Origin of the sequence: Pseudomonas sp. NFACC14, assembly GCF_900106885.1 — a bacterium.
GTDB lineage: Bacteria > Pseudomonadota > Gammaproteobacteria > Pseudomonadales > Pseudomonadaceae > Aquipseudomonas > Aquipseudomonas fluorescens_AA.
Window position 1 is genome coordinate 57672 of record NZ_FNOA01000001.1, and the last position, 114427, is coordinate 172098.

At 61.0% G+C, this 114427-nt stretch carries 104 protein-coding genes and 1 pseudogene (2 of these 105 only partly in view); 41 read left to right on the forward strand and 64 right to left on the reverse strand.

From position 1 onward, the window contains the following. On the reverse strand, window positions 1-95 hold the beginning of the coding sequence (locus tag BLU85_RS00265; RefSeq protein ID WP_092204322.1) for a carboxynorspermidine decarboxylase. 1003 nt of this gene lie to the left of the window's left edge; the window shows 95 of its 1098 coding nt (coding positions 1-95); it begins with the start codon at window positions 93-95; its stop codon lies off the left edge, out of view. Between the two features lie 251 nt (window positions 96-346). Then, a complete protein-coding gene (locus BLU85_RS00270) occupies window positions 347-1282 on the reverse strand; it encodes a Ppx/GppA family phosphatase (protein ID WP_092204321.1) in 936 nt (311 codons plus the stop codon). 222 nt (window positions 1283-1504) lie between these two features. On the opposite strand from BLU85_RS00270, the gene ppk2 reads away from it, so the two are divergent. The 6 genes from ppk2 to phnE all read left to right on the forward strand — a co-directional run bounded on the left by ppk2 (window position 1505) and on the right by phnE (window position 7626). Then, on the forward strand, window positions 1505-2422 hold the full coding sequence (ppk2, locus tag BLU85_RS00275) for a polyphosphate kinase 2 (RefSeq protein ID WP_092204368.1): 918 nt from the start codon (window positions 1505-1507) through the stop codon (window positions 2420-2422). Between the two features lie 67 nt (window positions 2423-2489). Then, window positions 2490-4109, forward strand: a complete 1620-nt coding sequence (locus BLU85_RS00280) for an inorganic phosphate transporter (RefSeq protein ID WP_092204320.1) — start codon at window positions 2490-2492, stop codon at window positions 4107-4109. Between the two features lie 283 nt (window positions 4110-4392). Then, window positions 4393-5244 (forward strand): putative selenate ABC transporter substrate-binding protein, encoded by an 852-nt coding sequence (locus BLU85_RS00285; protein ID WP_092204319.1) that lies wholly within the window; start codon window positions 4393-4395, stop codon window positions 5242-5244. Beyond that, complete coding sequence (locus BLU85_RS00290) at window positions 5241-6041, forward strand: phosphonate ABC transporter ATP-binding protein (protein ID WP_092204318.1); 801 nt, start codon at window positions 5241-5243, stop codon at window positions 6039-6041. The genes BLU85_RS00285 and BLU85_RS00290 overlap by 4 nt, the downstream gene beginning before the upstream one ends. Beyond that, complete coding sequence (locus BLU85_RS00295) at window positions 6035-6862, forward strand: PhnE/PtxC family ABC transporter permease (protein WP_092204317.1); 828 nt, start codon at window positions 6035-6037, stop codon at window positions 6860-6862. Before BLU85_RS00290 ends, BLU85_RS00295 begins: the two co-directional genes overlap by 7 nt. After that, window positions 6859-7626 (forward strand): phosphonate ABC transporter, permease protein PhnE, encoded by a 768-nt coding sequence (phnE, locus tag BLU85_RS00300; protein ID WP_092204316.1) that lies wholly within the window; start codon window positions 6859-6861, stop codon window positions 7624-7626. Before BLU85_RS00295 ends, phnE begins: the two co-directional genes overlap by 4 nt. 83 nt (window positions 7627-7709) lie before the next feature. On the opposite strand, the gene BLU85_RS00305 is transcribed toward phnE, so the two are convergent. Together BLU85_RS00305 and BLU85_RS00310 are read right to left on the reverse strand one after the other, a co-directional pair. Further along, complete coding sequence (locus tag BLU85_RS00305) at window positions 7710-8369, reverse strand: NADPH-dependent F420 reductase (RefSeq protein ID WP_092204315.1); 660 nt, start codon at window positions 8367-8369, stop codon at window positions 7710-7712. Window positions 8370-8405: 36 nt separating this feature from the next. Then, a complete protein-coding gene (locus tag BLU85_RS00310; RefSeq protein WP_256572889.1) occupies window positions 8406-9131 on the reverse strand; it encodes an SDR family NAD(P)-dependent oxidoreductase in 726 nt (241 codons plus the stop codon). A 184-nt stretch (window positions 9132-9315) separates the two neighbouring features. Between BLU85_RS00310 and BLU85_RS00315 the strand changes: the two genes are divergently transcribed. Further along, window positions 9316-9927 carry a TetR/AcrR family transcriptional regulator gene (locus BLU85_RS00315; RefSeq protein ID WP_092204313.1) on the forward strand — a complete coding sequence of 204 codons (612 nt, stop codon included), beginning with the start codon at window positions 9316-9318 and terminating at the stop codon, window positions 9925-9927. Between the two features lie 7 nt (window positions 9928-9934). Here BLU85_RS00315 and BLU85_RS00320 read toward each other — a convergent pair whose 3' ends face one another. Continuing rightward, a complete protein-coding gene (locus tag BLU85_RS00320) occupies window positions 9935-10858 on the reverse strand; it encodes a LysR family transcriptional regulator (protein WP_092204312.1) in 924 nt (307 codons plus the stop codon). A gap of 114 nt (window positions 10859-10972) precedes the next feature. Between BLU85_RS00320 and BLU85_RS00325 the strand changes: the two genes are divergently transcribed. The 5 genes from BLU85_RS00325 to yghU all read left to right on the forward strand — a co-directional run bounded on the left by BLU85_RS00325 (window position 10973) and on the right by yghU (window position 15841). Beyond that, window positions 10973-11968 carry an aldo/keto reductase gene (locus BLU85_RS00325; protein WP_092204311.1) on the forward strand — a complete coding sequence of 332 codons (996 nt, stop codon included), beginning with the start codon at window positions 10973-10975 and terminating at the stop codon, window positions 11966-11968. 123 nt (window positions 11969-12091) lie between these two features. Further along, the gene (locus tag BLU85_RS00330; protein ID WP_092165057.1) at window positions 12092-12850 is read left to right on the forward strand and encodes a substrate-binding periplasmic protein; all 759 of its coding nucleotides are present in this window, start codon (window positions 12092-12094) and stop codon (window positions 12848-12850) included. 1 nt (window position 12851) lies between these two features. After that, entirely contained in the window at window positions 12852-14195 is a 1344-nt protein-coding gene (locus BLU85_RS00335; RefSeq protein ID WP_092204310.1) for a GGDEF domain-containing protein, read from the forward strand. A 28-nt stretch (window positions 14196-14223) separates the two neighbouring features. After that, on the forward strand, window positions 14224-14958 hold the full coding sequence (locus BLU85_RS00340) for a substrate-binding periplasmic protein (RefSeq protein ID WP_092204309.1): 735 nt from the start codon (window positions 14224-14226) through the stop codon (window positions 14956-14958). Between the two features lie 43 nt (window positions 14959-15001). Further along, complete coding sequence (gene yghU / locus BLU85_RS00345; protein WP_092204308.1) at window positions 15002-15841, forward strand: glutathione-dependent disulfide-bond oxidoreductase; 840 nt, start codon at window positions 15002-15004, stop codon at window positions 15839-15841. Window positions 15842-16232: 391 nt separating this feature from the next. Here the strand turns inward: yghU and BLU85_RS00350 are convergent, their stop codons facing one another. The 29 genes from BLU85_RS00350 to BLU85_RS00490 all read right to left on the reverse strand — a co-directional run bounded on the left by BLU85_RS00350 (window position 16233) and on the right by BLU85_RS00490 (window position 50753). Then, window positions 16233-18335, reverse strand: a complete 2103-nt coding sequence (locus BLU85_RS00350; protein WP_170847641.1) for a DUF6311 domain-containing protein — start codon at window positions 18333-18335, stop codon at window positions 16233-16235. A 194-nt stretch (window positions 18336-18529) separates the two neighbouring features. Then, on the reverse strand, window positions 18530-19243 hold the full coding sequence (locus tag BLU85_RS00355; RefSeq protein WP_092204306.1) for a sigma-70 family RNA polymerase sigma factor: 714 nt from the start codon (window positions 19241-19243) through the stop codon (window positions 18530-18532). 19 nt (window positions 19244-19262) lie between these two features. Further along, entirely contained in the window at window positions 19263-19985 is a 723-nt protein-coding gene (gene fliP / locus BLU85_RS00360; protein ID WP_256572888.1) for a flagellar type III secretion system pore protein FliP, read from the reverse strand. Between the two features lie 10 nt (window positions 19986-19995). Next, the gene (locus tag BLU85_RS00365) at window positions 19996-20340 is read right to left on the reverse strand and encodes a hypothetical protein (protein ID WP_092204304.1); all 345 of its coding nucleotides are present in this window, start codon (window positions 20338-20340) and stop codon (window positions 19996-19998) included. Then, on the reverse strand, window positions 20337-20642 hold the full coding sequence (locus BLU85_RS00370; RefSeq protein ID WP_092204303.1) for a FliM/FliN family flagellar motor switch protein: 306 nt from the start codon (window positions 20640-20642) through the stop codon (window positions 20337-20339). Before BLU85_RS00370 ends, BLU85_RS00365 begins: the two co-directional genes overlap by 4 nt. A 15-nt stretch (window positions 20643-20657) precedes the next feature. Then, window positions 20658-21395 carry a FliM/FliN family flagellar motor switch protein gene (locus BLU85_RS00375; RefSeq protein ID WP_256572887.1) on the reverse strand — a complete coding sequence of 246 codons (738 nt, stop codon included), beginning with the start codon at window positions 21393-21395 and terminating at the stop codon, window positions 20658-20660. Between the two features lie 3 nt (window positions 21396-21398). Further along, the gene (gene flgF / locus BLU85_RS00380; RefSeq protein ID WP_092204301.1) at window positions 21399-22577 is read right to left on the reverse strand and encodes a flagellar basal-body rod protein FlgF; all 1179 of its coding nucleotides are present in this window, start codon (window positions 22575-22577) and stop codon (window positions 21399-21401) included. Next, window positions 22577-22999 carry a flagellar hook assembly protein FlgD gene (locus BLU85_RS00385; RefSeq protein WP_013693099.1) on the reverse strand — a complete coding sequence of 141 codons (423 nt, stop codon included), beginning with the start codon at window positions 22997-22999 and terminating at the stop codon, window positions 22577-22579. The genes flgF and BLU85_RS00385 overlap by 1 nt, the downstream gene beginning before the upstream one ends. Further along, a complete protein-coding gene (locus tag BLU85_RS00390) occupies window positions 22989-23762 on the reverse strand; it encodes a hypothetical protein (protein ID WP_256572886.1) in 774 nt (257 codons plus the stop codon). Before BLU85_RS00390 ends, BLU85_RS00385 begins: the two co-directional genes overlap by 11 nt. Continuing rightward, the gene (locus BLU85_RS00395; protein ID WP_092204300.1) at window positions 23752-24213 is read right to left on the reverse strand and encodes a hypothetical protein; all 462 of its coding nucleotides are present in this window, start codon (window positions 24211-24213) and stop codon (window positions 23752-23754) included. Before BLU85_RS00395 ends, BLU85_RS00390 begins: the two co-directional genes overlap by 11 nt. Beyond that, window positions 24203-25555 (reverse strand): FliI/YscN family ATPase, encoded by a 1353-nt coding sequence (locus BLU85_RS00400; protein ID WP_092204299.1) that lies wholly within the window; start codon window positions 25553-25555, stop codon window positions 24203-24205. Before BLU85_RS00400 ends, BLU85_RS00395 begins: the two co-directional genes overlap by 11 nt. After that, window positions 25533-26258: a FliH/SctL family protein gene (locus BLU85_RS00405; RefSeq protein ID WP_092204298.1), complete on the reverse strand. Its 726-nt coding sequence runs from the start codon at window positions 26256-26258 to the stop codon at window positions 25533-25535. Before BLU85_RS00405 ends, BLU85_RS00400 begins: the two co-directional genes overlap by 23 nt. Then, window positions 26245-26697: a hypothetical protein gene (locus BLU85_RS00410; protein ID WP_092204297.1), complete on the reverse strand. Its 453-nt coding sequence runs from the start codon at window positions 26695-26697 to the stop codon at window positions 26245-26247. The genes BLU85_RS00405 and BLU85_RS00410 overlap by 14 nt, the downstream gene beginning before the upstream one ends. A gap of 4 nt (window positions 26698-26701) precedes the next feature. Next, window positions 26702-28063, reverse strand: coding sequence for a flagellar basal-body MS-ring/collar protein FliF (gene fliF / locus BLU85_RS00415; protein WP_256572885.1), 1362 nt, complete (start codon window positions 28061-28063; stop codon window positions 26702-26704). An 18-nt stretch (window positions 28064-28081) separates the two neighbouring features. Next, a complete protein-coding gene (fliE, locus tag BLU85_RS00420) occupies window positions 28082-28387 on the reverse strand; it encodes a flagellar hook-basal body complex protein FliE (RefSeq protein WP_092204295.1) in 306 nt (101 codons plus the stop codon). 1 nt (window position 28388) lies between these two features. Beyond that, window positions 28389-28784 (reverse strand): flagellar basal body rod protein FlgC, encoded by a 396-nt coding sequence (locus BLU85_RS00425; RefSeq protein ID WP_013693091.1) that lies wholly within the window; start codon window positions 28782-28784, stop codon window positions 28389-28391. 2 nt (window positions 28785-28786) lie between these two features. Then, a complete protein-coding gene (locus BLU85_RS00430; protein ID WP_092204294.1) occupies window positions 28787-29164 on the reverse strand; it encodes a flagellar biosynthesis protein FlgB in 378 nt (125 codons plus the stop codon). Window positions 29165-29173: 9 nt separating this feature from the next. Continuing rightward, the gene (locus tag BLU85_RS00435; RefSeq protein ID WP_092204293.1) at window positions 29174-30283 is read right to left on the reverse strand and encodes a flagellar basal body P-ring protein FlgI; all 1110 of its coding nucleotides are present in this window, start codon (window positions 30281-30283) and stop codon (window positions 29174-29176) included. Continuing rightward, the gene (locus tag BLU85_RS00440; protein ID WP_092204292.1) at window positions 30280-30858 is read right to left on the reverse strand and encodes a flagellar basal body L-ring protein FlgH; all 579 of its coding nucleotides are present in this window, start codon (window positions 30856-30858) and stop codon (window positions 30280-30282) included. Before BLU85_RS00440 ends, BLU85_RS00435 begins: the two co-directional genes overlap by 4 nt. Next, a complete protein-coding gene (gene flgA / locus BLU85_RS00445) occupies window positions 30845-31543 on the reverse strand; it encodes a flagellar basal body P-ring formation chaperone FlgA (RefSeq protein WP_092204291.1) in 699 nt (232 codons plus the stop codon). Before flgA ends, BLU85_RS00440 begins: the two co-directional genes overlap by 14 nt. 5 nt (window positions 31544-31548) lie before the next feature. Continuing rightward, window positions 31549-32322 (reverse strand): flagellar hook-basal body protein, encoded by a 774-nt coding sequence (locus BLU85_RS00450; RefSeq protein ID WP_092204290.1) that lies wholly within the window; start codon window positions 32320-32322, stop codon window positions 31549-31551. Window positions 32323-32337: 15 nt separating this feature from the next. Beyond that, complete coding sequence (locus BLU85_RS00455; protein WP_092204289.1) at window positions 32338-33048, reverse strand: flagellar hook-basal body protein; 711 nt, start codon at window positions 33046-33048, stop codon at window positions 32338-32340. After that, on the reverse strand, window positions 33045-35129 hold the full coding sequence (locus BLU85_RS00460; protein WP_092204288.1) for a flagellar biosynthesis protein FlhA: 2085 nt from the start codon (window positions 35127-35129) through the stop codon (window positions 33045-33047). The genes BLU85_RS00455 and BLU85_RS00460 overlap by 4 nt, the downstream gene beginning before the upstream one ends. Further along, on the reverse strand, window positions 35126-36199 hold the full coding sequence (locus BLU85_RS00465; RefSeq protein WP_092204287.1) for an EscU/YscU/HrcU family type III secretion system export apparatus switch protein: 1074 nt from the start codon (window positions 36197-36199) through the stop codon (window positions 35126-35128). The genes BLU85_RS00460 and BLU85_RS00465 overlap by 4 nt, the downstream gene beginning before the upstream one ends. Next, on the reverse strand, window positions 36196-36939 hold the full coding sequence (locus BLU85_RS00470) for a flagellar biosynthetic protein FliR (RefSeq protein WP_092204286.1): 744 nt from the start codon (window positions 36937-36939) through the stop codon (window positions 36196-36198). The genes BLU85_RS00465 and BLU85_RS00470 overlap by 4 nt, the downstream gene beginning before the upstream one ends. Before the next feature lie 21 nt (window positions 36940-36960). After that, the gene (locus BLU85_RS00475) at window positions 36961-37224 is read right to left on the reverse strand and encodes a flagellar biosynthetic protein FliQ (RefSeq protein WP_013693081.1); all 264 of its coding nucleotides are present in this window, start codon (window positions 37222-37224) and stop codon (window positions 36961-36963) included. 292 nt (window positions 37225-37516) lie between these two features. Beyond that, window positions 37517-37807 carry a DUF3077 domain-containing protein gene (locus BLU85_RS00480; RefSeq protein ID WP_092204285.1) on the reverse strand — a complete coding sequence of 97 codons (291 nt, stop codon included), beginning with the start codon at window positions 37805-37807 and terminating at the stop codon, window positions 37517-37519. 576 nt (window positions 37808-38383) lie between these two features. Continuing rightward, window positions 38384-38758: a hypothetical protein gene (locus BLU85_RS00485; protein ID WP_092204284.1), complete on the reverse strand. Its 375-nt coding sequence runs from the start codon at window positions 38756-38758 to the stop codon at window positions 38384-38386. Window positions 38759-38768: 10 nt separating this feature from the next. Then, entirely contained in the window at window positions 38769-50753 is an 11985-nt protein-coding gene (locus BLU85_RS00490; RefSeq protein WP_092289988.1) for an RHS repeat protein, read from the reverse strand. A gap of 249 nt (window positions 50754-51002) precedes the next feature. Between BLU85_RS00490 and BLU85_RS00495 the strand changes: the two genes are divergently transcribed. From BLU85_RS00495 to BLU85_RS00505, 3 genes are read left to right on the forward strand one after another with little or no spacing between them, the layout of a single operon-like run. Further along, window positions 51003-52187 (forward strand): tetratricopeptide repeat protein, encoded by a 1185-nt coding sequence (locus BLU85_RS00495; protein WP_092204870.1) that lies wholly within the window; start codon window positions 51003-51005, stop codon window positions 52185-52187. Between the two features lie 22 nt (window positions 52188-52209). Next, window positions 52210-52752, forward strand: coding sequence for a tetratricopeptide repeat protein (locus BLU85_RS00500; RefSeq protein ID WP_092204869.1), 543 nt, complete (start codon window positions 52210-52212; stop codon window positions 52750-52752). Beyond that, on the forward strand, window positions 52752-53126 hold the full coding sequence (locus tag BLU85_RS00505) for a hypothetical protein (RefSeq protein WP_092204868.1): 375 nt from the start codon (window positions 52752-52754) through the stop codon (window positions 53124-53126). The genes BLU85_RS00500 and BLU85_RS00505 overlap by 1 nt, the downstream gene beginning before the upstream one ends. Before the next feature lie 320 nt (window positions 53127-53446). Here the strand turns inward: BLU85_RS00505 and BLU85_RS00510 are convergent, their stop codons facing one another. Continuing rightward, window positions 53447-54553, reverse strand: a complete 1107-nt coding sequence (locus tag BLU85_RS00510) for a hypothetical protein (RefSeq protein ID WP_092204867.1) — start codon at window positions 54551-54553, stop codon at window positions 53447-53449. A gap of 338 nt (window positions 54554-54891) precedes the next feature. Between BLU85_RS00510 and BLU85_RS31575 the strand changes: the two are divergent. After that, a pseudogene (locus BLU85_RS31575) lies at window positions 54892-56046 on the forward strand (FIST signal transduction protein); the annotation flags it as partial. 372 nt (window positions 56047-56418) lie between these two features. Next, a complete protein-coding gene (locus BLU85_RS31580; RefSeq protein ID WP_256326534.1) occupies window positions 56419-56919 on the forward strand; it encodes a methyl-accepting chemotaxis protein in 501 nt (166 codons plus the stop codon). A 172-nt stretch (window positions 56920-57091) separates the two neighbouring features. Here the strand turns inward: BLU85_RS31580 and BLU85_RS00520 are convergent, their stop codons facing one another. Continuing rightward, window positions 57092-57487, reverse strand: coding sequence for a DUF4280 domain-containing protein (locus tag BLU85_RS00520; RefSeq protein ID WP_092204865.1), 396 nt, complete (start codon window positions 57485-57487; stop codon window positions 57092-57094). A gap of 195 nt (window positions 57488-57682) precedes the next feature. On the opposite strand from BLU85_RS00520, the gene BLU85_RS00525 reads away from it, so the two are divergent. The 3 genes from BLU85_RS00525 to BLU85_RS00535 all read left to right on the forward strand — a co-directional run bounded on the left by BLU85_RS00525 (window position 57683) and on the right by BLU85_RS00535 (window position 60887). After that, window positions 57683-58750 carry a phosphotransferase family protein gene (locus tag BLU85_RS00525; protein WP_092204864.1) on the forward strand — a complete coding sequence of 356 codons (1068 nt, stop codon included), beginning with the start codon at window positions 57683-57685 and terminating at the stop codon, window positions 58748-58750. 23 nt (window positions 58751-58773) lie between these two features. Next, a complete protein-coding gene (locus tag BLU85_RS00530; RefSeq protein WP_003180553.1) occupies window positions 58774-59541 on the forward strand; it encodes an SDR family oxidoreductase in 768 nt (255 codons plus the stop codon). Between the two features lie 230 nt (window positions 59542-59771). Then, window positions 59772-60887 carry a Gfo/Idh/MocA family protein gene (locus tag BLU85_RS00535; RefSeq protein WP_092204863.1) on the forward strand — a complete coding sequence of 372 codons (1116 nt, stop codon included), beginning with the start codon at window positions 59772-59774 and terminating at the stop codon, window positions 60885-60887. Between the two features lie 221 nt (window positions 60888-61108). Here the strand turns inward: BLU85_RS00535 and BLU85_RS00540 are convergent, their stop codons facing one another. After that, window positions 61109-62548, reverse strand: a complete 1440-nt coding sequence (locus BLU85_RS00540) for an FAD/NAD(P)-binding protein (RefSeq protein WP_092204862.1) — start codon at window positions 62546-62548, stop codon at window positions 61109-61111. A gap of 14 nt (window positions 62549-62562) precedes the next feature. Next, a complete protein-coding gene (locus tag BLU85_RS00545) occupies window positions 62563-63126 on the reverse strand; it encodes a helix-turn-helix domain-containing protein (RefSeq protein ID WP_092204861.1) in 564 nt (187 codons plus the stop codon). Between the two features lie 12 nt (window positions 63127-63138). Here BLU85_RS00545 and BLU85_RS00550 point away from each other — a divergent pair, with 12 nt between their 5' ends. The 7 genes from BLU85_RS00550 (at window position 63139) to BLU85_RS00580 (ending at window position 70490) form a co-directional block, all read left to right on the forward strand. After that, window positions 63139-64143, forward strand: coding sequence for a DMT family transporter (locus BLU85_RS00550; protein WP_175497009.1), 1005 nt, complete (start codon window positions 63139-63141; stop codon window positions 64141-64143). Between the two features lie 277 nt (window positions 64144-64420). Next, window positions 64421-67345 carry a monovalent cation/H+ antiporter subunit A gene (locus BLU85_RS00555; RefSeq protein WP_092204859.1) on the forward strand — a complete coding sequence of 975 codons (2925 nt, stop codon included), beginning with the start codon at window positions 64421-64423 and terminating at the stop codon, window positions 67343-67345. Continuing rightward, entirely contained in the window at window positions 67345-67689 is a 345-nt protein-coding gene (locus tag BLU85_RS00560; protein WP_003202835.1) for a Na+/H+ antiporter subunit C, read from the forward strand. Before BLU85_RS00555 ends, BLU85_RS00560 begins: the two co-directional genes overlap by 1 nt. Then, the gene (locus BLU85_RS00565) at window positions 67686-69371 is read left to right on the forward strand and encodes a monovalent cation/H+ antiporter subunit D (protein ID WP_092204858.1); all 1686 of its coding nucleotides are present in this window, start codon (window positions 67686-67688) and stop codon (window positions 69369-69371) included. Before BLU85_RS00560 ends, BLU85_RS00565 begins: the two co-directional genes overlap by 4 nt. Beyond that, complete coding sequence (locus BLU85_RS00570; protein WP_092204857.1) at window positions 69368-69856, forward strand: Na+/H+ antiporter subunit E; 489 nt, start codon at window positions 69368-69370, stop codon at window positions 69854-69856. The genes BLU85_RS00565 and BLU85_RS00570 overlap by 4 nt, the downstream gene beginning before the upstream one ends. Then, on the forward strand, window positions 69853-70131 hold the full coding sequence (locus tag BLU85_RS00575) for a K+/H+ antiporter subunit F (RefSeq protein WP_003202841.1): 279 nt from the start codon (window positions 69853-69855) through the stop codon (window positions 70129-70131). Before BLU85_RS00570 ends, BLU85_RS00575 begins: the two co-directional genes overlap by 4 nt. After that, entirely contained in the window at window positions 70128-70490 is a 363-nt protein-coding gene (locus BLU85_RS00580) for a Na+/H+ antiporter subunit G (RefSeq protein WP_072404885.1), read from the forward strand. Before BLU85_RS00575 ends, BLU85_RS00580 begins: the two co-directional genes overlap by 4 nt. A 217-nt stretch (window positions 70491-70707) precedes the next feature. Here the strand turns inward: BLU85_RS00580 and BLU85_RS00585 are convergent, their stop codons facing one another. The 3 genes from BLU85_RS00585 to BLU85_RS00595 all read right to left on the reverse strand — a co-directional run bounded on the left by BLU85_RS00585 (window position 70708) and on the right by BLU85_RS00595 (window position 72895). Then, window positions 70708-71145, reverse strand: coding sequence for a DUF3995 domain-containing protein (locus tag BLU85_RS00585; RefSeq protein ID WP_092204856.1), 438 nt, complete (start codon window positions 71143-71145; stop codon window positions 70708-70710). A 137-nt stretch (window positions 71146-71282) separates the two neighbouring features. Next, window positions 71283-72293, reverse strand: coding sequence for an ABC transporter substrate-binding protein (locus BLU85_RS00590; protein ID WP_092204855.1), 1011 nt, complete (start codon window positions 72291-72293; stop codon window positions 71283-71285). A gap of 152 nt (window positions 72294-72445) precedes the next feature. Then, window positions 72446-72895, reverse strand: coding sequence for a hypothetical protein (locus BLU85_RS00595; protein ID WP_060741745.1), 450 nt, complete (start codon window positions 72893-72895; stop codon window positions 72446-72448). Window positions 72896-73323: 428 nt separating this feature from the next. On the opposite strand from BLU85_RS00595, the gene BLU85_RS00600 reads away from it, so the two are divergent. The 3 genes from BLU85_RS00600 to BLU85_RS00610 all read left to right on the forward strand — a co-directional run bounded on the left by BLU85_RS00600 (window position 73324) and on the right by BLU85_RS00610 (window position 74246). After that, complete coding sequence (locus BLU85_RS00600) at window positions 73324-73560, forward strand: hypothetical protein (RefSeq protein ID WP_092204854.1); 237 nt, start codon at window positions 73324-73326, stop codon at window positions 73558-73560. A 130-nt stretch (window positions 73561-73690) separates the two neighbouring features. Then, window positions 73691-73921, forward strand: coding sequence for a hypothetical protein (locus BLU85_RS00605; RefSeq protein ID WP_092204853.1), 231 nt, complete (start codon window positions 73691-73693; stop codon window positions 73919-73921). Window positions 73922-74009: 88 nt separating this feature from the next. Next, entirely contained in the window at window positions 74010-74246 is a 237-nt protein-coding gene (locus BLU85_RS00610) for a DUF2789 family protein (RefSeq protein ID WP_092204852.1), read from the forward strand. A 262-nt stretch (window positions 74247-74508) separates the two neighbouring features. On the opposite strand, the gene BLU85_RS00615 is transcribed toward BLU85_RS00610, so the two are convergent. From BLU85_RS00615 to iolC, 14 genes are all read right to left on the reverse strand, one after another. After that, on the reverse strand, window positions 74509-76176 hold the full coding sequence (locus BLU85_RS00615; protein WP_371914219.1) for a methyl-accepting chemotaxis protein: 1668 nt from the start codon (window positions 76174-76176) through the stop codon (window positions 74509-74511). 116 nt (window positions 76177-76292) lie between these two features. Beyond that, on the reverse strand, window positions 76293-76697 hold the full coding sequence (locus BLU85_RS00620) for a TraR/DksA family transcriptional regulator (protein WP_003202859.1): 405 nt from the start codon (window positions 76695-76697) through the stop codon (window positions 76293-76295). A 327-nt stretch (window positions 76698-77024) separates the two neighbouring features. Beyond that, on the reverse strand, window positions 77025-78047 hold the full coding sequence (locus BLU85_RS00625) for an ABC transporter permease (protein WP_092204850.1): 1023 nt from the start codon (window positions 78045-78047) through the stop codon (window positions 77025-77027). Between the two features lie 34 nt (window positions 78048-78081). Continuing rightward, entirely contained in the window at window positions 78082-79635 is a 1554-nt protein-coding gene (locus BLU85_RS00630; RefSeq protein ID WP_092204849.1) for a sugar ABC transporter ATP-binding protein, read from the reverse strand. A 74-nt stretch (window positions 79636-79709) separates the two neighbouring features. Next, the gene (locus tag BLU85_RS00635) at window positions 79710-80636 is read right to left on the reverse strand and encodes a sugar ABC transporter substrate-binding protein (protein WP_092204848.1); all 927 of its coding nucleotides are present in this window, start codon (window positions 80634-80636) and stop codon (window positions 79710-79712) included. Between the two features lie 51 nt (window positions 80637-80687). Then, window positions 80688-80840, reverse strand: a complete 153-nt coding sequence (locus tag BLU85_RS31040) for a hypothetical protein (RefSeq protein WP_170842345.1) — start codon at window positions 80838-80840, stop codon at window positions 80688-80690. A gap of 142 nt (window positions 80841-80982) precedes the next feature. Then, window positions 80983-82035 carry a Gfo/Idh/MocA family protein gene (locus tag BLU85_RS00640; RefSeq protein ID WP_092204847.1) on the reverse strand — a complete coding sequence of 351 codons (1053 nt, stop codon included), beginning with the start codon at window positions 82033-82035 and terminating at the stop codon, window positions 80983-80985. A gap of 214 nt (window positions 82036-82249) precedes the next feature. After that, a complete protein-coding gene (locus BLU85_RS00645) occupies window positions 82250-83260 on the reverse strand; it encodes a bifunctional inositol 2-dehydrogenase/D-chiro-inositol 1-dehydrogenase (protein ID WP_092204846.1) in 1011 nt (336 codons plus the stop codon). 29 nt (window positions 83261-83289) lie between these two features. After that, complete coding sequence (iolD, locus tag BLU85_RS00650) at window positions 83290-85221, reverse strand: 3D-(3,5/4)-trihydroxycyclohexane-1,2-dione acylhydrolase (decyclizing) (protein ID WP_092204845.1); 1932 nt, start codon at window positions 85219-85221, stop codon at window positions 83290-83292. 151 nt (window positions 85222-85372) lie between these two features. Continuing rightward, window positions 85373-86194 carry a TIM barrel protein gene (locus BLU85_RS00655; protein WP_092204844.1) on the reverse strand — a complete coding sequence of 274 codons (822 nt, stop codon included), beginning with the start codon at window positions 86192-86194 and terminating at the stop codon, window positions 85373-85375. Window positions 86195-86226: 32 nt separating this feature from the next. Next, window positions 86227-87729 (reverse strand): CoA-acylating methylmalonate-semialdehyde dehydrogenase, encoded by a 1503-nt coding sequence (locus BLU85_RS00660; RefSeq protein ID WP_092204843.1) that lies wholly within the window; start codon window positions 87727-87729, stop codon window positions 86227-86229. Between the two features lie 30 nt (window positions 87730-87759). Beyond that, on the reverse strand, window positions 87760-88569 hold the full coding sequence (iolB, locus tag BLU85_RS00665) for a 5-deoxy-glucuronate isomerase (RefSeq protein WP_092204842.1): 810 nt from the start codon (window positions 88567-88569) through the stop codon (window positions 87760-87762). Next, on the reverse strand, window positions 88566-89459 hold the full coding sequence (gene iolE, locus BLU85_RS00670; protein WP_092204841.1) for a myo-inosose-2 dehydratase: 894 nt from the start codon (window positions 89457-89459) through the stop codon (window positions 88566-88568). The genes iolB and iolE overlap by 4 nt, the downstream gene beginning before the upstream one ends. Window positions 89460-89609: 150 nt before the next feature. After that, window positions 89610-91556 (reverse strand): bifunctional 5-dehydro-2-deoxygluconokinase/5-dehydro-2-deoxyphosphogluconate aldolase, encoded by a 1947-nt coding sequence (gene iolC, locus BLU85_RS00675; protein WP_092204840.1) that lies wholly within the window; start codon window positions 91554-91556, stop codon window positions 89610-89612. A 313-nt stretch (window positions 91557-91869) separates the two neighbouring features. Between iolC and BLU85_RS00680 the strand changes: the two genes are divergently transcribed. Together BLU85_RS00680 and BLU85_RS00685 are read left to right on the forward strand one after the other, a co-directional pair. After that, window positions 91870-92793: a MurR/RpiR family transcriptional regulator gene (locus BLU85_RS00680; RefSeq protein ID WP_003202885.1), complete on the forward strand. Its 924-nt coding sequence runs from the start codon at window positions 91870-91872 to the stop codon at window positions 92791-92793. 29 nt (window positions 92794-92822) lie between these two features. After that, entirely contained in the window at window positions 92823-93434 is a 612-nt protein-coding gene (locus BLU85_RS00685; protein ID WP_092204839.1) for a glutathione S-transferase, read from the forward strand. A gap of 225 nt (window positions 93435-93659) precedes the next feature. Here the strand turns inward: BLU85_RS00685 and hcnC are convergent, their stop codons facing one another. The 3 genes from hcnC to hcnA are packed head-to-tail and all read right to left on the reverse strand — an operon-like array spanning window position 93660 to window position 96644. Further along, complete coding sequence (hcnC, locus tag BLU85_RS00690; protein WP_092204838.1) at window positions 93660-94922, reverse strand: cyanide-forming glycine dehydrogenase subunit HcnC; 1263 nt, start codon at window positions 94920-94922, stop codon at window positions 93660-93662. After that, window positions 94915-96324, reverse strand: a complete 1410-nt coding sequence (hcnB, locus tag BLU85_RS00695) for a cyanide-forming glycine dehydrogenase subunit HcnB (RefSeq protein ID WP_092204837.1) — start codon at window positions 96322-96324, stop codon at window positions 94915-94917. The genes hcnC and hcnB overlap by 8 nt, the downstream gene beginning before the upstream one ends. Beyond that, entirely contained in the window at window positions 96321-96644 is a 324-nt protein-coding gene (gene hcnA / locus BLU85_RS00700; protein WP_092204872.1) for a cyanide-forming glycine dehydrogenase subunit HcnA, read from the reverse strand. Before hcnA ends, hcnB begins: the two co-directional genes overlap by 4 nt. 276 nt (window positions 96645-96920) lie before the next feature. Here hcnA and BLU85_RS00710 point away from each other — a divergent pair, with 276 nt between their 5' ends. Together BLU85_RS00710 and BLU85_RS00715 are read left to right on the forward strand one after the other, a co-directional pair. After that, entirely contained in the window at window positions 96921-97604 is a 684-nt protein-coding gene (locus BLU85_RS00710; RefSeq protein WP_053122824.1) for a response regulator transcription factor, read from the forward strand. Further along, complete coding sequence (locus BLU85_RS00715; protein ID WP_092204835.1) at window positions 97582-98967, forward strand: sensor histidine kinase; 1386 nt, start codon at window positions 97582-97584, stop codon at window positions 98965-98967. Before BLU85_RS00710 ends, BLU85_RS00715 begins: the two co-directional genes overlap by 23 nt. Before the next feature lie 35 nt (window positions 98968-99002). Here the strand turns inward: BLU85_RS00715 and BLU85_RS00720 are convergent, their stop codons facing one another. The 4 genes from BLU85_RS00720 to BLU85_RS00735 form a co-directional block, all read right to left on the reverse strand. Next, window positions 99003-99248, reverse strand: coding sequence for a DUF1652 domain-containing protein (locus tag BLU85_RS00720; protein ID WP_092204834.1), 246 nt, complete (start codon window positions 99246-99248; stop codon window positions 99003-99005). Between the two features lie 239 nt (window positions 99249-99487). Then, entirely contained in the window at window positions 99488-100972 is a 1485-nt protein-coding gene (locus BLU85_RS00725) for a PAS domain S-box protein (protein WP_092204833.1), read from the reverse strand. 118 nt (window positions 100973-101090) lie between these two features. After that, window positions 101091-102374 (reverse strand): Zn-dependent hydrolase, encoded by a 1284-nt coding sequence (locus BLU85_RS00730; RefSeq protein ID WP_092204832.1) that lies wholly within the window; start codon window positions 102372-102374, stop codon window positions 101091-101093. A gap of 151 nt (window positions 102375-102525) precedes the next feature. Next, window positions 102526-104004, reverse strand: a complete 1479-nt coding sequence (locus BLU85_RS00735; RefSeq protein WP_092204831.1) for an NCS1 family nucleobase:cation symporter-1 — start codon at window positions 104002-104004, stop codon at window positions 102526-102528. A 608-nt stretch (window positions 104005-104612) separates the two neighbouring features. On the opposite strand from BLU85_RS00735, the gene hydA reads away from it, so the two are divergent. The 3 genes from hydA (at window position 104613) to preA (ending at window position 108875) form a co-directional block, all read left to right on the forward strand. Then, complete coding sequence (gene hydA, locus BLU85_RS00740; RefSeq protein ID WP_092204830.1) at window positions 104613-106052, forward strand: dihydropyrimidinase; 1440 nt, start codon at window positions 104613-104615, stop codon at window positions 106050-106052. 180 nt (window positions 106053-106232) lie between these two features. Next, window positions 106233-107600 carry an NAD(P)-dependent oxidoreductase gene (locus BLU85_RS00745; protein ID WP_092204829.1) on the forward strand — a complete coding sequence of 456 codons (1368 nt, stop codon included), beginning with the start codon at window positions 106233-106235 and terminating at the stop codon, window positions 107598-107600. After that, window positions 107601-108875, forward strand: a complete 1275-nt coding sequence (gene preA, locus BLU85_RS00750; RefSeq protein ID WP_092204828.1) for an NAD-dependent dihydropyrimidine dehydrogenase subunit PreA — start codon at window positions 107601-107603, stop codon at window positions 108873-108875. It begins immediately after the preceding gene. 143 nt (window positions 108876-109018) lie between these two features. On the opposite strand, the gene BLU85_RS00755 is transcribed toward preA, so the two are convergent. Beyond that, entirely contained in the window at window positions 109019-109639 is a 621-nt protein-coding gene (locus tag BLU85_RS00755) for a TetR/AcrR family transcriptional regulator (protein WP_060741719.1), read from the reverse strand. Window positions 109640-109925: 286 nt separating this feature from the next. Then, complete coding sequence (locus tag BLU85_RS00760; RefSeq protein ID WP_092204827.1) at window positions 109926-110270, reverse strand: DUF6124 family protein; 345 nt, start codon at window positions 110268-110270, stop codon at window positions 109926-109928. Between the two features lie 702 nt (window positions 110271-110972). Between BLU85_RS00760 and BLU85_RS00765 the strand changes: the two genes are divergently transcribed. The 4 genes from BLU85_RS00765 to BLU85_RS00780 all read left to right on the forward strand — a co-directional run. Further along, window positions 110973-112274 carry an OprD family porin gene (locus BLU85_RS00765; RefSeq protein WP_092289990.1) on the forward strand — a complete coding sequence of 434 codons (1302 nt, stop codon included), beginning with the start codon at window positions 110973-110975 and terminating at the stop codon, window positions 112272-112274. 145 nt (window positions 112275-112419) lie between these two features. Beyond that, window positions 112420-113241 (forward strand): NAD-dependent epimerase/dehydratase family protein, encoded by an 822-nt coding sequence (locus BLU85_RS00770; protein ID WP_092196517.1) that lies wholly within the window; start codon window positions 112420-112422, stop codon window positions 113239-113241. 42 nt (window positions 113242-113283) lie between these two features. Further along, entirely contained in the window at window positions 113284-114189 is a 906-nt protein-coding gene (locus BLU85_RS00775; RefSeq protein WP_092196520.1) for an SMP-30/gluconolactonase/LRE family protein, read from the forward strand. 58 nt (window positions 114190-114247) lie between these two features. Further along, window positions 114248-114427: the 5' portion of a TRAP transporter substrate-binding protein gene (locus tag BLU85_RS00780; RefSeq protein ID WP_092196523.1), read on the forward strand. Its footprint extends 789 nt past the window's final position; the window shows 180 of its 969 coding nt (coding positions 1-180); its start codon is at window positions 114248-114250; the stop codon falls past the right edge of the window.

The following is a 114427-nucleotide window of genomic DNA, read 5'->3' on the forward strand; positions in this document are numbered from 1 at the left end:
GCCTTGGCCCCGGACTGCTCACGCACATAGGCGATCTTCTGCATGTTCGCCAGCAGCTTTTGTTTGTCGATGAGGTAGTACGGCGTTTTGATCATTTTCGAGGCCTCCGGGCAAGGCGAGCCAAAAAAGGATGCGCATTGTGCCTTCACTGACTGCAGATCGAAAGAGCGAAAAGCCCCGTTCGCGCAATCATCCTGATCCGAATCGACGCTTTGCGATCACCGGACATACCGGCCGCCCAGGCGACCAAATGCTGAATCTGGCAAAGGGAGGATAACCAAAGGGCGCTGACGCTCGACCTTGAGCCGTCGCGGGTAACCGGCCTTGCACAACAGGCCGTTGATGATCAGTGTTTATGCATCAGGTCATGCAGGACACCAAACCTCAGGCCCGCTTCGCAAACGATCATGTCTGTAATGCCGAAGACCTTGAACGCCGCCAGCATGATCGCCAGGCCACCGGGCAGGATGCCCAGGCGATGGCTCTGCAAGCCGGCCAATCTGAGGCGGTCGACATGGCCGACTTCCAGCAGCCGCAACGACAGGCGCAACAACCCGCTGTAGGTAATGCCGCCTTGTCCAACGTCATTGAGGCCATTGGCCTTGAGCACTTTGGCCAACATCCGCGCCGTACCGGAAGAGCCGATCACCTGCTGCCAGCCCTGCGCGCGATAACGCGCCGCCACCGCTTCAAACTGCAGCACGGCCACGCGTTCAGCCTCCAGCAGCGCTTGAGCGGTGATGCGTCCGCCCGCAAAGTAACGCGCGCCAAAGGTGCCGCTGCCGATGGCAATGCTTTCCGTCATCAGCGGCTGAGCGCCCTGCCCCAGAATCAGTTCGGTCGAGCCACCGCCGATGTCCACCACCAATCGTGTCCGCTCGACACCGGGCACCGCATGGGCGACACCGGCATACACCAGCCGGGCTTCCTCATGTCCGGATAGCACGTCGATCCGAAACCCCAGGTGCCGCTCGGCACTGGCCAGGAACAATTGGGCATTGGCCGCTTCGCGCACGGCACTGGTCGCCACCGCCCGTACCCGTCCGGCTTCGAAGCCTCGCAGCTTTTTGCCAAATCGGGCCAGGGCTTGCCAGCCTCGATCCAGCGCCAGTTCGTCCAGTGCCCCGGCTTGCAGGCCCTCAGCCAATCGGACCGGCTCGCGCAAGGTTTTCACTTCCTGGATCACCCGTTGTCGATTGCGCTTGACCGACTGGCCAATCATCAGGCGAAAGGCGTTGGAGCCCAGGTCAATGGCCGCGAACAGGGGGGCGTCGCCTTTCATAGCGGTGTTCCTTGATTCATCAGCCAGCAGGCACAAGCGCTGCGGGCATTCCACGATGGTTTGTGAAGATCCTGCCATGGGTTCGATGACACCTGAATGACACCCCTTGCGCCCCAGTAACTGTTTTAGCCAAGGGCAGCGCATGAAGCACAGATGACCGTCACTACTATGTAACAAATTGCAACTAGCGTGGATGGCGCCTCCACGACCGAGTTTTCCATCATGCTTTCAACCCAGGACACCTTGGTACAGCGCATCCACCGCGAATTGCTCGATCACAGCGACGAAGAACTGGAGCTGGAGCTATCCGAAGACGGGCATGACCTGAACGCCTTGTTCGACGAACACGCCCCGGAGAACAGCGAGAAAGAAACCCGACGCCTGTATTTCAGCGAACTGTTCCGCCTTCAGGGCGAACTGGTGAAGCTGCAAAGCTGGGTGGTCAAGACCGGACACAAGGTCGTGATCCTGTTCGAAGGGCGCGACGCCGCCGGCAAGGGTGGCGTGATCAAGCGCATTACCCAGCGGCTCAATCCCCGGGTGTGTCGCGTCGCCGCCCTGCCCGCTCCCAACGACCGTGAACGGACTCAATGGTACTTCCAGCGCTATGTTTCACACCTGCCGGCGGCGGGCGAAATCGTGCTGTTCGACCGCAGTTGGTACAACCGCGCCGGGGTCGAGCAAGTCATGGGGTTCTGCACCGACGAACAGTACGAAGAGTTCTTTCGTACCGTGCCGGAATTCGAGCGGATGCTCGCCCGCTCCGGCATCCAGTTGATCAAGTACTGGTTCTCCATTTCCGACCAGGAGCAGCACCTGCGCTTCCTCAGCCGCATCCATGACCCACTCAAGCAATGGAAGCTCAGCCCCATGGACCTGGAATCCCGCCGGCGCTGGGAGGCCTATACCAAGGCCAAGGAAATCATGCTCGAACGCACCCACATCGCCGAGGCCCCCTGGTGGGTGGTGCAGGCCGACGACAAGAAAAAAGCCCGGCTCAACTGCATCCATCACCTGCTTGGGCAAATGCCCTATGAAGAGGTGGAGCTGCCGACCATCGAACTGCCGCAGCGGGTACGCCAGGAAGACTACTCCCGCAGTCCGACGCCACCGGAGCTCATCGTGCCCCAGGTCTACTGAAACCCGCCAGGCAGGGACGCCCGGCACCGAGCCCCCACTTCCACCGCTCACTGAGCCGGATTTCATCATGACGAACCAGACCCTGGCCATGGACTCCTCGAGTGCCATCGCCCCTAGCTCGAGACCGCAACTCAACCGCAAGCCAAGCGTGCTCACCCTGGTGGTGTTTTTCGCGGTACTGGGCAGCGGCCTGCTGTTTACCGCCTACAGCCTGATGCACGACATGAACGAACTCGGCACGGTGGTGACCACCTGGACGCCGTTCCTGCTGTTGGGCGTGGCGCTGGTGATTGCCCTTGGCTTCGAATTCGTCAACGGTTTCCACGACACGGCCAACGCCGTGGCCACCGTCATCTACACCAACTCCATGGCGCCGAACGTTGCCGTGGCCTGGTCGGGCTTCTTCAACTTCCTCGGGGTGCTGCTCGCCAGCGGCGCGGTGGCCTTCGGTATCATCGCCTTGCTGCCGGTTGAACTGATCCTGCAAGTCGGTTCCTCCGCCGGCTTCGCCATGATCTTCGCCCTGCTGATCGCCGCCATCCTCTGGAACCTGGGCACCTGGTGGCTGGGCTTGCCGGCGTCGTCGTCCCACACCCTGATCGGTTCGATCATTGGCGTGGGCGTCGCCAATGCCTTGATGCACGGGCGCGACGGCACCAGCGGCGTGGACTGGGCCCAGGCGACCAAGATCGGCTATGCACTGCTGCTCTCGCCGCTGGTGGGCTTCGGCTGCGCGGCGTTGTTGTTGCTGGCGCTGCGGGCCTTCGTCAAGAACCGCTCGCTGTACAAGGCCCCGGAAGGCAACACCCCGCCGCCCTGGTGGATTCGCGGCATGCTGATCCTGACCTGCACCGGTGTGTCATTCGCCCACGGTTCCAATGACGGCCAGAAAGGCATGGGCCTGATCATGCTGATCCTGGTCGGCACCCTGCCGATGGCGTATGCGCTGAACCGCACCATGCCCGCCGACCAGGCCCTGCAGTTCGCCGCTGTGGCGCAAGTCACCCAGCAAGCCCTGGCGAAGCACTCGCCGCTACCGGCCCCGACGGACCCGCGAGCGATCCTTACCACCTACGTTGGCAGCAAGGAAGCGACGCCTCAATTGGTGCCGGCCCTGGCCGCCATGACCGGCAGCATCGGCGCCGAGGTCAAGGGCTACGGTTCGCTGGCCAAGGTGCCGGCCGAAGCCGTGGGCAACGTGCGCAACGACATGTACCTGACCAGTGAAACCATTCGCCTGATGGACAAGAACAAGGTCGGTCATTTCGATGCCGACACCAGCGCCCAGCTGCAATTGTTCAAACAGCAGATCGACACCTCCACCCGCTTCATTCCTCTGTGGGTGAAAATCGCCGTGGCCATCGCCCTCGGCCTGGGCACCATGGTCGGCTGGAAACGCATCGTGGTGACGGTGGGTGAAAAAATCGGCAAGACCCACCTGACCTACGCCCAAGGTGCCTCGGCCGAAACCGTCGCCATGCTCACCATCGGCGCCGCCGACATGTTCGGCTTGCCAGTGTCCACGACCCACGTGCTCTCCTCCGGCGTGGCCGGCAGCATGGTCGCCAACGGCTCTGGCCTGCAGATGCGCACCATCCGCAACCTGTTGATGGCCTGGGTACTGACGCTGCCTGCCGCCATCCTGCTGTCGGGCAGCCTCTACTGGTTATTCACCAAGCTGTTCTGACCTGCTGTTCGCCGGGGCCTCGCCTGACAGAGGCCTCGGTTCTCCCGTCCACCACAGCCCCCGTGGGAGCGAGCTTGCTCGCGATAGCGGAGGATCAGTGGCAAGGTTCGTGACTGACACGCCGCTATCGCGAGCAAGCTCGCTCCCACAGGGAACGGGGTGAGTTCATAACCAGAAACGGTTAACATCCCTCTCCTTCGTCTACCCTCACAGAACGGCGTACCGCCATCCATGTGGGCGTGATGCTTCGACATTCCTTGCCTTTCTCTACCGGAGATCTTCCATGCTCAAGCCTTCCCTGGCATTGGCCGCTGGTGTTGCCCTGTCGTTTTGCAGCTGGCTGGCGCAGGCCGCCGACACCCTGAAAGTCAGCGCGATTCCCGATGAGGCCCCCACCGAGCTGCTGCGCAAGTTCAAGCCGCTGGGGGCTTACCTGGAACAGCAAACCGGCATGAAGGTCGAGTTCGTCCCCGTGAGCGACTACCCGGCCGTGGTCGAGGCACTGGCCACCGACCGGATCGACATGGCATGGCTGGGGGGCTTCACCTTCGTCCAGGCGCGCCTGAAAACCGGCAACGCCATCCCGCTGGTCCAGCGCGAACAGGACGCCCAGTTCACCAGCAAATTCATCACCGCCGACCCGACCGTCAAATCCCTGGCCGACCTCAAGGGCAAGACCTTCGCCTTCGGTTCGGTATCGTCGACATCCGGCAGTCTCATGCCGCGCTATTTCATGCTCCAGGACGGCATCAAGCCAGAGAGCTACTTCAGCCGCGTCGGCTATTCGGGCGCCCACGACGCCACCGTCGCCTGGGTCCAGGCCGGCAAGGTCGACGCCGGGGTACTGAACGCCAGCGTCTGGGAAAAACTGGTCGCCGCTGGCAAGGTCGACACGAACAAGGTCAAGGTCTTCGCCACCACCCCAGCCTACTTCGACTACAACTGGACGGTGCGCGGAACCCTCGACCCCGCGTTGGCGGCCAAGATCAAGGCCGCCTTCCTCGCACTTGACCCGGCCAACCCGAAGGACAAGGAAATCCTCGACCTGCAAGCCGCCAGTCGCTTCATCGAAACCAAGCCTGAGAACTACAAGGGCATCGAGGAAGCCGCACGCGCCGCCGAACTGCTCAAATGACCCTGCAACTGACCCAGGTCAGCGTTACCCATGCCAACGGCGTCCAGGCGCTGCGTGGCGTGGACTTGCACATCGGCGCGAACGAACAGGTCGCCATCATCGGCCCGTCCGGCGCGGGGAAATCCAGTTTGCTCAATGTACTGGCCACCGCCCTGCAACCGGATAGCGGCGACACGCAAATATTGGGCGAGCGCGCCTGGCAATTGTCTGCCCGCCAGCGCCAGCGCTTACGGGCGCGTATTGGCCTGATTCACCAATCGCCGCCCCTGCCGCCGCGCCAGCGTGTGGTGACGGCGGTCCTGGCCGGAAAGCTCGGCCAGTGGGGCATCGGTAAAAGCCTGTTGAACCTGTTGCACCCGCTGGATATTCCAGGCGCCAGGGCGGCATTGGCCCAGTTGGACCTGGGCGACAAACTGTTCGCGCAATGCCAGCAGCTGTCCGGCGGACAACTGCAACGCGTGGGCATTGCCCGGGTGTTGTACCAGGCGCCGGAGGTGTTGCTGGCCGACGAACCGGTTTCGGCCATGGACCCGGTATTGGCCGAGCACACGCTTTCGGTGCTTTGCCGCCACGCCCGGGAACACAACGTCACCCTGGTCGCCAGCCTGCATGCGGTGGAACTGGCCTTGGCGCACTTTTCCCGGGTCATTGGCCTGCGGGACGGGCAGATCCTGTTCGACCTGCCAACCGAGGCGGTCGACCGTCCGTTGCTCGACACGCTCTACGCCAACGAACAGCTGCAGTCTTCACCAACAACGCCCCCCGCGTCCTTGAGCGTGCAGATTCCCCGATGCTGACACGCGATACCCGAGACCCCGCCACCCGCCCTCGCCTGCTGCTCAGTCTGCTGGCCCTGGTGTTGCTGTGGCCGGGCATCCAGTTCAGCGAATTGGACCTCGGCGTGCTGCTCAAGAGTGACAGTCAAAGCGAGATGGGCCGTTTCGTGTCAGCCTTCTGGCCGCCGGCCCATGGCGAGGAATTCCTTGCGTTGCTCTGGCAGGCCACCCTGCAAACCCTGGCCATCGCAACGGCCGGCATGGCTCTGGCGTTGCTGCTGGCGGTGCCCGCCAGCCTGTTGGCCAGCCGCGCCCTGTCGCTGTCGGCAGCCTCCCGAGGCGGCCACCCCGGCCCCGGCGGGCAGTGGCTGCGCTGGCCGGTTCGTGGCCTGCTGATCTTCCTGCGCAGCGTCCCGGAAATCGTCTGGGCCCTGCTCTTCGTGCGTGCGGTCGGCCTCGGCCCGACGGCGGGCGTATTGGCCATTGCCATTACCTACAGCGGCATGCTGGGCAAGGTCTATGCGGAAATCTACGAGTCGGTGGACCAGCGCCCGGCCCACGCACTGTTGCGGTCAGGCAGCGGTCGGCTCGCCGCCTTCTGCTATGGGATCCTGCCCAATGTCGCCGCGGAACTGGTGTCCTACACGGTTTACCGCTGGGAATGTGCCATCCGCGCCTCGGTGGTGATGGGTTTCGTCGGCGCCGGCGGCCTGGGCCAGCAAATGGACCTGTCGCTGCGAATGTTCGCTGGTGGCGAAGTGGCCAGCCTGCTGCTGACGTTCCTGTTGCTGGTGCTGCTTGCCGATCAACTCAGCCGGCTTCTGCGTTGGAGGCTGGCATGAATCGCCTGTTCAATCTGGTGCTGCTCCTGGCCATCGGTGCAGCCGTCATTACATCGTTCCTTTACCTGGGCATCGACCTGGGCACGCTGGGCGACGACGGCAACCTGGCGCGGATGGGTGCTTATGCGCAGCGTTTTCTCAGCCCGGACCTGAGCCCCGGCCATCTGAAAGCAATCGGTCACGGAGCCCTGGAAACCCTGGCCATGTCCGCCCTCGGCACCCTGCTCGCGGCGGTGTTCGGCCTGCTGTTGGCCTTGCCTGCGGCCGGACGCTTCGGCTGGCCTTTGCAGAGTGCCTCGCGCCTGATACTCAATGCCTTGCGCGCGGTTCCGGAGTTGGTCTGGGCCGCACTGATGGTCCTGGCCGCCGGGCTCGGCCCAAATGCCGGCACCCTGGCGCTCGCCCTGCACACCACCGGCGTACTCGGTCGCCTGTTCGCCGAGGCGTTGGAAAATACCCCTTCCGAACCGGCCGACGCCATCCGTTTGCAAGGCGGCAACGCCGTATTGGCGTTCTGCTACGGGACACTGCCCAACCTGATGCCGCAATTGCTGGCCTACGTCCTGTATCGCTGGGAAAACAACATCCGCATGGCCAGCGTGCTCGGCTTTGTCGGTGCCGGAGGGCTTGGGCAAATGCTTTATGTCAGCCTCAGCCTGTTCCAGGAGGCCCAGGGCAGCACGGTCATCGTGGCGATGCTGCTATTGGTACTCGGCGTCGATACCTTGAGCGGCTGGAGCCGCCAGCGTTGGGTCAAGGCTTGAAAATAACGCGGGCGCGTTCAATACCCTGGGCAGCCCGCGCGAACACCCGGCCGCCCAGGCGTCCGAGGTGTTCATCGGTACGTTCACCCAACGGCAGAAGCCTTGACGAGACGCGCCTTGGCAAGGTTGGCGAGCAGCTCGGATCGGCTCTGGCGCTCCTGCTTCCATGCCGGCTGTCCGGGAGCACTGCGCCACGACTCGCTCAACGGGCTGTTATCCACCGTGTCGAAACCGAACTGGTCGTACAGGCGCGTGACGATCTCCAACGCATCGGCATAATCGCTGGAAGCTGACAGGGCCAGCCGGTCGGGAGAGCCGGCCGGCCTGCCCCACGTGAGGATCCGCGGCGCCTGGATGTGGGTGAACGCCTTGACCACCCGGGAAGTGGGCAGCTGCTCCTGGCGAAGTTCATGGACGGTCTTTTGCCCCGAATCGATGACCGGGATATGGCCGTCACGCCAGACCATGTAGTTATTCGTGTCGAGCACGACCTTCCCTGCAAGCGCCTCCACGGGCATATCGTTGTCGACCTTGAGCGGGACGGCCACGATGACGAAATCGCCCGCCGCGGCCGCGCCTGCAGCCGTCGCCGCACGCGCCGACGGCCCGAGCGCTTCGACCAGCCCGCGTAACGTCTCGGGACCTCGCGAGTTGGCAATGACAACCTCATAGCCGTTCGCAATGGCCGCTCGCGCGATATGGCTGCCAACTTCGCCAGCCCCGATGATGCCGATAGTGGTCATGAGTCATTCACCTCAGTGTTGGATTGGGGGCGGGGGTCAGATGCTCAAGCCGCCAGCCACATCGATGGCGCTGCCCGTGATATAGGCGCCGTTCGGCCCGGCCAGGAAACACACCGTGGCCGCCACTTCTTCGAGCGTGGCGATGCGGCGGATGGGGTGCAGGTCGAGGATCGCCTCGGGCACGCCGTCGCCGAGCACTTGTGCCGCCATGTCGGTCGGCATGATGCCAGGCTGGACGACGTTGACCGTGATATTGCGCGGCCCCAGATCCCGTGCGACACCCTTGGCATAGCCGACGATGGCCGCCTTGGTCCCGGCATAATCGGCCGCCCCGGCGAACGGTACGTGACCGCCCAGGAGCGAGCCGATGAAGATGATCCGACCACCGTCCGCCAGCACCGGAGCCGCCGCACGCGTGGTCGCCACCGCGCCCATGACGTTGACCTGCCACTGGCGATCGAGATTGACGGTGTCGAGATCGGGATCATCGACCGTCTTGCCCTGGACGGCGATCGCCGCGTTGTTCACCAGGATGTCGAGCTTGCCGAAATGCGCGATCACCTCGTCGATCAATGGCTTGGCCGCCGTGCTGTCGGCCTGGTCGCTCTGGATGGCACGGGAACGGACGCCTTGCGCCTCGAGCTTTTCCACCACGGCCCTGGCCTTCTCGGCCGAGGCCACGTAGCTGATCGCAACATCCGCCCCTAGTTCGGCGAGCGCCTGCGCGAGGGTCGCACCGAGCCCTCGGGAACCACCTGTCACGAGCGCAACCTTGCCTGCCAGTAATTTCTGCATGGGTAAATCCTCTTCATGAATGCCTGAACGCCCTCGCCAAGAAGGCACTTGCCAACCGTAACGAGCGTTAGTGTAACGAACAGTATGAATTTGGACAGAGACCGTCAAGCAGTTTAATATCGATCGTTATGAAAAAGCCGGGGGTGATCTGATGGGGCGTCAACGCGAGTTCGACGTGGATACGGCGCTGGACGCGGCGCTTTGCGTATTCTGGCGCAAAGGCTACGAGGGCGCGTCTTACACCGACCTGACGCAAGCCACAGGAGTGGAACGCCCGGCGCTCTACTCCGCGTTCGGCAACAAGGAATCGCTGTTCCGCCGGGCACTCGAGCGCTACTACGCGCACTACCTGGATTTCTTTCCGGCAGCGCTGGAACAACCCACTTCACGCGACGTTGCCGCCTACATTCTTCGCGGGGCTGTCGAGGTGAATACGCGCTACCCGGACCGCAAGGGCTGCCTTGGCATTCATGGCGCGTTGGCCGGCTCGGACGATGCCGAGCCCATCCGCCAGGCCTTGATCGACGCACGCGCAGCCGGAGAAGCGTCGCTGCGGGAACGCTTCGAACGGGCGAAAACGGAGGGTGACCTGCCGGAATCGGCCAACTGCACGGCGCTGGCCGCGTTCGTGATGGCCATGACCCACGGAATGGCCGTTCAAGCCAAAGCTGGGTTCACTCGCGAGACCCTGGAGGCGGTTGTCGAGCAGGCGTTGTCGACCTGGCCGTCCAACCCTGCAAGCGAGCCCAGGGCAAATCAATGATTGGCCGTCAGACTCGCACCATCAACGCCGGCTGCGTATCCGCCACGCCATGCAATAACTCGATCACCCAATCGATAAATACCCTCACCCGTGGCGACAGTTGCCGATGGGGCGGGTACACCGCCGATATGGGCCAGGTCGGCACGCGGTACTTGTCCAGCACTTCAACCAGGCGGCCCTCGGCCAATTGCTGTTGCACGTGGTAACGCGGCACCTGTATCAAGCCCAATCCCGCTTCGCAGGCGGTCACGTAGGCATCGGCATTGTTGACGGTCAGTTCACCGCTCAATGGCCATTCGTGCACCTGCCCCGCCACCTCGAATTCGAACGGGAAGAAGCGGCCATTGCCAGTCGCAAAACAGATGGCCCGATGGGCCGCCAGGTCGTCCAACCCCCGGGGCGTGCCCAAGCGTGCCAGGTAGTCGGGGCTGGCACAGGTCAGTTGATGCAGCCGCACGATAGGCCGGGCCACCAGGGCCTGGTCAACGACATGCCCAGCGCGGATTGCGCAATCCACGCCTTCGCGCTGCAGATGAACCTGGCGATCGTGGAAACCGATGTCCAGTTGCAGCGCCGGGTAGCGCCGATAGAAGTCCGGCAGGCGCGGCAGGATCCAGGTGCAACCGAAAGCGATCGGCATGTCTACCTTCAACGTACCGCGAGGCTGGCTCCTTTGCGCCGACAACGAGCTCTCAAGGTCAGCGAGGTCGTCCAGCAACTGGCCGCTGCGTTGGTAATACGCTTCGCCGTCCAGTGTCGCGCGCACCTGGCGGGTGGTGCGCTGTAGCAACTGCACACCGAGGTGAGCCTCCAACTGCTGGATCAACAGGCTGACGGTGGCACGGGGTAATCCAAGGTCATCGGCCGCCTTGCCGAAGCCGCCCAGCTCCACAATGCGCCGGAACACCTGCATGGCATGTAGTCGGTCCAATGTGCGCCCCACTATTCAGGAATCACGAATAGTTAAACCAATATTTGTGTATTTATCCAGAAAAACGCTTATCAGACACTGAACGGGTCGTTCATATCCAGGAGTCAAAACATCATGAAGACCCGCCAACTCGGCCAATACGGCCCTAACGTTTCGTCCATCGGCCTGGGCTGCATGGGCATGTCGGACTTCTACACCACGGGCGTGGACGAGGCAGAAGCGATTGCCACGCTCCACCGCGCCCTGGAATTGGGCGTGACGCTGTTCGACACCGCCGACATGTACGGGCCCTACACCAATGAGCAATTGCTGGGACGCGCCCTGCGGGGCAAGCGGCAGAGCCTCTACCTGGCCAGCAAGTTCGGCCTGGTGCGCAGCAGCGATCCCCATGCCCGGGGCGTCAATGGCCGTCCCGAATACGTCCGGCAATCGATCGAGGGCAGCCTCAAGCGCCTCGAAACCGACTACCTCGATCTTTACTACCAACACCGCATCGATCCCGAAGTGCCTGTCGAGGAAACCATCGGCGCCATGGCCGAGCTGGTCAAGGCCGGCAAGGTCCGCCATCTCGGCATCTCGGAGGCCAGCGCCGAGACCATCCAACGGGCCCACGCCGTGCATCCGCTGGCGGCGGTGCAAAGCGAATACTCGTTGTGGTCCCGCGAGCCTGAACACAATGGCGTGCTCGATACCTGCAAGCGCCTGGGCATTGCGTTCGTTGCCTACAGCCCCTTGGGCCGAGGCTTCCTGACCGGCGAACTGAAATCGCCGGAAGACTTCGCCGCCGACGATTACCGCCGCTTCAGCCCACGCTTCCAGGCCGACAACTTCAAGCGCAACCTGGCGCTGGTCGAACGGGTCAAGGCCTTGGCCGCGGACAAGGGCATCAGCGCCTCGCAACTGGCCCTGGGTTGGGTATTGGCCCAGGGTGACCACGTCATCCCGATCCCGGGCACCAAGCAGCGCAAGTACCTGGAGAGCAATGTGGCGGCGGCTTCAGTGGTGTTGGGCGCTGATGAACTGGCCCATCTGGATGGGATTTTCGCAGGCGAAGGCGTGGTGGCGGGCGACCGATACCAGGCGCAGACGATGACGCTGTTGAACGGTTGATCCTTCGGCTGGGCTGTCGGTTTCGACAGGCCGGACTCAAGCGGGCGCCAGCCCAGCCGATAACCCTATCAATAATAGCCCCAGGCTTCGCCGGGCTCTGCCAGTTGCATAGGGTAACGATCAATGAGTTTGCCGCTGAATCGCCTGCTGACGTGGGGCGTCCTGATGTTCCTCGCTGCAAGCGCTTGCGCGGCAGAGACACCCCTGCGCATCGTGACGGAGGAGCTGCCGCCCTACAACATGACGCAGAACGGACGCGTGACCGGCATGAGCACCGAAGTGGTCCAGGCCGTGCTCAAGGAGGTCGGCATGGACGCGCCTATCCAGCCCATGCCCTGGGCCCGGGCCTACGAGCTGGCGCTCAACGAAAGCAATGTGCTGATCTATTCGATCGTCCGCACGCCTGCTCGCGAATCGCTTTTCCAGTGGGTTGGCACCATTGGCCCGACGCAGTGGTACATCTACTCGCTGGCGGACCGACCGGTAAAACTCGACTCGCTGGCCGACGCCCATGGTCACCAGATCGCCACGGTCAATCAGGACGTGGGCGAGCAATACCTGGTCTCGAAGGGTTTTCGCATCGGCGAGGAACTGCAGTCGAGCACCAAGTACGAACACAACTACCGCAAGCTCAAGGTCGATCACGTGGAGCTGTGGATTTCCAACGAGCTCAACGCGCTGTACCTGACTCGCCAGAATGGCGAAGACCCGGACAAGGTGCTGATCCGCTCGCTGGCCCTTCCCGAACTGAGCAGCCCAGACGGCCTGAGCATGGCGTTCAGTCGCAAGACGCCGGCCGAGACGGTGGAGAAATTCCGCGCCGGCCTTGAGACCATCCGTCGCAATGGGGTCTACGACGCCATCCTGCGCAAATGGTTATGACATGGGGGACTCTTTCCGCACGGCGGCGTCCCAGCCACCACCGACCAAGGCGTTCAGCTCCCTGGGCCGGCGCCTGGTGCTGGCAACGCTGTTGTTCTGCCTGTTCTTTACCCTGGCGATGGTCACCTGGCGTACCTGGCTGGCCTGGGAAAACAACCTGGCGGAAATGAATTCGGAGCTGGCCCTGATCGATCAGGTGTTCCAGAACACCTTGGCCTACGCCATTTGGGAACTGGACCGCGAATCCCTCGACCAGCAAATCACCAGCGTCGCCGCGGCGGCCCCCGTGGGGCGCGTGGTGTTGAACATCCTGCGCCCCGGGCAAGCGCCGGAAGTCATCGAACTCAATCGATACGCCGTCGGTCAATCGGGCGTGGTACCAGTGCTGCATCGCCAGCTTATCGCCGAGCCCTACGCCGGGGCCCATGAGAAAGTCGGTGAGCTGACCATCGAAGGCGACAACAACCTGCTGTGGGAGCGTCTCTGGAGCGAAGCACGCAGCATCGTCATCACCCAGCTCATCCAGTCCCTGCTGCTGGCCGGGTTGGTCATGACCATGTTCAACCGCCTGGTGACCGTGCATGTGGTGCATATCGCCCGTCACCTGGGCGAACTCGCGCCGCATACCCTCAAACATCACCTCAAGCTGCAACGGGCGGTGAATCGCCAGGACGAACTGAGCCTGCTGGAATTCCAGGTCAACGAACTCCAGGACAATCTGTACGCCCACCTCGAGCGCCAGCATTCGGACGAACTGGCCCTGGCCGCCAGCCGCGATCAAATGGCCGAACTGGTGGAGGCACGCACCGCGGAACTGAAAGCGGCCAACCAATCGCTCGAAGCGCTGTCCCGTCACGATGCCTTGACGGGCCTGGCCAATCGTCGCTACTTCGACGAACTGAAGGAAATCGAGTTTCGTCGGGCAATCCGCCACAACACCCCGCTGGCCGTGCTCATGTGCGACGTCGATTTCTTCAAGATCTACAACGACACCTACGGCCACATGCAGGGCGATCTTTGCCTGAAAGAAATCGCAGAGGCCCTGCGCAGCGTGTTCGGCCGCTCTGGCGAACTGACCGCCCGCGTGGGCGGCGAAGAGTTCGTCGTCGTCCTGCCCAATGTCGACGCCGCACAGGCCTGCCAAGCGGCTCAACGCTTTCGCACCAGCCTGGCGGAACGCGAGCTGCCCCACAGCGGCTCCAAGGTCTCGCCTTTCGTCACCGTGAGCATCGGCGTTGCCGAACTGGACCCGGAGACCATGGACCATTTCGATCAATTGCTGCAACGCGCCGACCAGGCGCTGTATCGGGCCAAACACCAGGGACGCGACCGCGTCGCCCTGTAACGACTACCGCGCGCCATGAGGTCTGCATATGCACATTCGCCTGACACTCTGCTCATGCCTGCTACTCGCCTCGATCAGCCTGGCAAGCCACGCCGACACAATCGAAGTCGTCACCGAAGACTCCCTGTACGCCTATCAGCGTGACGACAAGGTCGTCGGGCCGGGCATTCGCATTGCCGAGGAGACACTGAGAAACGCGCAGCTCACCGACTACAGCCTGTCGCTGTACCCGTGGGCCCGGGCCTACGAAAAAGCGCTGCACGAGCCCAACGTACTGATCTTCCCGCTGGACCGCACCCCGGCCCGGGAGACATTGTTCAAATGGGTGGGTGAAATACATCGGGTGGCGAGCCGGCTCTATAAACTGCGTGATAACCGCGACATCACTGTCAGCAGCCTCGAGGAGGCCAAGCAGTACAGCATCGGCGTGGTACGAAACGACGCCAAGCAGATTTACCTGCAGCAGCGCGGGTTCACCCGGCTGGTCATCTCGGCCAACAACCACGACAACTTTCAGAAACTGCTCAATCGCCAGATCCAATTGCTGCCGATGCCGGAGAACACCGCACGCCTGATGAGCCAGGATGCGCAAGTGGATTTCGCTTCGCTGGAAGAGGTCTATATCCTCGACGAACAACCCCACAGGGTCCACTTGGCCTTCAGCCTGAGCACGCCGGATGAAGTCGTCGCCAAGGCCCAACGCGCATTCGAAGAACTCAAGGCTTCCGGTGAAGTCGCACGAATCATGAGCGAACAGCGGTAGACTCTGGGGGATCACACCGCAAGCAACGATGAGGTATGTCCCGATGAGTAAAGCGTCCTACGTTCCGCCCAAGGTCTGGAAAAACGACGCCCCGTCTGGCGGCCATTTCGCCAGCATCAACCGCCCTGTCGCCGGGCCGACCCATGAAAAAACCTTGCCGGTTGGCAAGCACCCGCTGCAGCTCTATTCCCTGGCCACGCCCAACGGCGTGAAGGTAACCATCCTGCTGGAGGAACTGTTGGCGCTGGGTCATACGGGCGCGGAGTACGATGCCTGGCTGATCCGCATCAACGAGGGCGACCAGTTCTCCAGCGGCTTTGTCGAGATCAACCCCAACTCCAAGATCCCGGCCCTGCTGGACCGCAGCGTGGAACCCGCCATTCGGGTCTTCGAATCCGGCTCGATCCTGCTTTACCTGGCGGAAAAATTCGGCGCCTTCCTGCCCACCGATCCGGCGGGCCGCACCGAAACACTGAACTGGCTGTTCTGGCAGATGGGCGCTGCCCCGTACCTGGGCGGTGGCTTCGGGCATTTCTACGCGTATGCGCCGGAGAAACTCGAATACCCGATCAATCGCTTCACCATGGAAACCAAGCGTCAACTCGACGTCCTGGACCGCCGCCTCGGCGAAAGCCAATACCTGGCAGGCAACGACTACACCATCGCCGACATCGCGGTCTGGCCCTGGTATGGCCAACTGGTGCGCAACAACGTGTACGGCGCCGCCGAATTCCTCAGTGCCCACGAATACACCCATGTGCAGCGCTGGGCGGAAGACATTGCCAAGCGCCCCGCCGTCCTGCGCGGACAGCGGGTCAACCGCACGTGGGGGGATGAGGCGAGCCAGGTGCCGGAGCGGCATGAGGCTGGGGATTTGGGCTGAGGCCAGGTTGCACGCCGGATCGGTGATGAACCTGAATTCCTCAACTGACACAGCCCCCTTGTGGGAGCGAGCTTGCTCGCGATAGCGGTGGATCAGTTGGCCTCGATGTTGAATGTGCCGACGTCTTCGCGAGCAAGCTCGCTCCCACCTTGATCGGGGGATGAACCTCAGTTTATCGACTGGCCCAGCCCCTCCTGTGGGAGCGAGCTTGCTCGCGATAGCGGTGGATCAGTTGGCCTCGATGCTGAATGTGCCGACGTCTTCGCGAGCGAGCTCGCTCCCACCGCTTCTTGCAGTCGCGATAAACCTTCTCAGTTTCCTGCACGCATCCAGCACCGTAGCTTTGTAGGCAATACTGTATGTCTTGGCCCCCGAGCCATTACCCCGCAGGTTAATTGACAGTCATCGCCTTCAATCCCACCGCGAGTACCCGGGCATCATCGCCCAAGCCGAGCTGCTGCGGACTGATCGCGTCCGCAAATTGCAATTGCATTTTCAAGAAACCTTGATCGGCAACGCGTTGTTGCATCGTGGGTGTGACGGGTATTTCGAGGATGTTGCCTTCTGATTGATCAAGCGTATGGGTCGAAGCCTGCTGACCATTGATAAGAACAATGACTTTCTGCTGTGTACGCCCCGGTGCAAGAAAGGCTGATGCCTCCAAGCGCACGGAATGTACGGGGGTAGTTGCTCGCCATACAATCTCCGCATAGGTTCCCTCGGACCAAGTGCCCCATTGCTCCGCATCAGCCCAGCCCTTCGCCAAATACGCCGTACCTGAATCACGTTGGTCGAATCGCACGGTATGCCCAAGCTCAAGTGGGGCGGCTGTCGGCGCCTGTTCATTCGTCAACTGCGGACATTCGCGGCACTGCTTCCAACCAGGCGCAAGCACGGTAAAACCATCGATTCTGGCAAAAAGATCAGCGGATGTATCAACGGTTCCCAGCGCACGCAACATGGCCCGGTTGTCCATCAAGTACAGCGAATCCGGTTCGTACTTGCCCGAGGTTAAGGCCAGGGTCGCTTTTTCATCAGCCTGTCGCCATTGCTGAGTACTCATCCGCCCAAGGTAAACGGCGTCCGTTGGTAAATGATGCAGAGCTGCAAAGGCAGAAACGGAAAGCCAATGCGGGGAAAGATTCTGCGGCACGACCCACCGAATTTTCTGGTAATGAGCTGCAGCGTTTTTCCAGAATGGATCAACGAAGGGTGTCGCCCATTCGGATGCAGGTTTGACCATGAATTTCTTTCTGACGTCCGACCAACCACTGTGAGTGTCGAAAACTTGTATCAAGAGCGCCGCTCCCAGTAGATACGCAGCAATTCTTGGCGTATGGGCGCGAACGATCAGGAAGATAATGATGAAAATCACAACGTAGTACATCGGCCAGAACATTCGCCCGGAGGCACGGAAAATGTTCGCGATGGAAATGACCTGAGGAGGCAAGGAATAGCCAAGCTCGAACGAGCCGATTGCCACATGGTTCGAGAACGAAAAGAGAGTCAGGCCGACCAACACCAAACCAAGCATCGGCCGTTTATACAGCGCAGAACCAAGCCCGGTATTACCACGCAACCATCCTGCGAAGGCACAAATCGATAGCACAATCAGGCCTGCCCCCAGGAAAGCGAAACCGTCACCGTCCCCCAATGCGCCGGGAAGATTTTTCAACGCATACGACCAGTTCTGGGGGTTGAACAGCGTCAAGACGTTTGCCCGGTACAGACCGAATCCGTCAGAGCTAACACCTGCGCGCTCGACGGTGAAATAACCGGCCTGCCAGCAACACAAGGTCACCAGAGAAAACAGCAAGCCCAACTCGACGACCGCAGCGCCAAAAGACAGCCGGCGTCTAGAGCATTTAGCAGCAAGGTCAGCCAGCCAAATAAGTGCAATCATTGCCAGTAAGTAGGCATGGATCAACGCAGCCACCGCCAACAATCCCCCCCAGGCCAAGCGTCTTTTTCGTAACGCTGGATGCAGGTTCAGGTACAACGCCGCGAGAATCAAAAAATGCCCGCCCAAAGACAGGTGTACTGTCATGCGCAGGATCATTGGCGGCACAAATAAGAACAGCGCCGCACCGAGAGCGGCGACAGTAATATTGGGTGTAATCAATCCCACCAATTTCCAGGCAAACCATGCCTGAAGCATGAAGCAAGCCAGCAACCAGATACCAAAGTATTGAAAAGGCTCAGGCAGCAATGACGCGAATGGTTTGAATACAAATGCCAGGAGCGGGTTGGAGTCCGAAAAAACGATGCTGTTGCTAAGTTCGAGCCCGTAGGAGGGGTTCAGACCGATAGGAAACGACCACGGTGATTGTCTGAAGAACGACCAGCCCAGATAGTGAGTGGCCGGATCGCCATTTCCCAACCAGGCAATATTTTGCGGGTCCAACGCACGCGGCCCGATCACCATGAAAAAAGCCAATGCGCCAATCAGCAAAGGCAGGAAGTTCAAGGCCCTGCCCTTGCCTAACGGCTTCATTGCCTCGCCTGTTGCGCGATACAACACAGCGACCAAGTTTCGGTTTGCAAACCGTCGTGGAATCCAAGCGCGCCTGATTTGCGTACAGTGCTGGTGAGTCAATTGTCTTACTCTTTTTATAGTGTTTTCTTAGGTTTCGCCGATCCAACGGCATCTGCTGCGGCTTTGCCCGATCCCTACTTACCCCACCGATGCTACCAACTATCCCCGGCCATTAATCTTGCATGGCTTATCCGAATATTTTTCAACGCCTGGGCGTGCAATTGTGAAACCCGTGACTTCGAAACACCCATGAGCTCACTGATCTCGGTAAAACTTAAATGCTGGTGATAGTGAGCTTGGATAACCCGTTGTTCATTCGCCGAAAGAAGCTTCACGCACGCCTCCAGCGTATCGCTCTCACGCTCCACTTCGTAGAGGCTTAAGGGGTTATTGTCCTTGGGTTCCGGATCAACGATCCCAGACTCCAAAAACAGCCCGAACGCCAAGCCGATAGCGACGTTCGCCACCTGCTCCAGATCGGACTCCGCTCGCCCCTCCTCTTGCATGCCGGAAAGACTCTCCAGCCGCTCTCGGTAATAGCGCCGTCGATCACTTACGTAACAGGACAGCCCCTTGAGCACGCTACCTTTTACATAAGGTTCGGCATAGGACTGGAAACGCGTGCCCAACCCCGGATTAAACCGGTCAATGGCCTGCAAAAGACCCATCGAGGCCAGGTTCACATAATCCCCCCACTCAGCCAATGGATGCGGGTAGCGAGAATACAAAAGCCCGGCAATCATCCGAAGCCACTGGCCATAAAAAAAGAACAACCGGCTCCTGGCCGCCTCTGTTTTGCTGTCCAGCCAGTCGCGCCACAACGCTTGCTCGTCATCGCCTTCATTGCTGGGCTCATCCGTCACCATGGAAGGCTGCACCTTTGCCCTAGCCGAGATTGCGCATCAACGTCTGGGCAATCAGGCCCCAACCGTCGATCAACAGAAACAGCATGATCTTCAATGGCAAGGAAATCGTGATGGGGGGCACCATGATCATCCCCAACGACATCAGGATTGACGCCACCACCAAGTCGATGATCAAGAACGGTAGGAAGATCATGAAGCCGATCTGAAAAGCCAGCTTCAGCTCGCTCAACATGAATGCCGGCACCAGCTTCACCGGGGACAGCCCTTCCGGCGCTTGCGGCAGCGGATCCTTGGCCAATTCATAAATCAGTCGCAAATCCTCTTCATGGGTCTGCCTGATCATGAAATCGCGAATCGGCACCCAGCCTTGCAACGCGGCACCGTCAAGCCCTACTTTGTTCGCCAGGAATGGCTTGATGCCTGCGTCATAGGCCTTTTCCAAGGTTGGAGCCATGGCGAACAACGTCAAGAACATCGACAGTACGATCAACACGATATTCGGCGGCGTCTGCTGCAGCCCCAACGCCTGCCTGGTCAATGACAACACCACGATGTTGCGTGTGAACGTGGTCAGGGAAATGACCAAAAACGGCAGGAACGACAGCGCCGTCAGCAAGGCCACAACGCTGACTGGCGACTGAATCTGATTGATGTGCAAACTTCCCCATTCAGAGAAGTCATCCGCGGCCGCCACAAAGGGTGCAAAGCCGCTGAGCACCAGGAACAGCAAGTGGCGGGTCATATCGAGCACTTCAAGAGCGGACATCCAACGCAGAGGATGAGGATTGTTCTGGCAAGAGGGTCACGGTCGCTCCATTTGAAGATTCAGTGACCAGGACCTGCGACGTTTCGGTCTTGAGCAGATACACCTTGGTCTTGGTTGACAATCGCACAGCGCGTACACAATGCAACTCGGTCAGATCCGCTAAAGGTCTGCCGGTGCCCGCTTGACGTCGCGCATACCAACGCATTACGCCGTAGACCACGGCCAATAAAACAGCCGTGATCAGCATCACTTTGATCATCAACATAAACGACAGCGGATCATCCTGCCGTAACGCTAATCCCAGCGGTTGGGCTACGGTTTCAGGCGTCACAGTATTTCCGTCAACTGAATGCCAAAGTTGTCATCGACTGCCACCAGATTGCCCCGGGCAACCGGTTTACCGTCCAGGCACAGCGATGCCGGTTCATGGACCTGCTCCAACAGCTTGACCACGTCGCCAGCCTTCAGCGCGAACAACTCATCCACGCTCATGGAGGCGTGACCGAGCTGCACCACCAATTCCACGACCACATGCTTGATCAAATTCATGTCTCGCTTGATCAGCGGTGACTGCCCGTCATTGACCGCCATCCGGGCTTCTTCCAACTCAATTACATCTACCGTTGCCGTCACACCAACACTCCTGATTCATTCATGGGAAATCAACTGCACGGCGACTTGACCTTGCTGCTTAGCCAAGTAACCACTCGCGATCACAGGGCCTTCGGCCAGCTGCAGCGAGACCGGATCGGCCAGCAATGCACTGGCCCGCAAGGTGTCCCCAGGACGCAAATCCTGCATCTCACCGATGGAGAGGCTTGCCAAGGGGAGACGCACCGACAACTTCACCCGAGCGTTACCCAATGCGTGCTTACGCTCAATCAACGGCGTGCGAGCAATGGGTTTCTCAAGCGCAGCATTGAACAATGCCGCATCCAGCGACAGATGCAGCGTCGATTGACCGACGCGCAGTTGCAGCAATACCTGGGCACTGAGTAAACCCGAGAACGGCCGAGGTGACTCGACGGTTAAATGGGAAACGCCGCTTTGCCCAAGGACCTCAAGCAAATGATTGATCAGCGCCAATTGTGCTTCGCGTACCAGATGCCTCGCGGTCTCGTCCTCGGGTGCGTCATGCATGAAAGGACCGAAGACCATCGAAGCCCCCTCACCTGCCAGGCTGATTGAGCCATTGACGGATTTGGCACTCTGCCAAGCCAGTGTCGATGCCCACTCACTTGAATCATCCAGGGCCGAACAGCTCACTTCGCAGGTGTGGTGTGCATCCGGCATGCACCACTGCTCATACCAGTGCCTGGCCACGGCCGGTAACCGCTCACAGGCCATGCGCAGGCGAGCCGTGCCGACAAAACCCAACATCCTCATTGGTCAGCCCCCTCTCGTTCCGTTGTACAGCTGTTCCAGCATTTCATTGGAGACTGTCATCACCCTTGAGCTGGCCTGATACCCGCGCTGAATGATCAGAATGTCTCCGAACTCCTGGGCCAGATCGACATTGGACAACTCCAGGTAACCGCCCTGGATACGCCCAAACTGCTTCTCCCCTGCGCGGCCAAACTCTGCCGTCATGGAAGAAGGCGCGTGGTAGAGCGAATTGGCGCCCGCGATCAAGGCACTTTCATCCGCGAAGTCCGCCAGTGCCAGCTGGCTGCCATCCCGTTTCTCGCCATTGGCGTAGGTGAATTTAAGGATGCCCTTCTCATCGAATGCGAAGCTATTCAGGCCGGCGACCGCGCTACCATCGACCACGCGCGCACCCAGTGTATGGCTCGGTCCGCTGGCGACTTGGGAGGCCAAGTTGAAGCTACCCGGTGTTCCGAAATCCAGCACAATGTTCTGGACCTTGCCATTAACCGTCAACGGAACCGACAACGTGTTGAAACCGGTAGCGGGGCTGCCATCGATACCGAAGGCGATGGTGCCGGTCTGCAACTGAACACCGCTCGCGTCGGAAACCGTGACACTCCAGCTATTGGCGGGCGTCGTTTTCGGTTCGAACTTTACGCTCAGGGTATGGCTCGCACCGGTCGAGTCGAACACCTGGATCGCGTTGATCTGATGGGTCGCCTCCGTAGTACCGGTGCGAGCCAAGGCCCCCACCATTTCGACTCGGGTGGTCGCTTGCGGCGGCAAGGTGCGCTGCCCCTGGATATTGATATCGCGCAGATTCCCGGACGAGTCGATACCCGCAATGCGCTGCTGGCTGATGGTATCGACCAGATAGCCGTCCTTATCCACCTCGAATTGTCCGGCGCGGGTGTATGACAGCGCGCCCGGCTCATCGCGAAGAACGAAATAACCGGCGCCATTGATCGCCACGTTGGTGTTATTGCCTGTCTGGCGATTCTCACCCGGCTTGATACGGACTTGGGTACCGGCGATGCCTGAACCAAAACTCTGGCCATCCTGCCCGTTAACGGCACGGTAAAAAGTATCGCTGCCCCTGTAGCCGGGCGTGTTCATGTTCGACACGTTGTTGGAGACGTTATCCAAGCCCTTGGCGAAGGAAAACAGGCCACTCATTCCATTAAAGAAAGCTTGCAGCATCACGCCCCCTGCCTGACCAGTTTGATTTGTGACAGTCGCACGTCAGTGAGGACCGTACCGTCGGTTCGTTTGACGGACAGCACCGGCCCGGTCGATGAAAACGCAATCGCCGTCACTGAGCCAATCGCCGTTCCCCCCGTGGTGATGCTGACTTCAACTTGGCGCCCCAGCAGGCCCAGGGACTGCGAAGTGGCATTCATGGACACCAGGTTGTCGGTGTTTTCGTTGGTGATCCGGGTTTGTTCAAGGTTGGCGAACTGCGCCATCTGCGCCAGGAACTCACGATTGTTGATCGGCTCCAGCGGATCTTGAAATGTCAACTCGGTCAAAAACAACTTGATGAAATCTTCCTGCCCCAGACGGCTCTGGGCCAACTCCGACGTGGTGGAACTCAGCTCATTACCGATCGCTTCAACGGCCATCGTGTTCACCTGTGTAATCGTTCGAAAGAGGCGATGCGCGCCAGACCTGCTGACCGTTGAGCCAGATCTGCTGCGGGCGTTCAGACATCGATGAAGCCCGGCGAGCGAGCTCTTCTATCAGCTCATCGCGTTCTTGCGCGGTGAGCCGGTAGTCACGTACCAACAACTCCAGACCTTTACCTCGAGGCAGGAACTGAAAATGTCGATCCGGCCATTTCCCATTCAAATAGCTCAACAGCGGCTGACCGGTGGAGTCCTCTGTGCCCTGCTGCTCGATGGTAACGGGCTCGATCCGGGGTCTATCGGAGCCTTGTGCCAGGACAGCACCGGGCGTGGAGAAAATCGCCGAGGTCGTCGACAAAGCGCTGGAAGGGGCTGAATAGGCTTGCTCAGTGTCGATTGAAGCAACGCCGTGCACTCCCGGCTCCGCCAGGAATACATCGGGCAGATAAGACAGGTGATGCCCGGCGTGTGCACCCAGCGCATACAGCTCAAGCGCCTCGGCAGTCATGGACGTTGACGCACCGATGGAACGCGATTGCACGACCCGCGCCAGATCCGCCTCGGCAATGGCGGAGTGCGCTAGTCGCTGCTCTGACATCACCTGGGGGTTGCGCTGCTGACCTGTGCTCTCGTTTGAGGCGGGTGATTGATCATGCAGGCCTATTTTTCGCTCGAAGTCCTTGGCCTGTGTGTCGCGAGCGGGAGGACGTTGCTGATCCGCCGCCATGGTCCACAACGATGCCCCTACTTTAACGGCCATGTCCCATCCCCTGAGCTTGCTGTGCATCAAAAATGTCGATGGCTTCGTATTCGCGCGCCGCTTTATCCAGCAGCACCTGCAGCCGATCCTTGGCCTTGTCGATCAGGTCTTCGTTCACTTTGCACTTGAGCAGCTGTGACATGGCCGAATGCGACAGGCTTCGCGCCTCGATGACGGGCTGATGCGCGGCTTCAAGTCGCTGAAAAGCGGCTGTCTGCGCCAATAGGCGTTGTTCGTGCTGGGAGGGATCGAGCGTGGCGCCAATGCATCCCAACGCTTCATGGTTCGCCTGGACGCTGTCGTAGCGTACCTGCTCCGCCCTCAACCGATGCTCGGCTTGGGCCAATTCATGGAGACTGCGGTTGTAGGCGAGCTGCGCCCTTTCCCGCTGCATGGCACGCAAACGAGAGGCCGCATTCAATTGCCGCGACTTGCGCCACTCATCTTGCATCGCTCACCCCCTTGCCAAGCCGTTGGAACAACTGATGAACCGTTTGCCAGGTGCTTGATGCGGAGAAATGTTCTTGCGGGGTTTGCTGCAACAACGCATCGAACTCGGGCTTCAAGTCGATCATGGTGTCCAGCAGCGGCTGTGAGCCCTTTTCATAGGCGCCCAGTTCGATCAGGTCCACGCTGTTCTGATAATTGCCAAGGGCTGAACGCAGGCGCTCGACTTGGGTTTTGCGCTCTGGGGTATGCAGGGCGCCCACCAGTCGACTGATGCTGTGCAACACATCGATGGCCGGCCAATGCCCACGGGCCGCCACACTGCGACTCAAGACAATATGCCCGTCGAGAATGGCACGCATATGGTCAGCCACGGGCTCATTCATATCGTCACCCTCGACCAGAACCGTATAGACCCCCGTAATGGAGCCTTGCCCATACAACGCTCCAGCGCGCTCCATCAGCGGTGGTAACAGGGCAAATACCGAAGGTGTATAGCCTCGGCTGCCCATGGGCTCCCCGGTTGAAAGACCAATTTCACGCTGGGCCAGGGCAAAACGGGTGATCGAGTCCATGATCAGCAGCACATGCTTGCCTTGGGCCCGGAACCATTCGGCGATTGTCGTCGCCGTGTAGGCTGCCTGGCGCCGCAGAACCGCCGGCTGCTCGGCCGCGGCAGCGATCACCACGGCCTTTTTCAAGCCCTCCGGCCCCAGGCTGTCGCGAATGAAATCCCCTACCTCGCGACCACGCTCGCCGATCAAGGCGATCACAATCACATCGGCTTCTGCATATTTGCTCATCATGCCCAGCAAGGTGCTTTTGCCCACGCCACTGCCGGCAAAAATACCCAGCCGCTGGCCGCGCCCAAGCGGTGTGAAGACATCGACGGCTTTCACTCCGGTGAGCAGCGTGGTGTCGATCGGCGAACGGTGCAGAGGATTGATCGGCGCCACGAATCGCGGCATCCGCGTCAGCCCTTCAGGGGCCGGCAAATCATCCAGGGGGTTGCAGGTCGCATCCAGGACACGTCCCAACAGACTGGCCCCCACGGGAACCGTGTAAGGGGTTCCACGGGCATGGACTTCGCTGGCCAGGCATAAACCATCCACCGGGCCATAAGGCATCAACAGGGTAGATTCACTGCGCAAGCCAACCACCTCAGCCGCGATGGCTTCGCCACCGCGAGCCGGGTGGATGTCGACCAACTCACCCAGCCGGACATCCAGGCCGGTGGCGTGCAGCACCATGCCCTGGATCGAACTCAAACGGCCCATCCGCCGACAGAGTCGGGCCTGGGCAAGCTGCGTCAACAGGCGATGCTCAAGCCCCTGCCACACGGCCATCTCCCCCGTTCAACACGGCTGCGACATTGGCCAGTTGCGTTTGCACACCGACATCCAATTGACCGCCGCCGAAGTCGATCAGGCAGCTAGCGGGGGAGGCCTGCGGATCGACCTGGAACGACGCCAATAGCGCGTCATCCGGCGCCAGCCGAAGCAACGTTTCGTAATCCACACGGGCAACACGAATCCGCATTGGGCCGACCAGTTGATGCTCTTCGATGGCCTGTCTCGCCACGTCGGCGATTAACGGACGCGTTTCGGCATGCTGGCCCAGGAAGCGAGTCACCACTGCCAGCGCGAGCCGTCCTACCAAAGGCTCCATGGACGCCATCAGCTGTTTTTGTTGTGCCCCCAAGGCTTCAACCAAACGCGCAAGTTGGAGGCGCTCCGCTTCAAGCGCGGTACGCAAGGACGCTTCTTTCTTCAGCCATTGCTGTTCTTGATGGGCCAGGGCCTCGTTCAGTTGCGTACGAGCCTGCTGGCGACCTTCCAATAGCCCCTTCTCGCGACTCTCCCGTTCAATTTCCGCGAATTCCAGCGCGAAGGTATCGCGCAACGCCTGCTTCACGTCCGGTTGCGGCTCTTCATTGGACGAGGTACTTGTTTGGACCGTGGCGCCAAACGATGGCAGTCGTCGAGTCCCCACGGCCTGGGAAGGTTGGCGCAACACCGTCGACGACAGGGGCGGCTTAGGCAGGCTCATCGCCAGCCTCCTGGACATCCATCCGGGCTTTCAAACTATTCATCAGTGCTGGGGGCAACACCTGCTTGGCAAATTTGCTATCCCAACGACGGATCTCGGCACTGTTGGCCAGGCCACCCAACACTTCACGGCGTGCAGTGGCTGTTTCCAATTGAAGGACCAGCGCGCCCCAAAACGGATGTGTCGCTTTCGAAAGCCGGGCCTTGAGTGGTGCATTGTCGGGCGTCGGGCGGGCTGCCGATGGCGCTACCGCCAGCTCGCTCATCAGCGCTGCGACAACGGAAGGGTCGCTGGACAATCCCAGAAGATTGATCTCCTCCAACAGCACCTCAACCTGGCGACGCTCCTCAGGTTCCAACCGCGCCAGAATCCACTCACGGTCTTCGACATGAGAACAGGCAAGGCGAATAGCCGCTTTACGAAGCGCTGAGAATTCCATGACGTTAACGCCCCTCCAACAGCCAGCGGCGCAAGTCCACCAGCAATTGCTCGCGCTCGACTGATGTCAATCGCGGCTCCGTGGCAGGGACCGAAACAGACTTGCGTCGTCCTTTTACCCAAAGCAGCAACAGAGCGATCGCCAAGGCAGCCATCGAGCCGATACCCAACCAGCGCGTCCATGGCAACGACAGCTCAGCATCGACGGGCGCAGGCAACTGCGCGCTGCTCACCGGCACCGGCTGCACCGAGGGCTCAGCTACCGGCGTTGTTTCTGGCACGGGCATATCGGGGATGTACACCATTACCAAGCGATCGCCCCTCTTGAGATCCAGCCCCAGCGCCGCTTCAAGCAACGCCTGGATATCTTTCATTTGAGCGTCCGACACCGGTGTACTGAGCACCACACCAACGGTAATGCGCTCGATCTTGCCAGCCGCATGCTCGGTTTCAGCACGCGCCTTACCCACTTCGTAATCGATTTCCCGGTTGTTCTGGGAACGCTTGCTCGTGGACTCGCCACTGGAGTTCTCGGTGGACTCCGTGCGTTTTTCACGGCGCATTTTGTTCGTCAGCGGTTGCTCGCTGATAGATTTGACACGGTCAAAGTTCATCAGCACCCGCACAGACACATCGACGCCACGGTGACCGAGCGGACGCGCCAGCAATTCTTCGGCCTTCAACTTGAGTGCCTGCTCGACCTGGGCCGTCAACTGCAGATGCTCCGGTGCCGCCGCTGCGCCATCGGAGGCACTGAGTACCTGGCCGTCTTCGTTGAGCACCGATACGCGCTCAAGGGTCATGCCCTCCACCGCCGACGACACCAGTTGCTGAATACCCCTGACCCGCTGCGGCATCAAGGTTCCCGCGGAGCGCAGACGCACGATCACCGATGCCTTGGGGGGGTCTTCTGCCTGCTGGTAGAGGCTGGTTTTCTTGAACGTCAGATGCACACGGGCATACTCCACTTCGGAGATGCTCATGATCGTGCGCGCCAACTCCCCTTCCATAGCCCGTTGGTAGTTGATTTTCTGGCTGAACTCCGACATCCCGTAGTCGGCCTTGTCGAACAACTCGAACCCCGTACCGCCACGCGTCGGGATACCTGCCTCCGCCAGATACATACGGGCAGAGGCCGCATGATCGGCCAGGACTTCAATCGCACCCTGCTGCGTATTGATCCGATAGGGCACATGACGCTGGCTCAATGTAGCCAGGATCTGAGCCTGGGACGCCTCGTCGGCGTTTTTGTACAACGCCACATATTGCGGCCGGATCACCCACCACGCCGACGCAGCCAGCAAGCCGACAATCAGCAAGACACCGATCAGAAAGATGCGGGTACGACCCGCCAAAAACGAGGACACCGGTTGATTCTCCATGGGTTAGATCTGCAACCGCGTGAGTTCCTGGTAGGCATCTACCAGACGGTTACGCACCTCCACGGCCAACTGCAGCGACAGCTTCGCCTGCTCCATGGCCATGACCAGATCGTGGGGCGCAATGTTGTCGCCCAGCGCATACGCCGACAGCATCTCGCTGGCTTGCCCGGTTTGTGCATTCAGTTGGGTGGCACCCGATTTCAGCAAATCGACAAAGTCGGTGCCCTGAGTCCCCGTCGGCCCGTCCGCCAAGGCAGCGGCCGCTGAAAGATCGGGGGGCAATGCAATAGGCGCAATGGCGGCGGTCATGTCACTTTCCAATTTCAAAGGCTTTGAGCGTCATTTCACGCAAGCTGTTGTAGGAGCGGATATTGGCTTCATAGGCACGGGTAGCTGATACCAAGGTCGCCATCTCCCTGGCGGCTTCGATGTTGGGGTAATGCACCATCCCATTCTGGTCAGCCATGGGATGGCTCGGTTCATGAACCAAGCGGCTGTCGCTACGGGCTTGAGCGTGAACCCGGGGCTGCTGCAACCCCAGTTGGCCGGCAAAGCTGGTCGGCGGCGATACGCTGAGCAACGGTGAGCGTTCGCCCGGCCCTATTGCCACGTTGGCGATCGCCAGGTTGTAGCTGGCGACTTCCGCCCGCGAACGCTCATAAGCCATGCTCCCGCGAACGATCTCGCTGATGTTGTCCAAAGGCATTCTCAGCGACCTCCCCGGACAGCCAACTGCATCAAGGCGAACTGGCGCGATACACCGTCTGCCAAGGCCTGGTAGCGACCGCTCGCGGCGGACATCTGCGCCACTTCGCCGTCCAATGCCAGTGGCGCGCCTGGGGTATAGCTTTGCAGATACGGTGTCAGCTCGCTGTCTTGCAGCGAACGCAGCGCCTGGCCGAACAATTCAGGGTCATTGTGCAAACCGCGCAAGGCGGCCATCGGCTCGTAACCATTGAGGCGCATGGCCTTGCCCCCGGGAACGTTGGCCATGGCGATATTGTGCGCCGCAACCTTCGCCCGCAGTTGCTCCAGGCTCATGGCGAAGCGCACGGTCTCTATTGCAAGGTTCATATCGGTTGACATCAATCTTCCTTATTGAACGATGAGTTCGGCATGCAGAGCGCCCGCCTGTTTGATGGCTTGCAACACGGTGATGACTTCTCGTGTACTCAATCGAACCCGATTGAGGGCTTTCACCAAATCGCCCACCGTCGCGCCCTCGGCCAATTTCACCGGCCCGTGTTCTTCTTCGTTCACCGTCAGCTCGGTGTCAGGCACAACCACGGTACCGACACTCGGCCCGGTGCGGGCGACCCACGAGGGCTGCGACACCTGGAACTTGGTGCTGATCACGACACTCAGCGATCCTTGGGAAATGCTCACCTCGCCCAATCGGACATTGGCGCCCGCGACCACCGTGCCGGTGCGTTCATTAACCACCACCCGGGCGGCATAATCCGGTGCGACTGAAACGTTCTGTACCCGCGAAATCAACCGCGGCACGGTCATGCCGGCTATCACGGGCACTTCCACTTTGGCGGCATGCACGACACGCACACCGGGTATACCCAACTCGCGACTCAAGGCATCGGCGATACGTTGTGCGGTGGTGTAGTCCGGCTCGTTGAGAATCAGCACCAGATTTCTCGATACTTCATCGCTTTCCGAAAAGGCCGAACGCTCGACACTGGCGCCCCGGGGTATACGCCCGACGGTCGGATGGTTCTTCTGCACGGAATTTTCGTTGGCCTCGAAGACGTATCCGCCCACCGACATCGGCCCTTGGGCCAGGGCATAGAGCTTTTCATCCGGACCATACAGGGGGGTCATCAACAAGGTGCCCCCCAGCAGACTGCGTGCATCGCCCAGGGAAGAGACCTCTACGTCCAGCTTGTCGCCGGACTCGCTGAACGAGCGCAGGTTGCCGGTGACCATCACCGCCGCCGTGTTGCGGGTATTGAGGTCTCCATCGGCGACATTCACGTTGAAGTTCTTTAGGGTATTGACCAATGACTGGCGAGTGGCCCGATTACGGTCGGTATCGCCAGTGCCGGCCAGCCCCACCACCAGCCCATAACCGATGATGGAATAGTCCCGCACGCCTTGAATGCGCGTCAGCTCCTTGATCCGGACATCAGCCAGCGTCGGCTGCAGCCAAAGGGCGAGCAGCAGGCCCGAGAGCAGTCGAGCAATCATTTTCATAAGATTCGCAGCCACTTGAGCACCCGGAAAACGATGTTCTGCTTCTGCGCATCGGTCACCACACCGTCACCGACGATGTCGATTTGTGCGTCTGCCAGGCGATAGGAAAGCACCGTGTTGTTGTAGGCAATGTCATCGGGCCGAACGAGACCGGTGATCCGCACCTGTTGTTTTTCATCGTTGACCGTCACCCGTTGCTCGCCGCTGACGCGCAACAAGCCCTCGGGCAGTTGTTCAATGATGCGTACCGAAACGTTGGTACGAATCTGTCCGCTGCGGTTGGTCTGGCCCATGCCGTTGGTATCACCTCTCAAGCCCAGGTTCGCTTGATGCGTATTGCTGTCCAGGCCGGTGCGCGCGGAAATGTCGGTATTGCTCTCGGCCCCGGTGCCGGCCGCACTCTGCGCCGTGGTCGATTCCACCACCAGCACCGTCAGGGTATCGCCCAAATGGTAGCCACGGCGGTCCCCCGTCAGGGAGCGATAGCCATCGGGGTTGATCAGGCTCTGCGCGCAAGCCATACCCGGCAGCAATAGCATCACCAGCCCAGCCTTGCGAACGTTACTGGTCCACATGAACCTCTCCTTTACCGGCAACCACCGCCAACAGGCTCGATTCGGCGCCGTCCAACATCACCGGTACGCGATCTCCCAGTACACCCGGGCGCAGCGCCTTGCCTTCGGTACGCAGCATCAGGCCTGGGCCATAGACCACCACGGTCACCGGAGCATCGCGGTACACCAAGGGCTCGGCCTTGAGATGACGCTTGAGCACCGGCATGCCGGCATTGACCGATTGCGTCAGCCATTGCCCTGCAAGGTCGCTAGGCAAATCGCCGGGCGACAGTTGCGCTGCCGCCAGGTCCACCCGCTCCAGCCGGGGTTGAGCATCGGCCACCACTTGGTCGGCTCGCCCGTTGCGGCCGTAGACCCACGCCTGTTTCCAGGCCTGGACCTTGAACCACACCGTCACCACGCTCGTCCGCTCATGTCCGCACACGGTGCCGCTCAACGCCACGGACACCCGGCTGCGGATGCCCTGGCTCAACAGCCGGATCTGGGGACGCGCCATGGCCGGCAGCTCGCCCATGGGCGTGAGCTGCAGCTCAACCTCAGGCGTGGCCAACTGCGCCTGGATACGTTGGGTGGCCATGCTCAAGGCATGATTTGCCCCCGAATCGCAACCGGCATCGGGCGCCGCCTGGGCATAGCTCGCACTGGCGAGCCACAGCCCGAGTCCGGCCAACCAAGGGATATTCATGAGGTTCAACGGCGCAGGTTGTTGATGGTTTCCAGGATCTGATCGCTGGCTTGCAGCAATCGCGCATTCATCTGGTAGGCGCGCTGGGCCAGCACCAGCCCGCTCATCTCGTCGATCAGGTTGACGTTGGACATCTCGACGTAGCCTTGCAACAACACACCCTGACCGTCTCGACCCGGCTCGGCATAAATGGCTTCGCCACTGGCCTGCGTCGGTCGATAGAGGCCGTCGCTGAGCTTCGTCAACGCGTCGGCGCTGGCGAACTTGGCCAGTTGCACCTGACCAACGCTGATGATCTCGCCTGTCTCGGTGATGGTCGCCTGGACTTCCCCGTTTTGCTTGATCACCAGGTTGCGTGCATCCGGCGGTACGCGCAGATCAGCCGTCAGCGTCTGTCCGTCCGGCATTGCCAGTTGCCCTTCGCTGTCGAGATGGAAACGCCCCGCGCGGGTGTAGGCCAGCTCGCCTGTCGGCAATGCGACTTCAAAGAACCCATCGCCCTGGATGGCCAAGTCCAGCGCGTTGCCACTTTCGCGGACGGTGCCTGGGCTGAAGACCTGACTCGGTTGCGAAGCCTGGATACCTGCGCCAGTCAGCAAGCTCTCGGTCATGCCACCGCCATCGTCGCGTGTCCCGACCTCGCGAACCATGTCGTGAAAGTCCACCTGGCTGCGCTTGTAGCCAATGGTCTGCATGTTCGCCACGTTGTTCGAAATACTGTCGATCCATGCCTGGTTCGCGGTCAGCCCGGAGCTGGCAATACTTAATGAGTCAATCACAAGCACATCCCTTGATCAGTTCTTGCCAATTTGGTTGATACCGCTGTTAAGCATGCCGTCGTAGGCCGACAGCGCTCGCTGCATGGTTTCGACATGCCGCGACACTTCCATCATCTTCACCATGTCGGCGCCCATGGCGGCATTCGAGCGCTCCAATAACCCCTGATGCACCACGAAGCTCTTGGCGGGTGTGATCCCGGTACTGGCCGCGTACACCCCATCCCCAACGGCCAATAGCTGCTGTGGATTGTCGACACGCACGATACTCAGGCGCCCTACCGGTCGATCAGCGACACTGACTTCCCCGCTCGCGTCGATCTTGAGCACCCCATCCGCCACCTGCAGCGGACCGTCATCGGCCAATACCGGATAACCCGCCTTGCTGACCAGATAACCGGCCTTGTCGACCTGGAAACGCCCGTCGCGACTCAACAACACACCGCCCGGCGTCTTTATCGCAAACCAGGCGTCCCCTGACAGCGCCAGGTCCGTGGCCCGCCCGGTGTGTTGCAACGCACCGCCATCGGTACTGATCCAGGTCTGCGCCTGAATGTCGTCTAGCCCACCTGCAACGCCCGGCCCGGCCACGTTCGACGCCATGACGTTGAAGGTGCGCTCGGCCTTGTAGCCAACGGTATTGGCATTGGCGACGTTCTGAGACACGGCTTTCAAGTGATCGATATCGCGCTGGATGACCCCAGCCAGTTGCATGATCAAGTCGCTCATGGGGACTCCAGGCTGGGGAAACCGGGCAGGTCAATCATGCCGGCCGAGGTCACGCGGGCGTGTTGCCCCACTTCATTGACCGACAGCACCGCCATGTGCGGCACCGCTCGCGCCATGAAGGCCCGCAAGACCCGTCGCAATGGCGCCGCACACAGCAGCACCGGTTGCTTGTTGCCACTGAGCTGGCGTTCGGCTTCCCGGGCGACGGTGGTGACAAATCGCTCCAGCTCCTGGGCCGGCAACAACGCCGATTGCAAGCCTTCGCGAGGACGCGAGGCCGCCAGCATGTAGCCTTCCAATTGAGGTGCGATCGTCAACACGTTGAGCTCGCCGTTCTTGTCGACCAACCGCTCATACAATGCCGCGCCCAGGCGCTCGCGCACCCGTTCCACGAGGTCTTCGGCGCTCTTGTTGCTACGCCCCGCATCCACCAGCACTTCGAGAATGGTCTCAAGGTTGCGGATAGACACCTGCTCGCGCAGCAACAGTTGCAGCACCCGCTGGATATCCGAGTAGCTGAGGACTTGGGGCACCAGTTCATCCACCAGGCTGCCCAAGCCGACACGCTTCTTCTCGATCAGCCGCTCGGTCTCGGCACGGGTCAGAAACTCCGGCGCATAGCGGCGGGCCAGCTCGGACAAATGGGTCAACAGCACGGTGTCGGGCTCGACCAGGGTGTACCCCGCCGTGCGCGCCTGGGCCCGTTGCGCCACCTCGATCCAGAGCGCCTTGAGCCCGTAGGTAGGCTCCTTGGTGGCACGCCCTTCGAGAGCCAGCGTCGCGCCACCTGGGTTGATCGCCAGTAACTTATCGAACTCCAACTCACCTGCGGCAATCACTGAGCCCTGCACACAGACCTGGTAGGTACCGTTGGCCAACTTCTTGTCGGCGTGCACGTTGAGCGCTGGCAAGGCAAAGCCATAGTCCTTGGCGAACTGCTTGCGCAGGTTTTCGATACGCAGGCTCAAGGTACTGGTGGCTGCCAGGACGTGAGTCGCGAGGTCAGCGCTCAACCGCAGTTCAAACGCATCGGTGTTCATCAATGCGTAGACATCCTCGGATTCGCTGTCTTGCCCTGTCAGCACGTCCTTCTGGGAGTCCTCGCCAACGCTGGCCTTGTCCCGCAACTTGCGGTAGGAAAACCACGCCGCCGCGGCAAACGCGCAAAACAGCATCATCAGTGGAATCAAGGGCAATCCTGGCATCATCGCCAGGAACAGCGTGACCAGCGCCACCACCACCAGGGTCTTGGGATAAGCCGAGACCTGTCGCCCCAATTCAGGGCCCAGGCGCGCGTCCGTCGCGGCGCGGGTGATGATGATGCCCGCCGCCACGGCAATAATCAGTGAGGGAATCTGCGTCACAATGCCGTCGCCCACCGTCAGCAACGTGTAGTGATGCAGCGCATCGCCCCAGCTCTGGCCCTTTTGCAGAATGCCGACCGAGAGGCCACCGATGATGTTGATCGCAATGATCACAATGCCGGCAATCGCGTCGCCCTTGACGAACTTGGACGCGCCGTCCATGGCCCCGTAGAAGTTCGACTCACGCTCCAACTGGCTGCGTCGGCGCTTGGCTTCTTCCTGGTCGATGATGCCCATGTTCAGGTCCGCGTCGATGCTCATCTGCTTACCCGGCAACGAGTCCAGGGTAAAACGAGCGGCGACCTCGGCCACGCGTTGGGCGCCGCTGGTGACGACCACGTATTGCACCACCACCAAGATCAGGAAGATCACGAAACCAATGACATAATTGCCGCCCACCACGTGGGTGCCCACGGCCGCGATGACCAGCCCCGCATCACCATCGGTGAGGATCAGCCGCGTCGCGGAGATGTTCAGGGCCAAGCGAAACAACGTGGTCATCAGCAACAGCGACGGAAAGGTCGAAAAGCTCAACGGCTTATCAATGTCGAAGGTCACCAGCAACACCATCAACGCAACGGCAAAGTTGGTCAGCAGCAGCAAGTCCAACAGCCACGTAGGGATCGGCGTGAACAACACCAGCAAAATGCCGATAACCGCCACAGCCAGCAGCAGATCACTGCCCTCGGAAAGCAGGCGTGACAAGAGTGGCTTCATGGCGAAAGCACCTTATTGCCTGGCAGTGCGATGACCCAGCGGTAGATGCGGGCCACGTCGGCCTGGGTCGAATCCGGAATCGCCGAATCGACCCGTGCCAGGGCATGCAGCGCCCGCGCCAAGGGCGGACGACGCAAAATCGGTACCTGGTGTTTCCTGGCAACATGGCAGATACGTCGGGCATGCAGGCCGCGTCCCATGGCGAGCACCTTGGGCGCGAGCATGCTGGACGGTCGGTATTGCAAAGCCACCGCGTAATGAGTCGGGTTGGTAATGATGACGTCGGCATCCTTGACCTGCCCCAGCGCAGCGGCCTTCTTCAACAGCGCCTGCTGGATACCTTTGCGCTTGGCACGTACTTCAGGGTCACCTTCGCGGCGGCGATGTTCGTCCTTCGTTTCCCGGCGACTCATACGCATCTGCCGCCCGAACTCACGCCGCGAATACCAGATATCAAACAGCGCCGCGGCCGCCATCACCGCCAATACCGTGAACCCCAATTGCATCAGCAATTGCTTGCCGGCCTGGGGCAACTCCAGGGGCGATATCGTCGCCATGCCCAACAATTGCGAGAGCACGCTTTGGAACAGGTAATACAAGACCAACGAAAACAACGCACCCTTGACCAGTACCTTGATCAGTTCGACGAACATGCGTCGCGAAAAGAGTTTCTTGAGGCCCTGGATCGGATGAAGTCGTTTGAAATCGGGCTTCAAGGCCGTCATTGAAAACACCGGGCCACTGAACAGCAGATTCGTCAGGATCGCCATCAGCACCAGTGCACCAATCAACGGCAATAACCCGTACACCACCTGCCGCAAGCTGTAGCCACCCTGCTCGCCCAGATAACCAAAGCCCTGCCCCAGTTGCCCGGCGTTGCCCAGCCACCAATGGGTGTGAGCAGCAATGACACTTGCTAACGGGTAGGCGATGGCCGAAAAAACCATCAGGAAGGTCAACAACATGATGAAGGACAACAGATCGGAGCTGCGCGGCACCTGCCCTTTCTTGCGCGCCTCTTCGAGCTTGTAGGGCGTGGCCTCTTCGCTCTTGTCCTGCTGATCGCTCATTGCACACCTGCCGGTGACAGGGCAAACCGCAAGGCGTTTTCAATCAGTAGCGGCAGACGCTGAACGATCATCGGCAAGGTCAGGATAAAAATGAACATGCCCACGCCCAACTTGAGGGGCAAGGACAGGAAATAGACATTGGCCTGGGGCATGGAACGGGACAAAAACGCAAACGCCACATCGATCAGCCACAGCCCGAGAATCACCGGCACGACAATCATGAACGCCAGCAAAAACTGTTGCGTCATGACCGTCACCAAAGACACGGACAGCGTGGTCAGCGACACACTGCCAGGCGGAACGGCCACCAGCAACTGAGCGAACACCCGGAGCAAATCGTGATGCAAGTTGAGCACGACAAACAGCGCAGCCAATGACCAGACCAACAGCTCGGCCATCAGACCGGTCATGTTAGAAGTGCCCGGATCAAACACCCCGGCCGCATTCAAACCGATTTGAGTGTCGATCAACTTACCCGCCATATCGACACCGGCATGAGCGGCATGAAAACCGAAGGCCATCAACACACCCAGCAGCAACTCGCCCAACACCACGGGCAGCGTGAAAACAGGGGCCTGGGTGAGCGTCATGCTGCCCACCAACACGGCGGACAGCGCCAGCGCCAGGATCAACCGGACAGTCAATGGAATGCGCGAAAAAAACAGGATCGGCGAAACCACCACGAGCGGAATCAACCTGACCGACACGAGAAGCGCATTGAGGAAGAAGGATGTCAGCACAAACTCACACCAAAAACGCTGCTAGAAGCTAGCGGCCTGAGTTAATGCACTGAGTGCGAATTGTTTGAGGACCGTCAGCATCCAGCCACCAAAGACCAGTAACATGACAACTGTCACGATCAGTTTGGGGATGAAGGTCAGGGTCATTTCCTGGATCTGGGTCGCGACTTGCAGGATGCTGACCAGAAGGCCGACGATCAGAATGGCCAGGAGTAGCGGAGCAGCCACCATCGCGGAGGTCAGAAGCGCTTCTTTGAGCGCATAGAGCATGAAGTCCTGCGTCATCCATAACCTCAACTGAACTTGATCCAAGGTGCATTCTGGGCGCGCCATAGCCTGAATGGCATAGAGCCATTATTTTGCCATGGTAGCTATATAGTGTCAGGGGATGCAACAGGATGTTACGTGGTGGGGACGAATGGTGGTGGGAGCGGGTTTGGATATCGAGGCAAACCCGGGAAGGGAACCGGGGACAGACCACGCTTTGAGCTTCTGTAATCGGTCCGCCCCATAATCGTGGTCTACCCCGTTTTTCCCCGTTCCGGCGAATCTAATGCTTGCTGTCTCGATGTGTCCGTTAGCTATTGGAGTGTTTTGATCCCTCAGGCCTAACCGTCATGACTTTCACTACATCATCAATCACTGCTTTGCTCATCTCCATTAGATAATGAGCGGCCCAGGCATGGCGGTCCGTTTTCCTTTCGAAAGTGGCGTCCTCTGCAAGGCGGTAGGCGAGATGCAAAAGATCTGACGCTTGTTGCAACGCTTCATTTAACGGGACACCGCCGTTAACGCGGAACAGCGGACGGTCGGAGCAATAATGAAATGGGGTGTAGCCGATAGTTTTTGCTTCTGCCTGTTCGATCATTTGCTATCTCCACTGACTGAGATGCAGCGGGACCGCGATACAGAGCTACAGAGCAGAAGAGGCCGCTTTCTTGATCTATCGATATGCATTGTTCAACTCCCTTGATTGGAAGAGCTGCCGCATCCGTTACCAAGCGAATGGGTGGCAGCTGTGCGCAGGTTGGTAAACCGGGGAATCAAGGAAACCGGCACGTCAGAAGACGTCCCACGCACAGCTGCCATAAAACAAAATCGCAGGCCTGAAAGCCTGCAATCCTGTCCGTGCACTGTTACGCCTTATTCCACCGGGTTACCAAGCCCGGTCGCTGACAGTGCAGCGACATCCAGAGCGTAACGCGACAGAAAACCTCCGGCGAGAGGCTTAGGGCCAGAATAGCGCTTTTGGTGAGATTTTCAGAAGTTTCCTACGTGAGGCCCCAATGCTCGCAGTCCATCACGGACAGACACGTTTTGGCGGACGCGGCTCAAATTCTCGAAGCACCTTTGAGAGGCTTGAGCACGCGTTGCGAGCAGAGGCACATCAAGAGGCACAGGCATTGGAGTAGATTTGTGGGGATCCCTCAGGGTTTGTCCCCCGTTATCCTGATACGTCCGACTGGCAAAACCTATCGGTCACCGCAGTGTCGATGACGATCTCGAAATGATCTTTGTCATGCTTGACTACCGGTGAAACTGAGCTGATTAGCTTGAGCTCAACGAGTTTCCCACATATCTTGATCTTTTGACGATTGAATGACTTTAGCTTATCTTCATCACTGCGATTTTCGACATACGAGCTGAAAATTTCTCGCTCACTTCCTCCACCCTGAACCACGTTTGGACAAGACGCAGCTTCGAAGTCTTCACAGTAAGCTATTGGCACGGCAAGTTTATTTACAATGCGCAACTCATATAAAAAAACTTGCTCTTCCAAGTTGTGCGCCAGAAAACAGCCAGACAACACCAGCGGCAAACCCAATACTCTAAGGACGCTTAGAGATATAAATAAGATTCTTGACATCGCTCTCACTCGCAATTGATCGGTCAAATTTTATCCTAACGCTATCGGCTTCGTAGTATTTCATCAAATTCATTTCACCAGTTTTTGGAACAGGAGCCCGCCCGCCGTTTTCATAGCCAAAAATACCAGAAGTCCCCTCGTGACCCCACGAATACCTCAGACCACCTGCCAGCGTAAGGATAGGGTGCCCGATTTCGTGTGCAGCAACAACTTGATAGTCCTTGTCAGCCCAATCCAGATTGCCGCCGCTGGCTCCTTGCTGATAATAGATGGTGGCACCAGGGATCGAGAACGGAAAGATCGCGCCGTTTGTATTGAGCGAACGTGCATAATTTTTTCCACTTTCGACTCTCAGGCTAATAGGCATGCCTTCTTCATTTTTGCTCACGTTAACATTAACAACATACGTATCGCCATTCAGATCAATAGTGCGGCTCCAGAACCTAGATACCCCATCCTGGGTTAAAGACATCAGCTTGGTCGCCTGCGTCTCCGTTAACGTACTGGTGTCGTACTTCAAATTAATATTCACCCCAATCGTCTTATTGGCTGAATCAATCGTGGACTCGAACCAGTCCGACGGATCTTCCTGTCCAGACAGAACCTGATCATCGGTGAGGCCAATCTCGTTCACCCTGGACTTCGTGGTGCCGGTCGATGTAACGCCGAATGGAGAGTCGGACGTACTTGCCGCAGCGCTGCTAGCATCTGGCGCCAAAGCAACGTCAGAATAAGCTCCGATATAGCCCTGGCCAATTCCGGACCGCATCCTCTGGAATGGATTGTCGTCAAGCAAGACCGAAGGATTGTCGGCGAGAAAATCGCTATGATTTTCAGCATAATTAGCCTGCTCCCGTCGCTCGAACGCCTTATCAACTATCTGTTGCCGACGACTCTTCTGGCCTGATTCAGGACCAAAAAAATTGCCCCCCAACGACGCTTCAATCAACCCGTTTCCTATCGCATTACCAAAGGCATCTGCCGCTACGTCCGCGTAGTCCAGTTTGCCCCCCTTACCAATCAAGGCCTGCACGCTGGAACTGACCTGGGCTCCAATGACCCCGTTCATGAAGTTGGATTTGAAGTTATCGGTAGTCAGGCCCAACCCTTTACTGATCCGAGCGGTGGCTACCGAAGCCAGCGCCGACGTGGCGATTGACCGCCAGCTGAAGCTGGCGTCCAAGCCAACAATTTTGCTCGCCCCGTAGTTACCAAAAGAGTTCAATACCGCGGCAGTGGCGATTTTTCCATAGCTGCCAGTTTGCGCCAATTGCTGGACAGTTTGTCCGCCCGACACCAGCCCACCGACTCCAGCCCCAACGGCAGCCCCCAATCCACCCATGGCGACTTGCCCCCAGGAAAAACCGTCGGTCACTCCCATAGCATTGCCAGCGAGTTGGGCGGCAGCGCTGCCCGCCATGCCGCCCACTATAGCGGCCCCGAAACCAGCCCAACCTGCCGCACCGCTGAGCGCGGCGACCCCGGCCCCAGCAATAGTCGCACCTCCAGCAGCCCCCACTGCCACCAACGCCGCGCCTGCCGTAAACACCGTCGCCACCACAGCCACCACCACCATGACGACGCTGGCAAGCCCTTTACTCTTCTTTTTCTTAGGCTTTGGCGGTTGATAGATAGGCACCGGCGTCAGATCACCAGTCACTTCGCTCTGATCATAGGCCTTGAAGGTGTCGGCGTTGTTGGCATTACTGCCGACAACGTTCGGTATGATCAAGCTTGTGCCGCGATCCAAAGCATCACCGACGCCTAATCCATTAGCGTCGGCGATGAGGTACCACATGCTCGAGTCGCCCCAAATTTTCTGGGCGATGCCCTGCAAAGTGTCGCCCTCAACGATTACGTAACTACTAGGCGTGCGCGGCACTTCATCGGGTGAGACAGATGCGATGGTGTCGTAAATCTCCGGTGCACTGTTATTGCCGACACTTGCTAGCATGTTGCCGTTATGTAGGACATAACGCTGGGAAGTGAAATCGTAGTCCGTGCGCACGGTCAGCTGACCATTTAGGTCTGCAGTAAAATATCGCATAAAATTCGCTTTCCCGCTCGCACTCGCCATACGCAGTTCGCCGCGAGCGCCGTAGGACATAGTCGTCAGGCCATTGGTTCCTCTATTAACAGTTGCCTGAACCTCGCTTTCCTTCCATGTCTCAAACCCTGCAAGAGTCGTGAAATTCTCCCCCCACATGGTCCGATTACCGTTGTTGTCGTATACGCTATAGCGATAGTGAACAGAACGTCCCGCAGCGTTATATCCCACGAGGGAATCACGCTCCACGCCATCAGCACCGATCTTTCGTGTTTCGTTGAAGAACGTGTATTGAGAGGCCGTCCAGCTGCTACCGTTCCAGCGGGTTACCAACTGATTATTGAGCTGCCCATCTCCACGATAGGTGTAGGTGGTACGGGTGCGCTCACTGCCATTGACATCCTCTTGGGAGATGCGGTTATTGCGTACGTCATACTGGGCACTGAATATCTGGCTGGCCTCGCCAAGCAGCGCCCCATAGGAGGTATCGGGGTTAGTCGATAGGTTTCGGATCGAAGCTCGCTTGGTAGTGGTGAGCAGCGAACCAAGGTCATTATAGGTGTAGTTATTCAGCACATATTCGTGACTGGGATAACCAAAGAAATCGATAGTTTTTACATATTCCTCGGAAGACGTTCGATTACCTGCAGCGTCGTAAGTGTAGACCTTACCCTTCCCTTTACCGCTTCTGACACCGGCGGCCACTTGCCCCCCACTGTTGAGAAAACCGTCCTCGACCAGTACTCGGCCTTCCAGGTCATATTTAAACCAATTGTCAATCACCGTGCGTACGCCGACCTGGTTGGTGGTATCCATTGCGACACGGCGCCGATTGCCCAACTCGTCATAGCTATACGTAAGAGCATCAATACGAGCGGTTTCAGCAGGGCCCGAAAGATCAGTACCGGCAGGCGCCTTAACTCCTATCAGCCTTCCCAATGCATCATATTTGTAGAGGGTTTCATAGTTACTATTGAATGTACTCGAGTTCACCGTGAAGCTGGCGGAGTTGAATTCACGTACTTTATTCCCGGCCAGATCATATTCCGAGCCAGTAGCCGCCCAATTATCTGCGGGACCTTCGGCCACCAACTTGGTCAGGCCATTGGCAAAGTATTGATAGGTTTTGTCAGGACCACCGGCGATCTGCTCTTTTACCACCTCACCAAAAGAATTGTAAGTATAGGTATAGGTATGTCCGCCCCAATCCTTATGCCCAACCAGTCGAGAAACATCCCCAGCCGAGTACGTCCAGGTCTTGGTGCTTCCCATCTCGTCCTGTTCAAGGGTCTTGCGATTGAGCGCATCGTATTCATAGCTGAACATCACCCCTGACTCGTTATTACTATGGGTGATATTGCCGCGCTCGTTATAAACCGTGTATCGCGTATTCCCCGCCACCCCGGACATATAAGATGCCCCTTGGCGACCGTCTTCCACGTTCTTCAGGGTTTCCGCTGTCTCCGCTGTGCCGCTGATCTCGGCATACAGACGACCCGCCTGGTCGTACTTATTGGTCAATAAAGTGACTTGGGCACCGCCACGAATGATGCCGTGGTTGATCTGCCGATCCATAGCATCGTAACCGTCGACCAACACCGTACCCAAGGCATCCTGAGTGGCGACGCGGTTGCCATGGATGTCATAGCGGTATCGCCGTGAATTACCGAGCGCATCAACATCGCGGGTCAGTTGACCGACCTGGTTGTAGACGTGCTGGCGGGTGCGCAGCAAGGTATTGGTGGTCACGCCAGTGTAGGGCCCGACCAGATCGGCTTCCTGGATCAGTTTGCCGAGGATGTCGTAGCGTTTTTCATGGATCAGGCTAGCCCGGTAGCCAGTACCGTTCTCACGCAAGATGTCAGTGACCGGCAGGGTCTCGGTGAGCACCTGGTTCGCGTGGTTATAGGTGTAGCTGGTGACGTAGCCCCGCGCATCGGTACGACTGAGCACGTTACCCCAGCGATCGAGGGTCTGTCGGATGATCGGGGTACTCAGGGTCAGGGTGGCGCTGTTCAGGGTGTCGGCGCCGAGGTTGGCCTCGAACGCTGGCAGGTGTTGCTCGAACGTGCGGCCAAGCAAGTCGTTGCGCATGTAGTTGATACGGTCGTCGGTTGTGATGCTCCAGTCACCCAGCACCGTGCTTTTGCTGACTTTTTCAGAAAGGTCGTACTGGAACGCAGTGACATTGGTCGCGTTGCCGTAGGATTCAAGCCGACCGACCTGGTCATAGTTGAAGATTTCTACAGTGCCGCCATTGACCTGCTTGCGAGTGACCTCTCCAAAGCGGTTATAGAGTGCGCTCTCACGCGCAGACATCTGCGTCCCCAACCCTACCGTGTACCAATCCACCGTGGCAGTCTGCTGGCCTAGCGCGTCGTACTCAAAAGTACGGCGAATGGTGTGTTTCATTGGCATCGGCACGCCAAACGGCGTCATCCAGGCGCTCATCGTGACGTCGATTTGCCGGGTTTCTTCAATGCGCCGGCCAGCCACATCAACCTTGTAGTCCTGCGCCGAACCCGCCGCATCAATCTCCTGGATCTCATGCCCGACGGCGTCATAACGGGTGCGGGTGATCTGGCCCAGACCAGCCTGTACGTTGCCAGTACTGTCGGTACCTGCCGCGCGAATCTCGCGGATCTGCTGCCCAAAAGCGTTGAGCAGGAGCGTAGTGGTCGGTGATGCGATGATCTCGGCACTGGCAAAAGGATCGACGGCGCCGTTCTTGGCGGTGGCCCGTGCGGGCTCGGTGACTTTGATCGCTTGGCCGAGGGCGTTGTAGTCCGTGCTGACGACGTTGCCTTGGGCGTCAGTGACCGTCTTGACGTTACCTACGCCGTCGTAAGTGCTACGGCTGAGCGACAGGTCGGCGGTCACCAACGTGGCGCTGACCGCTCCCGTGGTGGCGTTGATGCTCTGCTGCCAGAAACGCGCACCTTCCACCGTGGTCTGGCTGAGACGCCCCATGGCGTCGTAGCTGAAGCGAACACGGCGGTCGTTGACGCTGGCCGTCGGGGCCGCCGGCAAAGCATTCTCGTTCCAACTGGCGAGCTTGGTGGCGTAATCGGTCTGCCGGGTCAATTGACCGAGGGCGTCGTACTCCATGCGGGTGTAATAACCCAGGGCATCCACACTACCGATGCGCTGGCCGCCCATGTCGTAGTAGTACACCGAGCTGGCGCCGGTCTGCACCGTGGCGCCGCTGGCGTTGCGCGCCACCTGGGTCTCGCGCACCAGTTGCCCGAAGGCGTCGTAGCTGTAAAGCGTGGTAGGCGCCAGGTTGGTCAGGGTTGAGGTCGCCACATTACCGGTGAAGGTGAACAGGCTGACGATATTTTTCTGCACCGCGGTCTTGCGCCCGAGGGCGTCATAGCTGGTGATCAGCGTGCGGTCCTGGGTGGCGTCGGGAACCAGGGTGGTGGCGGTGACATCGGTCGCGAGGTAATAACCCCTGGCTGGCACGGCTTGGGTCAAGGCATTGGCGTAGCGGACGGTGCGAATGGTCTGGCCCAGGCCGTCATACGAATAGGCGGTTACGCCCTTGAGCCCGTCGATGTCATAACTGACCCGCCCCAGTGCGTCATAGACCTTGTAGCTGTCGACAAAATCGGTGGCGACCGTCCCACTGTTGTTGACTCGCACGCGGTTGCGCACCGCATTGCCGAGGCTATCGTAGGTGACTTCGGTGCTGACCTGGAAGGTATTGGCGGTGCCATCCGAGGCCTGTTGATAGCGGCCGCTGAGTTTGTTGTACCAGCCTGGGCTGGTGATGCGGATTTGCCGGCCGATGGCATCGTAGGCATAGCCGGTGGTACGCGCCTCAGTCAGTTCGTCCAGCGTCGGATCGGCGGTAACGCTGGCCCGTAGGCGGCCCTCGGTACGGCTGGTGACATTGCCCAGGGCATCGTAGGTATTGCTGGTGACCAGGTAACGGCTCACCGCCGACACCACGCCGGCCTCGGTGATGCTGGCCACCGTGACCACTGGCGTGATTTCTTCCACCAGACGGTTGAGCGCGTCGTAGGTGTAGGTCCAGACGTGACCGTTTTTATTGGTCAGGGTCTTGCGGTTGCCCACGGCATCGTAGGTGTAGGACTCGACCTTGCCAGCAGCATCGGTCACGGTTTTTTGTTGACCGGCGGCGTCGTAGGTGTAGGTGGTGGTGCGGTCATTGGCGCTATCGGGGCGCAGTAACGTTTGCAGCTGTTCAGCACCCAGGACGTCACTCGCGGTATTCGCACCGATAGGGCCGGGCGAATACCAGTTCGCCTGACCGCTGCCCGCGCCTGCGTTGACGTTGAGCACCTGGCCGGTCGCGGTATCGATCAGTTCCAGCGAATCGACTTCGACCAGGCGACTGGCATCACCACTGCTGTCGGCACCGTAGTTGTACAGCAGCAAGGGCAGAGCCCCTACGCTGCCCTCGAAGAACTTGTTGGGACTGGCATTCGCATTGATCGGGTTGGTGCCACTGATGGTGCCTTCAAAGGTCCGCCAACCCATCTCCGGCGTCAGTTTCACGCCGCCCACCGCACTGTAGGCGTAAGAGCCTCCGTACGGATTGGAAAGCCACTTGCCGGTGCTGTCATGGGTCAGGACACCGGCATAAACAAGCCCTTCCCCCGTCACCTGGCGTAACCTGACACGCACGGTGTAGGTCTTGGCCGGGTCGATGGGGACTTTTTCCACCGCGTTCAACCTGCTGGTGTTGCCGCTCAGGATGAGCGTCCTGCCGTCACTGCTACCATCGGTGGGCAGTTGGATACGCTTGGAATATTGAACGGTCTGGGTAAGCCGTCCATTGGCATCGTATTTATTCTCGGTAACGCCGCCCTGCCCATCGATCACATAGCGTTGACGGCCTACCGCGTCGTAAACGAACTGAGTACGCCGGTCATCACTATCCGGACGCAGCAGCGGTTGTAACTGTTCGACGCTCAGGACATCACTCGCGGTATTCGCACCGATAGGGCCGGGCGAATACCAGTTCGCCTGACCGCTGCCCGCGCCTGCGTTGACGTTGAGCACCTGGCCGGTCGCGGTATCGATCAGTTCCAGCGAATCGACTTCGACCAGGCGACTGGCATCACCACTGCTGTCGGCACCGTAGTTGTACAGCAGCAAGGGCAGAGCCCCTACGCTGCCCTCGAAGAACTTGTTGGGACTGGCATTCGCATTGATCGGGTTGGTGCCACTGATGGTGCCTTCAAAGGTCCGCCAACCCATCTCCGGCGTCAGTTTCACGCCGCCCACCGCACTGTAGGCGTAAGAGCCTCCGTACGGATTGGAAAGCCACTTGCCGGTGCTGTCATGGGTCAGGACACCAGCATAAACGAGCCCTTCCCCCGTCACCTGGCGTAACCTGACACGCACGGTGTAGGTCTTGGCCGGGTCGATGGGAATTTTTTCCACCGCGTTCAACCTGCTGGTGTTACCACTCAGGATCAGCGTACGACCATCGCTACTGCCCACCGTCGGCACTTGGATCGGCTTGGCATGACGCACCGTCTCGACCACCCGGCCATTGGCGTCGTACTGGTTCTCGCTGACATACCCCAGGGCGTCGACAGTGGCACTCACACGACCGGCAGCATCATAGACATACCAAGTGCTGTTGCCCGCCGCATCGATCTTGCGCGTGACCTGATCGTTCTCGTTGTAACTGTATCGAGTGGTCAGGTTCAGCCCGCTCGGGTCTTGGCGTTCACTGGTGCGCCGGCCCAGCTTGTCAAATGCGTACAGAGTGACCTGCTGGCTGGGACTGGCCACCGTGCCACGCATCACCTGCACTTGCTGACCGACGCCATCATAGCTGTAACTGGTGGTGAGCTTCAGGCCGTTGGGATCCTGGGTCACCCTCAGCAACTGGCCTTTGCGGTCGTAGGCGTAGTCGGTGACGCGTTGCTCGGCCTTCCCTTCGGCGTCGACGACCCGCACCTGGCGTCCCTGACCGTCAAAGCTATAGCGGGTCACGCTGTTGTTGGCATCGGTACGGGTCAGCACGCGGTTGGCGGCGTCGTAGCCGTAGCGACTGATCCGGCCGAGAGCATCGGTCACGGTGAGCAGCCGCCCGGCCTCGTCATAAGCATTGGTAGTGGTGCGGTTCAGGGCATCCTGGCTGGTGACGAGCTGCCCTTCCTTGTTGTAGCTGTAGCGAGTCACTGCCCCCGTGCCATTGGTGATTGTCAGGGTCTGGCCATGACGATTCCTGAGCGTCACCACGCTGACGCCATCCGGCGTGGTGACCGTCAGGCTGCGCGTACTGTCGTTGTAGGCGTAAGCGGTGACGTTGCCCAGTGCATCCGTTTGCTTGAGTACTCGACCGAAAGCGTCGTACTCACTGGTCTGCCCTTGGTTGAGTGGATTCTTTAGCGTGATGACTCGGCCATTGCTGGCATAGGTGGTGGTGCTGACCAGGCCTCGGCCATCGGTCTGGCTGATCACCCGGCCGAACGCGTCATAGACCGTGGCGCTGCTGCGGGCCAAACCGCCGACATCGTCGATACGGCTTATCTGCTCGCCACGCTTGTTGTAGGTGATGCTGCTGGCGATGGTGTTTCCCGTGGAGATTGTACGGGTGACGGATGTTTGATTGCCGAAGGCGTTATAGCCATAACGGGTCACGTAGCCCAGGGCATCGGTCGTGGACGTCAGCAGGCCACGGGTGTCGTAGTCATACACACGTCGATTGTCATTGGCCGCGTCGCGGATCGCTTGCACCAGCGTCTTCAGTTGCGCATTCAACACACCGCCCGACAAGGCGGCGGTGTCTGCCGTGGCCAACCGCCCCGTGAAATCGGTCCGCTCGCGAACGTCACCAAAAGCGCTGTAAACCGTTTCGCTGACCTCGCCCATCGCGTTGACAACGTGGGTCAGGCGCCCTGCCGCGTCATAGTAGGACAGCGTTCGATTGCCCAAGGCGTCAGTGGCACTGGCCACCCGCCCGGCAGCGTCATATTGATAGGTCAAACCGTACTGCGCATAGATCGCAGCCACTTCGGTGGCACTCATGCCGGTCGTTACGCGCCCCGACGCCTCACCGAGCAGCTTGCCAATGGTTTGCCCAAAGGCATCGTAACGGGTACGGGTACTGCGCTCTTCAGTGGTGCCCTGGGCTTGGGTTTCACGCACCAGGCGCCCGGCCGAATCGTACTCATACGCCGTGGCCGTACCATCGGTAGCGACACGCAGGGCCACGCGGCCCTGATCGTCAAATGTGGTGGTCGCGGTTTGTGCCGCACCCGCAGCCACGCCGCTCTTGATGGTAGCGAAGGTTGTCGCAGCGGAAATCGCGGCAGTATAGGCCATGGCATAACGAATGGTTTTCTGGGTATTGCCCGCTTCGTCGTATACCGTTTCAGTGACGAACTGCTTCTCATCGACACTGCCGATTTGCCGACCGGCCACGTCATAGAAATACCAACTCGTCAGATCACTTGCGGAAGGTGGACGCAAATCAACGAGAGTGCCCGTAGCCCGATTAGCCGCCACCGTCACGTTCGCGTAACGAATACTCTGTGTCAGCCGACCTGCGGCGTCATGACGGTCTTCACGCAGATAGCCTTCAGCATCCAATTGACCAATCTGATGCCCGCTGGCGTCATAGAAAAATCGCGTTGTGCGATCACCTGTCTGTTGTTTGATCAACCGGCCTTGGCCGTCATAAGTGAACGTGGTCAGCGTACCGCTGGCATCCGTGCTGGTGCTCAATCGACCGGCATTGTCATAAGACAAGGCGGTAAGACGATCCGCAGAAGCGCTCGCCGGCCGGACATCATCAACCTGTTTCTTGAGCACCACAGTGCCGTTGTACCAGGCCGAGGTATCTACCAGGGTTGCGTAGCGTTTTTCCTGGACACGCTGCCCAGCGGCGTTATAGCTGTATTCGGTCACCGCGCCGAGGCCATCCACCAGGGCACTGACCCGCCCGGCCTCGTCGTAAAACGTATAGCTGCGCACGCCCGTCGCATCCTGGACCATGACTTGCCGGCCGGCATCATCATAGACATACGAAGTGGAACGCGACGCCAGGCCGGCTGCTGTCTGCGTCAGACCAAGCAGTTGGCCTCGGTCGTTGTAGGTTTGGGTAATGGTCATGCCGGCGCTATTGGTCACCGCCACCGTACGGCCAGTACCGTTATAGGCGGTCGTCCGTGTGCCAGCCGAGTCGGTCTGGCTGATCACGCGCCCCAGGCCATCGTAGACAACCGAACTGAGGGTAATCTTCCGGCTACGATCTGCCGCACGGACTACGAGCGTCTGCAGCAGCTGACCATGCTGGCTATACACGTACTCGGTTACGCTGGTGCTGCTCTCCTGGATACCGGTGCCGGCAGCATTGACCGAGCCGTAAGCGACTCGACGGCTCAAATTACCGCGGTAGTCATAACTCAGCTCGGTGAGGGTCGAACGGGTTCGGTCTCGCGAACCGGCCCAGGTCACCAATTGCGACTCGGTCAACACATCCTGCGGTGTGAGCCCGGTCAACACAAACAAGGCATCACCGTAGGCGATTTCCTGGGTTCTCAGCCCCTGGGCGTTATAGCGATACTCCGTGACCTGGCCACGCCCATCGACCATGAAGCGCACCCGATTATTACTGTCATAGGCCAATCGGGTGACCTGGGCGGTGCTGGCCAGCGGCTCTGTCCAGACCCCGGTGGCAGTGTTCAGGGTCGCTGTCGCGGTGTAGCGGATTTCATTGAGTAACTGATTATCGGCCCTGTAGCTACGAGCTACCGTGGCACCCGTCGCATCGCGCTCCAACAGGACGTTACCGTTCGCATCGTACTGGTAGGTGACAGCATTGCCGCGCCCATCCGTGACCTTGATGACATTGCCGTCCGAATCATAGGCATAACGCGTGGACAGGCGCTGTCCATCCACTGCTGGAGTCTGCACTTCGATCAAGCGGTCAAGGGTATCGTAGAAATAGCTCCACTGCTGGCCTGAGCCATTGAGCACATCGGTACGGTTATTGGCTATGTCATAGCTGAAGGTGGTGGTGCCCGAACTGTCGGAAACTGTCTTGACCCGGTACTCGCCATCCCACACCTGATAAGTGAAGCTGACCGAGGTACCGTCACTTTGCACGACGCTGGCGATACGGAAACTGGCCCCGTCGTAGGTATAGTCGGTACGGTAAACCTTGCCATCGGCAATACTGTTGTCTTCCGGGCTCAGATCAGTACTGACATTGATCAGCCGTCCCTGGGCGTCATAGCCGTAATACACCTGCTGAGTCAGCGCACCACCCGCAGCGTTACGCGTGCCGACACGCTCCAGCTTGCCGGCCGCATTGTAGTTCAGCACCAGTTCCTGTCCGGAGCTGTCCTTGACCGAGCTCAAGCGTCCATTGGCATCGTAGCTGTAATTGATCTGAGTGCCATTGGCGTCGGTGACGGACAGCAGCCTGCCGTCGCCGTCGTAACGTTCGGAGGTACGCCGAGAGCCATCCGTCCAGACCATCTGAGCGGCACCGGCATCCCAGGTAATGGTGTCGTGGGCACCATCGCCTTCAGTCGATTGATAGCGACTGCCGTTCCATTGATAGACCGTCTGATGACCGTCGCCCGTGGTACGCGTCACCTGGCTACCGGAAGTGTTCACGGTGCCGGTCAATAACAGGCTGCGTTCACCGTCCCAGCGCCAGCCGTCGGCATCGCCATCGCTCAAGCCGCCCTGGGTATTGTAGATGCGGGTGTGCAGCAAATCCTGGCCCATGCCAGACAGTTGCTCGTCGGTAAAGCGCAGCACCAGGTTGCCGTTGCTGACGTTGACCAACGCCTGCCCCCCGGCCTGCCCCAGGTTGCCTTGGCCGCCGACACCGCTGCCTCCCAACGAATTCACCGAAGCATTGAACAGCCCTAATCCGTTACCGGCGACGATGGCGACCATGATTCCCTTAACTCCCCGACGAAGCTGAGCCGCCCACGCGGCCGAAACATAGCTGCCCGCCCAACGGCCAAGCAGCGCTACTGTCAGTGCTTATGCTCGGCTTTCGAAAAAAGTTTAGGGGGATGGAAAAATATTTTATGAGGCGTTGAAATTGGCTGTTTAACGCATGACAGGCCGCAGCCATCAAGGCAATAATCGCCCGGGAGAACCGCCTTCCCCTTCTTCCGATCGCCGAAAAAGAATCTATTCATGACCACTGATAACTCGTCCGCTGAACAGAATCGCCTGGCGCGCCTGCTCACTTTCCTGGGGCATGATCCGACCAACCTGGCGCTTTTGGCCGACGCGTTGGCATTGGCCATCGATCTTGGCGACGTCATTCATGGCCAACAATTGATCGACCACATGAAGACCCAGGCGATCGAAGAACCCAACATCTGTGCACTGGCAGCCCATGTGTCCTTGCAGGCCGGCCAATATGCAGCAGCGGGCGCTTTCGGGGATAAGGCAATCGAAGGTGGAATCAAGCATCCAGCGGTTATCTTCAACACCGCCCAAGGGCACTTTTACAGCGGCGACTACGCAACTGCCCATACATTGCTTTCGCGCCTGAGCCATGAAGCGCAAAGCCCTACTCCGCTATTGGTGATGCATGCACGCGCCCTGCATCAACTGGAGGAAACTGAAGAGGCCGAGGCATTGGTAGCGCGCGCATTGTTGCAAGATCCGGCAAACATCGAGATTCGCGGACTACTCGCCCTGCTGCAATACGAGAATGACAACTACTCTCCAGCATTGATCACTGCCCACGAGACACTGGCGCAGAACCCTGATCAACTCGATGCGCTGATCGCCTGCGCCTCGGTCCACTTCCACCAACACAACATCACTGCATCACGCAACACCTGGCTTCATACAGTCGCAGTGCATCCTGAATGCGGCCGGGCATGGTCCGGGCTGGCTCGGCTGGAATTCAACGAACTGGAATTCGACGCGGCTGAAGAGCATCTCAAGACGGCGGTCAAGTTCATGCCAGACCACATCGGTACCTGGCATCTTTTGGCCTGGATCTATATTTTGCGAGGGGACAGCACTCAGGCCCGCCGGGCGCTCGACTGCTCTTACGCACTGGACCGAAACTTTGGCGAGACCCATGGTGGATTGGCAATCGTCGACATACTGGAGGGAATGACAGAGCGCGCCCAAAAAGGTATTCGCCGTGCACTCAAACTCAAACCTGACGGTTTGTCGGCTCGATACGCTGAAGCCCTTCTCCTCCAGCAAGCCGGACACCCAGAAAAGGCAGCCCAAGTGATCGATCAGGTTCTTGACCGTACGAGCCCCGATAGCAGCGACACTGGCAGGGTCCTGATGGAGAACTGGCTGCAAACACACCAGAACAAGATCCCCGACCGTCATCCGGACCAACACTAAGCCATCCCACGCGGAGCCCCACATGCTGGACGCATCGGAATATCTACACTTGGCCATCAATGCCAGCCAGAACGGTGACCACCACGCCGCCCTGAATTATCTGAACGCAGCACTTGAAATAGAACCGAAGCATGCAGCGGTCCATTACTTTCGCGCCGCCGAACATGCCGAGCTCGGCATGCTGGAGCGTGCACATGCGGAAATGATCGAGGCACTTGAACTCGATCCCGAGATGGATATTGCGCGGTTCCAATTGGGTTTGCTCAGCCTTCAATTATCAAAGCTGGATGAGGCCCGAAACGCCTTCAACTCACTGCTGAACACATCGCAGGATATGAGTCTCGGGGAATTCTCCGGGGCCTATCTGGAACTGCTCGACGAACGTACGTCGAACGCTATCACCCGGCTGATTCAGGGCCTGACAGATTGCCCTAATCCGGCATTAAAGGCAGATATGGAACGAGTGCTGGCCAGTCTTTCAGACACTGTCGCCCACATCACTCCTGATCCTACCGAACCTGCGGTATTTCTTGGCGCCTACCGCAACGCCTTCGAGACGCCGTGATGAGCAAGATCGATTCGACTCGCCTCTCCCAGGTCCTGGCTGCGCTGGCCAAGCCTAAGGAACGAGTAACATCGAGCACAACAAACAACACCAGCGCCGCCAAGACCAAAAAGGGCGAAAAAGATCTCGAAGTGCTGCGCGTACATTTGCAAAGTCGTCTTCGAGACCTCAAAAGAAATACTGAAGATTTCCACGAGGCAGCCCCAGTCATCACCGTGCAGGAAATCCTGCGCTGGGAGTTCGGCGAAAGCATTCTGGAACATCCCGAATTTGGCAGCATTTCAAAAAAAATCGCTGAAACCATGCTGGAAGATCAGGCATTGGAGAGGGCCATCTACGGAATCGTTGAGCGAATGGTGTCGCCTGAGCCCTGACCGGAAGATCCGGGAGCGCGCCTCCCCCTGAGATAGACCTGTGCACGACATCGGATGAGCTGTGCAACGGTGCAAACGCGCTGTGCTTGATGGCGGTGGATCAGTTGGCCTCGATGCTGGATGTGCCGACGTCTTCGCGAGCAAGCTCGCTCCCACCTTAGATCGGGGGTGAACCTCGCTTTCTCGACTGGCACAGCCCCCTGTGGGAGCGAGCCTGCTCGCGATGGCGGTGGATCAGTTGGCACTGATGCTGGATGTGCCGACGTCTTCGCGAGCAAGCTCGCTCCCACAGTTTTTTCCCACAGTTTTTCGTCAATTGTTCAGCGGTTGGCTTCCAGCTTGTACCTATCCCCCGCCGACGCAGGAGTCGTCTCATTGGCCAGGGCAAAAACACACTCGTCCAGATAAGGCCTGACATCCGCCCATTTCTTGCGATCGGCGATAAACCCCCGCAGCTTCTTGCCGGCATCCACAACATCCGGCTCATGGGCCATCAACATGAGCCTGGCGACTGAACTGGCGTCATCGTCCTTGTGCTTGGCATGATCCTGCCGAGCGTAGGAATGAAACTCCTCGATCCGTCCCAGTACAGCCTCGGCACCGCCCATGCACTTGTCACCCAGGATCTCCTCGCGCCGCTGCGCATGTCCACCGGCAAAGCTGTCCTGGACAAGATGAAGCAAACTGCCAAACGCCACCTGATTCACATTCGCCCGCAACCATGGACGCCCCACCGCAAAAAGATCCTGCACGGTTTGTCCGTTATTGAAATGCTGTTCCCAGCCTTCGATCTGGATGTCTTTCAAATAGGTATTGAGGGGGTAGGTACCATCGGCAACCCCCCAGGCGAACTCGGCCCACATCATGATTTCGCGCTTGGTCTTCTCTGGGGCGTCGCCCTCTTGGGACGCCATTGCATGCAAGAATTGCAGGTCGCCAAAATGCGAACGGGAGATGTAGTTCCCCGCGCCCATGAACGCCACCGGATCGGAAGCGCTTATGTCCTCGGCTTTCTCGAAGAGATTGACCCAACACCGCGTCTGCGAGATGAAACCAACCGAGTAACGTCCATCGCAGCCCTTGGTCTTGGCATCTTCCGCGCCCGGCATGAACACCGGATCATCGTTCCAGCGAACCCCGGCAATGACATAAGCGCCGGCATTCTCCAGGTTGGGGTTACTGCAATCCTGCCAATCCCCGTCACACCCATAGATTTTCTGCGTCAGCGCCTCGTGGGCAGGATCGGAAAAGTTATGCAGCGCGAAACTGGCGAAAGGCACCGTCGCCTTATAGGAAACCCCGTATTTCTTGGCCATCTCCCGCTCAGCCAAGGTGCCATCCGGCGAGAGTTGAAAAGCGTTGGCGTGCCCGATGCAACCCAACAGAACACCCCAGGCGACTCCTGACATGGCTTTGTGTTTGTTCATGAATCGTCTCTGCAAAGGGCGGCGACGAGCAGGTTCTCGTCTCACGCCGGGGATGGGTTGTGGTGGGCATGGCAAATAGCAATAGGCCATCGCCGAAGCATAGCGGGTGGGGCTTTGTCGTCCAGCGAGCAAACGCTGATTTTTTCCGCAGGTTTCCCGGGACCAGTACGAAAGTCGCTATCCAACAGACGGAGCAACTCCCAACCAAAAGCCCCTATGGACCGCCCACGCAAATAGCACAAGCTCACGCCCATACAAGTCCCCAGCCGTGATCGCTACAGGAAAGGACTCCCACGCATACCTCGTACGCGTCACGTCGCGCTCAACCGAGTCCCGCCATGAACCTATCGAATCTCTTCAACATAGCCCGAGCCCGCACACAAGGGGCGGTCAGCCTGGCCTGCACGTTGAGCGAACTGGACCAGGCGCTGGCCAACGTACGCATCACACCGGTATTGATCGCCGGGTTTGTCTCCCCTCACCTGGACATCGACCGGGTCGCCGCCAAGGTCAAGCAGCGTTTTCCCCAAAGCGCCATCAGCCTGTGCACGACGTCGGGTGAGCTGTGCAACGCTGCGAACGCGCTGTATTGCCAGACCGGCGAGACCTGGGATCGGGTGGTGCTGCAGCTGTTCGACGCCAGTGTGATTGCATCGGCCGAGGTGGTGATGGTGCCGCTGGAGTGCGAGGACATTCGCGGTGGCGGCAAGCGCCTGGCCATGCGTGAGCGAATCGCTCGGTTGGTGAGTAACATCAAGCAGGCGCAGGTGAGCACGCCCATTGACCATCGCGATACCTTGGCCTACGTGGTGTTCGATGGTCTTTCGGCTTCCGAGTCGTTCTTTATGGAGGCGCTCTATGAATCAGGCCGTTTCCCCTGCCTGTTCGTTGGCGGCTCGGCCGGTGGCAAGGCGGATTTCAAGAAGACCCTGATCAGTGATGGGCAGCGCAGTTACCAGAACCATGCGCAGATTGTCTTTCTGAAAACCGCGGCGGATGTGCGCTTCGGGGTGTTCAAGAGCCAGAATTTCCAACCTGCCGGGCTGACGTTCAGCGTGCTGACCGCGTCGGTCGAAGACCGCACCATCGATCAGGTCATCGACAGCCGTGGAAACATCAAGAGCATGGTCCAGGCGCTGTGCGAGGCCTTCGAGTGCAGTGCCCAGGCGCTGGAAAAGAAGCTGGCCGATTATTCGTTCGCTATCCGCGTGGGTGATGAGCTGTTCGTCCGCTCCATTGCCCGCATCGACCATCAGCAGCAGATCATCCAGTTGTTCTGCGACGTGGCGCCCGGCGAAGAGTTGGTGATGGTCAAGCGCACGCCCCTGCGCGAAGCGACCCGGCTCGACTACGAGAAATTTCTCAAGGGCAAAGGTGGCCAGCCGGTGGCCGCCATTCTCAACGATTGTATCCTGCGCCGGCTCAACAACAGCAGCGACCTGGGCAGCATGACCGGTATTTTCGGGGATGTGCCTCTGGCCGGCTTCTCGACGTTTGGTGAAATCCTCGGTTTGAATCTTAACCAGACACTCACGGCGATTTTCTTCTTCAGGGTCACCAAGGGCGCCGTTTTTGTTGATGAGTACGTCGATCACTTCATCGCCCACCATGGCGAGTTCAAAGCCTTTTTCCTGCGCCGCCAGATCAAGAAGCTGGCGGGTCTGAATCATGTCGTGGTCAAGCAGATCATGGCGTTCAAGATGAATGACTTCAGCAGCGCCTTGGACACTCGCGGCCTGGACCAGACGATCCTGCCGGTGTTCGACGGCCTGACGGACCTGGGCCAGGTATTGGCGCAGGCCAGCCAGCAACAAGCGCTGATGGCGACGCAAATCAAGCATTACTCCGGCGAACTGCACCTGTCGATGGATGACCTGACGGGCACGATCGACCGGCAAAACAGTGTCGCCGAGCAGGCCGGCACCACCGTCGAGCAGCTTGCCACGCAAGCGGGTGAAGCGGTGGTCGGTGCCCGTGCGCTCGCCAGCTCGAGCTTGCGTATCCAGTCGATCGTACAGGTCATCCAGCAAATCGCCGGCCAGACCAACCTGTTGGCCCTCAACGCCGCCATCGAAGCAGCGCGGGCCGGTGAGATGGGCAGAGGCTTTGCGGTGGTGGCCGATGAGGTCCGCAAGCTTGCGGAAATCACCCGCCAGAATGCCGCGGAAATCGGCGTGGACATCGATCTGCTCTCGACGGAGATCCAAGGCGTCGCCCAACAGATCGAAGACCAATCCGTTGCCGTAAGCGCCCTGCGGGAGATGCTCGATGCCCTGGAAGACTCCAGCCGTACCACCGAAGGCACGGCACAACGCACGAAGGCCATCGCCGACACCTTGACCGGGCTGACCCACGCCAATGCGTGAGGCCGAGTCGCCCCGATGATGGATCGAAATTGAGCGATCAGCACACGTCCCCTTGTGGGAGCGAGCTTGCTCGCGATGACGTCGGCACAGTCAATCACCGCAAACTGATCTACCGCTATCGCGAGCAAGCTCGCTCCCACAGGGAGTTTGTGGTTGTTCACAGGCGTCACCGTCAGGGAATCAACATCTGCACCTGCCCCGGCACGACGATCTTGATCACCCCGGCCCAGGAGCACATCAAGGTGCTGTTGGCATCGATGGCCGGCATGTTGCCCAGCAACAGGGTCGGGGCACCGCCGGGGATCCATGGCGCCGCAGTGGCCGGGATGCAGGGCATGGGGGTCAGCACGCCCAGGGCCGCCGCGGTGGCGGCGGCCACGGTGGGGTTCGCCAGGCTCATGCACATGCCGAAGGTGGTGATGTTTACCAGCGGGATGTGATCCATGATGTTCGCCGCCGGCATCCCGCCGGTCAGCAGGCGATTGACCGGCAGCACATTGAGCACCGCCGGGGCGGCGCCGAAGCTGCATTGCAGGGTCGCGGTGCTACAGACTTGCGGGCATCCCATCGCGGTGGCTCCTTTGACAGCGACTCCCCGAACCATAGCTCGCCCGCTTCCGACGCGCACGCCGCCATGCATCAAGCCCGCTGATTATCCAGCAACACGCTAACCTATAAGACCCTGGCGTGCTTGTGACGCCTCCCACGCGCCATTAGATTAGCCAATGATCGATGGCCTCCAAAATAAGCAGAAGGGATAAGCATGGCGTTTACTGATCAGTCCACCCGCGTGCGCGACGGTGAAGAACTCGATGCCAACCTGATCGACCCGTACCTCAAGGCCCACATTCCCGGCCTCACCGGCCTGCCACGGATCAGCCAGTTTCCCGGTGGCGCATCGAACCTGACCTACCTGCTGGAATACCCCGAACAGGAATTCGTCCTGCGTCGGCCGCCGTTCGGCCACAAGGCCAAGTCCGCCCACGACATGGGCCGTGAGTTCCGCATCCTCAACCAATTGCGCGAAGCGTTCCCGTACTGCCCCAAAGCCTATGTGCACTGCACTGACGAGTCGGTGATGGGCGCCGAGTTCTACGTGATGGAACGGGTCAAGGGCATCATCCTGCGCTCCGACCTGCCGCCGGAGCTGGGTTTCGACGCCGCCCGCACCGAAGCGCTGTGCAAGAGCTTCATCGACCGGCTCGTCGAACTGCACCGCGTCGACTACACCGCTTGCGGCCTGGCCGACCTGGGCAAGCCCGAAGGCTACGTGGCCCGGCAGATCCGTGGCTGGAGCGACCGCTACGAAAAAGCCCTGACCCCCGATGCGCCGAAATGGGAGGCGGTCAAGGCCTGGCTCAACGACAAGATGCCCGCCGACCACCCCACGTCGAGCATCGTCCACAACGACTATCGCTTCGACAACGTGATCCTCGACCCGGAGAACCCGATGCAGATCATCGGCGTGCTGGACTGGGAATTGACCACCCTGGGCGACCCGTTGATGGACCTGGGCAACAGCCTCGCCTACTGGATCGAGGCGGACGACCCGGCGCCGGTGCAACTGATGCGCCGCCAGCCGAGCCACGCCCCCGGCATGCTGACCCGCCGCGAATTCGTCGATTACTACGCCGAGCGCTCCGGGATCCGCATCGACAACTTCGACTTCTACTACACCTACGGCCTGTTCCGCCTGGCCGGGATCGTCCAGCAGATCTACTACCGCTTCTTCCACGGCCAGACCCAGGACAAACGCTTCGCGCAGTTCGTTCAGATGAACAAACTGCTGGAGCAGATGAGCCTGCAGGTCATCGGTAAATCCACGCTCTGAGCGCCCCATCACAAGGAAACAGCATGTCCAAGACCCAGTTGTTCGACCTCGACGGTAAAATCGCCTTCGTTTCCGGCGCCAGCCGCGGCATTGGCGAAGCCATCGCCAAACTGCTGGCCCAGCAAGGCGCCCATGTGATCGTGTCCAGCCGCAAGCTCGACGGTTGCCAGCACGTGGCCGATGCGATCATCGCCGCCGGCGGCAAGGCCACCGCCATCGCCTGCCACATCGGGGAAATGGAGCAGATCAGCCAGGTGTTCGCCGGTATCCGCGAACAGTTCGGGCGCCTGGACATCCTGGTGAACAACGCCGCCACCAACCCGCAGTTCTGCAATGTCCTGGACACCGACCTGGGTGCGTTCCAGAAAACCGTGGACGTGAACATCCGCGGCTATTTCTTCATGTCGGTGGAAGCCGGCAAGCTGATGCGCGAGAACGGCGGCGGCAGCATCATCAACGTGGCGTCGATCAACGGCATCTCGCCGGGGATCTTCCAAGGCATCTATTCGGTGACCAAGGCCGCGGTGATCAACATGACCAAGGTCTTCGCCAAGGAATGCGCGCAGTTCGGCATCCGCTGCAACGCCCTGCTGCCGGGCCTGACCGACACCAAGTTCGCCTCGGCGCTGGTCAAGAACGACGCCATCCTGAAAACCGCACTGGCGCAGATCCCTCTCAAGCGCGTGGCCGACCCGAGCGAAATGGCCGGCGCGGTGCTGTACCTGGCCAGCGATGCATCGAGCTACACCACGGGCGTGGCGTTGAATGTGGATGGTGGGTTCCTGTCCTGATAGCGAACGCCATGGCAGACTTGTGAGAACCCTGTGGGAGCGAGCTTGCTCGCGATGGCGGAGTGTCAGTGAAAAAAATCTTGGCTGACACTCCGTCATCGCGAGCAAGCTCGCTCCCACAAGGGATCCTCTGCGATCGTAAAATGAATATTTATTCCAACATTTGCAATTTGAGAATATTTATTCCATAAAGGGCCCTCTGAAAATAACAATTCAAAGGGCTCTTTCTCATGCGTGAACTCGGCATCGGTCTGATTGGCACCGGCTTCATGGGCCGTGCCCATGCCTTGGCGTTCCACAATGCCAGGGCGGTGTTCGACCTCCCCCTGAACCTGACACTCGCGGCCCTGGCCGACGCCGATCCACAGCGTGCCCGGCAGTGCGCCCAGAGTTGGGGGTTCGAGACGGCTCACAGCGACTGGCAACGGCTGATCGACGACCCGAAGGTTCACCTGATCGCCATTACCACACCCAACCACCTGCACTTCCCGATGGCCATGGCGGCGTTGGCGGCGGGCAAGCCGGTCTATTGTGAAAAGCCCCTGGCGGTGTCCCTGGAGCAGGCCGAGCAGATGCGCCAGGCGGCCAAGGCCGCGGGGGTGGTGACGCGGGTCGGCTACAACTACCAGCACAACCCGATCATCCAACTGGCGCGGGGCATGATCCAGCGCGGCGAACTGGGACAGATCATCAGCTTCCAAGGTGAGTTCAGCGAAGACTTCATGGCCGATCCCGCTTCGCCGTGGTCATGGCGTTGCGAAGCGACCCACGCCGGTGGCGCACTGGCCGACCTGGGCAGCCACTTGCTGGCCATGGCCCGGCACTTGTTGGGCGATGTCGAGGCCGTGTGCGCCGACAGCCAGACCGTGCATCACCAACGCCCTGCCAGCGCCGGCAATGCCGAACAACGGGCCATCGCGGTGGACGACCACGTCCACGGGCTGCTGCGTTTCGCCAATGGCGCCCGAGGCACGGTGAGCAGCAGTTGGCTCAAGCATGGCTACAAGAACCATCTGAGTTTCGAGATCAGCGGCACCCTCGGCACATTGGCCTTCGATCAGGAACGGCTCAATGAACTGCGCCTGTGTCGCGCCGGCCAGCCAGGTTTCCAACGCCTGCTGGCCGGTCCGGACCTGCCCGGCTATGCCGCATTCAGCCCCGCCGCCGGACACCAGTTGGGCTACAACGAATTGAAGACACTGGAGGTGCAGGAACTGATCATGGCCCTCGCTGGCGAAGGCGGCAGCGGCACGGACTTCGACGAGGCCTGGGAAGTGGAACGGCTGGCGGCAGCGATACGCATCGCGGCGCGGGAGGAGCGTTGGGTCAAGGTCAGCGAGTTATAACCGCTCACTTCAGCGAACACCTTTGTGGCGAGGGAGCTTGCTCCCGCTGGCTGTGGAGGAGCTGTGTAGGAGCTGTCGAGTGAAACGAGGCTGCGATCTTTCCCAAGACACTTGAATCTCAAGCAAAAGATCAAAAGATCAAAAGATCAAAAGATCGCAGCCTTCGGCAGCTCCTACCGCAACCCAGCGGGAGCAAGCTCCCTCGCCACGGGGGAGCGCGTTCACTGGGTTTGCAATTGAACCAACCGCCCCGCCAACGCCTTGGCCTGGCTCGCCACGTCGGTCACGGCGGTGCTTTCCCACCACATCCCCCGCAGTGGCGGGCCCATGGCGAACAGGCGCTCGGCGGGTTCGCCTCGAGCATCCAGCACCGCACCATCGGCGCGGGCGGCGATGCCCAGGGCCAACGGCCCCGGCTGGACCAGCCCTCGGGCCAGCAACTGTTGCGGCAACGGCCGTGCAACCCGACGCCAGTCATATTCAATGCCACTGGAGTTGATCAGCGCGGCGCCCTGCACCACTTCCAGTCCTGCCTCGCCCCGGCGACGGATGCGAACACCCACTGTGCCCTCGGGAGACGACGCCAACCCCTTGAACGACGCCGCCTGGATCCGTAACCGCCCTTCCCCATGCAAACGCGCCACCAACTCCGCACTCAACGGTGGCGAACGATGGTGATGACTCTCCCACCACGGCCGCACATGCCGCACGAACTGTCGGCGCTGCAGGTCACTGGCCTGGTTCCACAAGCGCCCGATATGCGCACGCACGGTGTCCAGCGGCGCTTGCCAATCGATGCCTTGAGCTTGGGCCTGGCGGCATTGCTCACGCAGGGCGCGCATCAACTGGCGTGGCGAACGCAGGCCGTGATCTTCGGCGAGGAAATCCACCCAGGCCGGCGGCTGGCGGCGCACGTGTGGCAACAGCCCATGGCGGGAAAACACTTCGATGGGGCCACGGTGCCCGGCCTGTTCCAGGGACACCACGGCATCGACCATGGTCAGGCCCGAGCCGATGATCAACACCGTGGACTGCGGGTCGAGCTGGCGCATCGCAGCCACATCCCAGGGATCCAGGGCTGCGGCATTCAAGCCGCTGGATTCGGTTTGCGGGGTGCGCGCCGCCGGGAACATGCCGGTGGCCAGCACCGCGAAACCGCCTCGCAAGACTTGGCCGTCGGCGAGCGTAACCATCACGGCATCGTCGGCAAGCCGCAGGTCCACAGCCTCCCCGCGCACATGCTCGGCGGTCGAACCGTTTCGTGCACCCAGCTCGCGGGCCTCGGCCAGGCGTTGCTGCACATAGAGGCCAAAGATTCCCCGGGGCGGGAACAACTCGCTGATCGGCACGTGCTGCTGATCCGACTCGGGCCAGCCGCCGGCTTCGATGAATGCGGTAAGCCATTGGGTCAGGTCGTCGGCGTTGTCTGGATCGACGCTCATGCGCGCCGCGTTGCCGTTCAAGGTGTGCCCCAGCTCCACCGCACTGTAGGCCTCGCCCCGGCCCAGTTCGCTGCGCGGCTCGACGATCAGCACCTTGCGCCGGCCCGGCAGGCGCAGCAATTGCGCCGCCAGCATGGTGCCGCTCAGGCCGCCGCCGATGATCAGGACATCGGCTTGGCGAGTGAAGTCGCCCGCCGGTCGATCCAACGCTGTGTCCATACCGCTCTCCCGGATCAAATCACCACATTGCGTACGAATCTCGCCGCCACCGGGCCATCGTTGCGATAGGCATGGGGCTGGTTGCTGGCGAACATGAAAAACTCTCCGGCACCGATCTGGCGCGCTTCATTGCCCAACAGCAAGGTCAGGCAACCTTCGAAGACGTAAAGCTGCTCGCTCCAGCCATCAGCGTCGGGTTCGGAATGGTAATGCTCGCCGGGCTCCAGGCGCCATTCCCAGAGCTCGACTTCACGGCTGGCGGTGGCCTTGGCCAGCAATACGGCCTTGCTGCCGGGAATGGTGCCGGCCCAGGCCAGTTCGTTGATGCGGCTCGGGTCACGCGCATCGGGGGCCTGGATCAGATCGCTGAAGGCCACGTCGAGGGCTTCGGCGACACGGTCGAGGGTGGTCAGGCTGACGTTCTTTTCCCCCGCCTCGATGGCCACCAGCATGCGCCGGCTGACCCCGGACAATTCCGCCAGCGCGGTCTGGCTGAGCTGCGCGGCATGGCGCAGACGACGGATGTTCTGGCTGACGTGTTGCAGGACGGACGCCCGCTGGCCAATATCTCTGTGCACTATATTGCTCACATGCTAGGGCTGCGCATTATACTGCCCAACTTCGGACGCATTGTGCGTCCGCCTCAAGTGGCGCGCAAGGTCATGGCATCGGTGAATTCTCCTCAAGCTTCCTCCCGTTTCTCCCGGTTCAGCAAGGCCGAATGCGTGCTGGTGCTGATCACCATGATCTGGGGTGGGACGTTCTTGCTGGTACAGCACGCCATGACGGTCAGCGGACCGATGTTTTTCGTCGGCCTGCGCTTCGCGGCCGCCGCCGCGTTCGTCGCACTGTTTTCCTGGCGGCACCTGCGCGACCTGACGCTGTTCGAACTCAAGGCCGGGTGTTTCATCGGTGTGGCGATCATGCTCGGCTACGGTTTGCAGACCGTCGGCCTGCAAACCATCCCCAGCAGCCAGTCGGCGTTCATCACCGCGCTTTACGTGCCGTTCGTGCCGTTGCTGCAATGGCTGGTGCTGGGCCGTCGCCCTGGGCTGATGCCCAGCATCGGCATCATGCTGGCGTTCACCGGCTTGATGCTGGTGTCGGGGCCGGCGGGCGCTTCATTGAATTTCAGCCCCGGTGAAATCGCCACGTTGATCAGCGCCATCGCGATTGCCGCCGAGATCATCCTGATCAGCGCCTATGCCGGCCAGGTCGACGTGCGCCGGGTGACCGTGGTGCAACTGGCGAGCACGGCGGTGCTGGCGTTCCTGATGGTGGTGCCGACCCAGGAAGCGATCCCGGATTTTTCCCTGTTGCTGCTGGTCAGTGCCGTGGGCCTGGGGGCCGCCAGCGCCGCGATCCAGGTGGCGATGAACTGGGCGCAGAAAAGCGTCTCGCCGACCCGCGCCACGCTGATCTATGCCGGCGAACCGGTGTGGGCCGGCATCGCCGGGCGCCTGGCCGGCGAGCGGCTGCCAGCGATCGCATTGTTCGGCGCGGCGCTGATCGTGGCGGCGGTAATTGTCAGTGAACTGAAGACCCGCAGAAAAGATGTCGTCGAGGTGGGTGAGGTGCTTGAGCACGAACAGTGAGGCCGGGGGCGTTTGAGCCTGTGTAGGAGCTGACGAGTGCAACGAGGCTGCGATCTTTCCCCAGACACTTGAATCCCAAGCGAAAGATCAAAAGATCGCAGCCTTCGGCAGCTCCTACACAAGCCCGGCGGGAGCACGCTCCCTCGCCGCGGATGATGTTTAGCGCGCAAAGTCAGAAAACTCAATCTACCTTGTAGGATTCTGCGACACCCTCACGGTTGGTGATCGGGAATACGCCACGTATGATCCCTCACAACCTCCCGCCGAATAGAAGCCTATGTCACTGATAGTTCTATTGCTTTTGCCCTTCATCGGCAGCTGTGTCGCGGCGCTGCTGCCGCATAACGCCCGTAACGCCGAATCACTGCTGGCCGGCCTCGTGGCCCTGGCCGGCACCGTTCAGGTGGCCTTGCTGTACCCGCAGATCGCCGACGGCGGCGTGATCCGCGAGCACTATGCCTGGTTGCCCAGCCTGGGCCTGGATTTCGTGCTGCGCCTGGACGGGTTCGCCTGGCTGTTTTCGTTGCTGGTGCTGGGCATCGGTACGCTGGTGTCGCTGTACGCTCGCTATTACATGTCGCCGGACGATCCGGTGCCGCGCTTCTTCGCCTTTTTCCTGGCGTTCATGGGGGCCATGCTCGGGCTGGTGATCTCCGGCAACCTGATCCAGATGGTGTTCTTCTGGGAACTGACCAGCCTGTTCTCCTTCCTGTTGATCGGCTACTGGCACCACCGCTCCGACGCGCGGCGCGGTGCCTATATGGCATTGATGGTAACCGGTGCCGGCGGGCTTTGCCTGTTGGCGGGGGTGATGCTGCTCGGCCATGTCGTGGGCAGCTATGAGCTGGACAAGGTCCTGGCCGCCGGCGACCTGATCCGTGCCCATGCCCTCTACCCCATCCTGTTGCCGCTGATCCTGATCGGCGCCCTGAGCAAAAGCGCGCAATTCCCTTTCCACTTCTGGCTTCCCCACGCCATGGCCGCCCCCACGCCGGTTTCGGCGTACCTGCACTCGGCGACCATGGTCAAGGCAGGGGTGTTCCTGCTGGCGCGGTTATGGCCGTCGCTGTCGGGCAGTGAAGAATGGTTCTATATCGTCAGCGGCGCGGGGGCCTGTACCTTGCTGCTGGGCGCCTACTGCGCCATGTTCCAGAACGACCTCAAGGGTTTGCTGGCCTACTCCACCATCAGCCACCTCGGGCTGATCACCCTGCTGCTGGGCCTGAACAGTCCACTGGCGGCCGTGGCGGCGGTGTTCCATATCCTCAACCATGCCACCTTCAAGGCCTCCTTGTTCATGGCCGCCGGGATCATCGACCACGAAAGCGGCACCCGGGACATTCGCAAGCTCAGCGGCCTAGTGCGGCTGATTCCGTTCACCGCCACCCTGGCCATGGTCGCCAGCGCAGCGATGGCCGGGGTGCCGCTGCTCAATGGTTTCCTGTCCAAGGAGATGTTCTTCGCCGAGACGGTGTTCATTTCCGCCACCGCCTGGGTCGAGCTGGCCCTGCCGATCATCGCCACCATCGCCGGGACGTTCAGCGTCGCCTACTCCCTGCGCTTCACCGTGGATGTGTTCTTCGGCCCCACCGCCACCGACCTGCCTCATACCCCCCACGAACCACCACGCTGGATGCGCGCACCGGTGGAATTGCTGGTGTTCACCTGCCTGTTGGTGGGGATTTTTCCGGCCCAGGTGGTCGGCTCCTTGCTCGCCGCCGCCGCATTGCCCGTGGTGGGCGGCACGCTGCCCGAGTACAGCCTGGCGATCTGGCACGGCCTGAACGCACCGATGATCATGAGCCTGGTGGCGATGTCCGGCGGCATCGTCCTGTACCTGTTGCTGCGCAATCAGTTCCGGCAAGGCCACATCAAGCACCCGCCGTTCATTGGCCGACTCAGCGGCAAGCGCCTGTTCGAGCGCTGCCTGGTGCTGATGATGCGCCAGGGCCGGCGCCTGGAGCGACGGATCAGCACCCGCCGCCTGCAGGCCCAGTTGTTCTGGCTGGTCCTGGCCGCCGTGCTCGCCGGGCTGATCCCGATGCTGCACAGCACGCTGGTCTGGGGCGACCGGCCGAAGATCCCCGGCTCCATCGTTTTCGTCACCTTGTGGCTGCTGGCAATCATCTGTGCCTTGGGGGCGGCCTGGCAGGCCAAGTATCACCGGCTCGCGGCCCTGACCATGGTCAGCGTCTGCGGCCTGATGACCTGCGTGACCTTCGTCTGGTTCTCCGCCCCCGACCTGGCCTTGACGCAACTGGTGGTGGAAGTGGTGACCACGGTGCTGATCCTGCTGGGCCTGCGCTGGCTGCCACGGCGGATCGAGGACGTCTCGCCACTGCCCAACAGCGAGCGGCGCGCGCGCATCCGGCGCCTGCGGGACTTGCTGCTGTCCATCGCGGTGGGCGGCGGCATGGCGTTGCTGTCCTACGCCATGCTGACGCGGCAGACGCCCAACGACATTTCATCGTTCTACTTGAGCCGCGCCCTGCCCGAAGGCGGCGGCAGCAACGTGGTGAACGTGATGCTGGTGGACTTCCGCGGCTTCGACACCCTGGGGGAAATCACCGTGCTGGTGGCGGTGGCCCTGGCGGTGTTCGCCCTGCTGCGACGCTTCCGCCCGCCCAAGGAAAGCATGCAACTGCCGGCGCAACAGCGCCTGCTGGCACCGGACGTGGTCACCGACCTGGTCAACCCGCGCCATGCCAGCGACACCGCCTTGGGGTTCATGATGGTGCCGTCGGTGCTGGTGCGCCTGCTGCTGCCGATTGCCCTGGTGGTGTCGTTCTACCTGTTCATGCGCGGCCACAACCAACCCGGTGGCGGCTTCGTGGCCGGGCTGGTGATGTCCGTGGCGTTCATCCTGCAATACATGGTCGCCGGCACCCAGTGGGTCGAGGCGCAGATGAGCCTGCGACCGCTGCGTTGGATGGGCACCGGGCTGTTGTTCGCCACCGCCACCGGCCTGGGGGCGATGGCCGTGGGTTATCCATTCCTGACCACCCACACCTGGCACTTCGAATTGCCGTTGCTGGGTGACATTCACCTGGCCAGCGCGCTGTTCTTCGACATTGGCGTGTACGCCGTGGTGGTCGGTTCCACCCTGTTGATCCTCACCGCCCTGGCTCACCAGTCGGTGCGCGCCCATAAGCCGGGCCTGCAAGCCAAACCCATCGCCCCCGTCAAAGGAGCCACCGTCTGATGGAAGAAGTCATCGCAATCGCAATCGGCGTACTGGCCGCCTCCGGCGTCTGGCTGGTGCTGCGGCCACGGACCTTCCAGGTGGTCATGGGCCTGTGCCTGCTGTCCTATGGCGTCAACCTGTTCATCTTCAGCATGGGCAGCCTGTTCATCGGCAAGGAACCGATCATCAAGGACGGCGTGCCCCAGGACCTGCTGCACTACACCGACCCGCTGCCCCAGGCCCTGGTGCTGACCGCCATCGTGATCAGCTTCGCCATGACCGCGCTGTTCCTGGTGGTGCTGCTGGCGTCCCGGGGCCTGACCGGTACCGACCATGTGGACGGTCGGGAGCCCAAGGAATGATCGTGACGCCCCATCTGATCGCCGCACCCATCTTGCTGCCGCTGCTGACCGCCGCGGTGATGCTGATGCTGGGCGAGAAGCACCGCCCGCTCAAGGCCCGGATCAACCTGTTTTCCAGCCTGCTGGGCCTGGGCATCGCCGTGCTGTTGCTCTACTGGACCCAGGACCAGGCCTTGCCCGCCTCCATTGGCGTGTACCTGCCCGGCAATTGGCAGGCGCCGTTCGGCATCGTCCTGGTGGTCGATCGCCTGTCGGCGCTGATGCTGGTACTGACCGGCATCATCGGCGTCAGCGCCCTGCTCTTCGCCACGGCCCGCTGGGACCGCGCCGGTGCCAGTTTCCATGCGCTGTTCCAGATCCAGTTGATGGGCCTCTACGGTGCCTTCCTGACGGCGGACCTGTTCAACCTGTTCGTGTTCTTCGAAGTGCTGCTGGCGGCTTCCTACGGCCTGATGCTGCACGGCTCGGGCCGGGCGCGAGTGTCGTCGGGCCTGCATTACATCTCCATCAATCTGCTGGCCTCATCGTTGTTCCTGATCGGCGCGGCGCTGATCTATGGCGTCACCGGCACATTGAACATGGCCGACCTGGCCCTGAAAATCCCGCTGGTGCCGGAGGCCGACCGCGGTTTGCTGCACGCCGGGGCAGGCATTCTCGCGGTAGCGTTCCTGGCCAAGGCCGGCATGTGGCCGCTGAACTTCTGGCTGGTGCCGGCCTATAGCGCCGCCAGCGCACCGGTGGCGGCGCTGTTTGCGATCATGACCAAGGTCGGCGTCTACACGCTCCTGCGCCTGTGGACGCTGCTGTTCTCCGGCCAGGCCGGCGCCTCGGCGTATTTCGGCGCCGACTGGCTGGTCTACGGCGGCATGGCGACCATCGTCTGCGCCGCCATCGCCATTCTCGCCGCCCAGCGCCTGGAGCGCATGGCGAGCCTGAGCATCCTGGTCTCGGCCGGGATCCTGTTGTCGGCCATCGGCTTCGCCCAACCGAACCTGGTGGGTGCTGCGCTGTTCTATCTGGTGAGTTCGACCCTGGCGCTGTGTGCGCTGTTCTTGCTGGCCGAACTGATCGAACGTTCGCGCTCGGCCAATGAACTGTCCCTGGACGACGACTTCGATACCTTGCCGCGACCGCTGGAATCCTTGCAGCCGCCCAAGGGCATCAACCTCGATGACGAGCAAAAAGCCGTGGTCGGGCAGGTGATTCCCTGGACCATGGCCTTCCTTGGCTTGAGCTTTATCTTCTGCGCGCTGTTGATCATCGGCATGCCGCCGCTGTCGGGTTTCATCGGCAAGTTGAGCCTGCTCAGTGCCCTGCTCAATCCCCAGGGGCTCGAGGCCAGCGCCGGGGCGCCGGTGTCGAACCAGGCGTGGGGCTTGTTGGCGTTATTGATCCTGTCGGGGCTTGCCTCGTTGATCGCCTTCTCGCGCCTGGGCATCCAGCGCTTCTGGACGCCGCAAGAGCGACCCTCGCCGTTGCTGCGGCCGTTCGAATGCCTGCCGATCGTCGTGCTGCTGGGCCTGGGCATCGCCCTGACCTTCAAGGCCGAGCCGTTGCTGCGCTATACCCAATCCGCTGCCGATGCGCTGAACAATCCGGAACATTACGTGATGTCGGTACTTGCCACCCGCGCCGTGCCCAGCCCCGAAACCCGCGCTGCGTTGCGGGAGGTGCAGCCATGAAGCGCCTGTTTCCCGCCCCCTGGTTGTCCCTGGCGCTGTGCTTGCTGTGGCTGGTGTTGAACGTGTCCCTCAGCGCCGGCCACCTGTTGCTGGGCGCTGCCCTGGGGTTCCTGGCTCCGTTGATGATGCGCCCATTGCGCCCGCGACCGATCCGCATCCGCCGGCCGTGGGTGGTATTGCGGTTGTTCCTGCTGGTAGGCCGCGACGTGCTGGGGTCCAACCTGGCGGTGGCCTGGGGAGTGCTGAACGCCGGGCGCCGGCCACCCCGCTCGCAGTTCATCAAGGTGCCGCTGGACCTGCGCGATGCCAACGGCCTGGCTGCGCTGTCGATGATCACCACGGTGATTCCCGGGACCGTCTGGTCGGAACTGGCCCTGGATCGCAGCATCCTGTTGATGCACGTGTTCGACCTGGCCGACGAGGCGTCCTTCATCGCGCATTTCAAGGCCACCTACGAGCGCCCGTTGATGGAGATTTTCGAATGAGCCCGTTGCTGTCCAATGCGATCCTGTTGAGCCTGTTCCTGTTCTCCCTGGCGATGGTGTTGACCCTGTGGCGGTTGTTCAAGGGCCCTTCGGCCCAGGATCGGGTACTGGCCCTGGACTACCTGTATATCGTGGCGATGCTGATGATGCTGGTGCTGGGCATCCGTTATGCCAGTGACACCTATTTCGAGGCGGCGCTGCTGATCGCCCTGTTCGGCTTTGTCGGCTCGTTCGCCCTGGCCAAGTTCCTGCTGCGTGGCGAGGTGATCGAATGAACGGCGAACTGTCGATGTGGGTTGAAATCCCGGTGGCGATCCTGCTGGTGCTCAGTAGCCTCTTCGCCCTGGCCGGGGCGATCGGCCTGGTGCGCTTGAAGGATTTTTTCCAGCGCATGCACCCGCCGGCCCTGGCCTCCACGTTGGGGGCCTGGTGCGTGGCGCTGGCCTCGATCGTGTATTTTTCGGCGCTCAAGTCCGGGCCGGTGTTGCACGCCTGGCTGATCCCGATCCTGCTGTCCATCACCGTGCCGGTGACCACTCTGCTGCTGGCCCGGGCAGCGTTGTTCCGCAAACGCATGGCTGGGGATGATGTGCCGGCGGAAGTGAGCAGTCGCCGAACCGGACAGGACGGCTGACCGCTACCTTGCGACGAACACCCTTGTGGCGAACCCCCTTGCTCCCGCTGGGCTGCGCCTGTAGGAGCTGACGAGTGCAACGAGGCTGCGATCTTTCCCCAGACACTTGAATCTCAAGCGAAAGATCAAAAGATCGCAGCCTTCGGCAGCTCCTACACAAGCCCAGCGGGAGCAAGCTCCCTCGCCACAACTGCGTTCGACCGGTTGACGGAGTGAATCAGGCCCACGCCACCGTCAACAACCCGGCCCCGAGCACCACGCACAGCGGCGAATAAACCCAGGTGTCGAGCCTGGCGAACGTCGAGCCCTTGACCTCCTTGAAGAAGCCCACCAGGTTCGACTCGCCAATGGCCCGGGCGAACATCAGCAAGGCGATCGCACTGATCAGCCACTGCAACGCCCGATGGGTGACCGGCTGGGCCAGCAGGCCGCCACGCAGGCACACCAGTAGCGCAATCATCAATAGCGCCAGGGCGACCAGCAACGTCAGCCAGCCCGAGGGGTCGAACGCCGGTCGCAGCGCCTCCCCCTGCCTCACCGGCACCTGGGGCACCACCGCCAGGGCTGCCCACCGCCCACCCAGGGCCCAATACAAATGAATCAAGCTGATGGTCGCAAACACTGCGACCAGCGACCGAGCCAATAAAAGCGTCATTCGCCAGCCTCCTGAAAAAGGTTGAACAATCATCCTAGCTCGAATTTGGCATTTCGCTGGACGGGCGCAGGTTGCCAGTTTCCAGTGAATGATTCATTGCCCAGGATCAAGCGTTCAACCCGCTGGCACATGCTCGCCTAGAGGCTGGCGGACACCTTGTCGGCGACCTCCTTGGGCAACCAGGCCTGCCAGACCTCAGGATGGGCCTTGAGGAACGCCTCGGCGGCTTCACGGGGTGGCGTGCGCTTCTCGCTCATGTCGGCCAGGGTCTTGTTCAACGGCTCGATGGGCAAGTCGACCTTGCTGAAGAACTCGGCAATCTCCGGGTACTGCTTCTGGAACGGCGCCGAGACACCGATCGACAGCTTCGAGGCCAGTGAACGGGTCGGCTTCGGGTTGGGGTTATCGGCGTCGGTCAGGGTCTTCCAGGCCTCGGCATCGAACGGCGGCTCTTGCAGCTGCACCAGCTTGAAACGCCCGAGCAGCGGCGTGGGCGACCAATAGTAAAACAGGATCGGCTTGCCCCGGCGGATCGTCGAGCTGATTTCCGCATCCAGCGCCGCCCCCGAGCCGCTGCGAAAATTCACGTAGCTGTCCGACAAGCCATACGCCTTGAGCTTCTGTTTGTTGACCACCTCGGAGGTCCAGCCGATGGGGCTGTTGAGGAAGCGGCCCTTGTCGGGGCTCTCCGGGTCCTTGAACACGTGTTTGTAGCGCGCCAGGTCTTCGACGCTGCGCAGGTCCGGCGCCAGGGGCTTGATGCCCTTGGCCGGGTCGCCCTTGATGACGTACTCGGGCACCCACCAGCCTTCGGTCGCGCCTTTGACCGTATCGCCCAAGGCGACCACCTTGCCCTCGGCCTCGGCCTTGACCCACACGGGGCTGCGGCCGGCCCATTCTTCGCCGATCACCTGTATGTCGTTGTTGGCCAGGGCGGTTTCCAGGGTAATGGTGGTGCCGGGCAATGTATCGGTCTGCAATCCATAGCCCTTTTCAACGATGACTCGCAGGATATCGGTGATCAGGCTGCCACTTTCCCAGTTCAAGTCGGCAAAGTGGATCGGCGCTGTGGCGGCCGACACCGGAAGGGGTGAAACCAACACAGCGAAGGTGGCCCAGGCAGCCAGCCACTGTCGAACTCGTTTCATGCTTTGCACCTCATGCCAGATACAGCAATAGCTGAACGGCCCTGCGTAACCGAACGCAAGCCCCTGAATAGTTCAGTCAATTGACTGTAGCCGAGGTTCCAGCGAGTTCTTGCGAAACTGTCAGTGGTTTGGGCGCACGGGCTCCAAAACGGTCACTCACTGGCCTTGAAAGTCACCAGCTCGCCCTTGCGCCACTTGGCGGCCTTGGCGGTCACCGCCTTCAAGGTCTTGGTCAAGCCTTCCTGCAACTGCTCGTTGGCCGCAAACACGGTCACCACGCTGTGGCCTTCCTTGAACAGGATGGCGTGGCCACCCGGGGTCGTAACGAAGGCGTAATCGCCCAGGCCATAGACCGTCAGCTTGATTTCGCGAAAGCGGATTTCAAACTTGCCACCTTCGCGGCTGGGCAATACCGCTGCACGAAAATGATCACCGACCTTGAGCTCGAGCCTGGGCTTGTCATCGACCACCAGGGCCGACTCGGTGTCGATTTCGGCGACATAAATACCTTCGGCGGTCTGCTCGGTGATGTAGACGAAACGTGATTGGAATTGTTTGACCAGTTTTGCCCGCAGGTCACCAAGTACAAACAACGCATGCATGTCGAGATTACTTACTGCCAAGGAAACATCCCCATTTTTGAAAAAGACCCGCCCTGCGCAAAGGACGGACCACGAGAACCCGTACCGACTGTAGTGTCGTAATGGACCTGTCACTGAAATTCGAAATGAACGGCGCGCCCCTGTCCCGGGCCGAGAGCAGACTAAAGGTTGCCGCTCTCGCCGTCTTTCCCGGGGGGTCGCCAGAGGCTGAAGGAAAACACCACTCTGAGCATCGGAAAAGATGGGACTACTAACTTTAGGGAAATTTCTCACTTAAAAAAGCATTTTTCTGACATCGAGCCCAAAAAAAATTGCTTTAGATAGGCGCAACCGTCCACACGACGCTGCCGATTCTAGAGTAGCCGAAGGCGTGGAGACTACTCGAAGTACCCGGCAATTCGTCGGTAAACCATGAAAAGGAATTCACAATGGCCACTTTCACCACCCAAGCCCTCCCCGCCGCCCCGTGCATCGTTGAACCAGCCAACAGCCCTGAGGGAGCCGATTGCCTGCCAATTTCGTTGATTCAACCGCGTTATCGGGTGGTCTTGGCCGGCAAGTGTTTTTTTCACATTGAAGAAACATCGACTGGACGTGTAAGAGGATTCCGCACCGACCATAACGAGGCCTGCTACCTGGCCAGACGCCTCGAAAACAGCGCCTGAAACGCTTTCGTGCCCGTCCATGCGTTAACTCAGCCGCCGACGGGCAACTGCTGCCATACTGCCCGCCCAGCGAAGACCGTCTTAAATCGGCGGATCGCGCACCCATAATGGTTCGAGGAGAAGGCGCGACGTGACGGAATTTGATATTGGCGAGTTTTTTATCCGGGGCGAAGCCAGAGAAGTCGAAGGCGAGTTCCAGGCCGTCATCGTGATGCGTGCCAAGCCACCGTTGACCACCGTCAGTTGCCACCAGGTGGAAAAGGATCGCTGGTTCAAGACTTCGCTGCTCGCGGCCGAGGCGGCCAGGGAAGCAGCCAGGGCGTTGAAGGCCGCCGTGGATGAAGGGGCCTTGAAAGCCTGATTCCAATCGAACTCCTGGTGACCGCTTGCCTCAGATAAAGGTAAGCCCCGAGGCGCCACGACGGCGCCCCCACCCAAAGGAGACTTCCATGGAACAACCTTCCCACGAACTCAGCACTCTGTTCGACCAACTCGGCCTGCCCTCGGACGGCAAAGCCATCGACGATTTCATCGTCGCACACCCATTGGCGCCGGAAATCAAGCTGGTGGAAGCCGACTTCTGGTCGGACCAGCAAAAAGACCTGCTGCGAGAATGGCTGCTCGCCGACGGCGAAGAGGCGGTGCTGGTGGATCAACTGAATGTGCGGCTGCACGACGGTAAATAGCCGCCAGACCTTTGGCCACGGACAAGACTGCTATGGCAGCCAGGGCCTTTGACTGAGTGCAAGGCTGCTCTTGTGGCCTACCAAAGGATGCATGTGGCGAGGGGATTTATCCCCGCTCGGCTGCGCAGCAGTCGCCCTCAAGCGCTGTTGGCTCGGTGTGTCAGGCTAGCTGCGTCCAGCCTTTTTTAGGGCTGCTGCGCAGCCCAACGGGGATAAATCCCCTCGCCACAAAGGCGTCCTGCCACACCGATGCCGTTCCGGCCTAGCGCGGCTTCTCGGGTTTGTAGCCCAACCGCAAACCACCCCAATGACGCCCCTTGAGCATGATCGGCACGGAAAGATCGTGCATCAGTTCTCCCGTGTCGCGGGTGTAGGTCTGGAGCAATACAGGTTGTTGGTGGCTGCCGCAACGAATCCCGGTGCGATCGGAAAATTTGCGCTTGGTGCGGTTATTGAGCGTATCCACCTGGGGATCACCGGTCAGTGGCTGGCTGAACGCCTTGTTGTGGGTCGGCACGTAGCCCTGCTGGGTGCAGGCAATCGCAAACACCAGCCCCTCGTGGCGGGCCAGCAACGGCTCCTGGATCGCCGGCAGGACCTGGTCGGTGTAGCGGTCGAAACGGGTCTGGAATTTGGCCGGTTGGGTATTGGGGATCGGCTGGTAATTACGGTCGAACAGGTCCTCCAGGCTGACACGGCCCTGGTCGATGTCGGCCTCGAACTGCGCGGCGATCTGGCTCGCCCCTTCCCGCGCCAGGTCGTAGACCCGCTGGTGATAATCGTCGAGCCCCACCTCGGCCAGGCGTTCGCTGATGGTTTCGGCCTGGCCTTCCATCTGCACCGCCGCCTCGGCCAGGCGCTGGGTCTGCTGGTCGCTGATGGACAGGTCGCTGCGCATCTGCTCGATGGCGTGGAACAGGCTGTCGAGTTGTTCGCGGTTGGTGTCGGTGCCCTGGGCGATGGCGCTGACCTGAGTCTCGACCCCTTCTGCAAGCCTGGCAATGTTTTCCAGGTGCTGGCCGGTGTGCTCCACCTGCTGCACACCGCTGTCCAGGTCAGCGGCCAATTGACGGATCTGCTCCACCACCTGGGTCGTGCGCTGCTGGATGTCGGCCACCATCACCCCGACTTCGCCGGTCGCCGCGGCGGTGCGCCCGGCCAGGCCGCGGACCTCATCGGCCACCACCGCGAACCCACGGCCATGCTCACCGGCGCGAGCCGCCTCGATGGCCGCGTTCAGCGCCAGCAGGTTGGTCTGGCTGGCAATCGATTGGATCACCAGGCTGACTCGCTGGATTTCATCGCTGCGTACGCTCAAGGCTTCGATCAACTCACGGCTGTCATTCGCGCGTTGGCTGAGCTGATGCATGCGGCTGATGGACTCTACCAGTTCGCTACGCCCGGCCACGCTGCTGCGATGGGCCTCGCTGGCAGCGCCCAAGGCCTGCTGGCTGAGTTGCGAAGTGGCCTGTTCGGTGGCGATCATCGATTCGGCATTGCTGACGATCTGCGCCGCCGCATCGAGTTGGGATTGGACCTTGCCGGCCAGTTGCTTGACCGAATAGGCGACGCCGGCCGCCGACAGCGCGTTATGGCTGGTGGTGTAGGACAGATCGCGGGTCAGCTCGGCCAATGGGTCGGTCGTGGATGCGGGGGCCACGGCCACGCGCGAACGCAGGCGCGGCAACCAGACGATGAGCATGACCAGCGGCAGGCCCAGGTACAGCGACCAGCCACCCAGGGCCATGCCGCACAGCAGCAAGGCCAGGGAGAGGCTCTGCAAGGTCGGCGTCAGCCAGCGCGCCGCGCTTTTTGTCACAGGTTCCGAGGCCGGCACCGTACCCGCCAGCGTTCCGTCTGTCGCCATGTTCGTCACCCATACTCTCGTTGTTATGACCTCATTAAACGCCACTACCGAGCCATTATCCATGGTCCATTAGTCGTGTTCTTGCAGCAGGTCAACGGAAGTAGACGAACAGGCACGGGCGAAAGCAAAAGATCGCGGCCTTCGTCAAAAGGTCGCGATCTTTTTTCGGAAAACGCGAATCAGGCCTGACGCTGGTGCTTGTCGATCTGTTCGTGACGTTCCTGGGCTTCGATGCAGTACTTGGTGGTCGGGCTGATCAGCAGGCGCTTGAGGCCGATCGGCTCGCCGCTGTCGTCGCACCAGCCGAAGCTGTCGTCGTTGATACGGTCCAGGGCCTGCTCCAGTTGAGGCAGCATGCGCTGGTCGCGATCGATGGCGTTGACCAGCCAGGTACGCTCTTCTTCTACGGAAGCAGCGTCCGCCGGGTCGGCCGGAGTGTCCAGGCTTTCAATGGCGATTCGGTTCTGTTCGATGCGCTCGTGGGTTTCGACCTTCATGTTCTGCAACAGCTTGGTGAAGAAAGCCAGCTGCTCGGCATTCATGTAGTCATCCGCCGGCATGGCCAGCAACTTTTCCTTTGTCATTGATTTCTCTATAAAAAAACGTGCATTAAGGCGAATTATGGAGCGTCCCGCAGCGCAGCTGCCACGCTCATCGGGAAAGGCGCCGTCTATTCCAAGCGCCACCCGGCACTCAATTTACGAGGGGCGGCAGTCTAAGGCCGAGTCGAGGCCTCAGCAACTGAAAACATAGGGAAAATGTCCGACAACCCCTTCAAATGTTCTCTGACAGGCTTTTGGCAGTCATCGGAGTGCGTTTATAACAAGAAATTCGCTGCAATAGCTGTATTAAGAAGACAAATGGCAACGCCACGCGGGTCAGGCGTGGCGCTTTGTCGCAACCCCAGGGGATCAGCGCTTGAGTTTGCGCTTGTTGCGGTACTGGTCGATGACCACCGCCACCACGATGATCAAGCCCTTGATGATGTCCTGGATATAGGCATCGACGCCGACGAAGGTAAAGCCGCTGGCCATCACCCCGAGAATCAGTGCCCCGATCACGGTCCCGGTGATGCGCCCCACCCCGCCTGCCAGGCTGGTGCCGCCGATCACAGCCGCCGCAATCGCATCCAGCTCGTAGGACATGCCCATGCCCGCCTGCCCGGTCGCCGCTCGCGCCGAAGCCACCACGCCGGCCAGGCCCGCCAGCAGCCCGGCAATGCTGTAGACGATCACCAGATGGCGCTTGACGTTGATGCCCGAGGTCCGCGCCGCCTGCATGTTGCCGCCAATGGCGTAGGTGTACTTGCCATACTTGGTGTAGCGCAGGGCGATGTGGAAGATCACCGCCACCACCAGGAAGATGATCACCGGCATGGCGCCATGGCCGATGGCGGTGTAGGAATCGGACAACATGCTCACCGGTTGGCCTTCGGTGTAGTAGCGCGCCAGGCCACGGGCCGAGACCATCATGCCGAGGGTGGCAATGAATGGCGGGATACCGGTAATGGCAATGATGCTGCCGTTGATCGCCCCGGCCAGCAGCCCCACCCCGAGCCCCGCCACCACCGGTATCCACACCGGCAAATCCGTCAGCGAGGGAAACACCGCCCGGGCGAAGTCCGACGTCTGGGCCAGGCTGGCGGCGATCATGGCCGACAGTGCCAGCACCGAGCCGGACGACAAGTCGATACCGGTGGTGATGATCACCTGGGTCACGCCAATGGCCAGCAGGCCGATGATCGATACTTGCAGGATCATCAACACCAGGCGCTGGGAGTTCATCAGGAAACTCTGGTCACGCATGATCCAGCCGAACATTTCGAACACCAGGCCGATGCCGATCAGCACCAGGAAGATGCTCAATTCCGTCGGCAGGCGCCGCCGGGACCTGGTCGATGCGGCCGCGGGTTTGTTTTCCAGTATTGCGTTCATAGCCACTTACCTTTTTTATCTGGACTGACGAGCATCAGGACAGGCCCGAAGCCAGTTGCATCACTCGTTCCTGGGTCGCTTCGCTGCGGTCGAGGGTGCCCATCAGGTCACCTTCGTGCATCACCATCACCCGGTCGCTCATGCCCAACACTTCCGGCAGTTCCGAGGAAATCATGATCACCGCCATGCCTTCGCTGGCGAGGTAGGAAATCAGCCGATAGATTTCGGCCTTGGCGCCCACATCGATGCCGCGGGTCGGCTCGTCGAGAATCAGGATGCGCGGGTTGGTCATCAGCCAGCGCGCCAGCAGCGCCTTCTGCTGGTTGCCGCCGGACAAGGTGTCGATGCACTGTTCCAGCGACGGGGTCTTGACCCGCAGCTTCTTGCACATGTCCTCACACAAGGTGCGCAGGGCTTTCTGCTGGATGAAACCGTTGCCGACGTAATGGGGCAGCACCGCCATCTCCATGTTCTCCAGCACCGACAGGCACGGGAACAGGCCGCTGAGCTTGCGGTCCTCGGTCAACAGCGCGAAGCCCTTCTCGATGGCCATGTGGGGGTCGCTGATGCGCACGGGTTGGCCGTCCAGCCGGATCTCGCCGCCAGTGCTCGGGGTCACGCCGAAAATCGCCTCGGCCACGTTGGTCCGGCCCGAGCCCATCAACCCGGCGATGCCCAGGATCTCCCCCGCGTGCAGGTCGAAGGACACACCTTTGAAAATGCCGTCCAGGCTCAAGTCGCGCACCGACAGCACCAACTCACCGATGGGTTGCTCCCGCACCGGGAACAACTGGCTCAGTTCGCGCCCGACCATCATCGAAATCAGGCTATCGCCATCCATGCTGTCGGCCCGTTGCAGGCCGATGTAGGCGCCGTCGCGAAACACCGCCACTTCATCGGCGATGGCGAACACTTCGTTCATCTTGTGGGTGATGTAGATGATGCCCTTACCCTGGGACTTGAGGTCGGCAATGATCGAGAACAGGTGGGCGACTTCGGTCTCGGTGATGGCCGAGGTCGGCTCGTCCATGATCAGGATGTCGGAGTCATACGAGACGGCCTTGGCAATCTCCACCATCTGCCGCTCGGCGATGCTCAGGTTGCCCACCTGCTCCTCGGGATCGAGCTTGATGCGCAGGCGTTCCAGCAGCCGGGCGGTGCAACGGTGCATCTCGCCATGGTCGACCATGTGCAGGCCGTTGAGCTGCTCGCGGCCGATCCAGATGTTTTCGGCGATGCTCATGTGGGGCATCAGGTTCAATTCCTGATGGATCATCGCAATGCCGGCCTGCAACGCCGCGAGCGGCGTGTCGAACGTCACCGGCTTGCCGCGCAGGCGCAGTTCACCGGCGTCGGGCTGGTAGATGCCGGCGATGATCTTCATCAGGGTGGATTTGCCCGCACCGTTCTCGCCCATCAGGGCCAGCACGGAACCGGGGCGTACCCGCAATTGGACATCGGACAGGGCCACCACACCGGGAAAGCCCTTGCTGACATTGACGACTTCCAGCAGGTACGGCTCATCAAGTGATACATCCGGCTGGAAAGTCATGGCCGGGGCGCTCGAAGCAGTCGCTGAAGCGAACATGATCAGGTACTCCCTCGGCAAGGTCGGCGTTGCAACCTTGCCTGCTTATTATTGTGGTGGGGCCGGGTTGAACGTCACTTGAACTGATCGACGTTTTCCGGCGTGATCAGGCGGTACGGCACCCAGACGGCCTGCTCGACCGGCTGCTTCTTGACCATTTTCACCGCCGTGTCGATCGAGCCATCGGCCTGGCCCTTGGCGTCCTGGAACACCGAGACCGCCATTTCGCCTTTCTTGATGGCGTTCAAACCGTCCGGCGTGCCATCGACCCCGGCGATCAATACCGTACCCGGCTTAGTGCCCGCTTGCTTGAGTGCCATCGCCGCGCCAATGGCCATCTCGTCGTTGTTGGCCACCACCGCCTGGAACTCGCGTCCCTGGGTCAGCCAGTCGTTGACCAGGGTCATGCCCTTGTCGCGCAACCAGATGCCGGTCTGTTCCTGTTCGATCTTGATGCCCGGGTACTTGGCCAGCACTTCCTTGACGCCCTTGGTGCGGTTGGCGGTGGAGTTGTTGGCCAGGTCACCCAAGAGGATCACGATGTCGCCCTTGCCGCCCATTTTTTCAGCCAGGTATTGCATCTGCATGCGCCCGGCTTCCAGGTCGTCGGAGGCCACGGTGACCACCCCTTCCGGTAACTTCGGATCGTCCGGGCGGCGGTTGACGTACACCAGCGGGATGCCGGCCGCCACGGCGGCCTTGGTGATGCGCTGGGTCGCGGCGGTGTCCACCGGGTTGACGATGATTGCGTCGACCTTCTGGCTGATGAAGCTTTCCACCTGGCTCAGCTGCTTGACCACGTCGCTGCGGGCATCTTCGAACTGCAGGGTGACGCCGTCCGGCAGGGACTTGGCTTTCTTGTCCATGGATTCGCGCAGGTAGGTCAACCAGGTGTCATCGAACTGGGACATGCTGACGCCGATCTTCAGGTCCGCCAGGGCAGCGCCGCTGGTGAGCATCAACGACAGGGCCAGCGAGGCGATACGGGTCTTGGTCTTCATGAACGGTCTTTCTCCACTTTTTTGTTGGTTTTATGGATAAGGCGTAGCGGATCAGGAACGGGGCAAACGCACGATGGGCGCGCCGGGCATGCAACAGACCACGGCGCCGTTACGCTGGATACACAGGGATTCGAACAGGGGAAAGACTGCGGACAGGCGCAGCAGACGTGGCAGGTGAAACGCAGAGCGGCTGAAGGTTTTCATCGACGGTACCTAGCTGTGTTTCTTGTTTTTGTTTCGTCTGTCATCCGTTCAAGGCTGGCTTGGCGGAAGATAAACAGGGTTGTCGGTAACCTGGAATCGACTTTATTGGAAAATATTTTCCATATCAACTGATTTTAGAATTTTATTCGTTTTTTATTCCATGACCCACCGGCATGGACAACCGCACCACTTCGCCCTGCCCGGCACTCTGCCTGGCGGCGTCGAGGATGCGAGTGGTCGCCAGCGCATCACGGGCCTCCACCGGCAGCGGGCCAGCGCCCTGCAACGCGGTTTGCAGGTGTTGGTAGAACGCCAGCCAGCAGCCACGCTCCGAGGTCACTCGCTCGCGCTCGGTGCCGTGTTCGAACCAGCCCCAGCGCCGATGTTCTTCAGCCCCCCAGCGCTCGCCCTCGGTCGCCGGGCTCAACCCGGCCAATGCCTGAGCCTCCTGCCCGTCCAAGCCCTCGACGGTGTAACAGCCCTGGGTGCCGTTGACCCGAAAGCGCGGGCGCGGTGCGTTTTGCACACAATTGCCGCTCAAGTGAGAGATTACGCCGCTGGCATGGGTCAAGGACATGAAGAAGCCGTTGTCGAACACCTGGTCCGCCTGCCGGTAGTCCAGCTCGGCGTAGACCCGCACCACTGGCCCGAACAGTTGCAGCGCCTGGTCCGCCAAGTGGCTGCCCAAATCCCGCAGGAACCCACCACCGCTGCCTTTGCCTACCGAGGTTGGCGAATAACGTTCGACACTCGACTCAAAACGAATGACTTGCCCCAGAGCCCCGGAGGCCAACAGTTTGCGCAGGGTCAGGAAATCCGAATCCCAGCGGCGGTTCTGGTACACGCTCAAAGGCACGTTGCGACGCTCGGCGGCCAACACCATCGCCTCGGCCTGCGCGGCGTCAGGGGCGAACGGTTTGTCGCTGACCACCGCCACGCCGAGTTCGATGGCCTGCATCACAATGGCCGGGCGACCGTCCAAAGGCGTGGACACCACCACCGCATCGACACCGGCCGCTACCAATTGTTCGAGGGTGTCGAAGGCCTGGGCCTGCGGGTAATCGCTGGCCAATTGTTGGCGGCGCTCGGCGGACCGGGTCACCACGCCGACGAACGTAGCCCCCGGCAGACTGCTGATCAGCGGCGCATGAAAGAACCGCCCGCCCTTGCCGTAGCCGACTAGCCCGATTCGCATGAAAGCTCCTTGAAAGTCATTGGATAAACACCCCCTGTGGGAGCAAGCTCAGCTCCCACAATTTGACCGAGTACCTTTGAGGGAACGCAGTCGACTGTGGGAGCGAGCTTGCTCGCGATGACGGCGGATCAGCCTGCATCATGTCGACTGACCCACCGCTATCGCGAGCAAGCTCGCTCCCACCATTTGACTGCATACCCAAAGGGGATTGGGGTTAGCCGTAGAAACGCGGGCGCTCGGGCAGGTCGACCTTGACGATCTGCCCACTCTGCTGCGCCTGGATACAGGCATCCGCCGCCACCGCCGCGGCAAACCCATCCCAGGCCGAGGGCCCGCCCACTTGCCCGGCACGCACACCGTCGATGAAGGCCTGCAGTTCGACGTCATAAGCGGCGATGAAACGGTCCTTCCAATCCATCAGGATCGCATTGGACAGCTTGGCGCCGCTGCGCAGTTGCACCTGGGACGGTTCCGGCAGCTTGGCGATGCCGGTCTCCCCCACCACTTCGCACTGGATGTCATAGCCGTACTGGCAATTGACGAACACCTCGACGTCGATGCGTGTGCCCCGGACGGTTTCCAACAGGACGATCTGCGGGTCCCGCAAGTGAGCCAGGGCCTTGCTGGTCTTGCGTGGAAACACGACCTGCACCGACACGTAGTCATCGGCCAGCAACCAGCGCAACACATCCAGCTCGTGGATCAAGGTGTCGGTGATCGCCATGTCGGTCTTGTAGTTCTCGCCCACGCGCGGGTTACGGTGGGCGCAGTGCAGCATCAGCGGCTCACCGATCTGGCCGCTGTCGATCACCGCCTTGAGCGCCCGATAGCCTTCATCGTAGGGCCGCATGAAACCGACCTGCACCAGGCGCTTGCCATGGGCCACTTCGGCGTCGACGATCGTGCGGCAACCTTCGGCCGTGACCGCCAGGGGCTTTTCGCAGAACACCGGTTTGCCCGCCGCAATCGCCGCCAGCACGAATTCTTCATGACTCGGGCCCCAGGAGGTAACGAGGATCGCCTCCACGTCCGGCGCCTTGATCAACGCATGACCGTCGGGGTAGACCTCGGCGGTCAGCTTGAGATCGGCCACGACCTTGGCCGCTTGTTGCAGGTTGATGTCGGTCACCGCCACCACCTGGCTGTTGAGCAAGGTCTGGCTGCAACGACGGATATGGTCCTGGCCGATGGCCCCGGTGCCAATGACGCCCAGCTTCAAAGACATGTGGAACTCCTTTCGTAGGGTTGGGGCAATCAGTATTGACGGGCCTTGGCCAGTCGTTCATTGAGGGTCTTGGCGACGGCATCGGTGCGGGCGCTGGTGGAGACTTGCGCCACGCCCACCCGCCACCACGACAGGTAGCTGTGAATCATGGTCTTGGGCAGGACCTTGATGTCGATCAAGGTGGAGACCGTCTGGCGCCGCACATCCGCCAGGGCCGCGCGCAGCTCCTCCAGGGTCGTCACCTTGTAGGTCTTGCAGCCGTAGGCCGCAGCACTCATGGCGAAGTCCACCGGCACGAAGGCGCCGTCGAGCTTGCCGGTGTCCGGGTTGCGGAAACGGAACTCGGTGCCGAAGCTGTCCATGCCATTTCCCATCTGCAAATTGTTGATGCAGCCGAAGGCCATGTTGTCCAGCAGCACCACGTTGATCTTGCGTCGCTCCTGGATCGAGGTCGCCAGTTCCGAGTGCAGCATCATGTAGGAACCATCGCCCACCAGGGCGTACACCTCTTTATCGGGCTCGGCGAGTTTCACACCCAAGGCCGCGTTCACCTCATAACCCATGCACGAATAGCCGTACTCGACGTGATAGGTGTTCACGCCCTTGCTGCGCCAGGCGCGCTGCAAGTCGCCGGGCAAGCTGCCGGCGGCGGCGACGATAATCGCATCGTCGGCCAGGGTTTCGTTGAGGGTGCCCAGCACGCGGCTCTGGGTCAGGCAGGAACCGGTGAGTTCGATGAATTCGCGAAACACCGCCGGGTCCATGTGGTCGTCGATTTCCGGGAGGAACGCCTCGACGCGGTAATCGGCCTGGTAGACGCGGTCCACCTCGGCGTCCAAGCGAGCCTTGGCATCGGCAATCTGCCCGCCCCATTCGGCGCGGTAGTCGCCCATCGCCGCAGACAGCGCCTCCAGGCCTGAGCGGGCATCGGCCAGCAACTGCACACCGTCGAGCTTCAGGGCGTCGCAGGGGCTGATATTGAGATTGAGGAACTGCACGTCCGGGTGCTGGAACAACCATTTGGAGCCGGTGGTGAAGTCGCTGTAGCGCGTGCCGATGCCGATGATCAGGTCGGCTTTCTTGGCCAGCAGGTTCGCCGCCAGGCAACCGGTCTCGCCGACGCCACCGACGTTCAACGGATGGCTCGACACCACGGCGCTCTTGCCAGCCTGGGTTTCGGCGAAGGGAATGTCGAAACGCTCGGCGAAGGCCTGCAACGCCGCATTGGCCCCGGAATACCGCACGCCGCCGCCACAGATGATCAACGGTCGGCGCTTGCCTTTGAGCAGCGCCAGGGCGTCGCCGAGCATTGCCTCGGTGGCCGGGCGACGGTCGATGCGGTGCACGCGTTTTTGCAGGAAATAATCCGGGTAATCGTAGGCTTCGGCCTGTACGTCCTGGGGCAGCGCCAGGGTCACCGCGCCGGTTTCGGCCGGGTCGGTGAGCACGCGCATGGCCTGGATCGCCGCAGTCATCAACTGCTCGGGGCGGTTGATGCGGTCCCAGTATTTGCTCACGGCCTTGAAGGCGTCGTTGGTGCTGATGCTCAGGTCGTGAAACTGTTCGATCTGCTGCAGCACCGGGTCCGGCTGGCGACTGGCGTAGACATCGCCGGGCAATAGCAGCAGCGGAATGCGATTGGCCGTGGCGGTGGCCGCGGCGGTCAGCATATTCGCCGCACCAGGGCCCACCGACGCGCTGCAGGCGTAGATCTTGCGCCGCAGGTGCTGCTTGGCGAACCCGATGGCGGCATGGGCCATGCCCTGCTCGTTGCGGCCCTGATGGACCACCAGGTCGCCGCTGTCCTGCTCCAGCGCCTGGCCCAGGCCCAGCACGTTGCCGTGGCCGAAAACGGTAAAGACCCCGGCGACGAACTTGCTCTGGACGCCATCGACCTCGACGTACTGGTTATCGAGGAATTTCACCAGGGCCTGGGCCATGGTCAGTCGTGTTGTGGTCATGCTTGCACCTTTTCAAACGCAACTCGGTCAAGTGTGGGAGCGAGCTTGCTCGCGATAGCGGTGTGTCAGGCGACGCATGTATTGATTGGAGCGCCGTCATCGCGAGCAAGCTCGCTCCCACAAGGGGTTCTCCATCGTTCAGGAAGTCGGGTCAGGCCTGTGAGCTTTGCAGGTGATTCATGCTCGCCCCCAACGCCTGGCGGATATCAGCCAGTTCATGGACGCTCTCGGCAAACGGTTCGAAGGACAGGTAGCCCTCGTAGCCACCGGCCCGCAGTGCCTCGATCTGCCCGGCATTACCCAGAATGTCGGCCGCGCCCACCAGCACCCGGTGGCCGTCGCGAATGGTCGCCAAGGGCGCCTGGGCATCTTCGACGCCGGAGATGTGCACCAGCCCGGTCAGTTCGGGAAAGAACGCCTGCTCCCCCGCCAGATGATGGTGAAAAGTGTCGTGCACCAGGCGGAACACATCCAGCCCGCCGATGGCCTGGATCGCGTCCACGGCGGTACGCTTGCGGCGCAACGAGCACTCTTCGAAACCCAGGGGTTCGATGAAGCCGTAGATGCCGAAGGCGCGCAGGATCGGCGCCAGTTCGCTGAGGGCGGTACGCAACCCCGCCGCCCGTTCAGCCTCGCTGCGCGGGTCGGCCCGGTCGTTGAGCGGACACATCACCAGCCCTTCGGCACCGCATTCGCGGGCGTAGTCGGCCAGCCTCACCGCTTGGGCACGGCGTTCCTCGTTCCACACATCGAAGGGGTAAAGGGCATTGATCGACAGCACCTTGATGCCCCTTTCCTCACACAACTCACGCACACGGCCGGGCGCCATGCCGTCCTCGATCTCGACGCCCTTCAGATCGTTGCGGATCTCGATGGCGTCGGTTCTCAACGCCAGCGCCAGGTCGATGAATTCGGGCAGCGACAGACGCGGGGCAACCATTCGATTCAAGGCAAAACGCAGGGGTTTGTTCATTGTTGTTCTCCCTCCGGCACTGTAAAAACGGGTTATTGGGCAGTCGGCATGCTGAATTCAGGACCCTTGGCGATGCTGTCGGGCCAGCGCTGCATCACGCTTTTGTAGCGGCTGTAGAAGCGCAGGCCTTCTTCGCCGTAGGCGTGGTGATCGCCGAACAGCGAACGCTTCCAGCCGCCAAAGGAATGCCAGGCCATGGGCACCGGGATCGGCACGTTGATGCCCACCATGCCGACCTTGATGTTACGGGCGAACGCCCGGGCGATGCCGCCGTCACGGGTGAAGCACGACACGCCGTTGCCGAACTCATGGGCATTGATCAGCGCCACCGCCGTGGCGAAGTCCGGCACACGGACAATCCCCAGCACCGGCCCGAAAATCTCTTGCTGGTAGATGCTCATCTCGGCGGTGACCTGGTCGAACAGCGTCGCGCCGACAAAGAACCCCTGCTCGGCCCCAGGCACCGTGAAACCACGGCCATCGACGATCAGGCGCGCGCCCTCGGCCACGCCGGCGTCGATGAAACCTTCCACCTTGGCCTTGTGCTCGGCGGTGACCAGCGGTCCCATGTCGGTGCCGGGCTGCTGGCCGTTGCCGATCTTCAGTTGATCAATGCGAGGCAACAGTCTGGCAATCAATTCATCCCCCACATCCCCCACCGCCACGGCGATGGAAATCGCCATGCAGCGTTCGCCGGCCGAGCCGTAGGCCGCACCGATCAACGCATCCGCCGCCTGGTCAAGGTCGGCATCGGGCATGACGATCATGTGGTTCTTCGCCCCGCCCAGGGCCTGGACGCGCTTGCCGTGCGCCGTGCCCTGCTGGTGGATGTACTCAGCGATCGGTGTGGAGCCGACAAAGGAAATCGCTTCGATGTCCGGGTGCTGCAACAACGCATCCACCGCCACCTTGTCGCCTTGGACGACGTTGAACACGCCATCCGGCAGGCCGGCTTCCGTCAGCAAGCGGGCCATCAGCAAACTGGCGGACGGGTCGCGCTCCGAAGGCTTGAGGATGAAGCAGTTGCCGGCGACCAGCGCCAGGGGAATCATCCACAAGGGCACCATCACCGGGAAGTTGAACGGCGTGACCCCGGCGCAAACACCCAGGGGCTGGCGCAGGTTCCAGTTGTCGATGCCACCGCCGATGTTGTCGCTGAAATCGGTCTTGAGCAGGTTCGGCGCACCGCAGGCGTACTCGACGATCTCGATGCCCCGGGTGACTTCACCGTGGGCGTCGGACAGCACCTTGCCGTGTTCACGGCTGATGATCTGCGCCAGTTCGTCGTGATGCCGATCGAGCAATTCCTTGAACTTGAACATCACCCGCGAACGGCGCAGGGACGACTGCTCGGACCAGGCCGGGAACACCGCCAGCGCCGAAGCCACCGCCGCGTCGACGGTACTCGGTTCGGCCAGGGCCACCCGGGCCTGCACCGCGCCGGTGGCTGGGTTGAAGACATTGCTCAGGCGCGCGCTGTCGCTGGCCTGCGCTCGACCGTCGATGTAATGGCCTACTACCGGGGCGTCACTCATTGTTCTTGTTCTCCGTGGAAAGTGTGGCATTCAGAGGTCGAGCAGCCAACTGTGCTGCGGGTCGTTATGGAACTGCCAGACCCGCTTCGGGCCGGCCATGACGTTCAGGTAATACGACTCGTACCCGTAGGGCACGCTGACCGGGTGATAACCCTTGGGCACCACCACCAGGTCACTGTTTTCCACCGCCATGGCCTGGTCGATGCTGCGGTCGTCGGTGTAGACCCGCTGGAACACGAAGCCTTGGGACGGGTTGACCTGATGGTAATAGGTCTCTTCGAGGAAGCTCTGGTGTGGCAGGTCGTCGGTGTCGTGCTTGTGCGGCGGGTAACTCGAGGAGTGCCCCGACGGCGTGCGCACTTCCACCACCAGCAGTGAGTGGGCCGGTTCGCTGTCCGGCAGAATGTCGCAGACATAACGGGTGTTGGCGCCCTTGCCGCGCACGCTGCGCTTCATGCTCTCCGGGCGGATCAACCGCGGGCCGTATTCGCTACGCGCCGAACCCGGCGCGGCACACACGGCGATCTGTACATCGCTGAGGGCGGTGACCTGGGCCTGGCTGCCGGGCGGCAGGTACGCGGCATAGGGCGACTTGTCCTCGAACACCGACAGGCGATCGCCAAGGTTGTCCCAATCGAAGGCCCCCTGCCCCGGCGCTTCGCCCTTGAGGCTGATGCGACCACCGAGCAGCACCAGGCACAGTTCCTGGTCCCCGGCGGCCACCGGCAGGGTTTCACCCAGGCTCAGGCGGTAGGCGGCGAACCCGACGTATTCCAGCTCGCCCGCTGGCAACTGGACCATGGTTCGGCCGCTGGAATGGCTCTTGATCAACAGACTCATGACGCACTCCTTTCTTGCAGCAAGGCGCGCAGAGTGTCGTAGCCTTTCTTGGCGTAGGCATAACTCGGCGCTACGGCGGGATCCTGCTCGGCTTCCACCACCAACCAGCCCTGGTAGTCGGCGGCAAGCAGCACATCGAGCAACGCGGCGAAGTCGATATCGCCATCCCCCGGCACGGTGAAGGTGCCGTTGATGATGCAGTCGGGGAAGCTCCAGAGGTTATTGCGCGCCAGTTGCACCACCGGTTTGCGCACGTCCTTGAAGTGCACATGGCAGACCCGTTCGATGTGCTTGCGCAAGACATGCAGCGGTTCGCCCCCGCCCATGTAACAGTGACCCGAATCGAACAACAGGCCGACTTCGCTGCCGGTCAGGGCCATCAATTTGTCGATGTCCGCGGGCGACTCGACATAGGCGCCCATATGGTGGTGATAGGCCAGGCGCACGCCTTGGGACAAGGTGAAACGCGCCAGCTCGGTGAGTTTTTCGGCGTAGGCTTGCCAGGCTTCGTCGGTGTGAAAACGCGGCCGCTCGACCAATGGAATGCGTTGGCCTTGAATGGAATCGGCGACCTCGCCGTACACCAGCACGTTGGCGCCGTTCTGCGCCAACAGCTCGACGTGACTGGCGATGGCGTCGATTTCCTCGGCCGCCGAGCGCCGGGCCAGGCGACTGGAATACCAGCCGGAGACCAGCGCCAGGTCGTACGGCCGCAGCACATCGCCGACGCCCTTGGCGTCCTTGGGGAACTTGCCGTTGAGCTCGAAGCCTTCGTAGCCGATGGCTTTGCCTTCACTCAGCGCCGTACTCAACGGCGTCTCGCCGCCCAACGATGGCAAGTCGTCGTTGCTCCAGGAAATCGGGTTGATGCCAATTCGAATAGCGGGCATGGCTGCACCTTTTATTGTTTTTTCATAACCATTGAAGACGGCAATGAACCCTGTGGGAGCGAGCTTGCTCGCGATAGCGGTGGGTCAGGCGACTGATTGTCAACTGTCAGTCCGCTATCGCGAGCAAGCTCGCTCCCACAGGTTCAGTATTCACAATGTCTGACTTCGCGCAGCACGCCAGGCCTCGATCAACTCCACAAACCTGCCCTGCACCTGTTGGATCAGCGTTTCATCATCGATTTCCCCGGCCAGCCAGGCCCGGCTCGGTTCCTGGAAGATCGTGCGGCCCACGGCGAAACCGCGGCAGGTGCTGCTCTGGCTAGCCTGGCGAAACCCTTCGGCCAACGCGGCGGCCGGGGCGTTGAGGCCCAGCAGGACCACGCCACGGCAATACGGGTCGCGCTGTTGGATCAGCTCATCGAGCTGCTGCCATTCATCCGCGCCCTGGGCTTCGATCTTCCACCACGCCGGAAAGATGCCCAGGTTGTAGAGGCGCTTGAGGGCACGATAGAGCACGTCCGGGTGCGGTGACGGATGATCCTTGGGCGGAATGACTTCCAGCAGCAATTCATGGCCGCTGGCCTGGGAGGCCCTGTACAACCCCATCAATTGCGCCTCTTGCTCCAGGCGTAGCAGCGGTTCGTCGTCCGGGTGAAATTGCACCAGGCACTTGATGATCTGCTCCTGTGGCCAGGCGATCAGGTTGCTGCCAATGGAGCGCCCGTGCTCGAAGGCCAGTGGCCGCGAACCCTGCACTTCCACCGGCCGTGCCACCCACCAGCCGCGGCCGGTGGCAGTGTTCAGCGAATCCTGACCGAAGCGCTGGTCGGCCAGCAGACCGACGTCAGCCTCGATGCCCTGGTGCCGCAGGTCGGCTTCGACCCGCGCCACCGCCTGGATGAACAGTTGCTTGAGTTCGCCGATGCTGCTCAACTCGCGGCCGCCCTTCTGGGCCAGTTCCACCAGTTGTCCGCGATGGTCGAAGGCGAAGATGAACAGCTGTTTCCAGGTCTTGCGGGGTACGCTGACCTGATGCAGGCGTTGCAGCACGACATCCTGGTCCGGCCGGGTGATGGGCACCGGGCTGTCAAACAAATAGTCGAGTTCAGCCCGGGTCGGCATCGCCGGGGCACAGGCATGGCGCGACACCACCAGCCCACCGCAGGCATTGGCCAACTGGCAGCAGCGTTCATCGCTGGCGTCCTCCAGCCAGCCGGCGAGAAATCCGGACATGAACGCATCGCCAGCGCCCAGTACATTCAAGACTTCGACCCGCACGCCCGGGTAAATGGCGCCGTCTTCGAGCCGGGCCGGAATGGCACCATGGATCACCGTGCAACCCTGGGGGCCGAGCTTGACCACCAGGGTCGCCGCCGTCAGCGAGCGCACAGTACGCAACGCAGTCAGCAGGTCTTCACTGCCGCCGGCGATGAGAAATTCTTCTTCGGTGCCGACGATCAGATCGAAACGCGGCAGGATGCTCTGCACGTGCTGGCTGACTTTCTGGTCGGCCACAAACCGCGTTTCGCCATCGGCCTTGCCCGCCAGGCCCCAAAGCACTGGCCGGTAATCGATGTCGAGGACCCGCTTGACCTGATGTTTTTGCGCATGGTCCAGCGCCTGGATACTGGCCTTGTAGACGCCGTCGGTGGAGAAATGCGTGCCAGTGATCAGCAAAGCCTTGCTGGAAGCAATGAAGGTTTCGTCGATGTCTTCGGCGCGCAGCGCCATGTCGGCGCAATTCTCCCGGTAGAACACCAGGGGAAAGGTTTCCCGGTCCTTGATCCCCAGCAAGACCATGGCCGTCAGGCGTTCGGGATCGACCTTGATGCCACTGACATCGCAGCCTTCGCGGGCCAGAGACTCCACCAGGAACCGGCCCATGTGGTCATCGCCTACCCGGCTCAACATCGCCGACCTGAGGCCCAGGCGCGCCGTGCCGAAGGCGATGTTGGCCGACGAACCGCCAAGGTACTTGGCGAAGCTCGAAACATCTTCCAGGCGCGCACCGACTTGCTGCGCGTAGAGGTCGACGCCCAGGCGTCCCAGGCAGATCACATCCAATTGACGCCCACTGGCAAAACGAGTCTGGCCCATGCTGGCTCCTGTTATTTTTATCAGCCTGCGCTTGTCGCCGACACCGGCGCCAACGCTGTTGGTGAATGCAGACTAAAACGAGCAGCGCGCAATAATCAATAATTATTCTATAAATTTTTTATGTGGAATATTTTTTCCAATACGCTATGACCACAGCGAAGCAGACGCAGTGCATCGTTTCAGCACCTGCTGCAACATTTGTCCGCCCATGATTTTCCCTGCGCCTACGCTGTAGACTGCGACCAGCCAACCTATTGTCGAGGGCCGGCCTTTTCTCGGGCCGCCCTATAAGAACAAGCCAGAAGGATTTTCTATGACCCGCCCCGATGATCTGCCGGCGCCGTCCGAGAGCGCGTCCGAACCCGCCCTCCCGAGCCCACCGATCAATGCCGAGCGCCTGCTGCAACTGATCACCGACGAATACGAAAGCCTGCCGCGCCAGCTCAAGCGCATCGCCAGCTACATGAGCCAGCAGAGCGACCGGATCATGGTCGACCGCATCAGTGACATCGCCCGGGAATGCGAAGTGCACCCCTCGGCCATCGTCAGGTTTTCCCAGCGCTTCGGCTTCAGCGGGTTCAGCGAAATGCAGGCGTTGTTCCGCGAGGCCTACACCCACAAGACCACGCCGGTGCAGAACTACCAACAGCGTATCCGCAGCATGATCGCCAACAAGTCGCAGAAAGCCAGCGGCGGCGACCTGGCCCGCGAGTGCGTCAACGCGACCCTCTCGGGCATCGAGCGCCTGGGGTTGGAGCTGGATGACCAGGCGTTCGAAAAGGCCGTGGACCTGGTGGTCAACGCCGACAATATCTATGTGGTGGGCGTACGCCGCTCGTTCGCGGTCGCCGATTACCTGGTCTACAACCTGCAACACACCAACAAACGCATTCACCTGGTGTCCGGCCTGGGCGGCAGCTATCGCGAGCAGATGCGCAGTGTGCGGGCCAATGACCTGGTCATCGCCATCAGCTTTACGCCCTACGGCAAGGAAACCCAGCACTGCCTGCGCATTGCCCAGCATCACCAGGCCAAGACCCTGATCATCACCGACAGCAACCTCTCGCCCCTGGCCAAGCGGGCCAACGCCGTGTTGCTGGTGAACGAAGGCAGTTCGTTCGCCTTTCGTTCGTTGAGCGCCACGTTGTGCCTGTGCCAGGCGTTGTTCATCGCCGTGGCTTACCGGCTGGAACTCAAGGTCGACGAAATCCATGAACAGGTCGGGTTCGAGGATTAACGCCCGCAGGATTTTCTGAAGGAGATGTCATGAAACTGATCGGCATGCTGGACTCGCCCTACGTGCGCCGCGTCGCCATTTCCGCCAAGTGCCTGGGGGTTGCCCTGGAACACGAGTCCGTTTCGGTGTTCAGGCATTTCGAACAATTCCAGCGCATCAACCCGGTGGTCAAGGCCCCGACCCTGGTGCTGGACGATGACGATGTGCTGATGGATTCCACGTTGATCATCGACTACCTCGAGGCCTTGGCCGCGCCGGGCAGAAGCCTGATGCCGGTCGACAGTGGCCAACGTCTGCGCGCACTGCGCCTGATCGGCCTGGCCCTGGCGGCGTGCGAGAAGTCGGTGCAGATCTACTACGAACGCAACCTGCGGCCGACAGAAATCCAACATGCCCCTTGGGTCGAACGCGTGGAAGGCCAACTGGCGGCGGCCTACGACATGCTCGAACAGGAACTGGTGAAACAGCCCCTGGCCACCGACGGCACACTCGATCAGGCGGGCATCACCGTGGCAGTGGCCTGGAGCTTCACCAACCTGGTGGTGCCGGACCAGGTGCAGGACAAGTCATTCCCATCGATCAACGCGTTCACCGCCTATGCCGAAGGGTTGGAGGCGTTTGTCAGCACGCCGATGGAATGACCGCAGGATTCCGATTCACCCTGGATCCCTGTGGGAGCGAGCTTGCTCGCGATAGCGGTGTACCAGTCAACAAGGATACTGACTGACCTGACGCCATCGCGAGCAAGCTCGCTCCCACAGTTTGCTCCCGGATGTCTGCGGGATATGCACTGACCGCAACTCCCACAGTTTGTTTTCGGGTGACTACGGGATATGTATTGATCACAGATCCCACACAGGATTTGCTCAGGCCAGTTCCACTTCCTTCGGCTCGACAACCCTCGGCGCCACCTCGAAGCGGTCCGCCAGGAATGGCGTGATGTCCAGCGGCAAGGGCTCGTTGTTGACCAGTTTGTCCAGCAACACGCCGGTGATGGCCGAGGTCAGGATGCCGGTGCGGAAATGGCCGCACGCGTTGAGATAGCCTTCCACCCCGCGCATCGGCCCCAGGATCGGCAGTTCATCAGGCGAACCCGGGCGCAGGCCGGCCCAGGTTCGTTTCAAGTTGATGTCGACCAACTGCGGAATGCAGCGCACCGCGCCTTGCACCAGCCCTTCGATCTCCGGATAAGTCGTGGTCACGTCGAAACCTTTGTCTTCGGTGGTGCTGCCGATGAGGATTTCACCGTTGTCTTTCTGCGCCACATAGCAGTCGCTGGTGGTCAGGCAGCCGTTGAGGATTTTCGGCATGCGCTCGGTCAGCAGGATCTGGCCCTTGACCGGCTTGACCGGAATCCGCACGCCGGTGGCCTGCTCGCTCAGGTCCGCCGCCCAGGCACCGGCCGCGTTGATCAGGGTCCGGCAGTGGAAGGTCCCCGCCTCGGCGGTTTGCACCCCGCTCACCCGTGTGCCGCTGCGCAACACCTCGGTCACGTTGGTGTTGAAGAACAGGTCGACGCCGTTCTGCCGGGCGCCTTCGGTGTAGGCGTCGGCCAGGCGGAACGGGCTGAGCTGGTGATCGCAGAGAAACTCCAGGGCGCCCAGGGCCTCATGGCTCACATTCGGCTCCGCTGCGCGCAAGGCCGCCTGGTCAAGCCAGCGCACCTGGTCCGCCAGATGAGGAATGCAGGCGACGATATGCTCGGCGTACAAACGGTCTTCGTCGTCGTAGATCACGAACTTGAGCCCGGTCTCCTCGAACTTGAAATCCATGCCATGGCGGTCGATCAATTCGCGGTGCAACTGCGGGTACATCGCATTGGACTGCAAGGCGAACTCGAAGAACGACTGCGGCAGGATGTGCGGCGTGCTGGCATCCACCGCCACGGCGGCGCCCTGGGTCTGGCGCTTGCGGTTGGCCGACATCATGCGAAAGAAGATCACCCCGCAACCCAGGCCCACCGACTCACCGATGGCCCACAGCCCACCCGCCGAGGCGCGGGTCGCGTTGCCGGGGCGCTTGGCGTCGATCAGGGCGATCTTCAGGTGTTTGCGCTTGGACAGTTGATAGGCACACGAGGCCCCGATCACACCGCCACCGGCGATGACCACGTCGTAGTCCTTAATCATGGGAAACGGCCTCCGTGCCGGCGTTCTGGAACGCTGAAAAGGGTATCGGATCGATGGGGAAACGCGGCCGCAGCCAACCCACGTCGGCGCGCCCGGTGGCTTCGCGCAAGCGGTCGCTGCAGTAGCCGACGCACATCCGTCCCTGGCAATCGCCCATGCTCACGCGGGTGCGCATCTTCAGGCTGGCCATGTCTTGCACGCCCTGCTCCAGCGCCCGGTCAATGTCGGCGCGGGTGGCGTGCTCGCAGCGGCAGATCACCGTGTCGGCGGCCGGCAACGCGGTTTGCCCGGCACCACGCCGGGTGTAGCGATCCACGGCGGCGCGAAAGCGAATGATCCGCGCCAGTTGCGCCTGGTAGCGCTCCCGGTGGGCCAGTGCCGTGGACGGATCCAGCACGTTGCGTTGCACGAGGATCGACAACGCCGCGATGCGCCCGCTGAGCATGGCCGCTTCACCGCCACGGATCCCGCCCATGTCGCCGGCCAGGTGAATGTGCGCTTCGCTGCTTTGTTGCCAGGCATCGGACACGGCCCGCAAATAGCCGTCCTCGCTGAAACCGTGCTCCAGGCCCATCTGCTGGCTCAATTGAGTCCGCGGGATAAACCCGTAGCCCACCGCCAGGGTCTGGGCCGGCACCTGTTCGGCGCGTTTGAGGTCCGGCTCCCAGGTCGCGGAATAAGGCGCGACGGTGACATGGCTCAACTCACCCTCGCCGTCAGCCTGCACCACGCCCCAGCCATAGCGCACGGGAATGCGATTGAGCTTGAGGTAGGCCAGCATGCCCAGGCCGTCGAGGAACAACTGCGGCTTGTTCAGCAACGCCAGGCTTTCCTTGGCGATCCGGCCTAACCCACAGGCTTCGAAGACACCCGCCACCGCCACGCCCGAAGCGTGCAGTTGGCAGGCCACCAGCGGCAGCAACGGCCCCGTGCCGGCGATCACCACCGGGCTCGGTGGCCGGACCACGCCGCTCTTGATCTGCAATTGCAGGCCCCCGAGCATCATCACCCCCGGCAGCGTCCAGCCAGGAAACGGCACGCTGCGTTCGTGACAACCGGCCGCCAGCACCAGGTGGGAATAGGCGACCTCCCCCAGGCGCTCGTCGGCATCCAGCAGCATCAATGCCCGGAAGCCTTCGGCTCCGATGACACGGTTGCCCAATCGCACCTCGATCAACCCAGCGTGGCGCTGGTATTCTCCGTGGAGCTTTTCCAGGGCTTCGCTGTAGCGCGGCCCCAGGTAATCCAGGCTGACGCCATCGCGCAGCGGCCCGCGGTACACGACGCCGCCGAGGCGTGGCGCTTCTTCGAGCAAGGTGCAACGCACCCCGTGGGTGGCCAGCTCGATGGCTGCAGCCATGCCCGCCGGCCCACCGCCGACAATCACCGGATCGAGGCTCATGGCGCCTCCGTTTCGGTCATGCGGTTGGCCCGGGTTTCGATCTGCATGCCAGGTCGCACCAGGGTCTGGCAGGCTCGGCGCTTGTGGCGGCCGTCGATCTTGACCAGGCAGCACTGGCACACGCCCATGCCGCAGTAGGCGCCGCTGATCTGGTCGTGGTCGTTGCGGGCGACCTGGCGTTGCCCCAGGGACTGGATGACGGTGAGGACGGTTTCCCCGTGGGCGGCGTTGACGGCTTGACCGTCCAGGCGCACCGTCATGTCGGCGCGGGTCAACGGCTGGATATCGAATGTTCGGTGTAGAACGTCTTGAGGTTGCATCATGCTGCTCTTCCTTGCAGGTTCAGTGAGGTTTCGGCTCCTTGCGGCACACATCCACCGATTCGCGTCGGTACCCGGCAACAGCGCACCGAGGCGGGGCAACAGACGCGACATGATAGTGCGAGCGAAATTCATGTTAGGGATAATTTGTGACCAAGTGTTGATCCAGGCCAGCGAATCGGCGTGCCGGTCCATGAACTTTTTTTCAGAAAGCCGACAGGTAATTTTTGGCAGAATGCTGCGCAATCGCTCCAATTTCCCCACACGGTACCGCCCATGAACCGCATCCTGACCATCGAAGACGACGCCGTGACCGCCCGTGAAATCGTGGCCGAGCTGACCCGCAACGGCCTGGACGTCGATTGGGTCGACAACGGTCGCGAAGGCCTGGAACGGGCGGTCAGCGGCGACTACGACTTGATCACGCTGGACCGCATGCTGCCTGAACTCGACGGCCTGGTGATCGTCACCACGCTGCGCACCATGGGCGTGGCCACGCCGATCCTGATGATCAGCGCCCTTTCCGATGTGGATGAGCGCGTGCGTGGCCTGCGGGCCGGCGGCGACGATTACCTGACCAAGCCGTTCGCCACCGACGAAATGGCCGCCCGGGTCGAAGTGCTGCTGCGGCGCAACAATGGCACCCGCGAGCCGGAAACCGCGCTGCGGGTGGCCGACCTGGAACTGAACCTGATCAGCCGCGAAGCCAGCCGCAACGGGCAACTGCTGAGCCTGCTGCCCACCGAATACAAGCTGCTGGAATTCCTGATGCGCAACAGCGGGCAAATCCTCTCGCGCATGATGATTTTCGAGGAAGTCTGGGGCTATCACTTCGACCCCGGCACCAACCTGATCGACGTCCACATCGGCCGCCTGCGCAAGAAAATCGACCCGCCGGGCCTGGAACCGCTGATTCGCACGGTACGGGGTTCCGGCTATGTCATTGCTGAACCCCGCTAAGGGCTGGCGCTCCTCCAGCAGCCGCCTGCTGGCGCTGTACAGTTCGCTGTTCGTGATCTGGAGCGCGATCTTGATGGGGGTGATGTATTACGAAGTGTTTGGCTACCTCGACAGCCTGGCCAAACACTCCCTGATGCAGCGCCAGCACCTGTTCGCCCGGATCCACGGCGATCAGCTGGAAGATGCACTCATGGCCAGCCTGACGCTGGACGAGCGCGGTGTCGACGCCTACGGGCTGTTCGATCCGCAACTGCGCCATTTGAGCGGGCCGATCCTGCGGGTACCCGCCGACCTGCCCCTTGACGGCAAGATCCACATGCTCGGCGGCTGCGTCGACTCCGATGACCCGGGCGTGCCTTCCGACAGCTGCGACGCGGTGGCGACCCGGACCCAGGACGGACGCTGGCTGGTCCTGGCCCGGGACAACGGCTCGCTGTTCGCGGTGACACGGATCATCTTGCACGCGCTGTTCTGGGGCGTATCGCTGACCATCCTGCCGGGCATCGCTGGCTGGCACCTGCTACGCCGCCGACCGCTACAACGGATTCGCCAGCTGCAGGCCAGCGCCGAAGCCATCGTCGCCGGCGACCTGACCCATCGCCTGCCGCTGTCGAGCCGGCGCGATGAGCTGGACATGCTGGCGGCGATCGTCAATGCCATGCTCGAGCGCATCGAGCGCCTGATGAATGAGGTCAAGGGCGTGTGCGACAACATCGCCCATGACCTGCGCACTCCGCTGACGCGCCTGCGTGCCCAGCTTTATCGTATCCAGCAGCAAGCGCCGGACGGCTCCCCCGAGGCCTTGCAGATGGACCAGGTGATCGCCGAGACCGACACCCTGATGGCGCGGTTTCGCGGTTTGTTGCGGATTTCCGAACTGGAAGACCAGCAACGGCGCTCGGGCTTCGTACGCCTCGATCCGTTGCAGTTATTGCAGGAGTTGCATGATTTTTACCTGCCACTGGCCGAGGAACGCGAACTGACCTTCATCCTGGAGGCGCCCGACGCCCTGCCCCTGCTCAACGGCGACCGCGCCTTGCTGTTCGAGGCCGTGTCGAACCTGCTGAGCAACTCCATCAAGTTCACCCCGCCCGGGGGCACTGTGATCCTGCGTGGGGTCGACCAGGGCGACAGCACGCGCATCGAAGTGCTCGACTCCGGCCCGGGTATCCCCGAGGCGGAGCGCAAGGCGGTGTTCCGACGTTTCTACCGTGCAGAAGGCAGCAGCCAGCACGGCGGATTCGGCCTGGGCCTGTCGATCGTCGCAGCGATCGTCAACCTGCACGGGTTTACGTTGGAGGTGGGCAGCAGCGAACACGGCGGTGCGCGGTTGGTGCTCGATTGCCGGGGGCCATTGTTGTAGCCAAGGGTGGGATGTGGGGGGGTGATCTTTATCTGTCAGAGCTCACTGCGATGCAGCGGGGTGTTTTGCAGTTCATAGCGCAGCTCATCGATCAACTTCGCGATACTTTCTTCCGAACGGACGCTGTCGACACTCATACCGCTCACCACCAAATCCACCTCGCCGCTTTCACGGTGATACAGACGCACGGTGAGGGTGCCATCGCCATTGAGGCTGCATTCGCAGGCCAGCGGCGTAAAGCTTTCTTCGAGGCGGGCACGCAAGGGGGCCAAATGGGTCATGCGATGCACCTCAGCCTTGAGGGGACAAATGAACGGTGGACAGCACCGACCTCCTGGTCCGAATAGAAATCCTGTCACGCTCGTATCGGGTTCGTTCACTGCACATCGTGGCATATTCCTTGAGTGTTTCGCGGGGACGCGACATCACGAACGATGTCGCACCCCCATAGCCTAAGGAACCGCCCCCCCGTGCAAAACCCGAATTTGCACCAGTACGCCCGGTGCATTTGCACTGGCTATCATGGTGCCTTCATTCGCCATTCGCCGGAGAACAAACCCCGCTCTCGCGCCCAGACAATCGCCTCGCTGCGGCTGTGGACATCCAGCTTCGAATACAGGGTCGCCACGTGATTGCGCACGGTGTTGGGCGCCAGCTTCAGCCGCGCGGCGATTTCCTTGTCTGCCAGCCCCTCGCAGATCAGGCCCAGCACGTCCCGTTCCCGGGCCGTCAGCTCGGTGAATGACACGCTCGGCACCTGGGCGTTGATGCTCTTCACGTTGGCCAGTTTTTCAATCAGGGTCCGGCTGAACCAGGACGCGTCTTTCATCACCTCCTCGATGGCCGCCACCAGCTCCAGCTCCGAGCGCTTGCGTTCGGTGATGTTCATCAGCACCAACAGGTAACAGGGCTTGTCCTGGATAAGCACCGTGTCGGCGGCGACCTCACAATCGATGAGCTCACCGCCCTTCTTATGCACCTTGACGTCGATACTGGAGACCGCGGCGGCCTTTTCCAACCGGGCAAACAGCGCGGCGCCGGCGTCCGGGTCGAGAAAACCGATCTCCTCCACGGTTTTACCCAACAACTCTTCGCTGGCGTAACCGGTGGTCTGGAGAAACGCTTCGTTGATTTCCAGCAATTGCTGTTCGGCGCTGCACACCAGGGTGGGCACGGGCGACAGGCGGAACGACTTGGCAAAACGCTCCTCGCTCTGGCGCAGCGCCGTTTCCGCCTTGCGGCGCGGCTCCATGTCCATGAAGGAAAACAGCATGCAGTCTTCGTCATGCAGGTCCAGGGGCTGACCGGCGACGACCACCTGCTTGCTGGTGCCATCGGGCAATTTCAACTCGGCCTGCATCTGCGGAATCGTCGCGCCCTGGCCCAGGCGCTCGACAGCCAGGTCGCGCTTTTCGGCGGCTTCGAGCACATCCAGTTCATACACCGAACGCCCGATCACCTGCTCGCGGCTGTAGCCGGTCATCTCCAGGAACCCCGGATTGACCTTGATGTAGCGCAGGTCGCTGAGGCGACAAATCACTGCCGGCGCCGGGTTGGCCCCGAAGGTTTTCTCGAAACGCTGCTCGGCGCTGGCCCATTCGGTGGCATCGCTGAGGATCAACACGAGCAGTTCCGGCTCGCCGTTACGGTCGGCCAGGACCATGCTGCGGATCCGATGCACCCAGGTGCGATCCGGGTCGGCCTGGGGCGTGACTTCCACCAACACATCGCTGAACTCATCGCCACGGGCAACCCGGGCGATGGGGTAGTTGTCTTCTGTCAGCGGATGATTGTTGCGGTAACGCAAATTGAACCGCTGGGCGTATTGCCGGGCCGTGGCGCCCAGTTCACTGAGGTCCTCGACCCCGTGCATGGTCAAGGCCGCCGCGTTAGCCCAGGCAATGGTCTGGTCGACCTCGATCAACATCACCCCGTCGGACAGTCCGGCAATGATCTGCAGTAATTGACGACGGTTGGTATCGGTGGTCGGGACTTGCTGATTCATTGGGTCTCCATGTGATTCAGGCGCGCATGGAAGTTACGACCACCCCCAGTGATGACACGTTCCCTGTAGCAGTTGTGTAGGGGCTGTCGAGTGCAACGAGGTTGCGATCTTCTACCCTTCACGCCGCCATGCGCCCCTCGGCAATCGCCTGGGAGGCCGCCAGCATCGCTCGCAGCAACACCGCGCAGCCGGCGGCGAGATCGTCGGGGGCGGCGTTTTCGATTTCGTTGTGGCTGATACCGCCTTCGCAGGGCACGAAGATCATCCCGGCCGGGCCCAGTTCGGCGAGGAAGATCGCGTCATGGCCGGCACCGCTGACGATGTCCAGGTGGGACAGGCCCAGCCCTTGGGCGGCCCCGCGCACGGCGTCGACGCAGCCTTGGTCGAAATACAGCGGTGGGAAGTCGGCGGTGGGTTTCAAATCGAAGGTCAGGCCGTGCTGCCGGCAGGTGTCTACGATCACTTGCTTGACCTCGGCAATCATCGAATCCAGGCGCGCCGGTTCGAGATGACGGAAATCCAGGGTCATGCGCACCTCGCCGGGGATCACGTTGCGCGAGCCCGGATAGGCCTGCAGGCAACCGACCGTGCCGCAGGCATGGGGCTGATGACCGAGGGCGGCGCGGTTGACGGCGCCGACGATGATCGACGCCCCCACCAGGGCGTCCTTGCGCAGGTGCATCGGGGTCGGGCCGGCGTGAGCCTCGACGCCCCGCAAAGTCAGGTCGAACCACTTCTGCCCCAGGGCGCCCATCACCACGCCGATGGTCTTGCCCTCGTCCTCGAGGATCGGCCCCTGTTCGATGTGCGCCTCGAAATACGCCCCCACCGGATGCCCACTGACCGGGCGCGGACCGGCATAGCCGATGGCGTTGAGCGCCTGGCCCACGCTGATGCCCTCGGCGTCGGTCTTGGCGAGGGTTTCTTCGAGGGTGAATTTCTCGGCGAACACCCCGGAGCCCATCATGCACGGGGCGAAGCGCGAGCCTTCTTCATTGGTCCAGACCACCACCTCCAACGGCGCTTCGGTCTCGATGTTCAGGTCATTGAGGGTGCGCAGCACCTCCAGGCCGGACAGTACGCCAAAGCAGCCGTCGAACTTGCCGCCGGTGGGTTGGGTGTCGATGTGGCTGCCGGTCATGACCGGTGGCAGGTTCGGATTGCGCCCCGGGCGACGGGCGAAGATATTGCCCACCCCATCGATGCTGACGGTGCAGCCCGCCGCCTGGGTCCATTGCACGAACAGGTCGCGGGCCTGGCGGTCGAGGTCGGTCAGGGCCAGCCGGCACACACCGCCTTTGACCGTGGCACCGAGCTGGGCCAGGTCCATGAGCGACTGCCACAGGCGGTCGCGGTTGATGTGCGGGTGGGTGGATTGCAGGACGTCGATGGCTGCGTTCATGGGAATCTCCATTTTTTCAGGCATGTTTTCGGTGTACTTGAGGCCGCTATCGCGAGCAAGCTCGCTCCCGCAGGGGATCTGTTGTGAACACAGACTTTGCATTCACCCAAATCCAATGTGGGAGCGAGCCTGCTCGCGATGAGGCCCTCCCTCACACCGCGGTTTTAGCGACGGACGGGCTCGTTCGCAGACTGCACAACCCGTAATAAATCACCCCACCCAGCGCCGAGCCGGTGAACCAGCCGTAGCTGTAGAACCAACTGAACGCGTCGCTGCCCAGGGACAACAAGGTCAGCACCACCGGCACGCCAAAGGCGATGAAGCCGTTCCAGTTCCACGCCGGGTAAATGTCGTCGCGGTACAACCCGGCCAGGTCCAGTTGCTGTTTCTTGATCAGGAAATAATCCACCACCATGATCCCGGCAATCGGCCCCAGCAGGCTGGAATAGCCCAGCAACCAATTGGAATAGACCGACTCCAGGCTGACCTCGGAGACGATCAGGCCGAGTTTCTTCAACAGTTCGTGGGCCATCAGCGCCAGCCCCACCAGCCCGGTGAGCATCACGGCCTTGGTGCGGCCGATCAGTTTCGGCGCCAGGTTCTGGAAGTCGTTGGTGGGCGAAACGATGTTGGCGGCGGTGTTGGTCGACAGCGTGGCGACGATGATCAGCACCATGGCCAGCGCCACCCACACCGGGCTCTGGATGTGCCCGATCAAGGTCACCGGGTCGGAGACGGTCACCCCCACCAGTTTTTCCGAGGCGGCGGTCATGACCACGCCAAGGGAGGCGAACAGGAACATGGTCAACGGCAGGCCGATGATCTGCCCCACGACTTGGTCTTTCTGGCTCTTGGCATACCGGCTGAAGTCCGGAATGTTCAACGACAGGGTGGCCCAGAAACCGACCATGGCCGTCAGCCCGGCGAGGAAATAGCCGGTCACCCCCGCGCCTTCGGGTCGCTTGGCCGGGACCGCCATCAGTTCAGTCAATGAAACGTTGGGCAATGCCCACACCAACAGACCGACGCCCACCAGCACCAGCAGCGGCGCAGATAAGGTTTCCAGCCACTTGATCGACTCGGCGCCGCGCAACACCACCCACAGGTTGATGACCCAGAACATCATGAAGCCGATCACTTCGCCGGTGCCGCCCAGGTTTTTCCAGCCGTCGAACACCGAGCCGAGAAACAGGTGGATCGCCAGCCCGCCGAACATCGTCTGGATGCCGAACCAGCCGCACGCCACCAGGGCGCGGATCAGGCACGGCACGTTGGAACCGATGACACCAAAGGACGAGCGCAACAGCACCGGAAACGGAATGCCGTACTTGGTCCCGGCGAAGGCATTCAGGGTCAGGGGGATCAGCACGATGATGTTGGCAAACAGAATCGCCAGCAGCGCCTCGCCCACCGTCAGGCCGAAATAGGCGGTGAGCACGCCGCCGAGGGTGTAGGTCGGCACGCAGATCGCCATGCCCACCCACAGTGCGGTGATGTGCCATTTGTTCCAGGTTCGCTCGTGCACCTTGGTCGGCGCGATGTCGTGGTTATAACGGGGGCTGTCGAGGACGTCGCTGCCGGCTTCAAGCTCGAACAATCCGTCGCGCTCGGTCACTGTTGATCTGGTCATGTCCGCTCCACTGTTTTCATTATTTTTGCTCATCGACGGGCGATGGCCGGAGTACTTGCACGCGTGCTACCGACCACCCCGCCAGACCCACGACGGCACTCAATAACCGTGCCGGATAATGCGCCGAGCTGACCGGATGATCGATATAACCCTTTCAACCTTTTGATGTTTAACGTTTTAACGCCACGTTATTGCCTTGTTTCACTCCCTGCTTACCGCCCTTGAGGCTAGATGACCTTCACGCCCTGTCGAGTGGGGGATTCAAAGTGGTGCACCCCGGATCGACGCGAGGTGTCTAGACCGCACTTGCAACGCTTTCAAGCCGCTGATTTACCATGACAAATCTCGCTCAAATAACGATCCTGTCAAGTGCGTCAAAATGGTGAGCAGGCTCACCATTTTGGTGAATTTATAAATTAATCCTTTAGTTTCAATACGTTAATTAACGTATAAGCTTATAAAAAATAATCTTGCTCATTTCATAAACTCCAGCTAGCGTCTAATCCTGACAGTCGTGACAAGAATCTAAACCGGCACGACTTTACCTACCGTGATCGATAAAACATAAAGAACCGGCAACAGTCGGTCATGCCTGCGAGGAACTCGGAATGTCTCTGTTGATCCGTGGCGCCACCGTTATTACCCATGATGAAAGTTATCGCGCCGATGTGTTTTGCGCCGACGGCGTGATCAAGGCCATCGGTGACAACCTGGATGTTCCCGCCGCTGTCGAAGTGCTCGATGGCAGCGGTCAATACCTGATGCCCGGCGGCATCGATCCCCATACGCATATGCAGTTGCCATTCATGGGCACGGTCGCCAGTGAAGACTTCTTCAGCGGCACGGCGGCGGGTCTCGCCGGCGGCACCACCTCGATCATCGACTTCGTGATTCCCAACCCCCAGCAGTCGTTGATGGAAGCCTTTCACCAATGGCGCGGCTGGGCCGAAAAAAGCGCCAGCGACTACGGTTTCCACGTGGCGATCACCTGGTGGAGCGAACAGGTCCGCGAAGAAATGGCCGAACTGGTCAGCCATCACGGGGTGAACAGCTTCAAGCATTTCATGGCCTACAAGAACGCAATCATGGCCGCCGACGACACCTTGGTGGCGAGCTTCGAGCGTTGCCTGGAACTGGGCGCGGTGCCCACCGTGCACGCCGAGAATGGCGAACTGGTCTACCACCTGCAACGCAAGTTGCTGGCCCAGGGCATCACCGGCCCCGAAGCCCATCCGTTGTCACGCCCTTCGCAAGTGGAAGGCGAAGCCGCGAGCCGCGCCATCCGCATCGCCGAAACCCTGGGCACGCCGCTGTACCTGGTGCACGTGTCCACCAAGGAAGCCCTGGACGCAATCACCTACGCCCGCAGCAAGGGCCAGCCGGTCTACGGTGAAGTACTGGCCGGGCATCTGTTGCTGGACGACAGTGTCTATCGCAATCCCGACTGGCAGACCGCCGCCGGCTACGTGATGAGCCCGCCCTTCCGCCCACGCGGGCACCAAGAGGCACTCTGGCACGGCTTGCAGTCCGGCAACCTGCACACCACCGCCACCGACCACTGCTGCTTCTGCGCCGAACAGAAGGCTGCCGGGCGTGACGACTTCAGCAAGATCCCCAACGGCACCGCCGGGATCGAAGACCGCATGGCGGTGCTCTGGGACGAGGGGGTCAATAGCGGCAAATTGTCGATGCAGGACTTCGTCGCCCTCACCTCCACCAACACCGCGAAGATCTTCAACCTCTACCCACGCAAGGGAGCGATCCGCGTCGGCGCCGATGCGGACCTGGTGCTCTGGGATCCCCAGGGCAGCCGCACGATCTCAGCCAAGACCCATCACCAGCAAGTGGACTTCAACATCTTCGAAGGCAAGACCGTGCGCGGCGTGCCCAGCCACACCATCAGCCAGGGTCGGCTGGTGTGGGCCGACGGCGACCTGCGGGCCGAGCGCGGCGCCGGGCGCTACATCGAACGGCCGGCGTACCCGGCGGTGTTCGATTTGCTGAGCAAGCGGGCGGAGTTGCACAGGCCGGTTGCCGTGAAGCGCTGAACCCAGGCCTTCGGCCAATCGCGAGCAAGCTCGCTCCCACATTGGATTTGAGTGAATGCGAAAGCCATGGGCACTGCAGATCCCCTGTGGGAGCGAGCTTGCTCGCGATAAGGCCAGTCCAGACACCGAAAAACCACTGCCCACCAGAGGCAGCACCTCAAACACCGTGAGGCCCACTCCATGATCCAGCCCTTGAGTCACCTCCCCCACTCCCAGGAAGACCCGGCCACCCTCGCCGCCCGCTTCAGCGACCTGGCGCCGCCGCTCAATGCGCGCCAGGCCCACCTGGAAGCATCTCGCTGCCTGTACTGCTACGACGCGCCCTGCGTGAACGCCTGTCCGAGCGAGATCGATATTCCTTCGTTCATTCGCAACATCCACCACGACAACGTCCAAGGCGCGGCCCAGAAAATCCTCTCGGCCAACATCCTCGGCGGCAGTTGCGCCCGGGTCTGCCCCACGGAGGTCCTGTGCCAGCAAGCCTGCGTGCGCAATAACGCCCATGAGTGCGCGCCGGTATTGATCGGCCAACTGCAACGCTATGCAGTGGACAATGCCCACTTCAGCGAACACCCGTTCAAACGTGCCGCCACCACTGGCAAACGCATCGCCGTGGTCGGTGCCGGCCCGGCGGGCTTGTCTTGCGCCCATCGCAGCGCGATGCACGGCCATGACGTCGTGATTTTCGAGGCCCGTGAAAAAGCCGGCGGTCTCAACGAATACGGGATCGCCAAGTACAAACTGGTGGACGATTACGCCCAACGCGAGCTGGACTTCCTGCTGGGCATCGGCGGCATCGAAATCCGTCACGGCCAGAAACTCGGCGAGAACCTGAGCCTGAGCGACCTGCACCAGCAGTTCGACGCCGTATTCCTCGGCCTCGGCCTGGCCGCCAGCAAACAACTGGGCCTGAGCGACGAGCAGGCGCCGGGGCTGCTGGCCGCCACCGAGTACATCCGCGAACTGCGCCAGGCCGAAGACCTCAGCCAGTTGCCGCTGGCCGACCGCTGCATCGTGCTCGGTGCCGGCAACACCGCCATCGACATGGCCGTGCAGATGGCTCGCCTCGGCGCCCGGGACGTCAGCCTGGTCTACCGTCGCGGCCTCGAGGACATGGGGGCCACCTTGCATGAGCAAGACATCGCCAAGGCCAATCAGGTGCGTCTGCTGACCTGGGCCCAACCGCAACAGGTGTTGCTCGATGACGCCGGGCATGTGCGCGGCATGCGCTTTTCCCGTACCCATCTGGAAAACGGTCGGCTGGTCATCGGTGCCGAGACCTTCGACCTGGCCGCCGACGCCGTTTTCAAAGCCATCGGCCAAGCCTTCGATGACCACGCACTGGTGGACCCACTGGCCCGGGAGCTCAAGCGCCAGGACGGGCGAATTCTGGTGGACGAACACCTGTGCACCAGCATTCCCGGTGTCTACGCCGGCGGCGATTGCACCAGCCTGGACCAGGACCTCACTGTGCAGGCCGTGCAGCACGGCAAGCTCGCCGCCGAGGCGATCAACGCTCAACTGATGCTTAACGTGGAGGCTGCGTAAATGGCCGATCTGTCGATTGTCTTCGCCGGCATCAAAGCGCCCAACCCGTTCTGGCTGGCCTCCGCGCCACCCACCGACAAGGCCTATAACGTCGTCCGCGCCTTTGAGGCCGGCTGGGGTGGCGTGGTCTGGAAAACCCTCGGTGAGGATCCAGCGGCGGTGAATGTGTCCTCGCGTTATTCGGCCCACTACGGTGCCAATCGCGAGGTCTTGGGCATCAACAACATCGAGCTGATCACCGACCGCTCCCTGGAAATCAACCTGCGGGAAATCACCCAGGTGAAAAAGGACTGGCCGGACCGGGCGTTGATCGTGTCGCTGATGGTGCCCTGCGTCGAAGAATCCTGGAAACGCATCCTGCCCCTGGTGGAAGCCACTGGTGCCGACGGCATTGAGCTGAACTTCGGCTGCCCCCACGGCATGCCGGAACGGGGCATGGGCGCGGCGGTCGGCCAGGTGCCGGAGTACGTCGAGCAAGTGACCCGCTGGTGCAAGACCTATTGCTCGCTGCCGGTGATCGTCAAGCTCACGCCGAACATCACCGACATCCGCGTCGCCGCCCGGGCGGCCCATCGGGGCGGTGCGGACGCGGTGTCGTTGATCAACACCATCAACTCCATCACCAGCGTCGACCTGGACCGCATGGTCGCCCTGCCCAGCGTCGGCAGCCAGAGTACCCATGGCGGTTACTGCGGTTCGGCGGTCAAGCCCATCGCCTTGAACATGGTCGCCGAAATCGCCCGCGATCCGCAGACCCAAGGCTTGCCGATCTGCGGCATCGGTGGCATCGGCAGTTGGCGCGACGCGGCGGAATTCATCGCCCTGGGCAGCGGCGCGGTGCAGGTCTGCACGGCGGCGATGCTGCATGGTTTTCGCATCGTCGAAGAGATGAAGGATGGCCTGTCACGTTGGATGGAAAGCCAGGGTCACGCCAATCTGCAAGCGTTCTCCGGTCGCGCAGTGGGCAACACCACTGACTGGAAGTACCTGGACATCAACTACCAGGTCATCGCCAAGATCGACCAGGAGGCCTGCATCGGTTGCGGGCGCTGCCACATCGCTTGCGAAGACACCTCACACCAGGCCATCGCCAGCCTCAAGCAGGCGGACGGCACGCGCAAATATGAAGTGATCGATGAGGAATGCGTGGGCTGCAACCTGTGCCAGATCACCTGCCCGGTGCAGGACTGCATCGAAATGGTGACGGTGGACACCGGCAAGCCGTTTCTGGATTGGAACCATGATCCGCGCAATCCCTATCATGTCGCGGTTTGAAATTTGAGGTGTCAGGGCTGACGCCATCGCGAGCAGGCTCGCTCCCACATCGGATTTTTGGTGAACACAAATTTTGTGTTAATCACCGGCCCCTGTGGGAGCGAGCTTGCTCGCGATGAGGCCATCAGCTTCACCAAAAATTCTCAAGGCTCCAACCCGATCCCCCGCAAAATCACCCCGGTCACCGTCTGCACCGCCCGTTCGAATTGCATGTCGGACAGCGGCTGGTGGTCGTTGAGGATATTGATCTGGTGGTCGAAGTCGGCGTAGTGCTGGGTCGAGGCCCAGATCATGTAGAGCAGGCTGGAAGGCTCCACCGGGAGGATGCGTTTGTCCTCCACCCACTGGCGAATTTTCGCTTCCTTCATCTTGGCCCAGTCATAAAGACTGGCGTCCAGCGCCTGGCCCAGGGTCGGGGCACCGTGGATGATTTCGTTGGCCCAGACCTTGGAGCCGTAGGGCCGGCTGCGGGAGTGGTTCATCTTGGCGCGGATGTAGCTGCTGAGCACCACCCGCGGGTCGTCAAACATTTCGAAGCACAAGGCATCCTGCTTCCACACCTCCAGCAGATCGAACAGCACGGCGCTGTACAGTTCACTCTTGGTGCTGAAGTAGTAATGCAGGTTGGAACGCGGTAACTGCACTTCGGCGGCGATGTCGGCCATGGCGGTGCTGCCGAAGCCTTTCTCGGCAAAGACCTTCTCGGCGGCCAACAGGATTTTCTCGACGTTACTGCGACGAATCTCGATCTTGTGATTGCCCATGAGGGCTCCCTGGCAACAGCGTTGCTCAAGACTAGCATTCACTCACCTTCGAAAACACGGGTGGTCCCAATGGGAATGAGCAAGCTCCCACATTTGGCCCTGTTGCCGCTCAGGCGGATGCACGCAGATCCCCTTGTGGCGAGGGGATTTATCCCCGTTGGGCTGCGTAGCAGCCCTAAAGGCCTCGCCTCGGTGTGTCAGGGGGGATTGCATTCGGGTCGTTTTAGGGGCGCTTCGCACCCCAGCGGGGATAAATCCCCTCGCCACAAGGGTGGTGGTGAGCCGGCTAGCGTGCTTCGACGTTATCCAGCGCGCGGTTCGCCAGCAATCCGCTCAGTTCGATCAATTGTTGGATGCCCAAGGCGATGTGACGCCTGGGACCTTCCAGGTCGAAGGCCAGGTCATTGACCATGGCATTGGCCGAGGCCAGGTTTTCGCTGAGGTTGGCGAGCAGGGTTTCGGTGTCGACGTTTTGGATGACGGTGAAGAGTTGGCCGGGCGCAGTTGCTGCTTCGGTTTTGTCCGGTTCTGGGTTGAGGTAGTAGTCGAGGGCGCGCTCAGCGGCTTCGTCGAGTTTCTTGCGCGGCGACGTTGGATCGGTATTCGGTGGATTCGGGGTTGCTTTGAACATGATGAAACTCCAGATGAGAAAGTTGGAGCCATCACTCTCGCTACCAAACGAAGGGTGGTGGCCATACGAAGGTTGGTAGACCGGTCATCTGGCACCCGGCGCGCCCGAGGACGCCCTACGCATGACCACCATAAAGCAGAGGCATAAAAATCTTCTGCATCAGGTGCACTTGCGCCAGAAAAAACCGGGCTACCAAACCCGATCGCTGATTCCTCAGCGACCCGGAAACGATAAAACCCGACCGCAAGGCGCACAAGCCGGCGGATTCTGGCGCAGGTGTAGGCAACGGCGCAAGACAACGTAGCCCGATCCCGAACGATCCTACATCTAAATAAACACAACCCTGTTTAGGCTGGGAATAGGATCAACCACATACCTGTGGCGAGGGGATTTATCCCCTCGCCACAAGAGACCTCACCGTCCATGAGCGCGCGGGCATTCGACTAATGTCTTAGACCAGTCATCGCACAACCAAGCACCCTCCCCACTATCTTAAAACCACAAATCTGCCCGGCGCCACGGCCTGCGATCTTGACCTCGTCCAGCAACAGCCATTGAAACGCCTCATCTTGAAGCACAGCCGAGTTGGACAATTCCGATAATGGCCAGTTGACAATGAGCAGCCGCTTCCAAATAATCCCTCCCATGTTGTACGACGACGTATGACAAAAATAAAAACAACAAAAAGTAGGGAGCGTCAAAGTGAGCACACGTGTCCGTTTTTCGCCCGATCAACGTCCAAACCGCCGTACCCTTCTCAATGCCAGCCCCGCCCTGGTCCTGCTCGGTTGCAGCGGCCTTGCCGCCTTTCTACCAACGGCCGCCAGCGCCGAAGGCTTCGTCGATGACGCCAAGGCCACGCTGAACCTGCGCAACGCCTACTTCAACCGCAACTTCACCAACCCGAACAACGCCCAGGGCAAAGCCGAGGAGTGGACCCAGAACTTCATCCTCGACGCCAAGTCCGGCTTCACCCAGGGCGTGGTCGGTTTCGGCGTGGACGTGCTGGGCCTGTACTCGGTCAAGCTCGACGGCGGCCGTGGCACCGCGGGTACGCAGTTGCTGCCGGTGCATGACGACGGTCGTCCTGCCGATGATTTCGGTCGCCTGGGCGTGGCCCTAAAGGCCAAGGTGTCGAAGACCGAGTTGAAGGTCGGCGAGTGGATGCCGGTGCTGCCGATCCTGCGCTCCGACGACGGCCGCTCCCTGCCGCAAACCTTCCGTGGCGGCCAGGTGACCTCCACCGAGATCAACGGCCTGAGCCTCTACGGCGGCCAGTTCCGTGGCAACAGCCCGCGCAATGACGCGAGCATGGAAGACATGTCGATGAACGGCCGCGGCGCGTTCACCTCCGACCGTTTCAATTTCGGCGGTGGTGAATACGCCTTCAATGAAAAACGCACCCAGGTCGGTGTCTGGTACGCGGAACTGTCCGACATCTACCAGCAGCAATATTTCAACCTGACCCACAGCCAGCCCATCGGCGACTGGACCCTGGGCGCCAACCTCGGCTACTTCATCGGCAAGGAAGACGGCAGCGCCCTGGCCGGCGACCTGGACAACAAAACCGCGTTCGCCATGCTCTCGGCCAAGTACGGCGGCAACACCTTCTACGTCGGCCTGCAGAAAGTCGGCGGCGACGACGCCTGGATGCGCGTCAACGGCACTAGCGGCGGCACCCTGGCCAACGACAGCTACAACTCCAGCTACGACAATGCCAAGGAAAAATCCTGGCAACTGCGCCACGACTTCAACTTCGCCGCGGTCGGCGTGCCGGGCCTGACCCTGATGAACCGCTACATCAGCGGTGACAATGTGCACACCGCCACGGTCGACGATGGCAAGGAATGGGGCCGGGAAAGTGAGCTGGCCTACACCGTGCAGAGCGGCGCGTTGAAAAGCCTCAACGTGAAGTGGCGTAACTCGACGATGCGTCGGGATTACAGCACCAACGAATTCGATGAGAACCGTATTTTCATCAGCTATCCGATCAGTTTGTTGTAAGGCGGTTGGGTGGGCCTGCTGGTGAGGGGGCGGCTGGGCTGGCGCCTTCGCAAGCAGGCTCGCTCCCACAAGGAAAGGTCACCCTTTGCCCGCGGTCATATGGCCTATACAACGGATATCACTCACTGTTTGCTCAGGTAATGCCATGACGACGACACCGATTCGCCAACCCCTCAATCGCCTGCTGCTGACCGGCGCCGCCGGCGGCCTGGGCAAAGTCCTGCGCGAGCGCCTCAAGCCTTTCGCCCGTCATATCCGGCTGTCGGATATCGCCAACATGGCCCCGGCCATCGATGAAAGCGAAGAAGTGGTGCCGTGCGACCTGTCCGATAAACAGGCCGTGCACCGTTTGGTGGAAGGCGTCGACGCCATCCTGCATTTCGGGGGTGTTTCGGTGGAGCGCCCGTTCGAAGAAATCCTGGGCGCCAATATCAGTGGCGTATTCCATATCTATGAAGCCGCCCGTAAGCATGGCGTCAAGCGCGTGATCTTCGCCAGCTCCAACCACGTCATCGGCTTCTACAAGCAAGACGAGGCCCTGGACGCCCTGTCCCCGCGTCGCCCGGATGGTTACTACGGCCTGTCCAAGTCCTACGGCGAAGACGTCGCCAGTTTCTACTTCGATCGCTACGGCATCGAGACCGTGAGCATCCGCATCGGCTCCTCGTTCGCCGAGCCACAGAACCGCCGGATGATGAGCACCTGGCTGAGCTTCGACGACCTCACCCAACTGATCGAATGCTCGCTCTACACGCCAAAGGTCGGCCACACCGTGGTCTACGGCGTGTCTGCCAACCGCGACGTCTGGTGGGACAACAGCCACGCCGCGCACCTGGGTTACCAACCCAAGGACACTTCCGAGATTTTCCGCGACAAGATCGAGGCCCAGCCAATGCCGGCCGCCGATGACCCGGCCAGGATCTACCAGGGCGGTGCCTTCGTCGCAGCCGGCCCGTTCGACGACTGATTGGCCTGTTTCCATGGGATACGGACGGACAAAGGAACCACCATGCAAGCCGAATTGATTGTCGATGCACGCAACGCCGTCGGGGAGAGCCCGGTGTGGGTCCCCGAGGAAAACGCCCTGTATTGGGTGAACATCCCCAGCGGTGGCCTGCAACGCTGGAATGCCAGCAGCGGAAAAATCCAGGGCTGGGAGGCCCCCGAAATGCTTGCCTGCATCGCCCGTCACCGGGACGGCGGCTGGGTCGCGGGCATGGAAAGCGGTTTCTTCCGCCTGCACCCCCATGACGACGGCAGCCTCGACAGCGAACTCTGTGGGAGCGTCGAGCACAGCCGCGTCGACATGCGCCTCAACGATGGCCGTTGCGACCGCCAGGGCCGCTTCTGGGCCGGCAGCATGGTGCTGAACATGGCCGCCAACGCCGACGAAGGCCGGATGTACCGGTATGAAGCCGGGCAACGCAGCCCGGTCGAGGCGCAACTGAGCGGTTTCATCGTGCCCAACGGCCTGGGATTCAGCCCGGATGGGCGGACGATGTACCTCTCCGATTCACACCCATTGGTCCAGCAGATCTGGGCTTTCGATTACGACATCGACAGCGGCACGCCGTCCAACCGGCGGCTGTTCGTCGACATGCTGCCCCTGGCCGGTCGCCCGGACGGCGCGGCAGTCGACGCCGACGGTTGCTACTGGATCTGCGCCAACGACGCCGGGCTGATTCACCGTTTCACCCCCGATGGACGTCTCGACCGTTCGCTGGAAGTGCCGGTGAAAAAACCCACCATGTGCGCCTTTGGCGGCAGCCGCCTGGACACCCTCTTCGTCACCTCGATCCGCCCCGGCGACGACAACGACCCACAGTCCCTGGCCGGTGGCGTGTTCGCCCTCAAGCCCGGCGTCAAGGGCCTGGCCGAACCCGCTTTTGGAGGGCTGAAACACGCCGCGAAATAATCTGCTGCACCGCTTTGCTGAATGAGCCATAAAAAAAACAACAAACTGGAGATGGACCATGAATTTCAAACGTACGCTTCTGATCGCAGCCCTCCCCCTGGCCTTCCTGGCCCAGGCGGCACAGGCCCTCGACCTCAAGATCGCCGACATCCACCCAAAGGGCTACCCGACCGTGGTCGCCGAGGAACACATGGGTGAAACCCTGACCAAGGAAAGCAACGGCGAACTGAAATTCAAA

What these genes read in the sequence shown, in the direction of transcription:
- BLU85_RS00270 (WP_092204321.1), bottom strand. Translation starts at nt 1,282, where the DNA reads ATGAAAGGCGACGCCCCCCTGTTCGCGGCCATTGACCTGGGCTCCAAC.
- ppk2 (WP_092204368.1), top strand. Translation starts at nt 1,505, where the DNA reads ATGCTTTCAACCCAGGACACCTTGGTACAGCGCATCCACCGCGAATTG.
- BLU85_RS00280 (WP_092204320.1), top strand. Translation starts at nt 2,490, where the DNA reads ATGACGAACCAGACCCTGGCCATGGACTCCTCGAGTGCCATCGCCCCT.
- BLU85_RS00285 (WP_092204319.1), top strand. Translation starts at nt 4,393, where the DNA reads ATGCTCAAGCCTTCCCTGGCATTGGCCGCTGGTGTTGCCCTGTCGTTT.
- BLU85_RS00290 (WP_092204318.1), top strand. Translation starts at nt 5,241, where the DNA reads ATGACCCTGCAACTGACCCAGGTCAGCGTTACCCATGCCAACGGCGTC.
- BLU85_RS00295 (WP_092204317.1), top strand. Translation starts at nt 6,035, where the DNA reads ATGCTGACACGCGATACCCGAGACCCCGCCACCCGCCCTCGCCTGCTG.
- phnE (WP_092204316.1), top strand. Translation starts at nt 6,859, where the DNA reads ATGAATCGCCTGTTCAATCTGGTGCTGCTCCTGGCCATCGGTGCAGCC.
- BLU85_RS00305 (WP_092204315.1), bottom strand. Translation starts at nt 8,369, where the DNA reads ATGACCACTATCGGCATCATCGGGGCTGGCGAAGTTGGCAGCCATATC.
- BLU85_RS00315 (WP_092204313.1), top strand. Translation starts at nt 9,316, where the DNA reads ATGGGGCGTCAACGCGAGTTCGACGTGGATACGGCGCTGGACGCGGCG.
- BLU85_RS00325 (WP_092204311.1), top strand. Translation starts at nt 10,973, where the DNA reads ATGAAGACCCGCCAACTCGGCCAATACGGCCCTAACGTTTCGTCCATC.
- BLU85_RS00330 (WP_092165057.1), top strand. Translation starts at nt 12,092, where the DNA reads ATGAGTTTGCCGCTGAATCGCCTGCTGACGTGGGGCGTCCTGATGTTC.
- BLU85_RS00335 (WP_092204310.1), top strand. Translation starts at nt 12,852, where the DNA reads ATGGGGGACTCTTTCCGCACGGCGGCGTCCCAGCCACCACCGACCAAG.
- BLU85_RS00340 (WP_092204309.1), top strand. Translation starts at nt 14,224, where the DNA reads ATGCACATTCGCCTGACACTCTGCTCATGCCTGCTACTCGCCTCGATC.
- yghU (WP_092204308.1), top strand. Translation starts at nt 15,002, where the DNA reads ATGAGTAAAGCGTCCTACGTTCCGCCCAAGGTCTGGAAAAACGACGCC.
- BLU85_RS00350 (WP_170847641.1), bottom strand. Translation starts at nt 18,335, where the DNA reads ATGAAGCCGTTAGGCAAGGGCAGGGCCTTGAACTTCCTGCCTTTGCTG.
- BLU85_RS00355 (WP_092204306.1), bottom strand. Translation starts at nt 19,243, where the DNA reads ATGGTGACGGATGAGCCCAGCAATGAAGGCGATGACGAGCAAGCGTTG.
- fliP (WP_256572888.1), bottom strand. Translation starts at nt 19,985, where the DNA reads ATGACCCGCCACTTGCTGTTCCTGGTGCTCAGCGGCTTTGCACCCTTT.
- BLU85_RS00375 (WP_256572887.1), bottom strand. Translation starts at nt 21,395, where the DNA reads ATGAGGATGTTGGGTTTTGTCGGCACGGCTCGCCTGCGCATGGCCTGT.
- flgF (WP_092204301.1), bottom strand. Translation starts at nt 22,577, where the DNA reads ATGCTGCAAGCTTTCTTTAATGGAATGAGTGGCCTGTTTTCCTTCGCC.
- BLU85_RS00385 (WP_013693099.1), bottom strand. Translation starts at nt 22,999, where the DNA reads ATGGCCGTTGAAGCGATCGGTAATGAGCTGAGTTCCACCACGTCGGAG.
- BLU85_RS00390 (WP_256572886.1), bottom strand. Translation starts at nt 23,762, where the DNA reads ATGGCCGTTAAAGTAGGGGCATCGTTGTGGACCATGGCGGCGGATCAG.
- BLU85_RS00395 (WP_092204300.1), bottom strand. Translation starts at nt 24,213, where the DNA reads ATGCAAGATGAGTGGCGCAAGTCGCGGCAATTGAATGCGGCCTCTCGT.
- BLU85_RS00400 (WP_092204299.1), bottom strand. Translation starts at nt 25,555, where the DNA reads ATGGCCGTGTGGCAGGGGCTTGAGCATCGCCTGTTGACGCAGCTTGCC.
- BLU85_RS00405 (WP_092204298.1), bottom strand. Translation starts at nt 26,258, where the DNA reads ATGAGCCTGCCTAAGCCGCCCCTGTCGTCGACGGTGTTGCGCCAACCT.
- BLU85_RS00410 (WP_092204297.1), bottom strand. Translation starts at nt 26,697, where the DNA reads ATGGAATTCTCAGCGCTTCGTAAAGCGGCTATTCGCCTTGCCTGTTCT.
- fliE (WP_092204295.1), bottom strand. Translation starts at nt 28,387, where the DNA reads ATGACCGCCGCCATTGCGCCTATTGCATTGCCCCCCGATCTTTCAGCG.
- BLU85_RS00425 (WP_013693091.1), bottom strand. Translation starts at nt 28,784, where the DNA reads ATGCCTTTGGACAACATCAGCGAGATCGTTCGCGGGAGCATGGCTTAT.
- BLU85_RS00430 (WP_092204294.1), bottom strand. Translation starts at nt 29,164, where the DNA reads ATGTCAACCGATATGAACCTTGCAATAGAGACCGTGCGCTTCGCCATG.
- BLU85_RS00435 (WP_092204293.1), bottom strand. Translation starts at nt 30,283, where the DNA reads ATGAAAATGATTGCTCGACTGCTCTCGGGCCTGCTGCTCGCCCTTTGG.
- BLU85_RS00440 (WP_092204292.1), bottom strand. Translation starts at nt 30,858, where the DNA reads ATGTGGACCAGTAACGTTCGCAAGGCTGGGCTGGTGATGCTATTGCTG.
- flgA (WP_092204291.1), bottom strand. Translation starts at nt 31,543, where the DNA reads ATGAATATCCCTTGGTTGGCCGGACTCGGGCTGTGGCTCGCCAGTGCG.
- BLU85_RS00455 (WP_092204289.1), bottom strand. Translation starts at nt 33,048, where the DNA reads ATGAGCGACTTGATCATGCAACTGGCTGGGGTCATCCAGCGCGATATC.
- BLU85_RS00460 (WP_092204288.1), bottom strand. Translation starts at nt 35,129, where the DNA reads ATGAAGCCACTCTTGTCACGCCTGCTTTCCGAGGGCAGTGATCTGCTG.
- BLU85_RS00465 (WP_092204287.1), bottom strand. Translation starts at nt 36,199, where the DNA reads ATGAGCGATCAGCAGGACAAGAGCGAAGAGGCCACGCCCTACAAGCTC.
- BLU85_RS00475 (WP_013693081.1), bottom strand. Translation starts at nt 37,224, where the DNA reads ATGACGCAGGACTTCATGCTCTATGCGCTCAAAGAAGCGCTTCTGACC.
- BLU85_RS00480 (WP_092204285.1), bottom strand. Translation starts at nt 37,807, where the DNA reads ATGATCGAACAGGCAGAAGCAAAAACTATCGGCTACACCCCATTTCAT.
- BLU85_RS00490 (WP_092289988.1), bottom strand. Translation starts at nt 50,753, where the DNA reads ATGGTCGCCATCGTCGCCGGTAACGGATTAGGGCTGTTCAATGCTTCG.
- BLU85_RS00495 (WP_092204870.1), top strand. Translation starts at nt 51,003, where the DNA reads ATGACCACTGATAACTCGTCCGCTGAACAGAATCGCCTGGCGCGCCTG.
- BLU85_RS00500 (WP_092204869.1), top strand. Translation starts at nt 52,210, where the DNA reads ATGCTGGACGCATCGGAATATCTACACTTGGCCATCAATGCCAGCCAG.
- BLU85_RS00505 (WP_092204868.1), top strand. Translation starts at nt 52,752, where the DNA reads ATGAGCAAGATCGATTCGACTCGCCTCTCCCAGGTCCTGGCTGCGCTG.
- BLU85_RS00510 (WP_092204867.1), bottom strand. Translation starts at nt 54,553, where the DNA reads ATGAACAAACACAAAGCCATGTCAGGAGTCGCCTGGGGTGTTCTGTTG.
- BLU85_RS31580 (WP_256326534.1), top strand. Translation starts at nt 56,419, where the DNA reads ATGGATGACCTGACGGGCACGATCGACCGGCAAAACAGTGTCGCCGAG.
- BLU85_RS00520 (WP_092204865.1), bottom strand. Translation starts at nt 57,487, where the DNA reads ATGGGATGCCCGCAAGTCTGTAGCACCGCGACCCTGCAATGCAGCTTC.
- BLU85_RS00525 (WP_092204864.1), top strand. Translation starts at nt 57,683, where the DNA reads ATGGCGTTTACTGATCAGTCCACCCGCGTGCGCGACGGTGAAGAACTC.
- BLU85_RS00530 (WP_003180553.1), top strand. Translation starts at nt 58,774, where the DNA reads ATGTCCAAGACCCAGTTGTTCGACCTCGACGGTAAAATCGCCTTCGTT.
- BLU85_RS00535 (WP_092204863.1), top strand. Translation starts at nt 59,772, where the DNA reads ATGCGTGAACTCGGCATCGGTCTGATTGGCACCGGCTTCATGGGCCGT.
- BLU85_RS00540 (WP_092204862.1), bottom strand. Translation starts at nt 62,548, where the DNA reads ATGGACACAGCGTTGGATCGACCGGCGGGCGACTTCACTCGCCAAGCC.
- BLU85_RS00550 (WP_175497009.1), top strand. Translation starts at nt 63,139, where the DNA reads ATGCTAGGGCTGCGCATTATACTGCCCAACTTCGGACGCATTGTGCGT.
- BLU85_RS00555 (WP_092204859.1), top strand. Translation starts at nt 64,421, where the DNA reads ATGTCACTGATAGTTCTATTGCTTTTGCCCTTCATCGGCAGCTGTGTC.
- BLU85_RS00560 (WP_003202835.1), top strand. Translation starts at nt 67,345, where the DNA reads ATGGAAGAAGTCATCGCAATCGCAATCGGCGTACTGGCCGCCTCCGGC.
- BLU85_RS00565 (WP_092204858.1), top strand. Translation starts at nt 67,686, where the DNA reads ATGATCGTGACGCCCCATCTGATCGCCGCACCCATCTTGCTGCCGCTG.
- BLU85_RS00570 (WP_092204857.1), top strand. Translation starts at nt 69,368, where the DNA reads ATGAAGCGCCTGTTTCCCGCCCCCTGGTTGTCCCTGGCGCTGTGCTTG.
- BLU85_RS00575 (WP_003202841.1), top strand. Translation starts at nt 69,853, where the DNA reads ATGAGCCCGTTGCTGTCCAATGCGATCCTGTTGAGCCTGTTCCTGTTC.
- BLU85_RS00580 (WP_072404885.1), top strand. Translation starts at nt 70,128, where the DNA reads ATGAACGGCGAACTGTCGATGTGGGTTGAAATCCCGGTGGCGATCCTG.
- BLU85_RS00585 (WP_092204856.1), bottom strand. Translation starts at nt 71,145, where the DNA reads ATGACGCTTTTATTGGCTCGGTCGCTGGTCGCAGTGTTTGCGACCATC.
- BLU85_RS00590 (WP_092204855.1), bottom strand. Translation starts at nt 72,293, where the DNA reads ATGAAACGAGTTCGACAGTGGCTGGCTGCCTGGGCCACCTTCGCTGTG.
- BLU85_RS00595 (WP_060741745.1), bottom strand. Translation starts at nt 72,895, where the DNA reads ATGCATGCGTTGTTTGTACTTGGTGACCTGCGGGCAAAACTGGTCAAA.
- BLU85_RS00600 (WP_092204854.1), top strand. Translation starts at nt 73,324, where the DNA reads ATGGCCACTTTCACCACCCAAGCCCTCCCCGCCGCCCCGTGCATCGTT.
- BLU85_RS00610 (WP_092204852.1), top strand. Translation starts at nt 74,010, where the DNA reads ATGGAACAACCTTCCCACGAACTCAGCACTCTGTTCGACCAACTCGGC.
- BLU85_RS00615 (WP_371914219.1), bottom strand. Translation starts at nt 76,176, where the DNA reads ATGGATAATGGCTCGGTAGTGGCGTTTAATGAGGTCATAACAACGAGA.
- BLU85_RS00620 (WP_003202859.1), bottom strand. Translation starts at nt 76,697, where the DNA reads ATGACAAAGGAAAAGTTGCTGGCCATGCCGGCGGATGACTACATGAAT.
- BLU85_RS00625 (WP_092204850.1), bottom strand. Translation starts at nt 78,047, where the DNA reads ATGAACGCAATACTGGAAAACAAACCCGCGGCCGCATCGACCAGGTCC.
- BLU85_RS00630 (WP_092204849.1), bottom strand. Translation starts at nt 79,635, where the DNA reads ATGTTCGCTTCAGCGACTGCTTCGAGCGCCCCGGCCATGACTTTCCAG.
- BLU85_RS00635 (WP_092204848.1), bottom strand. Translation starts at nt 80,636, where the DNA reads ATGAAGACCAAGACCCGTATCGCCTCGCTGGCCCTGTCGTTGATGCTC.
- BLU85_RS31040 (WP_170842345.1), bottom strand. Translation starts at nt 80,840, where the DNA reads ATGAAAACCTTCAGCCGCTCTGCGTTTCACCTGCCACGTCTGCTGCGC.
- BLU85_RS00640 (WP_092204847.1), bottom strand. Translation starts at nt 82,035, where the DNA reads ATGCGAATCGGGCTAGTCGGCTACGGCAAGGGCGGGCGGTTCTTTCAT.
- BLU85_RS00645 (WP_092204846.1), bottom strand. Translation starts at nt 83,260, where the DNA reads ATGTCTTTGAAGCTGGGCGTCATTGGCACCGGGGCCATCGGCCAGGAC.
- iolD (WP_092204845.1), bottom strand. Translation starts at nt 85,221, where the DNA reads ATGACCACAACACGACTGACCATGGCCCAGGCCCTGGTGAAATTCCTC.
- BLU85_RS00655 (WP_092204844.1), bottom strand. Translation starts at nt 86,194, where the DNA reads ATGAACAAACCCCTGCGTTTTGCCTTGAATCGAATGGTTGCCCCGCGT.
- BLU85_RS00660 (WP_092204843.1), bottom strand. Translation starts at nt 87,729, where the DNA reads ATGAGTGACGCCCCGGTAGTAGGCCATTACATCGACGGTCGAGCGCAG.
- iolB (WP_092204842.1), bottom strand. Translation starts at nt 88,569, where the DNA reads ATGAGTCTGTTGATCAAGAGCCATTCCAGCGGCCGAACCATGGTCCAG.
- iolE (WP_092204841.1), bottom strand. Translation starts at nt 89,459, where the DNA reads ATGCCCGCTATTCGAATTGGCATCAACCCGATTTCCTGGAGCAACGAC.
- iolC (WP_092204840.1), bottom strand. Translation starts at nt 91,556, where the DNA reads ATGGGCCAGACTCGTTTTGCCAGTGGGCGTCAATTGGATGTGATCTGC.
- BLU85_RS00680 (WP_003202885.1), top strand. Translation starts at nt 91,870, where the DNA reads ATGACCCGCCCCGATGATCTGCCGGCGCCGTCCGAGAGCGCGTCCGAA.
- BLU85_RS00685 (WP_092204839.1), top strand. Translation starts at nt 92,823, where the DNA reads ATGAAACTGATCGGCATGCTGGACTCGCCCTACGTGCGCCGCGTCGCC.
- hcnC (WP_092204838.1), bottom strand. Translation starts at nt 94,922, where the DNA reads ATGATTAAGGACTACGACGTGGTCATCGCCGGTGGCGGTGTGATCGGG.
- hcnB (WP_092204837.1), bottom strand. Translation starts at nt 96,324, where the DNA reads ATGAGCCTCGATCCGGTGATTGTCGGCGGTGGGCCGGCGGGCATGGCT.
- hcnA (WP_092204872.1), bottom strand. Translation starts at nt 96,644, where the DNA reads ATGCAACCTCAAGACGTTCTACACCGAACATTCGATATCCAGCCGTTG.
- BLU85_RS00710 (WP_053122824.1), top strand. Translation starts at nt 96,921, where the DNA reads ATGAACCGCATCCTGACCATCGAAGACGACGCCGTGACCGCCCGTGAA.
- BLU85_RS00715 (WP_092204835.1), top strand. Translation starts at nt 97,582, where the DNA reads ATGTCATTGCTGAACCCCGCTAAGGGCTGGCGCTCCTCCAGCAGCCGC.
- BLU85_RS00720 (WP_092204834.1), bottom strand. Translation starts at nt 99,248, where the DNA reads ATGACCCATTTGGCCCCCTTGCGTGCCCGCCTCGAAGAAAGCTTTACG.
- BLU85_RS00725 (WP_092204833.1), bottom strand. Translation starts at nt 100,972, where the DNA reads ATGAATCAGCAAGTCCCGACCACCGATACCAACCGTCGTCAATTACTG.
- BLU85_RS00730 (WP_092204832.1), bottom strand. Translation starts at nt 102,374, where the DNA reads ATGAACGCAGCCATCGACGTCCTGCAATCCACCCACCCGCACATCAAC.
- BLU85_RS00735 (WP_092204831.1), bottom strand. Translation starts at nt 104,004, where the DNA reads ATGACCAGATCAACAGTGACCGAGCGCGACGGATTGTTCGAGCTTGAA.
- hydA (WP_092204830.1), top strand. Translation starts at nt 104,613, where the DNA reads ATGTCTCTGTTGATCCGTGGCGCCACCGTTATTACCCATGATGAAAGT.
- BLU85_RS00745 (WP_092204829.1), top strand. Translation starts at nt 106,233, where the DNA reads ATGATCCAGCCCTTGAGTCACCTCCCCCACTCCCAGGAAGACCCGGCC.
- preA (WP_092204828.1), top strand. Translation starts at nt 107,601, where the DNA reads ATGGCCGATCTGTCGATTGTCTTCGCCGGCATCAAAGCGCCCAACCCG.
- BLU85_RS00755 (WP_060741719.1), bottom strand. Translation starts at nt 109,639, where the DNA reads ATGGGCAATCACAAGATCGAGATTCGTCGCAGTAACGTCGAGAAAATC.
- BLU85_RS00760 (WP_092204827.1), bottom strand. Translation starts at nt 110,270, where the DNA reads ATGTTCAAAGCAACCCCGAATCCACCGAATACCGATCCAACGTCGCCG.
- BLU85_RS00770 (WP_092196517.1), top strand. Translation starts at nt 112,420, where the DNA reads ATGACGACGACACCGATTCGCCAACCCCTCAATCGCCTGCTGCTGACC.
- BLU85_RS00775 (WP_092196520.1), top strand. Translation starts at nt 113,284, where the DNA reads ATGCAAGCCGAATTGATTGTCGATGCACGCAACGCCGTCGGGGAGAGC.